This window comes from Bordetella sp. MIP270_01_BMS, from assembly GCF_054958705.1.
The window spans coordinates 115,320-228,572 of the sequence record NZ_CM143297.1 but is presented as its reverse complement, the minus strand read 5'-3'; the positions used below and the strand labels follow the sequence as shown (position 1 = coordinate 228,572).

Here is a 113,253-nt window from a genome sequence, read left to right as displayed (position 1 = left end):
TTGAACGCGGGCTTGCCGGTTTCGCGCAGGACCTGCGTGCCGGAAAAGTGACATCGGAAGCAGTCACGAAGATCTACCTGGAACGCATCGCGCAGCTCGACTCCAAGTTGCTGGCCTACGAATCGGTGGCTGCCGAGTCTGCGCTGGCCACGGCCAGGGCGATGGATTCGCTGCTGGCGACAGGCACCGACCTCGGGCCGCTCATGGGCGTGCCCATCGCCATCAAAGACGTGTTTGTGATTCGCAAGATGCCCGCGCCCAGAGTGGGATCGCGGCTTGAACTGGCGCATATGCTGGGGGACGAAGAAGCCACGTTCATCCAGGCGCTGCGGCGGGCCGGCTGCGTGTTCCTGGGGCAGACCAAGGCCGTGGAACTGTGCCTGGGCATCACAGGCCACTCCAGCCCGCGCGGCACCCCCTGGAATTCCTCGGACATGCAGGACCAACGCGCACCGGGCGGGTCCAGTTCCGGGTCAGGCGTCGCCATGGGCGCGGGGCTTTGCGCGCTGGCAATCGGTACCGACTCGGGCGGCTCGGTACGGGTGCCGGCCGCGTTCAACGGGGTGTTCGGCATCAAGACCACGGCGGGCCTGTGGCCAGTGGATGGCGCATTCCCGCTGGATCCGCGCGTAGATTCCATCGGATTGATCACGCGCTCGGCGCAAGACGCGCTGCTGGCGTTCGACACCATTTCATCGATGCTGTTCGGCTTCCAGTACGACAAGCGCTCTACCGGACCACGGCTCGACCGGCTGACCTTTGGCGTGCCGCAGAACCATTTCGGCGACAACATCGATGCGCGCATCCACGATGCGTTCACGCGCGCCAATGACACCTTGCACGCCAAGGGATGCCTGCTGGAAAACATAGAGGTGCCCGAGGCGCCCGAGCGTGCAGCGTATTTCCCGGTATCGATGCCCGCGTCGTTGCTGTCATTACTGGGTCCAGCCAATTTCCAGGCCAACAAGCATCTCATGGACTCGGTGATCGCCAAGCGGGTCGAATCGGGGCTGGACGCGAAAGCCCACGAATATCTGGCTCTCGAAGATAAACGCAACCGAAGCTGCCAGAGCGCGGCGCAACGCTTCGTGGGCTATGACGCCTGGGTGAGCCCGACCACCGCCGACTTCCCGCCGCTGCTGTCCGAACTGGATGACCCCGAGAAGGGCCTGAGCCTGGCGCTGGGCATGACGCAGAACACGCAGCCGGCGAACTACCTGGGGCTTTGCGCTGCGTCGCTGCCCCTGCCCGTGGACGGCCTGCCGATAGGCTACCAGTTGATGGGCGCCGCCAACACTGATCGGCGGCTGCTGGAGATTGCGGTACAGGTAGAGCGGGCGCTCGCCGCCCCGTGATGGGCCGGCCGTCACGCGGTGCCGGCGCGGGCGTTGTGCCGCAGGACGCGGCAGGACGAGGCCCCTGCCGATGCCGGGCCTGCCATTGCTGGCGACACACGGGCGGAGTAACCTTTCGCAGCATGAGCGCTCGCACGTGTGGCAACGTTGCGAAGCCGTCGCCCTGTCACCGAAGGAGCAAGCAATGAAGATCCGGAACTCGCTGCGCACGATCTGCCTGGGGCTGTGCGCCACTGCCCTGCTTGGCGCCTGCAGCACGCCCGCGCCCAAGCAGTCGGGCTTCTTGTCGAACTACTCGCAACTGCGCAAAGTGCCCGCCCCCGGAGGCGGCGAACGCATGGCTTACCTGAACCCGAATTTCACCGCGGCGCGCTACCAGGCGGTATGGCTGGATCCGGTGGTGTTCTACCCGCAACCGCAACCCACCGAAGACGTATCCAGCCAGACGCTCGAACAGGTGCGGGCCGCGGTAGACCAGTCGCTGCGCGAGAAGATGGGAAGGCAGGTGCGCTTGACCGACCACGCGGCAGCCGGCGTTGTGCGGGTCAGCGTCGCCATTACCGCCGTTGGCACCGAAACCGAGTCGCTCAAGGCTTACCAGTACATTCCGGTTGCGCTGGTACTGACCGGGGCCAAAGCCGCGATGGCCGGCGGGCTGCCGCGCGAAGCTTCAATCGCGGTCGAGACGCGCGTGGTCGACAGTGTGACCGACGAACTGCTGTACGCAGCGGTGCGCGGGGGCACCGGCGAGCGCGTGGCGCACGCCGCGCAGGGACAAGGCGGGGTGCAATTGGCCAATTTGCAGCCTCTGATCGACGAATGGACGACCGGAGCTGCCAACGAGATCAAAAGGTTTGTTCTCGCGAAATAGCGCCCAGGGCCGTTTCGGCAAATCATCAGGCTCCTGTTCGATGGCTTCTCCGCGCCCTGCCGATGCACTCGTGGTCGAGCCCCAGGCGTCGGCTCATTCCTCGCACTGCGGCGATCCGCAGGCCTGGCTGCACCTGCTGGCTACCCGGCTGAACTGGTCGACCATATTGCAGGCGTAGGCGCGGGCCATTTCCTGTTTGGCGGACAGGCATGACGCAGACTTATACGTTATCGGGATGGTACTGGAGTGTCCGGCCGGACAACTGAAACTGTATTGCGTGGTCTGGCTGCTGCTGCCAGAGCCAGCCCCAGGCACGCCCGCAGGGCGCCCGCCCTGCCCCATGCCCATGCCGGCGAGCACCGCCCGGGCCGACGAAGCGCCTGCCGCGGTTCGCTGCGGTCCCATGCCGTATGCGCCCCTGCCGCTGCGGGCAATGCTGGCCAGTGCCTGTGACTGCCCGTCGGTCATTACGTGCTTGAACAATGCCGCGCCGATCTGCGCCACGTCGGCGCCCGGGATGTCCGCCGAAGACAGCATCAGTCCGCCAAGTCCCAGCGCCAGCAGGGAACCGAAGAGGCCACCGTTGGATGCGCGTTCGGCCTGCAACCTTCGCTCCTCTTCCTTCCGGAACGCCTGTACCTGCCCGGCGTAGCGCGAAGCCAAGGCATCGAGATAGGGACGAGTCGCCGGAATGAAATGCAGGGGCTGATCGGCCATGACGTTCTCGGCAACGTAAATTCCGACGTTGCGCACGCCGTCATGGCGCATGAACTCTCCGATCAGCACATACGTGCCCGTGCGTAACCGCCCCTCTCGCGGGGAGTCCACAAAATACTTGAAATCGCCGCTGTATTGCCCGTTGGCCGGCGTCGGGCCCATGCCGGCCCCGATTGTGGAACGATAAACCCCCTTGCCATAGACGGTGCGCAATCGATTGTCGTAGGGATCACGCTCGAAATTCAGGCTACCTTCAAAGTCATCCTTTCCACGAACGCGCACGCCATGGACGGGAGAAGTATTTCCCGACGCTATCCGGTGCGCCAGATGTTCGTTGTTCAGCGTTTCCCTGTCGAGCTGCTGCGCATGTCGCTGGCTGACTTCATCTTGCCACTGCTGCAGCTTGATCGCGTCATTGGCTTGCAGCTTCGCGCGCTCTTCCGGCGTGTACGCAGCGTAGGGGTCATAACTCACACACCCCGCCACGACCACACAACTCAGAACTGCCAGGGCGGCCCGACCCATTCGTCGCATATCCGATGTCCTCTTTACTGCCGCCGTCAATCCGGGCATTCTGTGGCTTTGATCAACTGTCCCCGCTGATAGCACTGGCGGCCGCCGACTGCGCGCACGACGACGGGGTCGAAATACTCCGTCCAGCCATGCAGCATGCCATCGCGCATGCGCATGAGGCTTGTGCGTCTGCCGCCCTCGATTTGGGTCACCAACGCGCGGCCAGGCCCGGTGGATTCCGTCACGGTCACACTGAGTTTGCCGGGCCTGTGACCCAGGTCGTAGGAAAACGAGACCGCCGGAGCCGAAAGCTCGCCCTTGCCGTCGCGGGTAAGGTAGGTCACCTGGTAGGTAGGCTGGTTGGAATCGTAACCCTGCACTTTTTGCTGGATGACCTCGCCGGAGTTCAGCCGTTGAAAGGTCTTGACGTACATGCGTCGCAGCGTCGTGTTTTCGCCCGTGGGCTGCCCACCCACGAAGACCGCTGACACCCGATTGGTGTGCAGCATGTCCGAATACATGTCGGCGCCAAACTGGTGCCGCTGGTGTTGGTGTTCGAGATACTCCACCGGTCCCGCAAAGACTGCTGCCTGCCCAAGACCCGCAAGCGTCGGGCATGCGCCGGAAATCATGGATACCTGATAGGCCAAAGGCGGCTGGGGTTCGCCATAGCCTTGCGCGCGAATCGCCTCGCGATCCTGGTCGCTCAAGGTCCATGGAACTGCGCAAGCCGCGCCTTGCGCCATATCGAACAGCGTCTCGCCTTCGGCGATCATGCGGTTGAGGTCTTGCAGGGCACGGGCCTCATGGCCCTTGAGAGCCGGATGCGGAAGCGTGCCCAGGGAATGAAGCGGCGCCGTTGGCGCCGAGGCGTGACCCGGCGTGGAATAGTTCGTATCGCTGGCACCGTGGGGCAATAGTGTGGCGCATGCGGTTACCGTCGCGGCCACGCCGCCCGTGCAGGTCAGGCGCACCAGGCGCGCGCAGATGAGGTGCGAAAAATCTACGCGGCGCGGCGCGTTTCGTACTGCGTTCGGCATGCCCGGAGTCCCCTTATTGGTATTTTTAGGATTGCGCAGGAGCCGGGCATGGGCCAGCCACTGGACACCGCGCCAATCGAACGCCAGGCGTAGATACGTACGCTGACGCATTTACTTTATTTACACAATATGAGGTTTTTTCTTACTTTGCAAGATGTGGACGGCGTGGCCCCTATGGGAAGCGACTCGCGACCTCAGCGCGCTCGTACTTTCTGACTCGCCGCAGGATGACGCATGCCTCGGGTTCCGGGCCGCAATAACTTGCAGCACAATCAGCATGGCGCGTGGCTCAGCGCACTCAAGGACCAATGCGACCCGCACTGGACCCCACTCACCCACCCCGAGGAGACTCGACATGCCCAGCAAGAACACCATCTGCCTGTGGTATGACAATGCGGCCCTGGACGCCGCGACATTCTATGCGGCCACCTTTCCGGACAGCTCGGTCGGCGCCGTGCTGCATGCCCCCGGCGACTATCCCGCCGGCCAGACTGGCGACGTGCTGACGGTTCAGTTCACGGTCATGGGTATTCCCTGCTTGGGTCTGAACGGTGGACCGGGCATCAAGCACAACGAGGCGTTCTCTTTTCAGGTGGTCACCGAAGACCAGGCCGAGACCGACCGCCTGTGGAACGCCATTGTCAGCCATGGTGGCGAGGAAAACGCATGCGGGTGGTGCCGGGACAAATGGGGGATATCGTGGCAGATAACGCCGCGCGTGCTGCTCGATGCCATCAGCGATCCGGACCGCGCAGCGGCCAAGCGTGCGTTCGAGGTCATGATGGAAATGACGAGGATAGACATCGCCCGCATCGAGGCGGCCTGGCGCGGATGAGTATCGAGCCGGCGGGGCCGTGCGTCTCCGGTACACTGCAGCCCCATGAAGTTGGCCGTATTGCTGTTCGCTGCAACCCTGCTGTCCCCCGGCGCGTCCGCCGAACTGGTCACCCGTGCTGCAGACACGGGTCATCGAGATTTCTCGCGGGCCAAGCAGGTAATGCCACGCGTTTATGGGGCCTCGGGCTCCACTTTCTATTGCGGTTGCCCCTACGCTGGCAAGAAGGTCGATCTGGGCGCTTGCGGCTATCGGGTGCGCAAAGACGCGAACCGCGCGCAGCGTGTCGAATGGGAACACATCGTGCCGGCCTGGGCCATCGGGCATCAGCGCCAGTGCTGGCAACGCGGCGGCCGCAAGCAGTGCTCGACCAGCGACGCGGTGTTTCGCAAGGCGGAAGGCGACCTGCACAACCTGGTGCCCGCCATCGGCGAGCTGAATAACGACCGCAGCAACTTCAGGTTCACCGTATGGGACCGCGAACCCCGCATGTATGGCCAGTGCCAGATGGTGGTGGACTTCAAGGCCCGCCGCGCCCAGCCGCCCCAGCGGGCGCGCGGCGCAATTGCACGCGCCACTTTCTACATGGTGGAGACCTATCGCCTGAATCTCAGCGCACAGGAACGGCGCTTATATTGCGTGTGGGCCCGCACCTATCCGGTAACGGCGCAGGAACGCGAGCGCGACCGACGAATACGCGCAGTGCAGGGCAACAGCAATCGTTTTGTGAGCGACCCGCGCGCCATCGCGACGCAATGCCCCTGAGCCCTGATACTGTGGTGCCCCAGCCAGCGTCGGCCAGCGCCTCGGGCGGATGCCCGCCGGGGACGACTGAATGCGCACCGGCCCGCCTCGAGGGCGTCAGAACGTTGACGCGCAGTGCCCGCCCGAAGGCGCCTGGCCCGAGCCCGCCGCGACCAGCGGAGGTTCGCGGCGAAGGTTGACCGGCTCGGACGCCGCCCAATCCCAGGCAAAGAATGCGGCCAGCGCCAACCAGAAGGCCACGCCCAACCAGGATACGTTTTTAGTCATATGGGTAGCTTCCCGTCAAAAGGCGTAATGACGGCGGATGCGCACGCCGATCAGCGACCCGCAGAATGCCAGCGGCACCCAGATCCAACCATGCAGGCTACCGGTCGAAATACCGCTGACCATCGCGCCGATGTTGCAGCCGAAGGCCAGTCGCGAGCTGTAGCCCAGCAGGAAGCCGGCAACAATGCCGACGACCCACTGCTTGGTTGTCAACGGGATGCGCTCTGTCGAGCCTGACGATTTGCGGGCGGCGATCAGCAAAGCTCCGGCCAGGATGCCGATGTTGGTGATGGAAGTGACGTCCAGGAATACCGACTGCGACAGATTGGCCAGGTTGACCGGCTGACTCCAGAACGCATTGGCTGCGGGGTCGAAGAGGCCGGCGGCGGTGGCGATCTTGGCGGCCCACAGCCCGAAGCCATAGACCACGCCCCAGGGCTGGCCGGCGATGAGCAGGTTCAGCATGGCCAGTATCGCCAGCAGCACGGCGCCGATGAGCAGCTGGCGAGAGAACCAGGAAGCGCCCTTGCCCACCCACACGCGCGCGGCCAGCCCCAGCAGCAGCAATCCCGCGCAGGTCAGTCCGAAGGCTTCCCAGGGGCCGAAACTGGCCACCAGGCTGACCGGGCGCGTGGCGCCCAGCTGCAGCCATTGGTCGAGTTGCGCGGAGCCCAGGAAGCTGCCGAATGCGAACATCGGCAATATCACCATGTTGAGCGGCACGCCCATGCCGGCTTTGTAAAGTGTGCCCGAGCCGCAGCCGTCGGCCACCTGCATGGCGGCCCCGAACACGAACGCTCCCACCAGCAAACTGATGCTGGGTGGCCCCAGCGCCGCACCCAGATCGGTGGGAAACGCTGCGAGCAAAGGCATGGACACCGCGGCGGCGAGCGCCAGCAGCAACAGTTGCGCCATAACGCCGCTGGGATCCCGCTGCTCGATCAGGCGCCGCCAGCCAGTGGTGAAGCCGAAGCGCGCGCCGGCCAGCACGCTCCCCATACCGATGCCGACGAGGAAGAGCACTGCCTGTCGCAACGAAACAAACCAGGCCAGGGCCAGAAAAAACGCGGCCAGCAAGGCCGCAAGCGGAAGTCGAGTCATGGTGGTTGCTGCAAAAAATATAAGAGGAAATGTGTCTGGCCGTGAATCCGGGCATGCCGCCTGTCGCCAGGCAACGCCCGCGGCGACAGCTGAGTTCGACGACGCGCCGAGGCGCGCGGCGACTGGCGCGCGGCGGCACTGCCGCCCGGCTGACGGCCAGACGGGAGACCGCTGCCCCGACGGGGCCCGCCGCCACGACACAGTCGCGGCCGCATGCGGCCTCAGCTCACCAGGTCTTTCAGGCTCTTGATGATTTGCTGGCCGCGGCTGGGAACGTTATCCATGGGCAGGGCTTGCGGGGCCTGGGTCCAGTCGGCCAGCGAGGCGGGATACAGCGTCACATTCTTCTGCCCCACGACCTCGGACAGGGCGAACCAATCGGTGGCGGCCCAGTGTCCAGTGTTGCAGAACGAGATGGTCTCGTCGGCCGGGTCGGGCAGCGAGCTGGCCGCGATGGCCCTGGCTTCTTCAGGAGACACGAAGATGGCCGTGCCCGGCTTGAACCACTTGCTGTGTTCCAGATTCAAGGCCTTGTGGATGGTGCCCGGCACTTTGGCGGTAGGCGCCTTCACTTCACCGCGGAAAAAGTTTGCGGGGCGCGCATCGACCAACTGCGTACGCGGGTTGTGGATTTGCGCCAGCACGTGTTCCTGCGTGGCGATCAACGACGTGTTGAGCACGGGCTGGTAGTTACTGGCCGCCACCCCAGGCACGGCCTGGTCTTGCGGCAAGCCGGCTTCTGCCCAGGCTTTCACACCGCCGTTGAGGATGGAAAGTTCGGACAGGCCCAGGTATTTCAGGGTCCAGTACACACGGGCGGAACTGCCGAAATCGGTGGCATCGGCCCCGGAGGACACCACCACGGCGTGCACGTTCTTGTCGATGCCCAGACTGCGCACCAGGTCGGCGAGCTTATCGGTCGGCGGCAACTGGCCCGGGTTGTTGGCGGGCCCGCGCCATTGCGCGTAAGGCGCCGAGACGGCGCCCGGAATATGGTTGGCCGCGTAATCCGTGGCGGGGCGGATGTCGATGATGCGCACGGCGGGGGCGGTACGCACGGTGTCCAGCTCGGCCGGCGTGAGCAGCGGCGCCGCGGCATGGGCGCCGAAAGCGGCGCCGGCTGCCAGTACGGCCGTGGCGAACAGTTGGGGAATGCGCTTCATAGAGTAAACACCAGAAAGAACGGCTCAAGGCCCATTCTTTCATTATTCATATGTATAAGAAAATACTATTTGATCATTTTTATATATATAAAAGTACGTACTCGGAAGCCATCAGAACGGGATGTTCACCTTCAACGAACCGCTGTTGCTAGAGGTGCGGCCGGAGAATTCACCCTCGTACTGCAGCCGCACATCTGCGCCGCCATGCGTAGAGATCTGCAGCCCTGCCCCTACCCGCGCCACCGCGTCGTCCATGGGCATCGAGGTCTGAAAACCGCGGCTGCCATCCGGCGCTCCTGCGAATCGCGCCTGGCTCTTCCATTCGTCGTCGGTCAGGAAGCTGCCGCCGACGTAGGCGTACGGTCGGAGTGTCGCGCCCCGGATATCGACGCGTCCACCGATTTCGAAAGTCGGCGAGAAGGCCAGCGTGAACTGGTCGCTGCTGTCGATCCGCAGGGCCAGGTCGTTGCCTTTTTCGCGATAGCCCGGCATGCGTGCATATATCGCGTCTATATCCAGGTAGGGCTTGAGGTAGAACGACGGGTAGGCGAAGGTGCGCGCCGCCCGCAGGCGCAAGGCGCTGCTGTAGACATCCGGATCGCTGCTGGCGCTGCGATCGTAGCCGGGGACGCCGACCTGCCGCTGCGTATCGTAGCTGCCGTAGCTGCCGCTCAGGCCCGCCGCCAACAACCAGGGACCGATTTCGTGCTTCAGGGAAATGCCCAGGAAGCCGCTGTCGCCCTTGCTGCTGACGCGCCCGCCGTCGCCGCGAATGCGTTCATTCTGATAAGCGGCCGACATCCCCACGAACCATTGCGGGGCAACTTGCTTCTGCGCCCCCACCTGATAGGTGGTGCTGTCCGAGGTGTAGTCCGCCGCGCCGTCGCTGGCGCCCTGACGCGTGTCGCGATGCGAAATCTGACCCCAGACGCATTCGGTTTCTGCGGCCATCGCCGTGTTGCCCGTGAAGGTGGGGCAGCTCATCAGGCTATTGCCGAACCGCATCATGCCGGCCTGCATCTGGGCCGCCGGCGCCAGCATGACGTCGGGCGACAGATGGGAAAGCAGCTTGCCGTACCCCCCCTGGCCCTGCGAGCTGACGTTGTCGATCGCCGCGTACAGCCGGCCGAAAGCGCCCGGCGCCCCGGCGTCCCAGATTTCCTGAAGGTGGCCGGCCAAGGCCGACTGGCGCTTGCCCAGCCCCAGCGCCGGCGCGGAGAAATTCGCGCCGTCTACCGACAGCCGGTAGTGCGGTCCCTCTCGATGCAACGCGTAGTCGAAGACCGGCGATTGGCGGGGAGTCAATTGGCCACTGGCTTCTCCGTCGACCGTCAGCACGGTGACGCGCCGCCCCGGCAGCAGCGACAGCGCTGCAATGTCCAGCCGGCCGTCGAGCCGCGCATTGCCCCGGACGATCAGCCGGTCTGCAATGTGCCGGTCGAAGTCGGCATCAACCATCAAGGTGCCCTGCGCTCCCTGGACGAAGTCGCCCGAGATCACAGTGCTGTCGATGACGGCATTCCTGCCCACGATAAGCGTGCCGTCATTGACGACGTTCGCATCGTAGCGACGCGCTCCCGCCAGTACGCCCCCACGCGCGGGCGACGCTGCGCGCGCCTGCGTCGCGGGATCGATCTCGCCCATGTTGTTGACGGTGCCCGCAGCGACACTGTCCAGGGCATGCAACTCGATATCGCCGACGATGGTGCCGTAGTTCTGGACCGTGGTCACACTGCCGGCATTGATGTCGCGTGTGCCGTCGTATCGAATGGCTGTACCCGACACGGCCGACACGTACGCACCCGACTGCACCGCAAGCCAGTTCTGGTTGCCGCCCGTCAGCCAGATGCCGGCCCCTTGCGCCTCGCCGCCCATGACATTGCCGTTAATGGTGATATCCATGCCGCCGTCGGCGGTCGGTCCCTGGCTTTGTGCAAAGATGCCGACCGAGTCGTATCCCGTCGCCTGCACGTTGCCATATTGGGCAAGGTGGATCATCCCACCGCTGCCGGTGCGGCCGGCCGCGGCAGATCCCGCCGAGGACGCTGAAGCGTCGCCGCGCAGCCCGCCGCCGCCGCCGATCGACTGCGCCAGGATGCCGAACGCCCTGTCACCGGTGGTGACGATGTCGGCATCGACGCTCAGCGTGACGACATTGCCATCGCCACCGCCGGCATCCGCTCCGCCATCCGCGCCCGCGGGCCCGACCGCCACCGGCGCGACCGAAGGGTCGCCGGCAATGCCGCCCCCGCCGCCGATGGATTGCGCGACCAGGCCATGCGCACCGCGGCCATTGGTCTGGATCTGGGTGCCGTTGACCAATCGGATGGTAACTTCGCCACCGTGGCCCACAGCGGCGCCCTGGCCGCCCAGGGTAACCTGCGACAGGCCTGCGGCGGCGCCGGCGGTTGCGATTCCACCGCCGCCGCCGATTGACTGCGCCACCAGGCCGAAGGCGCGGTCGCCCCCGGTTCCGATGCGCAGCGCCACGTTGTCGACGGTCACGATCTGGCCATTGCCATGATCGGTGCCGCCCACCACGATGTCACCCGCCACGCTGCCGCCATCGGCAGGCAGGCTCATGCCGCCCACGCCGCCGCCGCCGCCGATAGACTGCAGCACCACGGCATGCGCGTCGGCGCCGCGCGTGAGCACGGTCTTCGACCCGTAGAATCGCACCTTGCCGCCATCCTGAGTATGGGACGAACTCTCGGACTGCGTCCCGCCGACGTTCGTGGTGATACCCGTTCCAGCTGCGATCGCCGTCCCCAGGCCGCCGCCACCGCCGATGGACTGCGCCAGAATGCCGTAGGCGCCCGTGCCGGTCGTGACGAAGCCAGTGTCGGCGGAGCCATCAACCCGCACGGCAATGTCGCCACCGTATCCGTTGCTGCCCGCGCCGCCGCCCACCTTTACAGATCCTTCGGTGGACGTCGATTGGCCTTCCGTCATGGCGCCCACGTAGCCCGCGCCGCCGCCTCCGCCTATAGACTGCGCAAGCAGGCCGACGGCCCAGTCACCGCCCGTGGCGACGGAACCGAGCGCGGCAACCGACACCGCGTCCTGCTCTTTGAGCGGGTTGCTGTCGCCGATACCGTAATTGGCCTCGTCGAGGCCAGCCAGCGCTCCGCCCACCGTGAGAAATTGGGCAGACTCCAAGGGCAGGCCGCCCGTGGGATCGCTGGTATCGTCCATGGCGACCGGCTTGACCACCGAGCCTGCCACGCCCCCCCCTCCGCCGACGGACTGCGCCACTATGCCATGTGAAAAACCGCCGCGGGTCGCGATGTTGCCCGCGTTCTGCACGGACACCACGCCGGCGTCGCCGCCCTCGCCGTCGCTGCCGCCCAGGTGCACGGTGAAGCGGGCCGTCGTGTGTTCAGAGAACACGCCGTACTGCCATGGATATTCCGCCCGGACCGCCCCGAGGCCGCCTCCGCCGCCTATCGATTGCGCCAGCAGGCCGGGCGAAAAATCCCCGCCGGTCGTGATGTCGAATGTTCCTTCCACTGCCACGCTGCCGCCGTCGCCGCCAGCGCCCGCTTTGCCGCCGAGTTCGATGCCGGCGGTCACGTTGAACGGCCGGATGGCGCCCCAGAAACGTTTGGGATTCGAAATTGTGTTGACGCCGCCGACACCGCCGCCTCCGCCCACCGACTGCGCCACCAGCCCGGCAGCCTGATGTCCCGCCGTGGCGATGTTCACGCGCGAGCAATCTGACGGGTAGGCGCAGGCCGATACCGTGCCGCCATTGCCGCCATTGCCGCCGTGGCCGCCCAGAGACATCACCACGGAATAGTTGAAGAGGTAGGCGTTTGCACCGAAATCGGAGGTGCCGCCGGCGCCGCCCCCGTTTCCGACCGACTGCAGCACCACGCCGTGAGAACCGTCGCCTAAAGTTTGCACGAGGTGGCCGCCACTGGCCGCGAAATTGACCGCGCCGCCGTGGCTGGCGTCGCCGCCAATGCCGCCGACCGCCGTCCCCAGGTTGAAGGTGCCGCTGAACAGGGCCGTCCCTGTATTGCCTTGCCCGCCACCACCTCCCACGGACTGCGCCAGCACCCCGTACGCCGTGCCGCCTTGCGTCACGATGGACGACCCGTCATGCAGTTGAATATCCACCTGCCCGCCCTGGCCCCCGGCGCCGCCGCTTCCGCCGATGGACACTGTTCCGGAATACAGAGAAGACAGGCTATCGACGACGGCCAGTCCGCCCGCGCCGCCCCCGCCGCCTATCGACTGCGCCACGATTCCGTCGGCGTAATCACTGGCGGTGACAATGCTGCCCCGGTTCTGGACGGTGACATGGCCCCCTGTGCCGCCCACGCCTCCCGTGCCCCCGATGCCCACCGCCAGGCGACCACTGGTGTTCAGCCGAAGGCGATGACCGTTGGTTCGGAGATGCTTGAGCAATGCCGAGACATTGTTGAGGGTGGAATCATCGCGCGCGCCGACTGAGCCGCCCAGCCCCCCTCCGCCGCCGATGGATTGCGCCAGGATGCCGTCGCTGTTGCGCCCCAGTGTCGAGATAATGCCGGCGTTGTCTACGGTGGTCGCCGCAGCGTCGCCGCCGCCTGCCCCCTCGCGGCCCACCTGCAGGACCAGGTCGAGTCGAGGCAGCACGCTCTCGCCGGGGACCAGCTGCCCGCCCAAGGTCGCCGCGGCGGCGATGCCTTGGGATTCGCCCCCCCCGCCACCTACCGACTGCGCAACGATGCCGCGCGCGCCGGATCCCGTCGTCGCGATGTAGCTGCCAGCGTCCTGGCGCACCTGGACCGCTCCGCCATCGCCCCCCACCGCGCCCCTGCCGCCCACAGCCGTCGACGCCGCGATGTTGGCGAAGGTGCCCAACGCATAGTGCGAAGTAAAAGCGGACCCGCCCGAACCGCCTCCGCCGCCCACGGACTGCGCCAGCACACCCGATGCGTAGTCGCCTGCGGTCGAGATGGTGCTTTGCTTCAGGTCCACATTCACCGTGCCCCCGTCACCGCCGCCGCAATCCCCGTCCAGGCACTGGCCACCCACGGCCGCCAGCAACTGCACATTGAGGGCCGCCGGGTACGCCAGAGCCAACGAGTACACCGACGAATCGCCGCCGCTGCCGCCGCCGCCACCCACCGATTGGGCAAGAATGCCGCGCGAATACTGGCCGCTGGTCTCCAATACAGTCTGGGTCAGGTCAACTTCGACCGCGCCGCCATCTCCCGCCGAGCCGCCCGTACCCCCGACTCCGAGGTTGATGGGTAAAGACACGCCCACGCCTTCGATCGGTACGGCCACAATGAAGTTGTCAATGACGGAGTTTCCGCCATCGCCGCCGCCTCCCCCTATGGACTGCGCAAAGATGGCATTCGAGGTGTCGCCGTCTTCGGTATCTTCAGTAGGCGCGACGCTGGCAGTGGTCTTGATGCGCGTCTGCGCGAGCTTCACCGCGACCTGCCCGCCATCGCCGCCCACCCCCCCTGACCCGCCCACGCTCATGTTCAGTGCCATGCCAGCGGCCACGGTGGCCGTCAGGACGCCGCCGCCCACGCCGCCGCCACCGCCGATGGACTGAGCATGCAGGCCGGTGGCCCTTCCGCCCGCCGTTTCGATCTCGAGGTTGACGCGGTCTACCGTGACGTTGCCGCCCGACCCGCCGCCGCCGCCCACGCCACCGATCTGCATGGTCGCGTCCGCAAGGCCTGCCCCATTGCCGAAACCGCCAGTCCCCCCGCCGCCGCCCACGGAATGGGCCAACACACCCGTGGCCCCATAGCCCCAGGTCTGAATGCGTGCCGTCTCGGCGCCCGTGACGGTCACCTGCCCCCCATCGCCGCCGCCGTCGCCCGCGCCTCCAATGGCGACACCTGCACCGATTGCGAGGTCGAATGCGCCGCCACCGTCCCCGCCACCGCCGCCGATGGACTGAACCGCCACCCCGTGGGCAAATTCGCCGCGCGTCGTGATCGAGCCCAGTGCCGTCACATCGACCGCGCCGCCGTCCCCGCCCGCGGCGCCTTGCCCGCCAACGGCGATCAGCCCCATGGAAGAACCGCCATCGCCTTCATCGTCGTCATCATCGCGGCCGCTCTGGCCCGTACCGCCACCTCCGCCGATCGACTGCACCAGCAAGCCCTTGGCCGACTCGCCTGAGGTGAAGATGACGCCATGGTTGGCCGCGACGACTTTGCCGCCATGGGATTCATGGGTGGACGTCGCGTTGCCGCCGATAGCGAAGATGCCTCCGGCGCCGCCGGCCGCGCCGCCGCCGTCGGCGATCGAATGCGCCACGATACCGTGCGAGCCTTCACCGATGGTCGTGATCGCGCCCGTGTTGGTCACGGTGACCTCGCCAGGCGTTCCGCCCGCCTGGCCGTCGCCCCCAAGGCCGACCACCACGCCGGCAGCGACGCCGCCCGCCCCGCCGCCCCCGGAAATCGACTGGGCCAGAATGCCGTAAGAGAAGGCACCTGACGTGTTGATCTGCGCACCACTGACGACTTCCACCTGGCCGGCATTGCCGCCGTTGCCCCCATTGCCGGCCCCGCCGCCGATGATGCTGATGAATTCGCCGCCGGTACCTCCGCCGCCGCCCAGAGACATGGCGACCAGCCCGCTGGCAAAGTCGCCGCGCGTTGTCACGCGGACGCCGGCGTCCGCGCTCAATTGCACGTTGCCGCCATCGCCACCGAAGCCGCCCCCGCCCGATCGGCCTGCCACGGCCGTGTGGTCGGCGCCGTCGCCTCCTTCGCCGCCCCGGCTGATCGCCACTACGCCGTTCATGCCGTAACCTGACGTGGCAATATCGAAGTCGGATCCGGCCCGTTTCAGCGCCACGGCCACCCGCCCTGCGTCGCCGCCGTCGCCCCCCGTGTTGCCATTGGGCCCGGTGCCGCCCTTGCCTGCATGGCTTACGGCACGGACGGCCGCGCCGGAATCGATCTCGCCCATGACGTCCACCAAGATATCGCTGCTGACCGTCACGGTGACCGCGCCGCCATGACCGCCCTGGCCGCCCCTGTCGTCATTGTCTTCGGACCGGTACCCCTGAGCCCCTTCGCTGTCGGCAAGAATGCCATACACATTCTGACTCGCGTGTGTGGAATTCACCCGCACTTGGAGTTCGGCGCCCTCGACGTGTTGAACGTCCACCGTCCCGCCTGAACCGGCGTTGCCGTTGTAGTGTCCGCCGTAGCCGCCGAATGACCAGGCACGGATGCCGCTGACCAAGTCGGCGGAGCTGTTTAGCGGCGCTTGCGCGCCTACCTTGATAACGCCGCGGTTCTCTACCGTGGCCTGGCCGCCCGAGCCGCCTGTGCCGCCGCGCTGATTGCCGAACAAGGCGCTGTTCTGCCTGCCGCCCTGACCGCCGCCGCTTTGGGCCAGCACGCCTTCGAAGTTGCGGGCGATGGTGCCGTCGATGGCATAGGCGGCATTGACGCCGACCTGGACAGCGACCTGATTTCCGTCGGCGCCCCTGCCGCCATTCGAATCGTTGTCGTCGTTGTCGTCCATTTCGCCATCGCCGCCCTGCGAGATGCCCGTGACGAAGGCCCGCGGCGTCGCCACAACGACATTGCCGCCGGTGTCGACCGAACCGTTGGCGTTGATTGCCATCGCACCGTCGCTCGAGATACTGATGCGTCCGGCAGCACCGCCCTTGCCCGCGTCTTCGCCGGCGCCACCGAAGCTCTGTCCGTAGAGCACGCCGCGGTAAGTATCGAAACCGCTAGAGACGGTAAAGCTGGCGCCCGCGTCTGTGATAGTGATGTCCGGGCCGGGGCCGCCGTCGGTCGTACCGGCGCTGTGCGGCGGACTGTAGCCGGCTTGCGAAATGCCCTGCACCTGTGTGTAGGATTCGCCCGCCCCGTAGGTGCATTGCCAGCCGCCGGAGTCGCTGCACGCCGCCAGTGCCGGCTGCATGCTCGCCAGCAACCCCGTTGTCACCGACGACACGACAACATGGCGTCGATACACCTGTTTGCGACGTGTTTTCATCCCACCGGCCATACTGTCCTCCGCGTATTCAGCAAGGCGCGGGCGCACGAGCGCCCCGCCGTAACAATCCGACAGGCATGATTAATTCTTAAAATGCAGCGGGACGCAGCATTTTTTCGATGAATTAAGGGTTTTCCTCGATGAATCTGCCTTGCCGGAAGTCGGCGGGAGCGCGCCCGCCGCCGTCGCGCCCGGAGCATCGCCCGCGTGAGGGAAGCCGGAAGCCCCTCTGACATGGCGGCCGAAACTCAACGACTGTCTTCCGATCGCGAGCCAAGGAGCCGGGCGGCATAGACCGCAGCCGGTCACACTGATTTTCCAGCGCCTGGATTTCTTTTCCTGATAGAGCCAGCCGCTTTCGCTTCCCGCGCTTGCTGGCGAACCCGGCGATGGCTTGCCGGATCATGCAGCGCCGTGCACGGTATGTCCCTGCCGACGGCGCAAGGCCTCGCAGCCGTGAGCACGCCGTTTTTGGCTGATCTATGCGCCCAGGCCGTTGCGTTCCAGGGCCTTGCGAGGCGCACAGGCGCCGGCCACGTCACGGGCCGGTCCGCCGACGCGCGCCGGGCCATGGGCCGTCGCCGCGCCTGCAGGGACGACACGACGTGTCACGCGGGCATTTCGTTGCGCGCCTGCTCGATCAGCCTGTCGGCCTGCTGCCGCACCTGATCTTCCACTCGGCGCAACACCAACCATTCTTCATGCTTGTCGGGCTCGAGCACATTGTGGGCCTCATAAAAATCCATTACCGCGGTATGAGCCTCGTGCCATAGGCGCATGGCGGCTTGAACATCATTTATGTCGGTCATGGCGCGCTCCTGATGAAGGCAACGAAGCGGCCCCTTCGCAATTCGTGTACCCGCGCGGCACGGCACGACCATGCCTCGCGATGGCCGACCACTTCCGGGATAGGCCTTGAGCGCGACGGCCCGTGCGTCGTCGCGTCGAATACCCCCGGCATACCCACCGGGGGAATCGCGGCGTACGGAAGCCGCGTGCGTAATTCTTACGCTGGGCGAGCGGCACTCGCGGGATATTGCCAAGCGCGTTTACGCCCTGATAAGATTCGCGCTCGGGCAATTTCCTGCCCACCTCTTCCATTTCTCTACATCCACCAGGGAGGCGTTCGATGACCGCAGTTCGTACCGCATCCCCCAGCGTGGCCGCGCAACGCCATTAAGTCGTTGCTGGCGCTGGGCCGCCTGCTAGCCGTTACTGGCGCGTAAATCACACTTACGGCCGGCCCTTCGTCCGTCCCAAGCCGCTACACCCTGCATTCCGGCACCCCCGCCGGCGCGCATCGTGTCTGCTTCTCCCGTTTTCTACCTGAGCCCCGGCGCACGGCGCCGGGCGTGACAAATGGCTCGAAGAACAATTGATTTTCGTGGACAGGCCTTCAAGGATGTCCTGGGTTTCACGTTCCGGCACTGGCGTGAACAACCGTGGCGTGTCGCATTGATCATTGTGCTGGTGCTGCTGTCAGCAGCCACCGACATCCTGACTCCCCTGTACGCAGGACGACTGATCGACGCGGTCGCATCCGGCGCCGGCGGTCACGGCCCCGCCTGGGACCAGGCGGCCACTGCATTCTGGATACTGGCCGCGCTAGGCCTGGGTGGCACCGTGCTGTTGCAGGTGGTGTACTTCAACATCATTGCCCTCACGCTGAAAATGATGGGCGACGTCGCCGCGCGCGCATTTCATCGCGTGCAGCGGCTGTCTACCGACTGGCATGCGAACAGCTTTGCCGGCTCCACCGTGCGCAAGATCACGCGTGGCATGTGGTCGCTCGATCTGCTCAACGACACCCTGCTGATCGCCCTGCTGCCGTCCCTGGCCATGCTGGTGGGCGCCACCGTGGTGCTGGGATGGCACTGGCCGGTGATGGGAGCGGTGGTCGGCCTGGGTTCGCTGACCTACGTACTCGTCACGGCCGCACTATCGCTGGGTTTCGTGGCGCCAGCGGCGCGCCTGGGCAATGCCTGGGACACCCGCCTGGGCGGCGTGCTCGCCGATGCCGTGACCTGCAACCCGGTGGTCAAGGCCTTCGGCGCCGAACGGCGCGAAGAAGCCAGGCTGGGGTGGATCCTGAACAAGTGGCGGCACCGCACGCGCCGCGGCTGGGTGCGCGGTTCGGTCAACGGCGGCGTGCAGGGCCTCATGCTCGCGGCCATGCAGGCCGCCATCCTGGGTTCGGCGCTGCTGCTATGGCGCAAGGGACAGGCCAGCGTGGGCGACATCACTTTCGCGCTGACGATGTTCTTCATACTGCAAGGCTACCTGCGCGACATCGGCATGCACATACGCAATCTGCAGCGTTCGGTGAACGATATGGAAGAACTGGTCACGCTGCATGCCCAGCCGCTGGCCGTGGCCGACGCGCCGGGCGCCCGTCCCATGGTGGTCAGCCGGGGAGAAATTCGATTCGAGCACGTCGGATTCCGCTACGGGTCGCACGCCACCCCGCTGTACGATGACCTGAACATGCACATCGCGCCCGGCGAACGCGTGGGCCTGGTCGGACATTCCGGGTCCGGCAAGACGACATTCATCAAGCTGATACAGCGGCTATACGACATCAACACAGGCCGCATCCTGATCGACGGGCAGGACATAGCGCAGGTGCAGCAGTCCAGCTTGCGCGGACAGATCGCCATCGTGCAGCAAGAGCCGGTGCTGTTCCATCGCAGCCTTGCCGAGAACATCGCCTATGCGCGCCCTGGCGCCAGCCGTGCCCAGATCGAAGAGGCCGCTCGGCTCGCCAGCGCCCACGACTTCATCGTGGCGCTGCCCAAGGGCTACGAGACCCTCGTCGGCGAGCGCGGCGTCAAACTGTCAGGCGGCGAGCGCCAGCGGGTGGCGCTGGCTCGCGCTTTCCTGGCCGACGCGCCGATCCTGATCCTGGATGAGGCCACTTCCAGCCTGGACAGCGAAAGCGAGGGCCTGATCCAGCAGGCCATGGAACGTCTGATGGCGGGCCGCACCACGCTGGTGGTGGCGCATCGCCTGTCTACGGTGCGCGCCATGGACCGCCTGCTGGTCTTCGACAAGGGGCGCATTGCCGAGACCGGCAACCACGCTGAATTGTCAAGGCGCGAGCAGGGGCTCTACCGCCGCCTGCTCGACCTGCAGGCGCTGGACCACCATGCGGTGCCCGACCGACCCCCCGCAGCGAGGCGCCCGGCCGGGGAAAACAGCCCACCCATCGCCAATCTGCCTGCGGCCGGCTAGACCCATATGCATCGAACCGAACTTTCATCGCCCCCCATCCAGCGACGCGGCAAGCCCTTTGCGGAGCCTCAAATGATAGACCCCAACCTGATCATTCTGTACGTCGACAGCCCGGACCGCAGTGCCCGGTTCTACACCGATTTGCTGAGCAAAGAGCCGGTGCTGGCCACGCCCAGCTTCGCCAAGTTCAAGCTCGATTCGGGCCTCATGCTGGGCCTTTGGGCGCGGCAGACCGTGAGCCCGCGCGCGATCTCGGCCGGACGCGCCGGCGAACTGGCGATACCGGTGGCCAATCGTGCTGCGGTCTTTGCCCTGCACGCCGACTGGACCGAGCGCGGGATCCCGATTGCTCAACGCCCGACGGAACTGGACATCGGCCTCACATTCGTGGGACTGGACCCGGACGGGCACCGCCTGCGGGTGCTCACGCGCAGCGCCGATTGACGCGCCGGGGCTCGCGAGACGGCGGCCGCTACAATGTCGCTTTGCCATCCGGGGCCAGCCCGGAGGCACGTCAAATCCATTCACGCAGTTTCCCCATGACTACCCTTGTTTCCAGGCCACGTTCGCCCGGCCTGGTGCTGTTCGCTCTGGCCATCGGCGCCTTCGCCATCGGCACCACAGAATTCGCCACGATGAGCCTGCTGCCGTATTTCGCTCACAGCCTGCAGATCGACCCGCCCACTGCCGGGCACGTCATCAGCGCCTATGCGCTGGGCGTGGTGGTCGGCGCTCCTCTGATCACCGTCGCCGCCGCCAGTGTGCCGCGCCGGGCCATGCTGATCATGCTGATGGCCACGTTCACCGTGTTCAACGGCCTTTGCGCGTTCGCGACCAGCTACGAATGGCTGATGCTGCTGCGCTTTCTCAGCGGCTTGCCGCACGGCGCCTATTTCGGCATCGCCGCGCTGGTGGCCGTATCGCTGGTGCCCGAACAGCGGCGCACGCAGGCGGTCGGCCGCATGTTCCTGGGGCTGACGGTGGCCACCATCATCGGGGTGCCGCTGGCCAATTGGCTGGGCCACAGCGTGGGATGGCGCTGGGGCTTTGCCCTGGTTTCGGCGGCGGGCCTGCTCAGCATGCTGCTGTTGGCCCGCTTTGCGCCGGCCACCGCAGTCGATCCGCATGCCAGCCCGCTGCGCGAACTGGGCGCGCTGCGCCGCCCTCAGGTGTGGCTCACACTGGCCATAGGCGCAATCGGCTTCGGCGGCCTGTTCGCCGTTTATACCTATCTGGCCGACATCCTGCTGACCGTCACCGGCGCGGCGCCGGACACGGTGCCCCTGGTGCTGGGTGTCTTCGGCGTCGGCATGACCATCGGCAATCTGGTGATTCCGCATTTCGCCGACCGGGCTCTGATGCCCACTGCCGGCGCCATGCTGCTGTTCAGCGCCGTGTCTCTGGCGCTCTTCAGCTTCAGCTTGGGCAACATCTGGGCCATTACGGCAACGGTGTTCCTGGTGGGCATGGGCGGAGCGTTGGGCACGGTACTGCAAACTCGGCTGATGGACGTCGCCGACGATGCGCAGGGGCTTGCCGCCGCGCTGAACCATTCGGCTTTCAATACGGCCAACGCCCTTGGCCCCTGGCTGGGTGGCCTGGCGCTGGCCCATGGCTACGGCTGGCGCGCCCCGGCCTGGGTGGGCGTGCTGCTGGCATTGGGCGGACTGGTGTTGTGGCTGGCAGCCGTTGCGCTGGAACGCCAGCGGCCGCTTGAACAAGCGGCCTGAAACGGCGCCCCGCTGCCCGGGGCGCGCTAGGCAAAACTGCCTGCATTACCTATGATCGGGATGACCCGGCCACCGCATGGATCGACGCCGGGCCGGTTGTTCCGTCCATCGCTTCAATCCAAGGAGTCACGTCATGGCAGGTTGGTTTGAACTGAAGAAGGCAAGCAACGGACAATTCCACTTTGCCCTGAAGGCCGGCAACGGGGAAACCATACTCACCAGCGAGATGTACAACGCCAAGGCCTCGGCCGAGAACGGCATTGCGTCGGTGCAGAAGAACAGCGCGGATGCCTCGCGCTACCACCTGGCAACGGCGTCGAATGGCAAGGCCTATTTCACGCTGCGCGCCGCCAACAATCAGGTCATCGGCAACAGCCAGATGTATGCCAGCGAAGCGGCGCGCAACAGCGGCGTCGAGTCAGTGAAGCAAAACGGCATCACGCAGGATATACGCGACAGCAGCTGACGCTACGCGGCGCAAAGCAAGGCAGGGGCTCAGTGCGCACCGCCCCAGGCCGACGCGTCACGCGGCGCAGACCGCTCGCAGCGCCTGCATGTCCGGCTCGACGCCGATGCCGGGCGTGCCACCCAGCCGGGCGACGCCGTTTTCCAGATGCAGCAGCGGCTCGCTGAGCAGCGTGCGCAGCGGATTGTCGTTGGAGTCGATCTCCAGCAGGCCGCCGCGCCGCATGCCATCAACGGCGGCCAGCAGGTGCGCCGATGCCATCAAGCCCAGACCCGCCCCCAGGTAATGCGGGCAATAACGCAGTCCGGCCTGCCGTACGGCCCGGATGACGGGCAGGCAGCCCGAAATGCCGCCCCACTTGGCCAGATCGGGCTGTACGACCCCCAGGTAGCCGGCGTCGATGCCCTGCTGGAATGCCTGCGCTCCCAGGAAGTTCTCGCCGGCGGCGAGCGGCACGGGCGACACCCGGGCCAGCGCCTGCCATTCATCGATGGACCGATCGGCACGCAGCGGTTCTTCCAGCCAGCCGATATCGAATTCGCCCAACGCCTGGGCCATTTGCGCGGCGGCGATGGCATCCCACCCCTGGTTGGCATCGACCATCAAAGGCACTCCGCCACCCAGCATCTGCCGGACCTGCCGCACATTGCGCAGGTCGCGGTCCTGGCCGAAACCCAGCTTGAGTTTGAAGGCGCGATAGCCCTCGTCCAGCTTCTTCTGGACGACGGCTTCGGGATCATCGGGGTTGATGCCGCTGGCGTAGACCTCGACCTGGTCGCTGGCGCCGCCCAGGAATGCCCACAGCGGTTGTCCGGCCCGTCGGGCGCACAGGTCCCATAGCGCCAGGTCGACGCCCGCGATGGCTTGCGCCATGGGGCCGGGCTCGCCAGACTGCAGGGCCAGCACCTCGGTCGCAGCGCTCAGGTGCGCGTAAACCTCGGCCGGTCCGTCAAAGGCGCGCCCGACCGCCAGGGGCCGCAGTACCGATTCGACCAGCCGCGCCCGATGCTCGGCGCCGCATGAAGGAAAGTTGCACCACACTTCGCCCCAGCCATGCGCGCCATCTCTGTCCTGCACGCGCACGAACACCGCCGGGCGGTCGTGCATCACCCCGAATGAAGTGCGCACGGGAGTCTCTACCGGATAGCGCAGCACGTGCACGCTGAGGTCCACGAGATTCAAAGGATCGGCTACGCCCATGGCAGGCCTCAGGGAATCAAGTTCATTTCCACGTGGATGAAGTCGCCGCGGTAAGCCACTTCGCTCAAATAAAGGACCTGGTCGTCGGCGCCGACGAATACGCGGCGGACCTCGGCAATGGGGGTGTTGACGGCGACCTGCAACTGGTGCGCGAGTTCGGTGTCGGCGGTGCCGATGGTGAGCGTCTGGCGCGCCTGCGCGATGTGCACGCCCGGCATGGAGACCAGCAGCGGAATCACGGTTTCATTGCGGAACCGTTCGGCGTCGCGCCGGAACACGTGCTCGGCCAGGTAGATGTTGATCACGCAATACGGCTGGCCGGCGCGCTCGTGGATGCGCCGCATGAAAACATAGCGTTCGGCCGGCACGCCGTCATGCGGGGTGAGCGGCGCCGAATGAATCGCTTCGTCAATAGTGACGATCTTCGGCTTTGTGTCGCGATAGACCTTGGCCAGTTCAGCCAGCGTGGTCTGCACGCGAAGCCACCGGTCGTTCGGGGGCAGGCCGGTGACGAACGTGCCGCGGCCCTGCTGGGGCGAAACCAGGCCTTCGCGGGTAAGCACCTCGATCGCCTGGCGCACCGTCACCCGCGCCACGCCGAACTCGTTGACCAGTTCCTCCAGCGACGGCACCTTCTGGCCCTGTTCCCACACGCCGCGCGCGATGCGCTGGCGCATCAGATCGGCCAGCTGGAGATAGCGTGGGATTGGGCTGTCGTGGAAGTTGATAGCCATAAACAAATAGCCATATATTGTTTGCTGAACGTATGGTCTACAGTACGATTTGACCATTAAAAGGTCAAGCGCCATCTCAACCAAGATGGAGGAGACATGTTGCGTACCGGTTCCCTGCCCCGCCGCGCGGTATTGATCGCCGTGCCGTGGGTACTTATCGTGCTTGCCTGGTATGGAGTGCGCCTGAGCGGCCTCGTGAGTCCGGCGCTGGTGCCCAGCCCGCACGAAGTCCTGGCGAAATTCGCAACGCTGCTGCAGACGCGGCTGCCGCACGACATACTCATGTCGACCCAGAGAGTGGTGCTGGGCGTGCTGCTGGGCATCCTGCTGGCGGTGCCCGTGGGCTTTTTGCTGGGCTGGTACAAGAGCGTGCGCAGTTTTGTCGATCCGGTCATCAATTTTTTTCGTGCGCTGCCGCCCATAGCGCTGATTCCTCTGGTCATCGTGTACTTCGGCATCGGCGAGTCGGCCAAGATCGCGATTCTTTTCTACGCATCGTTCTTTGCGGGCGTCATCGTCATGTACGAGGGCATCGCACAGATCAACCCCATTTTCGTCCGGGTCTCGCGCACACTGGGCGCCAGTGACGGCGAAATATTCCGCAAAGTGATCGTGCCGCTCACGGTGCCGCACATGCTCACGGCGCTGCGGGTCGCCCTGGGCGTGGCGTGGGCCACGCTGGTCGCATCGGAACTGATCGCCGCGCAGCAAGGCCTGGGCGCCCTGATCCAGGATGCGTCGTCGTTCTTCCAGCTAGACATCATTTACGTGGGCATCATCTGCATCGGCCTGATTGCCCTGGTCATGGACCTGATCCTGCGCGCCGTGGCCCGGCGCCTGGTTGCCTGGCAGGAGCGTATTGCGTAATGTCCCAAGCCTCCGAAGCTCGTATCCGCTTTCGCAACGTATCTGTCGACTACCCGACCGCGCACGGACCCATGCGGGTGATCGACGGAATCGATTACGACATACACCAGGGCGAATTCGTGTCGGTGATCGGCCCTTCGGGCTGCGGCAAGACCACGCTGATGAACATCGTGGCCGGCTTCGTGCAGCCCACGCAGGGCGAAGTGCTGCTCGACGGCCTGCCCATTACCGGGCCGGGGCCCGACCGCGGCGTCATCTTCCAGGAATACGGCGTATTTCCCTGGCTGACGGTCAAAGAGAACATCGCCTTCGGACTGACCCTGAACGCCAACCGCACGAGCCGTGCCGATCGCGATGACATCTGCGACCGCTACATGACGCTGATGGGTCTGGCGGATTTCGCCAACCATCATCCCAAGCATCTTTCGGGCGGCATGCGCCAGCGCCTGGCACTGGCGCGCGCCTATGCGGTCAAGCCCCAGTTCCTGCTGATGGATGAACCCTTTGGCGCGCTGGACGCGCAGACCCGCTCGGCCATGCAGGACCTGCTGCTGCAGGTACTGCTCGCCGAAGACAAGACCGTCATGCTGATTACACACTCGGTGGAAGAAGCCATTTATCTGTCGTCGCGCATTGTCGTCGTGACGGCGCGGCCGGCGAGAATCCGCACCATCATCGATGTGCCGTTCGGATATCCGCGCGCCGAGAATCTGCATGAAGATCCGCGTTTCGGCCAACTGCGTTCGCAGATACGCAGCCTGGTCATGGAGGAATATGCCAGGCAAGCCAACCAGGTCGTGCGCCTGGCCGATTAGTCCCCCTTCACCCGTGAAAGGAATCCACCATGAATCCGCAGCGCAGAACCCTATTGAAGACCGGCGCCCTGGCGGCGGCTATGTCGGGCATCGGCATGCCCATGCTGGCGCGAGCCGCCGACAAAGTCCGCGTCGGCTACCTGCACACGCCTGCCGTGGATGGCCAGATCTGGACAGGACTGGAGACCGGCGCGTTCGCCGACCAGGGCCTGGACCTGCAGATGATCAAATTCACGACGGGCCTGGAACTGTTCCAGGCCATGATAGGGGGCAGCCTGGACGTGCTGTCCACCGGCGCGGTCGTCTCGAATTTTCCGGCACGCGGACAGGGCAAGGTCTTTCTGGTGAACAACGTCGAGTACGCCACGGCGCAGTTGTGGGTGCGCGCGGATTCCGGCATCAACACCGCGGCAGACCTGAAAGGCAAGAAAATCTCGACCACGGCCGGCACGACCGCGCATGTGTTTCTCGACCGGGTGCTGCGAGGCGCCGGCCTGCAGGAGGGCAAGGACGTGCAGATCGTCAATCAGCGCATGACCGAAGCCGTGACCTCGTTCATTTCGGGTGCGGTGCCTGCGGTGGCGCTGTGGGTGCCGTTCGACGTGACCGTACGTCAAAAGGCCGAGGGCGCCCGCAAGCTGGTCGACGCATCGGCGTTCTATCCCGAAGCTGCCATTGTGGGCGGATGGGCCGCACGCAATGATTACTACGCGCAGAACCCCAAGCTGATCCAGGCCCTGATCAAGGGCTGGGTAAGCGCAAACGATTACCTGCTGACCAACACCGACGCCGCCATCGCCACCCTGCAGAAAAAGCACTATCCGGAAGTGCCCCTGCCCGACTTGACCGAGCAGTTCAAGGCCTCGAAGTACTTCAGCTCTTCCGAGTGGCGGGACAAATACGCCGACGGCACCACCACCAAATGGCTGCAGCAGGTCACGGACTTCTTTGTGCAGACTGCAAAGATCGCGGACCCCGTGCCCGCCAGCACCTATTTCGATCCGAAACCGTACCTGGACATCGTCAAGAGCTGAGGCCAGGGGGCCGCGGCGCGGAAAGCTGCGCCGCGCGGTATGCGGCGATGCGGTCCCGCAATCCGGGACGGGCCGCCGAACGGACCAGCCTTGCGAGATCGTGCGCGTCGCCCTGCGCGCCTCTCGGCCGGCGCACCGCGTCGATGGCGCCGTGGATGGCCCTGCCGGTGTTCGCGTCGAGCCGGCTGGTGCGCGCCGCCAGCGCCTCCAGGGCCGCAGGCCACGCGCCGGCCTGTAGTTGCCGGGTGGCAAGGCCGGCCTGCAAGGCAGCCGCCGCGTCTATGGGCTGGCCGCTTTCCACCCAGGCGCTGGCATACAGCGGTCCGACCCGGTCGGCGAGCCTGGCCGTTCCCAACACCAGCCCGAAAGCCGCGCCCGGAAACGCGAAGGTGGGCGATTCGAGCATCCAGCGTTCAGAGCACGCGCAGAACAGATCCGCCCCCGCCCCCATGGTGCGTCCGTGGGCCACCGCCAGGGTGGTGAAGGGAGCCGCATGCAGGGCTTGCAGCAACAGTTCCACGCGCGTGAAGCGGGCCAGCAGCGTGTCGTCGGTTTCGTCATCGAGCCCCGACAGATCGAACCCGGTACAGAAGTGCCGGCCCGCGCCCGTCAGAACCAGCAGGCGCACGCTCGCGTCGGCCACCGCCGCGTCGACGGCCGCCCCCAGGGCCTTGACCAGCTCGGCCGACAGGGCATTGCCCTTGTCGGGGCGATTCAGCGTCAGCGTGCAGGTGGCGCCGTCGCGGGCGACGAGTACTGGCGAAGCCGGGTCCGGACTGGGCGTCGCGCCGCTCATGCGGGCTCCGGTTGCGCGGGCGAGGCGTAGGCCGCACGGATTTCGTCGGTGTGCTCGCCCAATGCCGGAGGCGCGCGGCGGATGGGGAAGCCCTGCCCGTTCATGCGCAGAGGCGACACGAAGGTGCGGGTTTGCGCGCCGCCCGGCAACGTCAGGTCTTGCACCCACTGCATGTGTTCGGTTTGCGGATCGGCCAGCGCGGCGGCGTAATCGTTGATGCGAGCGTGCGGCACACCGGCCTGCTGGAAGGCGCCGATCCAGTGGTCGACCGGCTGCGTCGTGAACACCTGCTCGAGCAGGTCGCGCAGCGCTTCCTGGTGCCGCGCCCGGTCGGTCGTGCTGACGAAGCGGGCGTCCTGGGCCAGTTCGGGCAGTTCCACTACGCGGCAGACCGCCAGCCATAATTTCTGGTTGCCGGCCGCGATGGCGAAGTACCCGTCGGCGGCGCGGAAGGCCTGGTACGGCGCGTTACGGGGGTGAGCCGAACCCAATTTGACGGGGCTGCGGCCATTGCCGAAATACTCGCTCGTCTGCAGCGCAGCCACGCCCAATGTGCAGCCGAACATGGGGACGTCGATATGCGCGCCGCTGCCACCCGCTCGAACGTGCGCGAGGGCCGCCGCGATGGAATACGCGGCATACAGCCCTGAAGCGAAGTCGGACAGGGGCACGCCGCACTTGACGGGCGCGCCGCCGGCTTCTCCGGTCACGCTCATCACGCCGGCGGCAGCCTGGATGGTCAGGTCGAAGCCGCCCTCGGATGCGCGTGGCCCCGACTGCCCGTAGGCCGAGATAGAGCAATACAGCAGGCGCGGGTGTTCTTCGGCGAAACTCTCATAGCCCAGGCCCAGCCTGTCCATGACGCCGGGCCGGTTGTTCTCGACCAGCACATCGGCATCGCATATCAGGCGCCGCGCCAAAGCCAGATCGGCCGGTGTCTTCAGGTCGAGGACCACCGAGCGCTTGTTGCGGTTGAGCGAGGCAAAATTCTCGCTGTAGCCCTCGGACAAAGGCGGCCACTGGCGCAAACCGTCGCCGCCCGGAGGCTCGACCTTGATGACATCGGCGCCCATGTCGGCCAGCAACAGGGCAGCGAAGGGGCCGGCGGCAGTGGAGCAGAACTCCACCACACGTACGCCGGCCAGGGGTTGCGGAGAAGGCAGCGCAGATTGGGACATGATCGCAGGGTAGATTCGGCAATGCGCCATGGTAGGCGAATTAGCGTGGCCCTGACAAAGCGTGCGGCGAGGGCGCGAGGCTCGACACCCCCCTCCGCGCCCCTATTCCGCCTGCACCTTCGCGTCGGCAATCACCTTTGCCCACTTTGCGCGCTCGGCGGCAATACGGGCCGCCGTGTCGGCGGGTGTCGTCCAGGTGGCCACGGCGCCCTGGTTCAAGAGGGCCGCCTTCACCTCGGGCTTGGCCACGATCTGCTTGAGCGCCTCATTCAGGCGCTCTACCACGGGGGCTGGCGTGCCGGCCGGCGCAACAATGCCGAACATGGAACTGACCTGGAAATTCGCCAGCCCGGCGTCTGCCGTGGTGGGCACGTCCGGCAGCGCCTCGGCGCGCTGGTCCGATGCAACCGCCAGGGCGCGCAGCTTGCCCCCTTTCACGTGGCCCTGCGCAGCGGGCACGGTTTCTATCATGCTCAACACCTGTCCGCCCATGAGGTCGGTCATGGCGGGACCGCTGCCCTTGTATGGCACGTGCAGCACGTCCACCTCGGCGATGCTCTTGAACATTTCGGCCGCCAAGTGCTGCGGTGAACCATTGCCGGCCGACGCCATGGTCAAGTACCCGGGCCGCGCCTTGGCCAGCGCGATGAAATCCTGCAATGACTGGGCCTGAACCGAGGGATGCACTACGAATACCAGGGGCACGGTACCCACGATGGAAACCGGCGCGAAGCTCTTCTCGATGTCGTAGGGCACACGGCCTTTGTACAGTTCGGCGTTGATCGAATGGCTCGTCAGCGCGCCCATGAGCAAGGTGTAGCCGTCGGGGTCGGACTTCGCGACCTGGTCGGCGCCGATATTGCCCGCCGCGCCGGCCCGGTTCTCCACCACGAATTGCTGGCCCAGCGCCGTCGACAACTCTTGCGCCAGCACCCGGCCGATCACGTCTGTTGCTCCGCCGGGCGGATAAGGCACGACCAGGCGCACCGCGCGCTCGGGGTAGGCTGCCGCAGCGGGAGCTGCCTGCCAGGCCAGGCCCGCGCACATTGCCAGGGCAGACGCCAGGAAGGCGCGGCGCGCGGGAGTGGTCTTGCTGAATGGGAACATGCTCGTCTCCTGGCCGGGATGGTTGTTGGAATGTGGCGTGCGCCCGGCTCTTGCTGCGTCAGTGTAGGATCGCCATCGTGATTGAGGAATCAGAACTTTTCTATTGAACGATCTGTAAATTCGATCAATCTGTGTGGCCGTTCGGGCATGCCATGATGGGGCGCGGCAAGCCGCTTGCGCCTGGCGAGGGCGCGCGGATATGATGCCCGGCAGAATTATTGATAATTTTATTGGAACGACCATGACTGCGAAGAATCCCCCCACACCTGCTGCCAGCGGGCTTGGCAAAGGCCTGACCAACTATGGCGACAAGGGTTTTTCGCTGTTCCTGCGCAAGGCGTTCATCAAGGGGGCCGGCTACACCGATGACGCGCTGGCTCGCCCGGTGATTGGCATCGTCAATACCGGCAGCAGCTACAACCCCTGCCATGGCAACGCCCCGCAACTGGTCGAGGCGGTAAAGCGCGGCGTGATGCTTGCCGGGGGGCTGCCGGTGGACTTTCCCACGATTTCGGTGCACGAGAGCTTCTCGCAGCCCACCAGCATGTATCTGCGCAACCTCATGTCGATGGACACCGAAGAGATGATCCGCGCGCAGCCCATGGACGCGGTGGTCCTGATCGGCGGGTGCGACAAGACCGTGCCGGCGCAGTTGATGGGCGCCGCCTCGGCGGGCGTGCCGGCTATCCAGCTGGTGACCGGCGCGATGCTGACGGGCTCGCATCGCGGCGAACGCGTGGGCGCCTGTACAGATTGCCGCCGCTACTGGGGCCGCTTTCGCGCCGACGAGATCGATGCGCCGGAAATCGCCGAGGTCAATAACCAGTTGGTTGCCAGCGTGGGCACGTGTTCGGTAATGGGCACGGCCAGCACCATGGCGTGCCTGGCTGAAGCCCTGGGCATCATGGTGTTCGGCGGCGCGGCCGCGCCGGCGGTCACGGCCGACCGCGTGCGCATCGCCGAACGCACCGGCACGACGGCCGTGGCCATGGCGGCCAGCCGCCTCACGCCAGACCGCATCCTGACAGGTAAAGCGTTCGAAAACGCGTTGCGCGTGCTGCTGGCCATCGGCGGGTCTACGAACGGCATTGTGCACCTGACGGCCATGGCGGGCCGCCTGGGCATCGATATCGACCTGGCGGGGCTGGACCGCCTCAGCCGCGAAACCCCCTTGCTGGTGGACCTGAAGCCATCGGGCCAGCATTACATGGAAGATTTCCACAAGGCGGGCGGCATGCCCGCGCTGCTTCGCGAACTGCGCCCCCTGCTGCACCTGGACGCGCTCACCGTGTCGGGGCGCACGCTCGGTGAAGAACTCGACTGCGCCCCTGCCCGTTTCGCGCAGGACGTGATCCGGCCATTCGAAACGCCCATTTATCCGGTGGGCGGCCTGGCGGTGCTGCGTGGCAACCTGGCCCCCGGCGGCGCCATCATCAAGCAATCCGCCGCCAATCCCGATCTGATGGAACACGAGGGCCGCGCCGTCGTCTTCGAAGATGCCGAAGACATGGCCCGGCGCATCGACGACGACGCGCTCGATGTGCGGTCCGACGACGTGCTGGTGCTCAAGCGCATCGGGCCCACCGGCGGGCCAGGCATGCCGGAAGCAGGCTACATGCCGATTCCGCGCAAGCTGGCTCGGGCAGGCGTGAAAGACATGGTGCGCATTTCGGACGGCCGCATGAGCGGCACGGCCGCCGGCACGATCGTCCTGCACGTCACGCCCGAGGCGGCGGTGGGCGGCCCCCTGGCCTATGTGCGCAACGGCGACCGCATCCGCCTGTCGGTACAGCGCCGTGAGATCGCCCTGCTGGTCAGCGATGAAGAGTTGGCGCAGCGCGCCGCCGCGCAGCCGATCAGGCGGCCGCACGCCGACCGCGGCTACCAGAAGCTGTATCTGCAATCGGTCACGCAGGCCGACCAGGGTGCGGATTTCGACTTCCTGCGCGCACCGCGCGCGCTGCAGACCGTGCCCGGAAAATCGCCGGACTGAACCGGGCGTGGCACCGGTGTGCCCCCCGCGGCCAAGCCGGGCGCCGGACGGCGGCGCGGCATCGGCCAAGGCGCCCGGTTCGCGCCGATAGCGCAGGGCCCGCCGGCCGAACGGCGCCCTCGCCCATGCGCTATCGCGACGCGTCGAGGTCGACGCGCAGCAGGTGCAGCAAGGCCAGCGCAGCCGGCGACAGCGTGCGATGACGCGCCGTGACCACGCCGATTGACCGCTCTGCCACCGGGCCCACAAGGGCCCTTTCAACCACGCCCGGATGAGCCACGGCTTCGGCGGCGATGGCGGGCAAGGCCGCGACCCCGAAGCCGCAGTCGACCATGGACACGATGGTCGTCAGGTGTTCGGCCTCGAAAGCCGGCTGGAACCGGATGCGGTTCTGCAGAAATGCCCATTCGGTGTACTGGCGCACGCTGCTCGGTTGCACCATGGTCACGTGGGCGGCCTTGACCGTATCGACCCATCGCAAGGGCCCCTTGCGGCGCGCCAGCGCATGATCGCGCGGGATCAGCAGCAGGAAACTGTCGGAAAGCATGGGCTCGTACTGCAGATCGGCCTGCTGCGGATCGGCGGCGGTAATGGCGAAATCCACCTCGCCCGCGCGTACTAGATCGAAGGCAGGGCCGGACAAGGTGTCGCGCACTTTCAGCGCGACATGCGGGTGCGCCTGCCGGTACGCCATCAGCACGCGCGGCAACATGCGCGCCGCCACTGACGGCAGCGCGGCCACCGCGACCGCGCCCTGCTGGGCGTTGGCGATGCCGCCTACCGCGTCGATGGCTTCGCGGAATGCCACCTGCAGATTGGCCGCCTGCTGCAAGAAGACCTGGCCCGCCGCAGTCAGCCGCACCGTACGCGTGGTGCGGTCGAACAGCCGGACCCCCAGGGCTTCTTCGATGCGCAGCACTTGCGTGGACAAAGCGGACTGCGACAAGTGCAGCTGCGCGGCCGCCTGCCGGAAATTCAGCGTTCGCCCGAGCAGCAGCACAGTATCGACATCGCGCATCGACAGATTGATCTTCATTTCATTGATCTCGATTTTTGATCATTCTATCTAAAGAATCTGCTTCTTCAATCAAATCGGCTTGCCTACACTGCGTGCGTAACGGTCCCCCACGAACCAAGGAAATCGCATGAACACGAGCCCCGCCGTCCGCTTGTCCAACCCCGCTGCAACGCACGCCGTCGTCGTCGGTGGCGGCACCATGGGCGCGGACGTCGCCGTGGTGCTGGCGCGCGCCCAGTGCCGCACCACGGTCATTGAACCGGACGAGGCACGCGCGGCCGCCCTGCCCGGCCGGGTGGCCGACAATCTCGCTGCGGCGGGCTACTCCCAGGCGGCACAGCCGGTGCAGGTAGCGCCGGGCCTGGATGCACTCGACTGGAGCGATGTGGCGCTGGTCATTGAATGCATACCGGAACGGCTCGACCTGAAGCAGGCACTGTTCGCCGACCTGGAACAGCGCGCGCCGGCCGACGCAATACTGGCGAGCAACAGTTCCAGCTTCCCGATCGGCGACATCGGCCAGGGCCTGGCCACGCGTGAACGCATGCTGGGTCTGCATTTCTTCATGCCGGCGCACCTCGTGCCCCTGGTGGAGGTTGTGTTGTGCGAGGCCAGCGCCATGCATTGCGCCGACGCGCTGATCGCCTTCATGCGACGCTGCGGCATGGTTCCGGTCAAGGTGCGCAAGGATTTGCCGGGATTTCTCGCCAACCGGCTGCAACATGCCTTGTCCCGCGAGGCCTTCGACCTGATCGACCAGGGAATCGCCTCGCCCGAAGACGTCGACGCCGCGGTGCGCTTTGGCTTCGGCTTCCGTTTTCTTGCGGCGGGGCCGGTGCTGCAGCGCGACCATGCGGGCATCGATGTGCATGCGGCGGCGGGGGCCACCATGTATCCCTCTTTCTGCAACAGCAGCGTGCCGGCGCGCTGCCTCACCGAGCGCGCGCAGGATGGCCGCCATGGCATGAAAACCGGCGCAGGATTCTACGAATGGACGCCGCAGACCATCGCGGCGGAACGCGCGCGTTACGACCGGCTGCTGCGCGCCGGGCTGGCGCTGATCGCCGATGAGTTGCCGCCGGTGCAGCCCTGACGCGCGTACATCGGCAGATCCAGCGCCTGGCGCCACGCCTCTAGTTTGTCGGCCCGGCTCATGGCGGCATGGGCCGGGCTGGTAGAAGGCAGGCTGAAGATCTGCAGGGCCCGCGCCCGAGGCGAATGGGGCAATACGCGCCGCCGGTACAGGGCGGCGGCCGTGCCCCCGTTCAGGCACACCCGCTCGATGCCGGGGTGAAGCAGAAAAAATGCCTCGAAATCATTGGGTTCGGCGGTGGCCGCATCGATGGCCGAGTCCAGGCTGCCGGGGCGCACGCAGGCTCGCAGCACATCCCACAGGCCGACGCCTGCGCGGACCAGTGCATTCACGCGCTGGTCGTACTCCGCCTGCGCGTCAAAGCCCAGTATGGCTGCCGCCAGCGGCCAGAACGCGTTGCGCGGATGGGCGTAATACTGCTGTTGCCGCAACGAGGCCAGCCCCGGCATCGAACCCAATACCAGCACACGCGTGGCCGGTCCGGCGATCGGCTCGAATCCCAGCACCGGCGGCGGTGCCTGATCCCGCGTTATTGGCGGGGCCGCCATACGCTCGCCAGCCATGGCTGCTGTTCGCGCGGCAATCCGGCGGGCCGGTAGTAATGTTCGAGCTCGTCGAAGCCCGCCTCGTGCAGAACGGCCCGCCATGCCTCAAGATCGTGGTAAGCCCCGTAGCGGCCGCGGTTCCATCCTTCCTGGTTGGCGCCGCGCGGGTTCGAACAGAACAGCGCCCCGCCCTCGCGCAGTGCCGCATGCAACTGGCGCAATACCCGAGGCAGTTCCTGGGTGGGTACATGGAACAGCACTGCATTGGCGTAGATGCCATCGAAGCGCCGCGCCGGAAGATCGAGGGCCAGCAGATTCTGGTGCCACACTGCGCAACCCGATGCCTGGCGCGCCATGTCGACGAACTGCTCGGCACCGTCCAGGCCGACGGGCCTGTGCCCCCGGGCCAAGAACGCCTGCAGATCGCGCCCCGGGCCGCAGCCCAGGTCGAGAATGTCGAATGGCGGCGTGCCCTGAATATGGCGCAGCAAGGCATCGATGTTCTGGCTGACGTCATGGTCGCGCGTGCCGGCCTCGAAGCTTTCGGCGTTCGCGTTGTAGTGGGCCAGGGTCTGGCCGCTGATGTGTTGCAGTTCGTCGGCGCTCAGGGGCATGGCGTCAATGGATCCCGTAAAGCCCGGGCGTCCGGGATCGCGCGCGCAGCCTGCCCGCGGATCCCGGCTATTCTTGCCCGGCACGCGATGGCGAGCCAGGCAAGGTCATGCCCGATCAGGCGGCCAGGCGGCCCTGGATGGCAGCCTTCACTTCCGGCAGTTCGCCCGGCAGGCGGTCGGCCAGTTGCTCGAACAACGAGTCGTGCAGCGCCAGTTCATCGCGCCACGAGACTTCGTCGACCGAGATCACTTGCTGGAACTTGTCGGGGCTGAACTCCAGGCCCGTCCAGTCGATATCCTGGTAGGTAGGCGAAACGCCGAACACTTGTTCCACCCCGCCCGCCGTGCCATCGATGCGGCCCAGCATCCACTTGAGTACGCGCATGTTGTCGCCGAAGCCCGGCCACACGAACTTGCCATCGGGACCCTTGCGGAACCAGTTGACGCAGTAGATGCGGGGCAGCACCGCGCCGGCATCCTGCAGCCGCTTGCCCAGCTTGAGCCAATGGTTGAAGTAGTCGCTCATGTTGTAGCCGCAGAACGGCAGCATGGCGAAGGGATCGCGCCGTACCACGCCTTGCTGGCCGGCCGCCGCGGCGGTGGTTTCGGATCCCATCGTGGCTGCCATGTACACGCCCTCGACCCAGTTGCGGGCCTCGGTCACGAGCGGCACCGTGGTCGAGCGACGGCCGCCGAAGATGAAGGCGTCGATGACCACACCCTCGGGATTTTCCCATTCGGGGTCGATCGAGGGGCACTGCGCCGCAGGAGCCGTGAAGCGCGCATTGGGGTGCGCCGCCTTGCGGCCAGTTTCCTTGGCGATCTGGGGGGTCCAGTCCTGGCCCTGCCAGTCGATGAGATGGTCCGGCGGCGTGTCCGTCATGCCTTCCCACCACACGTCGCCGTCGTCGGTGCGCGCCACATTGGTGAAGATGACGTTCGCCTTGAGCGTGGCCATGGCGTTGAAGTTGGTTTTCTCGCTGGTGCCCGGCGCCACGCCGAAATAACCGGCCTCGGGGTTGATCGCGCGCAACCGGCCATCGGCGCCCGGCTTGATCCAGGCGATATCGTCACCGATGGTGCTGACCTTCCAGCCGTCCATGCCTTCAGGGGGAATCAGCATGGCGAAGTTGGTCTTGCCGCACGCCGAAGGGAAGGCCGCGGCCACGTGGTACTTGCGGCCCTTGGGCGACGTGACGCCCAGGATCAGCATGTGTTCCGCCAGCCAGCCCTGGTCGCGCCCCATGGTGGAGGCGATACGCAAGGCGAAGCATTTCTTGCCGAGCAGCGCATTGCCGCCATAACCCGAGCCGAAGCTCCAGATTTCGCGCGTTTCCGGGTAGTGAACAATGTATTTGGTGGGATTGCAGGGCCACAGCACGTCGGCGTCGCCTTCGGCCAGCGGCTTGCCCACGCTGTGCACACAGGGAACGAACTCGCCATCGGCGCCCAGCACGTCGAACACCGCGCGTCCCATGCGCGTCATGATGCGCATGTTGACGACGACATAGGGGCTGTCGGAAAGCTCTACACCGATATGCGCGATGTCGGAGCCCAGCGGACCCATCGAGAAAGGCACCACGTACATCGTGCGGCCACGCATGGCGCCGTCGAACAGGCCATTGAGCGTGCCGCGCATTTCGGCGGGATCGGCCCAGTTGTTGGTGGGGCCGGCATCTTCCGCGCGTTGCGAGCAGATGAAGGTGCGATCTTCGACCCGGGCCACGTCGGATGGGTCGGAGCAGGCCAGGTAGGAATTGGGGCGCTTGGCCGGATTCAGGCGTTGCAGCATGCCCGACTGGACCATCTGTTCGCACAGACGATCGTATTCTTCTTGGGATCCGTCACACCAGACTACGCGATCGGGCTTGGTGAGCGCAGCCACCTGCGCCACCCACTCGATCAGCCCTTGGTGCTTGACGTACGCGGGAACATTGAGCGAAGCGATCCCGCCGTCGAACGGTTTATTCATCGGGCCCATCTCCTGTAAAAGACCATGCGGGCCCGCCAGGGACCCGCATCAATATGTGAATCAGTGCCGCAATATTACTTGCATGGGGGGTACCCAGGCCAGTCGGGGTCGCAAGGAATGAAACAGCGTATGTCAATTCCGTCCCTAAAAATAGCGTAACGGCCTCTATTGGCGCCTGATTCCCGCTGTGCGGCGCTGGCAGATTCACGCCGCACAGCCCTTGCCGGCTATCCAGGGGCCGCCATGCCCTCGTGCCATAATCTTTGGCCGCCATGCACGGGGCCACGTGGCCGCAGGCCTTGCACCCCGCGAGTCAAAGGATGTCCATGTCTTCCGCTTTCCCTCCCCTGAACGCCGTTCGCCTCTGGTCGCGCGTTGAAACCCTGTCCCGATATACCCTGCCCGATCAGCCCTGGACGCGCCGCGCGTTTACGCCCCTGTTCGAACAGGCTCGTGCCTGGCTCGCGCAAGAATTCGCCGACGCGGGGCTGGCGGTGCACCTGGACCCGGGCGGCAACCTGGTCGGCCGGCGGGCGGGCCGCAATCCGGCGCTCAAGCCCATCGTCACCGGGTCGCATTGCGACACGGTGATGCACGGCGGCCGCTTCGACGGCATCATCGGCGTGCTGGCGGGCATCGAGATCGCCCGCAGCATGCATGAGCATGGCGTCCCGCTTGACCATTCTTTCGAAGTGATCGACTTTCTGTCGGAAGAACCCAGCGACTACGGCATCTCGTGCGTGGGCAGCCGGGCCATCTGCGGCCAGCTCGACGCCAGCATGCTGGCCGCACGCAATCCGCAGGGCGAGACGCTGGCCGAGGGCCTGCGGCGCATCGGCGGCGATCCGTCTTCCCTGCAGGCCCAGCTGCGCGGCCCCGGCGATACCGCGGCGTTTGTCGAGCTGCATATCGAACAGGGGCCTGTGCTCGAAAGCCGCCGGTTGCCCATCGGCGTGGTCACCCACATCGTGGGCATCCGCCGAGTGCTGGTCACAGTCGAGGGCCAGCCCGATCACGCGGGCACCACGCCCATGGACATTCGCCGCGATGCCCTGGTGGGCGCGGCAAGGCTGATCGACGCCGCCCATCGCCAGGCCAGCCGGCTCAGCGGCAATCCGCATTACGTCGTAGCCACGGTGGGGCGCATCCACATCACGCCGAATGCAGCCAATGCCGTGCCGGGCCGCGCCGAATTGATGCTGGAAGTCCGTAGCGACAGTGATGCGGTGCTGGACAGTTTCCCCGAGGCCCTGATGACCGAGCTCGCGGACGATCTGGCAGCCCTGCGGCTCACGGCCAGTATGGCGCCGGTCAGCCGGGCGCATCCCACGGCGTGCTCACCACGGGTCATGCAGGCCATCGAAAGCTCGGCGGCCCGGCTGGGATACGCGTCGATGCGCCTGCCCAGCGGCGCCGGACATGACGCGGTGTACATGGCGCCCACCGGCCCTGTCGGCATGGTCTTCATTCCTTGCCTGGGCGGCCGCAGCCACTGCCCGGAAGAATGGATCGAACCCGAGCAACTGCTGGATGGCACGCGCGTGCTCTACGAAACGGTGCTGGAGCTCGACCGGAGCCTGACGCCCTGAAGCGCACGGCGCATCCCGACGCGTTGCGGGATGCGCTATCGTGCACAGTTGCCAACCCACCTTCTTGCCGCATGCAGCAGATCGAACTGACCGACAGCACCGCCGACCGCTACCTGCTCGACGCCCCAGGTTTGTCCCTGCTGGCGTTTTACAGCCGCACCTGCGCCACCTGCAGAATCGCGCGCGAGCAACTGCCGCTGCTCGACCTGCCCGTAGAGCGCCTGTGCTGGATCGATGCCGGCGACAACGGCGGGCTGGTGACGCGCTATGAAGTCTTTCACCTTCCCGCGCTGTTCCTGGCTCGCGACGGAGCGTACTACGGCGCCGTCAATGCATCGCTGGCCGAATGGGACCTGCGCCAGCAGATCGGGCTGGCGCTGGACAACTACCCCGCGGAACTGCCCTGATGCCTACGCCGGCCGTGCCGCGCCTGCCCCTCGATCATCGCGCCACCGGGTTGATGGTGGTGCTGTGCCTGTGCTGGGGCTTCCAGCAGATTGCCATCAAGCTGGTGGCAGACGATATTTCCCCGACGTTGCAGATCGGTCTGCGCTCGGCCACTGCCGCCGTGGTGCTGTGCCTGGTCGTCCTGCGCAAAGAAGGCCGCGCGTCGTTCAGCGACGGAACCTTGTGGCCGGGCCTGGTGGCCGGCCTGCTTTTCGCCGCCGAGTTTCTGCTCGTCGCGCAGGGGCTGCTCTACACCACGGCATCGCACATGTCGGTGTTTCTGTACACGGCGCCCATCTTCACCGCGCTCGGACTGCACCTGACCTTGCCCGAGGAACGGCTGCGCCCGCTGCAGTGGCTGGGCGTCGCGCTCGCTTTCGCGGGCATCGCCCTGGCATTCCTGGGCCGGGGCGAGCCTGTCGACTCGCCCTCGATGGTGTTCGGTGACCTGCTGGGCGTGCTCGCAGGCGCCGCCTGGGGCGCGACCACGGTAGCCATACGCAAGACCCGGCTGTCGGAAACTCCCGCCACCAAGACCCTGCTCTACCAGATGGCCGTGGCCGGCGTGGCCTTGCCGCTGTTTGCCTGGGCCAATGGGCAGGCAGCCCCCGTGTTCTCGCCCCCCGCGGTGGCGAGCCTGGCCTTCCAGACGCTGGGCGTGGCCCTGTTCAGCCTGCTGGTCTGGTTCTGGCTATTGCGGCGCTACCTGGCCACGCGCCTGTCCATTCTGTCGTTCATGACGCCCCTGTTCGGCGTGGCATTCGGCGTGCTGATACTCGACGAACCGCTGGACGCGGCCTTCGTGGCGGGCGCGCTGATGGTAATGGGCGGCATCTTCATCGTCATCCGCACCAAGGCGGCCGGGCGCTGACCGCGGCCCGCATATTGCGGGTGCGCGCGCGTCTGGAACGGCGCGGCGCGCGCCCTCCTCGCGCCGCTTGCGCAGAGCAGGCGGGGTGTCCACGCCTGCTTCAACGCGCCTCGTCGATCAACGAAGCCAGCGCACGCCGCTGCCTTCCCTGCGCATCGAAGTTTGCGGGCGCCAGCCAGGCCTCGAGACCCCGGCGCACGGCCGGCCATTCGGTATCGATGATGGAAAACCAGGCGGTATCGCGGTTGCGCCCCTTGTACACGACGGCCTGGCGAAAAATACCCTCGAACTGAAAGCCGAGCCGCAAGGCCGCGTCGCGCGACGGCGCATTGAGGCTGTCGCATTTCCACTCGTAGCGACGGTACCCCAGTTCATCGAATGCGCGGCGCATCATCAGATACTGGGCTTCCGTGGCGGCGGCCGTGCGCTTGAGCAAGGGAGAATAAGCGACGCTGCCCACTTCCATCACGCCATTGGCCGGATCGATGCGCATCGCCGCCAACGTGCCCACGGCGCGTCCGCTGCCAAGATCGATGACGGCGAAGTGCTGAGGGTCTTCGGTGGCCTGAGCGCTGCGTGCGTATGCAACATAACTGCCTTCGTCGGGGAACGGGCCTGCAAAGGTGTAGGTCCAGTCGCTGCCATCGGCGGCCAGGCTGAACGCCGCGTACAGCTCGGCGCCATGGCGCTCTGCATCCAGCGGTTCCAGCCTGCAGTAGCGTCCGGCCATGGGCTCGCGCGGCGGACGCGGGCGCGCCGTCCAATCGGGCACGGGCCGGCCCACGGGTTGTGGCGTTGAGTCATGTGGCATGGGTTGAGTCCTGTCGGGAGTTGAACTTGGCAGTGCTAAAGCTACCGAATTGCTGGCATGCTAAAAAGCGCCAATACCCAGGTATTTCGTGGTGCCATGAACCCGTCAACCGATTTGCTCGACAGTCCGCTTGCACCGCCCGCGGGGCGCCAGACGCTGCAGCACCAGTTGCTGCAGCGCCTGAAACAGTCGATTCTGGACGGGCGGCTGCCCGCCGGCAGCCGGCTGCCCGCCTCCCGTGCGCTGGCCGAGCAGATGGGGCTATCGCGCAACACGGTATTGCTCGCCTATGCCCAGCTGGCGGCCGAAGGTTATGTGCGCGCCGACCGCCAGGGCACGCGCGTGGCCCCCTTGCCGCGCGCCGTCGGCGCCCGCCGCGCCGCCCCGCCGCAGTCCGGCCTGCCTGCCGCCCGGCGCGTCGCCAGCATCTCGCCCTCTGGCCCGCTTGCCGACGCGGGCGCTGCACTGCGCCCGGGCACGCCTGCCCTCAGCCATTTCCCGCTAGGCGCCTGGCGCCGGGCGATCGACCGCAGCATGCGCGAGGCCTCAGTCAGCACCCTGGCGTACGGCGCACCGGCGGGCGAACCGGCGCTGCGTCGGGCCATCGCGCAGCATCTGGGCGTGTCGCGCGGCGTGCGCTGCGACGCAGAGCAAGTCATCATTACCGAAGGTACTCAGGAAGCCCTGGCGCTGTGCGTACGCCTGTTCAGCAACCCGGGCGACACGGCCTGGGTCGAGGATCCGGGCTATCGGGGCGCCAAGGCCGCCTTCCAGGCCGGCGACCTGCATATCGTCCCGGTGCCCGTCGACAGCCAGGGGCTGGCCGTGCCCGATGGCTGGTGGCACACACAGCCTCCCCGGCTCGTCTACACCACCCCTTCGCATCAATACCCCACCGGCGCAGTGCTGGCGGCCGCTCGGCGCCTGGAGCTGCTGGCACACGCCCGCCGCGCCGGCGCCTGGATCATCGAGGACGACTACGACAGCGAGTTCCGCCACCACGGCAACCCCATACCGTCCATCCAGGGTTTGGCCGACGATACGCCGGTGCTCTACGCGGGTTCATTCAGCAAGACCATGTTCCCCGCCCTGCGTACCGGCTTCCTGGTCCTGCCGCCGGCCCCGGCAGCGCAACTGGCCCCGGCGGTCAGCGAGCTGCTGCGGGGCGGACATCGACATGAACAACTGGCGCTGGCCGCATTTATCGACAGCGGCCAGTTCGCGCGCCACCTGGGCCGCATGCGGCGCCTGTATCGCGACCGGCAGCAGGCCCTGCGTGCCGCACTGCACCGCCACCTCGACTTCGAACATGAAGTCCTGGGGGGGCACGGCGGACTGCATCTGACGTTGCGCCTGCCCGTGGACCTGGACGACCGCGCCATTGCCGCGGCCGCCCATCGCGCCGGACTGGGGCCGGCCGCGCTCTCGACGTTCGCCCTGCATCCGTCTGCGAGCTACAACGGGCTGGTACTGGGCTATGGCAATACCTCGGCCGAGCTGTTCGACCCCCTGGTCCGCCGGCTTGCCGGCGTCATCGCGGGCACGCGCGGCCGCTAGCCTATCAGCCCGCCAAGCAGCAACATGGCCAGCAGCAGCCAGAAGATACCCGCCACGATGGCCCGGCGCAGAAAGGCCTTCACGGCGGCCCACAGCAGAACCAGGCCCAGCACGAGCAGCGCGAAATTGAATACGGACGGACTCATGCCCAGCGCGCTGGCAAGCCCGGAGAAAAAATCGCCCAAGGCCGACCCCAGGCCGCCGAATACGTAGCGCAACCCGGCGACGATGGCGCGGATCACCTCGCCCAGCATCGCCCCGGCCGAGCCGAAAAAGCTGTCTTCAGTCTGCATGTGTTCTCAATCCGGGGCCATCCCCTGAATGCGGCGATGCATGCGCACCCGCCTGCTCTGAAATGTATCCGATCCTCGGACAGGTCGCCCGATCGCCTGCAGGTGTGCGCCTTTAGAGGTTTAATACAGGTCTTGTCAGCGAGCGAGGCGGCGCGAAGGCCGCCCAGTACGTAGAGGAACGCAATGGCTTACGATTTTGACCTGTTCGTGATTGGCGCCGGTTCGGGCGGCGTGCGTGCGGCACGCTTCGCCGCGGGCTATGGAGCTCGCGTCGCGGTGGCTGAAAGCCGCTATCTGGGCGGCACCTGCGTCAACGTGGGCTGCGTCCCCAAGAAGATGCTGGTTTACGGCGCGCACTATCGCGAAGACTTCGCGCACGCCAACGGCTACGGCTGGACGGCCGGCACGCCGGGGTTCGACTGGCCTACGCTCATTGCGAACAAGAACCGCGAAATCGAACGCCTCAACGGTATCTACCGCAACCTGCTCGTCGGCAGCGGGGTCACGCTGCACGAAGGGCACGCGCGGCTGCTGGACCCGCACACCGTCGAAGTCAACGGTGAGCGTCACACCGCCGAACACATCCTGGTGGCGACCGGAGGGTGGCCGCAAGTACCCGATATTCCGGGCAGAGAACTCGCCATCACGTCGAACGAGGCTTTTTATCTGAAGGCCCTGCCGCGCCGGGTGCTGGTGGTGGGCGGTGGGTACATCGCCGTGGAATTCGCCTCTATTTTCAATGGCCTGGGTGCGCAGACCATACAGGTATACCGGCGTGACCTGTTTCTGCGCGGCTTCGACGACAGCGTGCGCACCCATCTGCGCGACGAACTGGGCAAGAAAGGCCTGGACGTGCGCTTCAACGCGGACGTGGCGCGCATCGACCAGCGGCCCGACGGCAGCCTGGCGGCCACGCTCAGAAGCGGCGACGTCATCGAGACCGATTGCGTGTTCTACGCCACCGGCCGGCGCCCCATGCTGGACAATCTGGGCCTCGAGAACACCGGCGTCACGCTCAACGACGAAGGCTTTATCGCGGTCGACGACGAGTACCGCAGCAGCGAGCCCTCGATCCTGGCGGTCGGCGACGTGATCGGACGGGTGCCGCTCACGCCGGTGGCGCTGGCCGAGGGCATGGCCGTCGCGCGCCGGCTGTTCAAACCCAGCGAGTACCGCAAGGTGGATTACAACCTGATTCCCACCGCGGTTTTCAGCCTGCCGAATATCGGTACCGTGGGCATGACCACGGAACAGGCCATTGCGGCCGGGCACCGCATCAAGCGCTTCGAGAGCCGCTTCCGGCCCATGAAGCTCACCCTCACCAACGATCAGGAAAAAACCCTCATGAAGCTCGTGGTCGACGCCGACACCGATCGGGTGCTGGGTTGCCATATGGTCGGGCCGGACGCGGGCGAAATCGTGCAGGGGCTGGCGGTGGCGTTGAAGGCCGGCGCCACCAAGCAGGTGTTCGACGAAACCATCGGCATTCATCCGACGGCGGCCGAAGAATTCGTCACCCTTCGCACCCCCGTGGCCGATTAGGCAACTGTTCCGATACAGATTTGCGCTACGCTGGCCGCACATTCCTGGCCGCCGCGGAGCGCAACATGCCTGAATTTTCAAACCTGCTGGCTTTTGCCCTGATCTCGCTGGGCATGGTGCTGACGCCGGGCCCCAATATGGTGTACCTGATATCGCGCTCGCTCTCGCAAGGGCCGCGTGCGGGCCTGGTGTCGCTGGGCGGCGTGGCGGCCGGCTACGTCTTCTATCTGTGGTGCGCCGCACTGGGCATTTCAGCCTTGCTGCTGGCGGTGCCCTACGCCTACGACATCCTGCGGCTGGGCGGCGCGCTGTACCTGGGCTACCTGGCCTGGCAGGCCTTGCGTCCGGGCGGCCGTTCGCCATTTCAGGTCCGCGCGTTGCCCCCCAGCAGCACCCGCCAGTTGTTCACCATGGGTCTGCTCACCAACCTGCTCAATCCCAAGATCGCGATCCTTTACCTGTCATTGCTGCCCCAGTTCATGACGCCCGGCCAGGGCTCCGCGCTGCTGCAGTCGCTCACCCTCGGCATGACCCAGGTGCTGCTCAGCCTGGCCGTGAACGCCTTGTTCGTGCTCGCGGCCGGATCGATCGCGGGGTTCCTGGGGACCCGGCCCTTATGGTTGGCTGTGCAACGCTGGCTGATGGGCACCGTGCTGGCCGGGCTGGCCGTACACATGGCTCTGGACGCGCGGCGTTGACGCCGGCCGGCATGCGGGCGCGGCCGGCGAGGCGCGGCCGGGGTGCGATAATGCGGCAGCCCTGTATTCCGCACTCTCGAGATTGCCATGATCCGCATCGACGACCCCCTCCATGACCGCGAAGCCGGCCATGCCGACGCCACCCAGGACACCACCCGCATCGACGACGTCCGCATCGGCGCAGTGCGCCCCCTGATTTCGCCCGCGCTGCTGCAAGACGAACTGCCCGTGCCCGAGGCCACGCAGAACCTGGTCGAGGACGCCCGGGCGCGCATCGCGGATGTGCTGCACGGCCGCGACGACCGCCTGGTTGTCGTGGTGGGGCCCTGTTCCATCCACGACCACGGCCAGGCCATCGAATATGCGCGCCACCTGAAGACCGCGGCCGACGCGCTGCGCGACGACCTGCTCGTCGTCATGCGCGTGTACTTCGAAAAGCCGCGCACCACCGTGGGCTGGAAGGGGTATATCAACGATCCGCGCCTGGACGGCAGCTTCCGCATCAATGAGGGCCTGCGCCGCGCGCGTGAACTGCTGCTCGAGATCGGCGAGCTGGGCCTGCCCATCGGCACTGAATTTCTCGACCTGCTCAGCCCGCAGTACATTGCCGACCTGATCGCCTGGGGCGCCATCGGCGCCCGCACCACCGAAAGCCCCAGCCACCGCCAGCTCGCCTCGGGCTTGAGCTGCCCGCTCGGCTTCAAGAATGGCACCGATGGCGGCATGCAGATCGCGGCGGACGCCATTGTTGCGGCGCGCGCCCGGCACGCGTTCATGGGCATGACCAAAATGGGCATGGCAGCCATTTTCGAAACTCGGGGCAATGATGACACCCACGTCATCCTGCGCGGCGGCAAACAGGGGCCCAACTTCGATGCCGTCAGCGTGCAGGCATGTTGTGCCGCACTGAAGGCGGCCGGCCAGCGCGAACAGGTCATGATCGATTGCTCGCACGCCAACTCGAACAAGTCGCACCTGCGCCAGGTCGACGTGGCGCACGACATCGCCTCGCAGCTGTCGCAGGGCGAATCGCGCATCATCGGCGTCATGATCGAGAGCCACCTGGAAGAAGGCCGCCAGGATCTCAAACCTGGCGTGCCGCTGCGCCACGGCGTATCCATCACCGACGCCTGCCTGGGCTGGCAGCAGACCGAACCCGTGCTGGCCGAACTCGCGCAGGCCGTGCGGCAGCGCCGGGCACACTCCCGCGCCTGAAGCGGCCGGCGATGTGCGGCCGGCGAGGTGCGGCCGGCAAGGTGCCGCCGGCGAGGTGCGGCCGGCGAGGCAAGATCGAATAAGAGAGGCCAGTGCGGCCGGCACGGGCGGTCCCGGGCCCGGCAGCCATCCGGTCCGGGACTCTCGCAGGATCAGGCAAGAATCACGGACTTATCGGTATTGCGGTAGCGGGGTCGATTTTCTATCCTGCCCTTCTGCGAGGCGCGTTGTCTCGCCGCACAGAAGGAATCCGCCATGCCCACGTTGAACATCAACGGCAATGACACTGCCCTGGACGCGCCCGACGAAATGCCGCTGCTTTGGGCACTGCGAGACGTCGCCAACCTGACCGGCACCAAATATGGTTGCGGCATGGCCTTGTGCGGCGCCTGTACGGTGCACGTCGATGGCGCACCCACCCGCTCTTGCGTGATGCCGCTGGCCGCGGTGGCGGGCAAGCAGATCACCACCATCGAAGGCATCGAGGCCGACAGCGTGGGCCAGGCCGTGCAGGCAGCATGGCGCAAGCTCGATGTCGCCCAGTGCGGCTATTGCCAGTCGGGCCAGATCATGGCGGCCATTGCTCTGCTCAAGCAGAACGGCCAGCCCTCCGACAGCGATATCGACAGCGCCATGAGCGGAAACGCATGCCGCTGCGCCACCTATCTGCGCATACGCGCGGCCATCCACGAAGCCGCCCGCACGCTGGCCTGACAGGAGCTCTCAATGCATCCCATCGTACGTTCCCATATCGCTGCGCTGCAGCCGCCGCGCAGCGTCAGCCGCCGTCGTTTCATACAGGGTGCAGGCGGGCTGGTCATCGGCATCGCCCTGGGCCACTCGGCCGTGCGTGCCGCGGCCGGGGCCGCGTCTCCGGCCGCAGGCCAGGCCGCCTTTGCCCCGAACGCATTCCTGCGCATCGGCACCGATGGTGTGGTCACGGTGCTGTCCAAGCACCTGGAAATGGGCCAGGGCGCGTTCACCGGCCTGGCGACGCTGGTGGCCGAGGAGCTCGACGCCGACTGGTCCAGCGTCCGTGTCGAGGGAGCGCCCGCCGACACCGAACTGTACAAGAACCTGGCGTTTGGCATACAGGGCACAGGCGGCAGTACCGCCATTGCGAACTCGTACGATCAGATGCGGCGCGCCGGCGCCACCGCCCGCGCCATGCTGGTGGCAGCCGCCGCCCAGGCGTGGCAGGTGGCTCCGGACGGAATCACGGTCGAAAACGGTGTGGTGCGCCATGCAGCCTCGCAACGGCAGGCAGGCTTCGGCGAACTGGCCGCGGCAGCGGCGCGACAGACGGCCCCCGACTCGGTGCAGCTCAAGGCGCCGTCGGAATTCAAGCTGATCGGCAAGGAAGCACCGCGCCGCGTCGACAGCTACGCCAAGACCAACGGCACGGCCATCTTCACGCAGGACATGAAATTGCCGGGCATGCTGGTGGCCATGGCCGCGCATCCTCCCCGCTTCGGCGCAAAGGTGGCCAGCTTCGATGCCACCAAGGCGCTGGCCGTGCCCGGCGTGCGCCACGTCGTGCAGTTTTCCGGCACCGGTCACAACTTCGAGGGTGTGGCAGTCCTGGCCGACAATACCTGGGCCGCCCGCACCGGCCGCGACGCGCTGCAGGTGCAGTGGGACGAGAGCCAGGCCTACCGGAAAGGGTCCGACGGCATCCGCGCGCAGTTCCGTGCCGCGCTCGACAAGCCTGGCGTGGTGGCGGGCAGCCGCGGCGACGCGGAAGCTGCCCTGGCGCAGGCCAGCCGCGTCATCGAGGCCGAATACGAAGTGCCGTACCTGGCTCATGCCGCCATGGAGCCGATGAACTGCCTGGTGCAATTGGGCGAAGACCGATGCGATATCTGGAACGGCGAACAGTTCCAGACGGTAGACCAGGCAGCGGTGGCGCGGGTGCTGGGACTGCCGCCCGAAAAGGTGTCCATCACCCAGCTGTACGCGGGGGGCAGTTTTGGCCGGCGCGCCTCCCCACAGGCCGATTACGTCACCGAAGCGGCGCACATCGCCAAGGCCGCACGCGACCAGGGCATACGCGCGCCCATCAAGCTGGTCTGGAGCCGCGAGGACGACACGCGCGGCGGCTCTTACCGGCCGATGAACGTGCATCGCGCCCGCATCGGCCTCGACCCCCAGGGCCGACTGATCGCCTGGCACGTGCGCCTGGCCGGCCAGTCCATATTCAAGGGCAGTCCGCTGGAAGGAGCCATCCAGAATGGCATCGACCCCTCTTCCGTGGAAGGCCAGGCCGACCTGCACTATTCGGTGCCCAACCTTCAGGTCGAGTCCTACACCCCCGACGACGTGGGCATCCCGGTGTTGTGGTATCGGGCAGTCGGCCACACGCATACCGCGTTCTCTGCCGAAGGGCTGATGGATGAAGCCGCCGTCGCGGCCGGGCAAGACCCGGTTGCCTATCGCATTGCGCTGCTGGACCAGCATCCGCGCCACCGCACAGTGCTTGAAATGGCGGTAGAGCGATCGGGCTGGTCAGAACCGCTGGCGCCCGGCAAGCCGGGCGAACGGCGCGGACGCGGCGTGGCGCTGCATGAGTCGTTCGACACCATTGTGGCGCAGGTGGCCGAAGTCACCGTGCAGCCCGACGGCGCCTTCAAGGTCGACCGCATCGTGTGCGCACTGGATTGCGGGCTCGTGGTCAACCCCGATGTGGTGCGGGCCCAGATTGAAGGAGGTATCGGCTTCGGGTTGTCGACAGCGATGCACGGCGCGTTGACCATCAAGGATGGGCAGGTCGAGCAAAGCAACTTCCACGACTATCCCATCCTGCGCATCAACGAAATGCCGGCCGTCGAAGTGCATACCGTCGCATCGGAAGAACGGCCAACAGGTGTAGGCGAGCCCGGGGTTCCCCCTGTCGCGCCAGTGGTGGCCAACGCGCTGTTTGCCGCCACCGGCCAGCGTATTCGCAGCCTGCCGTTCGCCCTGCACACCCAGACACTGGCCAAGCCGGTGTAACTTGACGGGGTATCCACCCGCATCGCCCGTCATGGCTGCCACTTCCGACGCCCGCTCGCCCTGCCCGCCCGCCCTGGCCCCAGGCCTGGGCGAGCTGGCGGCCCTGATCAACCGGCATGCCCGCGCGGAAGGTATGCAGTCGACGCTGATAGACGGCTTGTCATTTTTCCGCTCGTCGCGTCCCAATGCGCTGACCCCCGCCGTCTACCGGCCCTCGCTGGCCCTGCTGGTGCAGGGCGCCAAGCGCGTGGAAGTCGGCGAAGACATCTACGAGTACAACGCCTCGCACTACCTGCTGACCTCGATCGACCTGCCCGTGGCCTCGCGCGTGACGCTGGCCACTCCTGACACGCCCTACCTGTGTTTCGTGCTCGATCTCGACCCCCGGGATACCGCCAGCCTCATCGCCGAGACCCCCCTGGTGGCACCCGCGGAAACCTCGGCCGGCAGGGGTTTGGCCGTGGGCAGGCTGTCCGAGCCCCTGCTCGACGCTGCCTTGCGCATGGCGCGCCTGCTCGAAAGCCCTCAGGACATTCCAGTATTGGCGCCACTGCTGCGGCGTGAAATCTGCTACCGCCTGCTGACCGGAGACCTGGGCGGTCGCCTGCGCCACATTTCGCGGCACGAAGGCCCGATACAGCAGGTTCGACTCGCGATCGAATGGCTGCAGAACCACTACGATCAGCCGCTGCGCATCCCGCATCTCGCGCACACCGTGAACATGAGCACCTCATCGCTGCACCACCATTTCAAGTCGGTCACGGCCATGAGTCCGCTGCAATACCAGAAGCAACTGCGGCTGCAGGCGGCCCGGCGCCTGCTGCTGGCGGGCGTCGTCGACGCCGGCGCGGCCGCGCGGCAGGTCGGTTATGAAAGCGCCTCGCAGTTCAGCCGGGAATACAGCCGCCTTTACGGAGCGCCCCCGTTGCGCGATGTGACGCGGCTGCGGGGCACGCCGGTCGCTTCGGCCACGCCCGCGCTGGCCGTCGATACCGCGTGAGCCGGCCAGGCCGTGCGGTGAACGAACGGGCGCCCTGGCTGGTCTATCATGGACGTTCTCTGCTGCCTGAAGGAGCCTTCATGATACGCAAGCTGATTCCCGTTTTCCTCGTGGCCGGCCTGAGCGCCTGCGCTTCGTCCGGCCCCCAGCGCGCCACCCCCGATGCGCCCGCAGCCGATTCGTCCGCAATGCCCTCGGGCGCCGCCCAGGAATGCGATGCCCAGTTGGTGCAAGACCTGATCGGCAAGAAATATTCCGAATCGGTGGGCGATGATGCGCGGTCGCGATCGCATTCTTCCCAGCTGCGCGTGATGCGGCCCGGCCAGGTCATGACCATGGAATACAACCCCATGCGCCTGAATATCATCCTGGATGGTGGCGACCTGATCACCGCGCTGCGCTGCGGTTGATCGCGGTCGCAATTCAAGCGCAAGCAGCGGGGTGTGGCGTCCTGGCGCCCACCCTACACTGGGGCCATGAACACCGCCGACCTCATCGCCACATCCGCACGCCTGTCCGCGCTGGACTGGCACACCGCCGAGCACGCACTTGACGAAGACGGCTACGCAGTGCTGCCCGGTCTGCTCGGCGCCGACGAGTGCGCCGCGCTGGTGGCTGCCTATCACGACGAGGCGCGCTACCGAAGCCGCATCGTGATGGCGCGGCACGGCTTCGGACGAGGTGAATACAAGTATTTCGGCTATCCATTGCCCCCGTTGGTTGAACAATTGCGCCAGGCGCTGTACCCACGCCTGGCCCCGCTGGCCAATCGCTGGAATGAGGCCCTCGGCGTGGCCACGCGGTTTCCGGACACCCTGGCAAGGTTCCTGCACCGTTGCCACGCTGCGGGCCAGGAACGCCCTACTCCGTTGATCCTGGCCTATGGGCCCGGCGATTACAACTGCCTGCACCAGGATCTGTACGGCGACCATGTGTTCCCGGTCCAGATCGCCATCCTGCTGTCCGAGCCGCAGGCCGATTTCACGGGTGGCGAGTTCGTGCTGACCACCCAGCGTCCCCGCATGCAGTCGCGTGCCGACGTGGTGCCGCTGCGCCGGGGCGACGCCGTGGCGTTTGCGGTCAGCTACCGGCCCGTTGCCGGGATCCGGGGCCACTATCGGGTGCTGCAGCGTCATGGGGTGAGCCGGGTGCGCACCGGCACGCGCCATACGCTGGGCATCATATTCCACGACGCACAGTAGCAGCCCTGCACCCTGACCACATGAATCTGGATCTGTTCGCCGCCGACCAGGCGCCTCCCATCGAACTGGGGCCGGGCGCAGCTCTGCTGCGCGGCTACGCACTGCCTTATATCGACGCCCTGCTGCCCGCCCTGGAAGACGTGCTCGCGGCCGCGCCACTGCGGCACATGGAGACGCCGGGCGGCCATCGCATGTCGGCCGCGCTGAGCAATTGCGGCCGCTGGGGCTGGACTTCCGACCGGCATGGCTACCGCTATACCGCAGACGATCCGCTGAGCGGGCGCGCGTGGCCCGCCATGCCGGCGTCGTTCTCGCAATTGGCCCACGCAGCGGCCGAGGCTGCCGGCTTTGCCGGCTTCATGCCCGACGCCTGCCTCATCAACCGATATGCGCCCAAGGCACGCATGGGCCTGCACCAGGACAAGAACGAGCCCGACCTGCAAGCGCCCATTGTGTCAGTGTCGCTGGGACTCGACGCGGTGTTCCTGTTCGGTGGACTGCGCCGCAGCGACCCGGCCCGGCGCGTCCCGCTGCAGCATGGAGACGTGGCGGTGTGGGGCGGGCCCGACCGCCTGCGATATCACGGCATACTGCCCGTACCCGCAGGAAATCATCCGCAACTGGGCGAGGCGCGCATCAACCTGACCTTCCGCCGCGCCGGCTGACGCTGCCGCAGAGGTGCGGCGGCGCGACGGCGCGGGCCTGTCCTGTGCACAGCGATGCGGGGCAACGAAGCGCAATGGCCCGAACCGGGCGGTCAGCCGGGGTTGCGCGCCTCGGCCAGGGCCACAGTCAGGTGCATGACTTTCTTTTTCAGGGCATCCCGCTCTTCGGTCAGCGCCGCGACCAGGCGCTGCAGGCGCGCGACCTCGGCGGGATAGTCTTCAATGGTAGCGGCGGGTTCTGGCGCGTCTGACGGCGCACTATCGCCAGGATCGCGTGCGGCCGTCCTGGCCTGCCGGGCCTCGCGAGCCTGGCGCGCCAGTTCGCGCAAGGCCTTGCGGCCTTCGGCCGCTGCCGCCACCTGCCGTTCTGCGGGCAGTTCGGCCACTGCGGCCGCCGCGTTGATCGAGATGTCCCCCGCCTTCACCGCGCGAACCAGTTCGGGCGCCGCGGCTTTGTGAATTTTCTCGATCTGCCCCAGAGTGCTGCTGCTGACCCTCGCGGCTCGCGCCAGGGCCTGGCGGCTGAGCGGCGCAGCCTGCGGCGAAGCCTGGCCGGCATCCGCCGGTGCCTCGTGCGCAGGGCTGCCGGCTTGCTCGACCCGGTTCTTGCGCGTCTGCAATATCTCTTTTTTGCGCAGGGCCAGCACGCCCCGCTGGAAGTCGGAAACGCTGCGCCGCCCGAGGTGATTTTCGATCATCCACAACTTGACATCATCGAGCAAAGTAAACCGGGTATTCTGCGTGGTCTTGAACTCGATGCCGTGCTTGCGGCACAGTTCGTACCGATTGTGACCATCGACGAGCAGGTCACCCCACAGCACCAGCGCGTCGCGGCAACCTTCCGCCAGCAGGCTGCGCTCGAGGGCTGCATATTCGTCGGGACTGAGCGGATCGATATAAGTACGCAGTTCTTCGTTTATCTTGATGGTCATCGTGTTGCGGCATTCATCATTCAGTGGCGCAACTGCCATTACAACACCCGCGGCGCGCGGCTGGCCACACTGGCCTCGCCAGCGCGCCTCTACCGGAGACTCATCATGCCCCAGCTTTGCGCCTATCTCACATTCGACGGCCACTGCGCCGACGCCCTGCGCTTCTACGAGCAGACCCTGAGCGGCCGCATCGAGACCATGCTGACGTACGCCCAGGCTCCGAACAGCGCAGACATCCCCGAGTCCATGCACAACCGCGTCATGCATGCGCAGCTGAGCCTGGACGGCCAGGCCCTGATGGCGGCCGATGTCATCGAGGGCCAGCCTTACCAGGGCCAGCACGGCGTCTCGCTGGCGCTCGTGTTTCCCACGGTATCCGACGCAACGCGGGTCTTTCACGGCCTGGCGGAAGGCGGCAACATAACGATGCCCATGCAAAAAACCTTCTGGGCCGAAGCATTCGGCGCGCTGGTCGATCGCTACGGCACGACGTGGCTGATCAGCGGCGGACAGGTTTCAAGCTGAAAACAATGCGCCCGGAGTCTAGTTCATGAATCATTCTCTGACGGAACGACAACGCTGGCTGGCGCTGCTCGTCCTGTGCCTCGGCGTGCTGATGATCGTGCTGGACACCACCATCGTCAATGTCGCGTTGCCGTCCATCCGCGCCGACCTGCAGTTCACCGAAACGGCCCTGGTATGGGTCGTCAATGCCTACATGCTGACCTTTGGCGGCTTCCTGCTGCTGGGCGGGCGGCTGGGCGACCTGTTCGGCGCGCGCCGTGTCTTCCTGGCCGGCCTCACCGTGTTCACCGTGGCCTCGCTGGCGTGCGGCGTGGCGGGCACCCAGGAAACCCTGATTGCCGCGCGCGCCATCCAGGGCCTGGGCGGTGCCGTCGTATCGGCGGTATCGCTCTCGCTCATCATGAATCTGTTTTCCGAGCCCGCGGCACGGGCCAAAGCCATGGGAGTCTATGGCTTCGTCTGCGCAGGCGGCGGCAGCGTGGGGGTCCTGCTGGGCGGCGTGCTGACCAGCATGCTCAGCTGGCACTGGATATTCCTGGTGAATCTGCCTATCGGCGCGCTGGTATTCGGGCTCTGCCTGGCGCTGTTGCCGCCGGCCCGCGCGGTGCGAGGCGTCCGCCTCGATGTTGCGGGCGCCATCACGGTCACGCTTGCCCTGATGCTGGCCGTCTATGCAGTGGTGAATGGCAACGAAGCGGGCTGGACTTCCACCCGTTCCGTAAGCCTGTTGCTGGTCGCCGCCGCACTGCTCGCCGCCTTCCTGTTCATCGAGACGCGCAGCAGCGCGCCATTGATGCCGCTGGGGCTGTTCCGCCTGCGCAATCTGGCCACGGCCAATGCGGTGGCCGTACTGTGGGCCGCGGCCATGTTCGCCTGGTTTTTCATCTCGGCCTTGTACATGCAGCTGGTGCTGGGATACAGCGCCATGCAGGTGGGCATGGCATTCCTGCCCGGCAACCTCGTGATGGCGGCCTGCTCGCTCGGCTTGTCGGCGCGGCTGGTAATGCGATTCGGCGTGCGTGGGCCCCTGTCGGCCGGATTGACGCTGGGGGCGGCGGGCCTGGCGCTGTTTGCGCAAGCCCCTATCGATGGCAGCTTCGTCCTTCACATCCTGCCCGGCATGCTGCTGCTCGGCCTGGGCGCGGGCATTGCCTTCAACCCCTTGCTGCTGGCCGCCATGAACGACGTCCCGGCGCACGAGTCGGGACTCGCCTCAGGCATCGTCAACACCGCCTTCATGATGGGTGGCGCGCTGGGCCTGGCCATCCTGGCCAGCCTGGCAGCCGCTCACACCGCCGGGTTGGCGATGGCCGGCGCCATACTGCCGGAGTCCCTCAGTGCGGGGTATCGCCTGGCCTTCACGGCCGGCGCGCTTTGTGCGGCCCTTGCGGCGATGCTCGGCGGCCTGCTGGTGCGCAACTCGGCCGCCACCACGCCCCGGCCGGCGGCCTCAGGTGGTACGCTCTGAACACGTTATCCAGGAGCCGCATCATGAACTCTCCCGCCACGCTTTCCGACGAACTCTTCGCCCAGTTGCAGGGCGACCCCATGCAGCAGATTTCGCAACAATTGGGCGCCGACCCAGCCCAGACCCGGGATGCAGTGGGCGCCGCGCTGCCGATGCTGCTGGGCGCCCTGGGCAACAATGCGGCCCAACCGGGACAAGCCCAGGCCCTGTTCGGCGCACTGCAGCGCGACCACGCCGGCGGCAATATCGATCTCGGCAGCCTGCTGGGTTCATTGCTGGGCGGCGGCGGGGCGGCCGGTACGCCGCAAACCGACGGCGGCGCGATATTGGGCCACATTTTCGGGTCCAACCGCGAACGCGCCGAAGACAACCTGGGCCAGGCCACCGGCCTGGGAGGCAATAACGCAGCCAGCCTGCTGAAGCTGCTTGCTCCCATCGTCATGGCCTTCCTGGCCAAGCGCATGCAGGGCGAGGGCATGGATGCCGGCAGCCTGGGCACCACGCTCACGCGCGAACGCGACGCCGCGCGCCAGCAAGGCGGCCTGGGCGGTGGGCTGCTGGGGTCGCTGCTCGACCAGAACGGCGACGGGCAGGTCGGCCTGGACGACCTGCTCAAGATCGGCGGCGGGCTGCTCAACGGCCGCCGTTGACCGGATACGTCAGGGTCGGCGCGCCGCCATAACGGCCGCCCGCATCGCGGCGGCCATCACCACAGCGACCGACGCCACAGGCCGCAATGCCTCGGCGCCCGGCCACCGCTCATGCCACGGTGACGCCCCATACCGCGACGTGCGTGATGCGCAGCGACGCGCAGGGCTCAAGCGTCAGGCGGGGAATGCTGCGTTTGCCCGGCTCCGCCGGCACCAGGTTCATCCCGCCGCGCCGGGCTCAGGCCGCAGGCCAGCAAGGCCTGTTTCAGTGTGGCGAAAATAGCCTGCCCGCCCACCAGATCCACCAGCCCTGCCTTGGAAAGCTTGCCCATCACGCGCGCGTTGGCTTCGGCCAGCAGCACGCGCACCCCGCGCGCTTGCAAGCGGCCGACGACATCCTCCAGCATCTGCAGCCCCGTGACATCGATGAACGGCACACGGCGCAGCCTTATGATCAACACCCGCGGATCACTGCTGGTGTTGTCGAGCGCCTGCTCGAAATTCTCGACGGCAGCGAAGAACAGCGGCCCTTCCACCGTGAACACCAGAACGTCTTCAGGCAGCGCCGGCATACCGATGTCTGACAGCTCGTGGCGCAGTTCTTCGCTCTCGACCTGCTGAACGCCCACACTGGCGGCCATGCGACGCAGGAAATGCAGCGTGGCCAGGATCACGCCGATATTCACGGCCACCACCAGATCGGCGAACACCGTAAGCAGGAATGTGACCACCAGGATGACCACGTCGGCGCGGGGAGCACGTCGCAGCATTTTGGCGAAGTGCCGCACGTCGCTCATGTTCCACGCCACCACGAACAGGATCGCAGCGAGCGCTGCCAAGGGCACGTTCTCGGCCAGCGGGGCCAGCAGCACGACGATGGCGACCAGCGTAAGCGCGTGCACAATGCCGGCCAGCGGGCTGGTGCCGCCATTCCGGATATTGGTCGCAGTGCGGGCAATGGCGCCGGTGGCTGCGATGCCGCCAAACAGCGGCGCCGCAATATTTGCGATGCCCTGTCCGATGAGTTCCTGGTTGGACTGATGACGGGTGCCCGCCATGCCGTCGGCCACCACGGCCGACAACAGGGACTCGATAGCGCCCAGCATGGCGATGGCAAACGCCGGGCCGATCAGCTCGATCAGACGTTCCAGCGTAATTTCCGGCCATTGCCACGATGGCAAGCCTTGCGGCACGCCGCCAAAGGCGGACCCGATGGTGGCAACACCATCGAAACTGAAGGTGGCCTGCAATACGGTTGCCGCCACCAGCGCCGTCAGCGGACCCGGCACGCGTCTCAGGTACGGCAGGCGCGGCGATACGATCAGCAGCGCCAGGCTCGCCAGTGCCAGCGCCGTCGTGGCTCCGTGCAGCTGCGGCAAGGCCTGCAGCAGTTGCCAGAGTTTCTGGTGGAAGTGGCCCGCGGCCACCGCAGGCAGGCCGAAGAAGTCCTTCCACTGCCCGACCCAGATAATTACGCCGATGCCGGCCGTGAAGCCCACGATGACGGGCGCGGGGATGTACTTGATCACCACCCCCATGCGCGCCACGCCGAGCGCCAGAAGGATGATGCCCCCCATCAGCGTGGCCAGTTGCAGGCCGGCCACGCCATGTTCGGCCACCACAGCGGCCAGGATGACGATGAAAGCGCCGGTGGGCCCTGCAATCTGCACCCGGCTGCCTCCGAATACCGACACCGCCAGGCCCGCAACGATTGCGGTGTACAAACCCTGTTCGGGCTTGACCCCGGACGCAATCGCAAATGCCATGGCAAGCGGCAATGCCACCACGCCCACGATGACGCCGGACACGATATTCGGCAGCCAGTGCCGGCGTTGTAACAGCCCGGCCCGTCGGGCCTCAAGCAGCGCAATCACAATTCACCTATGCAAGCAACGAACAGAGCCGCCTACCCCAGCGCGGTGTCCAGGAACATCATGACGGCAAAGCCGACCATCAGGCCCACCGTAGCCGGCGTCTGGTGGCCGTTGCGGTGGGTTTCCGGAATGACTTCGTGCGACACCACAAAAATCATGGCGCCTGCGGCCAGGCCCATGCTTATGGGATACGCCAGCGCCAGGCCGCTCGACATACCCAGGCCTACCAGTGCGCCCAGGGGTTCCATCAGACCGCTTGCCGCCGCCACCAGGGTGGCGCGCCATGCCGTCAGGCCGGTTGAGCGCAGCGCCATGGCCACGGCCAGGCCTTCCGGGATGTCCTGGATCGAAATGGCCGACGCCAGCGGAACGCCCACCCGCATATCGCCGTTGGCAAAACCGACGCCTATGGCCATGCCCTCGGGCAAGTTGTGCAGCGTGATCGCCAGCACGAACAGCCAGACTCGATTCAGGCGTTCGGCCTCGGGCCCGCACGGCCCGGTGCTGTCGTGCTCATGCGGGGTGAAGGCGTCCAGCCCGAGCATGAGCAATACCCCCAAGGCCAGCCCCGCGACCACCACGCCGGCCGCCGCAGGACCTGCTCCCACCAGCTCCTGCGCCGCCGCGAGCCCGGGCAAAATCAGCGAAAAGGCGCTGGCAGCCAGCATCATGCCCGCCGCAAAACCCAGCATGATGTCCTGGGTTCGGGCGTGAATGCTGGTCAGGCACAGGGCGCCCAGAGCCCCCAGCGCCGTGGCGGCGAAGCCGGCGCTGCCGCCCAGGAAGGCGAGATGGATATAGTTGGTTTCTACGCCGGTCAGCCCGCGATACAGTCCGGCGGCCAACAGCAGCAGCACCGCCAGCGACGCGGCGGCGAGGCCCAGTGCGACCGACGGTCGGGCCTGCGCCTGTGCCACCCAGGCGGATCGCCACGCGCGCGTAACGGTTTCGGTCGTGTTCATCGTCGTGTCAGTCCACAAGCCCGGTGGGCACTACGTTACCGGCCGCCCCCGGGTGGACCGGCCGCTGCATATGGTATTGCGTGCCTTGGTCGTCCACGATGCGAAACCCCAAGCGTTCATACAACCGGCGTGCCGGATTGGCCCTGAGAACATCCAGGCGCGTCGGCAGGCCGGCGGCGTCGGCCTGCCGCAGCACCGAGAGCAGCAGGCGTTCGCCCAGGCCCTGCCCCCTGTAGGGCGCCGCCACCTGCACCTGGACCACATACCAGGCATCGTCGTCCCGATACGCCTTCAACAGGCCTGCCGCCGCGCCGTCCAGCATCACGATGCGGGCGTCTTCGAAGTGATAGAGGATGCGCGCCATGTGCGCCTCGTCGTCATGGGGCAGCCCGGCCGTGGCCAGATGCGCGTCCATGGTCTCGCGACGCAGCGCCAGCAGATAAGGCAGGTCGGACTCAACAGCAGAACGCAGCGTCAGCGCGGCCATATTGGGGTAGCTCGAGCGAAAAGCAAATAGTCTATCCGACCCGCGCCGGTCTCAGCCACATCACCCTTCCGCCGGCTTGCGCGAGCGTCGGCTGCGCGTGGCGGACTTGCGCGCCGGTGGCGCCGGCTCTTCCGGGGCGTCTGGCGACACGACTGCTTCCGTCAGCATCTCGGCCGTGCGTTCGATGGCCGCCTCCGCCTTGGAAGCGGTTTTCTTGCGCGCGGTCGACTTCCGCCTGCCTCGTCCGGCCGCAGCGGGCGCCGGCTCGGCGGGCTCGGGCGCGGCCCGATACACATACGCCCCTGATTTCTCGTCGCGGCCAAAGGCCAGCAAGCCTCGCACCTGGGCCTCCTCGAGCAGGTTGCCGAAGGTGCGGAAGCCGTAATATGACTCGCTGAAATCGGGCTTTCGACGCTTGATGGCTTCTTTCAGCACCGACGCCCAGATCTTGCCACTGTCACCCCGCTCGGACACCAGGTCTTCGAAGGTCTCGACCGCGATCTCGATGCCCTGCGTGCGCCGCGCCTCGAGTTCAGCCTTGCGCTTGGGGTCTTCTTCGTGCGCGCGCCTGCCGGCGGCGGCCGCATCGCGAACGGCCCCGTTCTTGTGATCGGGCCGCTGCCGCTCGCGCACCAGGTCATCGTAGAAAATGAACTCGTCGCAATTGGCGATGAGAAGATCCGAAGTCGAGCGCTTCACCCCTACCCCGATCACCTGCTTGGCGTTCTCGCGCAGCTTGGAAACCAGCGGCGAGAAATCAGAATCACCGCTGATGATCACGAAGGTGTCGACGTGCAGTTTGGTATAGCAGAGGTCCAGCGCGTCGACCACCAGCCGGATGTCCGCCGAATTCTTGCCGGATTGGCGCACGTGCGGAATTTCGATCAATTCGAAATTCGCTTCGTGCATGATCGCCTTGAAATCGCGATAGCGTTCCCAGTCGCAATAGGCCTTCTTGACCACGATGCTGCCCTTGAGCAGCAGGCGCTCCAACACAGGCTTGATGTCGAATTTCTGGTAATTGGCGTCTCGCACGCCCAACGCGACGTTTTCAAAGTCGCAAAAAACCGCCATGCTGATGCTTTCCTGGGGTGCGGTCATTAGTTTCTCCGAATGGCAAGACTTCGACGATACACCCGAACGCGGCCTGGCCTTCACAATGCGTCTTGCGCGCAGATAAACTGGAACGCGCCACCATGGCTTTCTTGCGGAGCTTTCATGCCGTACATGATGCTGATTGTCGAACCCATCGGCCAGCGGGCGCAGCGCGCACCCGACGCGGGCCGGGACGCCTATGACAGCATGCTGCGATACGCAGCCGAGCTGCAGGCGCGGGGCGTGCTGCAGGCCGCGCACTCGCTGAAGTCGGAATCCGAAGGGGTGAAGCTGCAGGTCCGCGACGGGCGCCCCCGCCTGGTCGACGGGCCATACGCCGAAGCCAAGGAAATGATAGGCGGATATTTTCTGCTGAACTGCACCACTCTCGACGAGGCCCTGGCCATCGCGGCGGAATGTCCGGCGGCGCAGTGGTGCACCGTCGAAGTTCGCGAACTGGGGCCCTGTTTCAGCTGAGCGGCACGAAACATAGGGGTTTCCCTAGGTTTACGGCAGCGCTGTCGATCCAAGGTGGCGCCGAACGTCGTCTGTCTGACGGTTCGCTCTTTGGCGCGCCGCGCGACCGGAGACCTTGCCGTGCGTTTCATTATCTTCATCAAAGTCCCGCCTGCCCCGGACGCAGTCCGGAATGCGGATGATTTCTGGTGCGCCGAGATGACGGCCTACCACGAGGCGCTTGCGCGCGCGGGCGTTCTGCTCGACGCGGCCACCCTGCAGCCCGGCTCGGCGGGGTGGCATCTGCATTGCGCCGATGGTCAGTGCCAGATGGTGGACGCGCCGGTGGGCGACGGGCCCACTCCGGTCGCTGCCTATACCGTGATCGAGGCCCGCTCTCGCGCCGAGGCCATGGAATGGGTCCGGCGATTTCCGGCGCCCATGGGTCCGCACGGCGCTGCCGACATCGAAGTCCGGCCCCTGCGTGGACGCCCGGGCGGGACGACCTTCAGCGGGTGGCGGTACGGCGAAGTGCCTGGCGCAGCATCGCCGTCCGACGGATCGCCGCCCGACGGGTCGCCTCCCCTGCATTGACCCGACTGCCGCAGTCCCGACCTCAACGAGTACATCCTCATGCATAAACAGATCTTCGTGAACCTGGCTGTTGCCGACCTTCCTCTTTCCATGGAATTCTTCAGGAAACTGGGGCGGGATTTCGATGCGCGCTTCACTGACCAGAATGCCGCCTGCCTCATACTGGGCGATAACTTGTACGCCATGCTGCTCACCCGCGAATACTTCAGGACTTTCGTGAATAAACCGCTGTGCGACGCCAGGCAGGCCACCGAAGTGCTGATATGCCTATCCTGTGAAAGCCGTGCCGAAGTCGACGACCTGGTCGCCCGCGCGGTCGCAGCGGGCGGCTCGGTGCCGCGTGATCCCCAAGACTACGGTTTCATGTATGGCCATGCCTTTGAGGATCTCGACGGGCATATCTGGGAATTGATGTACATGAACCCCGACGCCGAGATGCTGAAGCAATGAGTTCGCGCGATGCCGTCCATCAGGCCATCGAAGCCGTCTGGCGCATTGAAGCGGCCAAGCTGGTCGCCCACATTGCGCGCCTGGTGCGCGACGTCGGCCTGGCCGAAGAGCTGGCACAGGACGCACTCGTTACCGCGCTCGAGCGATGGCCCGCGGACGGCATACCCGATAATCCGGGCGCCTGGCTGATGACCGCCGCCAAACGCCGCGCCCTCGACCGGCTCAGGGCAGACAGCCTGCACGCCCGCAAGCACGAGCAGCTCGGCCACGAAATGGATGCCCTGCAGGCGCACGTCGAGCCCGACTTCGTCGACGCCCTCGACGCAGCCCGCCAGGACGACATTGGTGACGACCTGCTGCGGCTGGTGTTCACCGCCTGTCATCCCGTGCTGTCCACCGAAGCGCGCGTCGCGCTGACACTGAGGCTGTTGGGCGGACTGCGCACCGACGAAATCGCGCGCGCCTTCCTGGTGGCTGAGCCCACCATTGCGCAGCGTATCGTGCGCGCCAAGCGCACCTTGCGCGACGCGCGGGTTCCCTATGAAGTACCCCGCGGCGGCGAGCTCGCCGAACGGCTCGCGTCGGTACTCGAAGTGATCTATCTGATTTTCAACGAGGGATATGCCGCCACCGCCGGCGACGACTGGACCCGTCCCGCACTGTGCGACGAGGCCATGCGGCTGGGCCGCGTCCTCGCCGGCCTGGCGCCAGGGGAAAGCGAAGTTCACGGCCTGGTTGCCTTGATGGAAATTCAGGCCTCGCGCCTAAAAGCGCGCGTAGATGGCGCCGGGCGTCCGGTACTGCTCATGGACCAGGACCGTTCGCTCTGGGACCACCTGCTCATCCGCCGCGGCCTGGAAGCATTGCAGCGCGCGGAAGAACAAGCCCAGCCGCTGGGCCCCTATGCCTTGCAGGCGTCGCTGGCAGCCTGCCACGCCCGCGCCACCCGTCCGGAGGACACCGACTGGTTGCGGATCGTGGCGCTGTACGACACGCTGTCCCAGGTCGCCCCCTCGCCGGTGGTCGAACTGAACCGCGCCGTTGCGGTGGGCATGGCTTACGGCGCGCAAGCCGGCCTGGCGCTGGCCGACGGCCTCGCCGCCGAACCGGCGTTGGCCGGCTACCACCTGCTGCCTGCGGTACGGGCCGATCTGCTGGCGCGGCTGGGTCGCCGCAGCGAGGCGCACGCCGAATATCTGCGCGCGGCCTCCCTCGCACGCAATACGCCAGAGCGCGAACTGCTGCAATCCCGCGCGCGTGCGCTGATTTCCTGATCCCCCTTGAAACCCCCCGTAACGGTGGCCCCTGGCGCCCGACACATGCGCAAACATCCCAAAACTTGAGGCGGTGCCGCAGCGTTGTCATCATGAAGCTTATGTCCCAACTCGACCAAGGAGGCTTCATGCCGCGTAAGACTTCTACCTTTTTTGCCGCAGCCATCCTCGCCGCGAGCCTGTCCCCCATGGCCGCGCTTGCGCAAACCGCCCCGGCTGCACAGCCGCCCGCACAGACCCAGCCCGCTATCCAGCCCAGCGAGGCGCAACTGCAGAAGTTCGCCAGCGCGTCGCAGAAAGTGGCAAAGGTCGCCGACGAATATCGCCCCAAACTGCAGGCCGCCAAAGACGATGCAGCCCGGGAGCAGGTGTATCGCGAAGCTGACGACAAGATGGTGCAGATGGTGAATGCCGACGGCCTCACCGTCGATGAATTCAACGGCATCGGCCAGGCCGTGGAGCAGGATCCGCAACTGCGCCAGCGCGTCATCGCCATGGTGCAGCGGCAATCGCCTGCCGGCAGCGCCCCGCCACGATAATGGCGACTGATCCGGTGCATGGGCCCTGGCCGGCCCTGCACCGCTGCCCGCAGGCACGTGGGCGCCTCCACCATCAACGTCGGGTCTGAAGCCCCGGCGCGTCGAATCCCCATCTGGAGCCAGCCATCTCCGCGCGCCGCAGATCGGTGCCCCTGAGTGTCTGTGCCCTTAAATCGGCACTTTTTCTGCCGTTATCCACCGATTGAGCCGTGCCGGCGATTCCTAGAATGGGACCGGTGCGCGCCTTGTCCTGGCGCCAGGCTCATCGTCATGAATGTTTCCACTCTGATCGGCATCGCCATAGCGGTCATTACGCTTGCCGCCGCATTGGCCCTCTCCGCGACGGACCCGGCGCTGTATATCAATCTACCCGGGCTGCTCATGGTGCTGGGCGGTACCTGCGCAGCCTTGTTCATCAGTTATCCCCTCGGCGAAATCCGGCGCGTTTTCAGCCTGGTACGCGCCGTGCTGCGCGGCGAACGGCTCGATGCGCGACGCGATATCGACCAACTGGTCACCATGGCGCAGCTCTGGATGAACGACGATGTCCATAAGGTCGAGCAGGCGCTGCGCAACGTGTCGAACCCCTTCTTGCGCACCGGCGTCCAGCTGGTCATCGACCATACCCCCGAAGACCAGATCATCGAGTTGCTTCAGTGGCGCATCGCACGCTTGCGCGCGCGTGAACGGGCCGAGGCACAGATGTTCCGCACCATGGCCGGCTTCGCGCCGGCCTTCGGCATGCTGGGTACGCTGGTAGGCCTGATCAATCTCATGTCGGTGCTGGGCGGCGGCGATATGGTCGTGATCGGGCAGCATCTGGCGGTGGCGTTGATGACCACCTTCTACGGCATTTTGCTGGCAAATCTGATCTGCAAGCCTATCGCGGTCAAGCTCGAGAGGCGCACCGAGCAGCGCCTGATGCTGATGAATATGGTGCTGCAGGGCATCGCGTTAATGTGCGCGCGGCGCGGCCCGGCCGTCGTACGCGAAACGCTCAACTCGTTCATGGCGCACTTCGAAGACGAAATCCACGACGGCGGTCCAGTGGCCGCACAGCCTGCCCGCGCCCCGAAAGCGTCGAAAACGCCCCAGCCGGAACGCCCAGGTCTCTCGCGGCCCGCGCACGCGTCGACCGTCTCGACGCCGGCCGTGACCCGGGCAGCCGCCGCGCGCCCATGAGCCTGGCCGACCGCGTCGATGCGCTGCGCCGGCAGCACGAGCAACGCATGGGCCGCCAGCGCGGCGGCGTCCGCGCGGAAAGGCAGGCATTGCACGAGGGGGGCCGCTATGCCCGCTGGCAGGTGGACACCAACGTGGAGTCCGGCGCTGACGGATGGCTGCTGAGCTATCTGGACCTGATCACCCTGTTACTGGCCCTGCTGGTCGTGCTGTTGGGCGTGTCCCGACTACCCGCCAGCGAGCCGGCCTCGTCGCAACCCGTTCAATTGGTGGGCTTGATGGGGCCCGCCTCTTCCACGGCAACGCGTGTGGACCCCGTTGAAGCATGGGCGTCGGCCTGGGACAGCTGGTCTCTGCCGGAATGGGAAGCGGCGCCCGCCCCCGGGGCCGCCACGGCTCCGCCATGGTCAGATCCCGACGGCGGCTTGCCCGCGTCGCCCGATACGGCGGCAACCGTGGCCGACTCCGGCGTTGCGGATGACGGCGCACTGCCCTCCCCGTCGTCACCGCCGCAACGCATCCTGGCGGCCCAGGCGCCGGACGCCCCGGCCGCGCCCGACCCTGCACCCGAGCCCGCCATTCCGTCCGTCGCAGATCTCGGGCTCGGCGACCTTGGCGATGGCGTGGACGTCATCGTGAACGAGAAAACCATCAGCTTCCGCATCAGCAACGAACTGCTCTTTCCATCGGGCCAGTCCGTGCTGAGCCGCCCGGGGCTGGGCGTCGTGCGACGCATGGCGACCGTGATCAACCGCAACCCGCAATACCCCGTCTCAGTGGAGGGGCACAGTGATTCCGTGCCTATCCAGACGCGTCAATTCCCTTCGAACTGGGAACTGTCGGCCAGCCGCGCCACCAGCGTGCTGCGCGAACTGGTGCGCGATGGCGTAGACCCTGCGCGCTTGCGGGCGGTCGGTTATGCCGACACGCGGCCGCTCGAATCCAACGATTCCGACGCCGGGCGGGCCGCGAACCGGCGCGTGGAGCTGATCATGGAAATCGTCCCGCGACAGGAATCGTCAGCCGCCGGGCTCATGCAGCCGCATCGGGGCGCAACCTTTGCCCAACCCGAGTAGGTCGGCACAAGCCACCATCCAAGGCAAACAGCGCGGGGCGCGGCGCCAGACGCGGCGAACATCGCGTGGCTGGTGCCTCGTGTCTGCTGGAGCCTCGGCGAGACGTTTCGCGTATCGTGCATTCTGTGCCCGGCGGGCCGCAAGCGCACCAAGCCATTCAGAACGGGTTCAAGGGTAGCCCGGCGCTCGCCCGCAAGTATGCGATCGCCACCAGTGCGGCATAGCCCAGGGCAAACGCCGCCAGCGCCGGCAATGCCCGCCGCGGCATCGCGCGGGCCATCAGCGCGCCCGCCAGCGGCAAGATCTGCTGGGCGTGCACCCCCAGGAAATGGGCGACTCGATAATCGCCCGCCGTCGTTGACCATCCCACGATAGGCAGGCCCGGGCCCGTAGCCTCTCCGACCAGGGGCCCGCCATGAACGCTGATGGCCATGCCCACCCCCGCGCCTGCCACGAACGTGAATATCAGTCCGAGTATGGCTCCCCATCGATAGGCGGGCGCCATGCCATGCCCATGCCGCCACAACTGGTGCGCGACAGGCAGCGATGTCGCGGTGAACGCCAGAGCCGCGATGCCCATCAGGATGAACATCGCGGTGTGCAAGGGCGTGCTGGTATTGAAATGCGACGCCTGCCCCAAGGCGCCCTGCAAGGTGATGTATCCCGCTTCGAACGCGCCCGTCGCCAATGCGACCACAGCCGTGCGTCGCATCAGCCGGCCGTCACGGTGCCGCGCCGGCAATTCGCCGATCAGCCACGCCAGGGTCAGCGAATACAGGCCGATGGCAGCAAGAAACTTCATGGGCTTGGCCCAGGTGTCGACCCCGCCCAGCGTGCGTGGATCAAACCAGGCGGCCAGGGCCGCCGGCAGCAATGCCAGCAGCATGGCGAGGCCGAAGATGGCCAGCAGCCGTTGGCGCTGGACCAATACGGCGATCATGCGGCGCAGCCAGGGCAAGGCCCGCATTCCGAAAAACGCCAGCAGTCCAACCGGCCCGAACCAGAACGTGAGCGCCAGGCAGGGCAGCAGCGCTGCACCCGACATCCCCAGGCGTACGCCTTCTCGTGCCATCCAGCTGCCGACAAACAGATCGAACGCCAGGAAGTGCAGCCAGCCGGCCGTCAGCATGCCGGGATGCGCGAATAAGGCCGAGACCTGCCCGAGCGAACCGTAACCCCCTCCAGGAACCGGCCATGCCATTCCCACCAGGCCCAGGTAAGCGAGCGCCAGCGCCAGCGGCAGCACATAGCCCGTCGCCACCCACACCGATGCTCGCCCGCGCCGCATCCACGGCGATGCGCACAATGCCAGCCAGGCTGGCAGAACCGCCACCCCCGCCGCCTTGAAGATCAGTTCGGTCATGATGCACCCTGCATATCTGAACACTGTTTAGATAAGGTAGCATTCGATTTGAACAATGTAAAGATGATCAGCCATGAACCGCCCCCACGTCTCCGAGGATGCCTATCACCATGGCGCCCTGCGCCAGGCCCTGATCGACGCCACCGAGGCCATCCTGGCCGAAGACGGGCTGGAAGCCTTCACCCTGCGTGCCGCAGCGCGCCGTGTCGGGGTATCGCCCGCCGCGCCGTTGCACCATTTCGGCAGCGCCGCCGGCCTGCTGACCGAAGTCGCCATCCTGGGTTTCGAAGCACTGACCCGCCATCTGCGCGAAGGGGCCGAGGCCGGCGGCGATGACCCCGCCGCACGCCTGCGCGCGCAGGGCGTGGGTTATGTCCGCTTTGCTCTCACTTACCCGGCGCGTTTTCAGTTGATGTTCCGAAGAGACCGCCTGACCGACGACCCCCGTTTGCAGCAGGCCGGACACGCCGCATTCGCCGAGCTGGAACAGGCAATCCGCGCGCAGGCCGGCTTGGGCGCCGACGAACCTCTGGATGCGCAGGCGCATGCGCGCCTGCTGGGCGCATGGTCGGTCGTGCATGGCTTTGCGCATCTGGCGCTCGACGGCAAGCTGGACCCGCCCGCGGGTCCGCCGGCCGATGCGAAGCAGCTTGAAGCGACATTGCAGCGCATTCTGGAGCAAGGCTGGCCGTAATGACGCGCCCTGTCTGCCACAGGCAGGTGCTCCGCCGCGACGACGGGGGCCGACAGTCCAAGCCGGCGCGGCGCGGTGGGAAAACCTAGTCCTGCGGCACGGCGTCTGGCGTCTGAGCGGGCACGCCGGGACGTTCGCCGATCTGCTGGCGCCACATCGCGTAATACAGGCCCGTACGCGCCAGCAGCTCCGCATGTGTGCCGCTCTCCACGATACGGCCCTTCTCGAGCACGAAAATGGTGTCTGCGTGCATGATGGTCGATAGACGATGGGCGATCAGTATGGTGATCTGCGTACGGCTCGCCGAAATGCGCCGCACCGTGTCCGATATCTGCTCTTCGGTGAGCGAGTCCAGCGCAGACGTGGCTTCGTCGAAGATCAGCAGGCGCGGACGCCGGATCAAGGCGCGGGCGATGGACAGGCGCTGCTTTTCGCCGCCCGACAGCTTCAGCCCCATCTCGCCGATGGGCGTATCCAGCCCTTCCGGCGACTTCTGCAGCAGATAGGCGCACGCAGCCTGCTGCATGGCGGCGACGATCTCCTCGTCGCTGGCGTCGGCCTTTACCAGGCGCAAGTTGTCGCGCAGCGTACCCGCGAAAAGATAAGGCTCCTGGGTCACCAGCCCAACCTGGCGCCGCGCGCGGTTATATCGCAGCACCTTGGTCGAAATGTCGTTGTAGAACACTTCCCCCTGGGCCGGGGTGTACAGCCCCAGCAACAGCTTTACCAAAGTGGATTTACCCGAACCCGAAGGCCCCACGAAGGCAATGGTGTCGCCCAAGGCGGCCGAAAACGATACGCCGTCGAGCGCGTTGTCCGCCGCGCCCTTGTGGCGGAACACCACATCGGCAAACCGCAGATGCGTGATGGGACCACTGTCCTGCGGCGCTTCCGGCCGACGGTCGATGGGCTTTTTCATCAGCGCGTCGAAGTTGGCCAGCGAGGCTTCGGCTTCGCGATAGGCCAGGATGATGTTGCCCAGTTCCTGCAAGGGCGCGAAGATCGCCACCGATATGAATTGCATGGCGATCAGTTCTCCGGGGCTCAGCACGTCCCGGAAAATAAGCCATAACAGCGCGAACAGAATCGCCAGCTTCAGCATGCTGAGCGTCACGCCCTGCAGAAACGACAGCAGGCGTATGCGCTTGACCTTCTGCATTTCCAGCTCGAATATGCGCAACGTCTGCGCCTGCAGGCGGCGTATTTCGGGAAAAGTCAGGCCCAGGCTCTTGATCAGCTCGATGTTGCGCAGCGACTCGGTAATGAAACCCGAACTCCGGTTGGTCTCGCGCACGATCGACCGTTGCTGGGTCTTGATCTCGCGGCTGAGCAGGCCGGTCAGGCCGCCCAACACCAGTACGCCCACCAGGAACACCGGCACCAGCATCCAGTGGCGCGTCACGGCGTACCAGACCAGGAACCCCATGCCCACGACGGCCGCGAACACAGTGTTGATGAAGGCGTTGATGAAGCGCTCGCTGTCGCCGCGTACCTTCTGCAGCAGTGACAAGGTCTCGCCGCTGCGCAAGTCTTCGAATTCCTGGAACTTCAGACGCAGCGCCTGGCGCAGGCCGTCGTTGAACATCTGCGTGCCGAATTTCTGCACCACCAGGCGCGTCACGTATTCCTGCAGCGCCTTGGCCAACCGCGACACCACGGCGATGGCAACCGCCAGTGCAAGCAGCCGCAGTACGCCAGCCACCCGTTCGTCGTCGGTCTTGCCGGCCGCGTTGATGGCATATTCATCGATGATCTTCCCGAAGATGATGGGGTCTATCAGCGCCAATACCTGGCTGGCGCCGGCCAGCACCAGCGCCAGCATGGCCAGCCTGGCATGAGGCCGCAGGTAAGACCACAGAATGCGCATGGCTCAATAATGCGGGGGCACTTCGTCGGCGAGGTTGCGCGCGCCCGCGCCTGTACCTTCGGGCATCTGCTGGCGCAGATCGGCCACTTCTCGCAGCAGCCTGTCGATCTGCTGCTGCTGGCGAAACAGTGCCTGGTTGAGCTGATCCAGCATGTCGTCGGCCAGGCTCAGCTTGATCTCCAGGTCGACCAGACGGTTCTCGGTATTCGTAGCATCGTCCATATATTCATGTCCGTAAAAAATGCCACCGCCCCAGGTGGCGCGACCTGGCGCTGGCCGGGATCAGGTCACCGGGCCCGGGTTGAACAGGGCCAGCGCGTTGTGCAGCTTCAGCTTTTCGGCGCACGTCTGCTGCCTGCCGCTCGCCACGTCGAGCATAAGGTGGAACAGTTCCCAGCCCACTTCTTCGATCGAGGCCGCGCCGGTGGCGATGCGACCTGCATCGACGTCCATCAGGTCGTGCCAGCGGCGGGCCAGGTCACTGCGCGTGGCGACCTTGATAACCGGCACCTGCGCGAGTCCGTAGGGCGTGCCGCGACCCGTGGTGAACACATGCAGGTTCATGCCGGCCGCCAGCTGCAGCGTGCCGCAAATAAAATCGCTGGCGGGTGTGGCACAGAACACCAGGCCTTTGCTGCTCAGCTTTTCGCCGGGCGACAACACGGCGGAAATCGGCGCCGAGCCGGACTTCACGATAGAGCCCATCGCCTTCTCGACGATATTCGAGAGGCCGCCCTTCTTGTTTCCGGGCGAGGTGTTCGCGCTGCGGTCCGCCATGCCCAGTTTCAGGTAATCGTCGTACCAGGCCATTTCTCGAACCAGCGCTTCGGCGACGGCGGGCGTCGCGGCGCGCGCGGTCAACTGGTCGATGCCGTCGCGCACTTCGGTATTCTCGGAGAACATCACCGTGCCCCCGGCACGCACGATGAGGTCCGAGGCGTACCCCACTGCGGGGTTGGCCGTCAGGCCTGAAAACGCATCGCTGCCGCCGCACTGCACACCGACCACCAGATCCGACACCGGACAGGGCTCGCGTCGACGTCTGTCCAGCTTGGCCAGATGCTTCTCGGCCGTCTGCATAATGGAAAGAATCATCGACTCGAAACCGACGTGTTCCTCGTCCTGCAGGCACACCGTGTCCACGTCGGCGGCGCTGTCGGTTCCGGCGGAGATGGCAATCGAGCCGGCAGGCATCAAGCGCCCCGGCTGCAGCTTTTCGCACCCCAGGCTCACCATCATCGCCGTACCGCCGAAATTGGGGTTGCGGCTGATATTGCGCAGCGTGCGAATCGGCACGGCAGCGCCTGGCGCGTCGATGGCGACTCCACATCCATAGGTGTGCTCCAAACCGACCACGTCATCGACATTGGGGAAGCTAGGCAGCAGCTCTTCCTTGATGCGGCGCACCGCGTGTTCGACCACGCCCTGCACGCACTGCACTGTGGTGGTAATGGCCAGGATATTGCGCGTGCCGACGGTCCCGTCGGCGTTGCGATACCCCATGAACGTGTAGCCTTCGAGCGGCGGCAGCGTTGGAGCCGCCCGCGTGGCCATGGGCAGGTCATCGAGCGGCCGCGCGGCGGGCAGCACAGTGACACGCTCGTTGACCCAGCTGCCGCGGGGAAGCGGCCGCGCTGCATACCCCACCGTCACGTTGTAGCGAACCACCGGATCGCCTTCAGCCAGGTCCGACAGCGCCACTTTGTGCCCCTGCGGAATGCTTTCCCGCAACACGATCCCATCGGGCAGCTCGGCGCCGGCCGGCAGTCCGCCATCATTCACGATGATGGCCACGTTGTCGGCGTCATGGACCTTGATATACAGCGGACGTACGGCAGCAGTCATGCGGGTTCCCGAATTGCCAGGCGGCAGCACGCCGCCAACGGCCCATTATCGCAGTTCCCGCTTGCGCCATACCCCCGTGCGCCTTGACCCGCGCGGCCGGCGGGGCGCTATGCTCCGCCGCGCGCCGGCCTCAGCGCCGGCCTTCCAGGCTCATCGCCAGCCCCAGGGCGAGGCCGATGCCAATACCCATTCCGTAGTTGTCCATCGCCGCGCCGATACCCGCCCCGATGGCGATGCCGACGGCCAGCCAGGTCGCTTTTTTCATCCACCGAGGATACACCCGGCCCCCGGATGGGTGAACCCGAGCGGACTATTGCTGGCGGCGGAAGGCGTCGATTTTGCCCAGCAGCCACTGCAGGCCTGCCAGGTGCTGCTGGTCGTGGCTGCACAGGAAGTGGATCAGCCCTCTCACCGTGACCAAGCCGTACCCTTCGAATTCGGCGGTCCTGGCCAATTGCGAATCATCGAGCGGCGCGATGCGGGCCACGGTGTAGGCGCGCGCCCGCCGGAACGAAGCGAGCACCTGGGCGGCATCGGCATGCGCATAATCGCGCTCGGCGGCCAGCGCATCGCCGTCCAGCGAGGCAAGCTCGGGACGCGTCTCCTGCAGCGTCCGCGCCAGTCGCACATGATAGCCATCGGTCTCGATATCACGCACATGGCACAACTGGCCGATAGCCGGATAGGGCTCGCTCGGCACCCCCTCCCAGGAATCCGGTGACCAGTTGGCATAGCCGGGCGGCACGGCGGAATAAAAGCGTTCCAGCTGATCGGGAAACGCGCGCAAGGCCTTCAGGGTAGAGGGATCAATCATCGACTCGGCCGCGGATGGCGGTCCTGTACAACCGGCAGGCCATCATAAGCGTCAAACGGCGCCGGTGCAGTCCCCTTTTTACGACAACAGTGTTCCGTTTCGCGAACCAAGCTCTCCGCCGCGAATAGCCTGGACGCGTACGACGCCGGCGCCGTCCGGCTCCCGCGTCAGGGCGCGTGCCGGGCCCCGCGCCACGACAGCAGTACGGCCGCCGCCCCGGCCTGCATCAGACCCGCGGCCACGAACAGAAGGCCGTCGTGCCCGGCCATGGAGCCCCATTCGCGCAGCAGCCCGAAGGCGGCGGGCGCAAAGGCATAGCCTGCCTGCCCCATCGCAGTCACCCAGGCCACGACGCGTCCCACATCCGCCGGCCTGAAGTCGGCCTGGGCGATCAGCGGAGGCAGAGAAGTGACATTGCCGAGCGCCAGGCCGAACAGGCAGCATCCCAGCACCATCCCCGCCGGCGATGGCCCCGCAATCAGCAGTACCGCCGAACCCATTGCCTGCACGCCAAGGTTGCAGGCGGCCGCCATGCGTCGGTCGACACGGGGCGACATGAGTTTGCCCAGCACCATGCGCCCTGCGATGGCGCAGGCCGTGGCCAATCCCATCACCGCGCCCGCGCGCTCGCTACCCATCACCGGCACGAGCACGGAAAACAAATGCGCCACCAGGCCGACCTGCGCAAACAGCGCCAGCGAGGACCCAAACGCCAAGGTCCGCAGCCGCCGATCCTTGCGTGGTGCCACCAGCGCGTCGGCCTGCCGCGGAAGTCGCGCGGCGGGGGCCGGCGGTCGGGCCGTGGAATCACCATCCGCCACCTGCCCCAGCATTGCGGGTGTCGGGCGCAGGCGACTCCAGGCCAGCACACCTATGGGAGCGACCATCGCCAGTGCAACTGCCCACACGGCTGCCCCGAACCCCAGCGCCGCAATCAATGCCACCCACAAGGGCGAGAACACCACTCCGCCCAGGCTGGCGCCATTGAAAGCCATGCCCAGAGCCTCGGGCCGGCGGCGCTCGAACCAGGGCGCCACCATGGCGTTCAGCGCCGCGCCGCTGGTCATGGCCCAGCCCGCGCCGCTGAACAGCACAGCCACGAACAATTGCCAAGGCTCACGCGCGTAGCCCCAGCCCAGCAGGCCCGCCGCGGCCAGCACCGCACCTGCGGCGGTCACCGCCGCCACACCATACCGGTCGTGCATTGCGCCCAGGCAAGCGACCACGGCCGCGCCGCACAGAAAGTGCACGCTGATGGCCGCCGAGACCAGACCGACGGACCAGCCCTGCGTTGCATGTAGAACACTCAGGAAAATGGGAGGACCGTAAAAACCGATGCCCCAGCTGAACATCGCAATGACGAAGGCGGCTCGCACCACACGCCACCCGAAGAAGGCGCGCCCTGTCGCGGGGATGGGATATGGGCCGGAGCGTTGGTCTTCCATGCGATTTGCCTGAGCCTGAATGTCGACCCCGCAAGTCTGCCCGCAATACCCGCGGCGACGCTGCGGCCTGGAACGAGATATCCGCGCCCGGTGCAACGCCCCAGTGCTGGCTTCGGGTCAGCGCGCCAAGGTATGCCGCGCGGACAGCGCGCAGTTCCGTCGCGCGCGCCGCTGCCGGAGCCGGGGGCTACCCCAGGGATACGCTGCCATCATGACACGCCCGCCCGGGTGCTGACACCCGCACCTGCCATCCGCGGCAGGTTGCCGACGGTTCCCGTATTCAAGGCGCGCCCAGCCTCGCTACCAGGAACTCGACGACCGCCCTTACGCCGGGCAGTTGGCCGCGTCGATGCGGCATGATCAATGTGGTGTCCAGATAGCCCGCCACCCAACCGTCGAGGACACGCTGCAGCTCGCCGGCTTGCAGCGCGTCGCGGCACAGGCTGACGGGCAGGCAGGCAATGCCGAGTCCGGCCTCGGCCAGGCCCAGCAGTACCGTCGACTCGTTCGCCATGGCGCGTTCGCACGGGGTCACGGCAACCACGTCGTCGGGCTGCTCCTGATGCGAGAGGCGCCACGTTGCGTCCCTGGGCCGGGCGATCAAGCCCATGTGCTCCGCGAGCTGCATGGGATGCGTGGGCAGCGGCTGGTTTGCTGCATAGGCTGGCGCGGCGACCAATATCACGGGTTCGCGCGCGAGTGGCCGTTGCACCAGATCGGAGTCGGGCAGTGGCGCGAAATGATTGCGCACCGCGATGTCGTAGCCTTCCTGTACCAGGTCCACGTAGCGGTCCGTGACTTCGAGCCTGACCTGCAGGCTGGGGTAGGCCGCCGCCAGGGCCGGCAGGTGCGGCGCCAGGACATGCTGCGCCACGGGTACGGATGCGGTCAGCCTCACCCGCCCGCTGGGCTCGGCGGCACGGCGGCGCACGACCTCGACGGCTGCCTCGGCTTCTATCGTGGCCGCCCGCGCGTGTTCGTAAAAGGCCTGCCCGGCATCGGTCAGCGTGAAACTGCGAGAAGTGCGATGCACCAGGCGCGCCTGTAGGGCGCCTTCGAGCTCCGCCACGCGCTTGCTGACGGTCGATTTCGGAACCCCCAGGCGGCGGCCGGCCGCCGCGAAGCTCCCTTGCTCGACTGCAGCCACGAAAAATCTCAGGTCGTTCAGGTTCATGTGCCACCAACGTCCATATATATGTACTTCACGGCGCATTTTTACCCACTACCGCACTATCGTCCATAAACATATAGTCTCGCCGTGCTTGTTCCATGCCGGAACGAGCCTTTCGGAGCCTGACATGACCCCCATCCTTTTCTACGGCGTTCCTTCCGGCTGTTCATTCGGCAGCATCGTGGCGCTGGAATGGCTCGGTTCCCCATACCGACTCTGCCGCATCCAGATGCCTGAAGAAGTCCAGAGTGCGGCTTTCCGCCATATCAATCCTGCGGGCGAGACGCCGGCGTTTCTGACCGAGTCCGGCGACGTGATCACGGAAAGCATGGCGATCCTGAATCACATTGCGGCGCGCGGCATCGACGGCCAGCTGGGGCAGCCGCAGATCAGTGTGGCCTTCGACCGCCTGAACCAGATGCTGGGCTTTCTGAACACAAGTTTCTTCAGCGCATTCAGCCCACTGTGGTACGCCCTGGAATATCTCGAAGAGGGTCCCGACCGCGAGGCGCTGCGAACCTACGGCCGTGGCCAAGTCCGCCAGGCCCATGAGGTGCTGGAGGCCCGGATGGGGCAGCAGCCCTGGCTGCTCGGTGAGCGGCGCAGCCTGGCCGACGCCTACTTTGCGGGCGTTGCCCGTTGGTCCGATTACCACCAGGCCCTTGACCGGCGCGACTACCCCAGGCTGCACCGCCTGTACGAGACGCTTCAGGCCGACCCCGCCGTTCAATTCGCCACCCGGATCGAAGCGGGCGAGCCCGCCATGTCGGGGGGCGGTTATCAGGGCGAAATCTCGCTGGCCGAAGCGCTGACCCTGCTGCCTTCGGCGGGCCAAGCCGATCACCGGGAGCGCGCAATGGTATAAGCAGACATCCAGCCCATCTCAGGTGCGCCCATGCCTGCCGCGACCCGCCAGCCGTCCACTACCGCCGACTATGGCGACCCCGTCATGGCTCAGGCCGAAGCCTTGTCGAAATGGTCCGACCATCCTGGCAATCTCACTTGCACCTACCTCACCGCCGCGCATCGCGCCACGGCGCGGCAAATCGAGGCGTGGATGCAAGAAGCCGGTTTTGATACGGTGCGGCAGGACGCGGTCGGGAATGTCATCGGACGCTACCGCGCCGATCCCGCCGTCGGGCAGCCGCAACTGGTCGCCACCGGCAGCCATTACGACACCGTGCGCAACGGCGGCAAATACGACGGAAGGCTCGGCATACTGTTGCCTGTCGCGGTTGTGCGGCACATGCATCGGCGCGGCCTGCGACTGCCCTTCGACTTTGAAGTCGTGGCTTTTGCCGAAGAAGAAGGCGTGCGCTATGGCGGCTCTTTCCTGGGCTCATCGGCCTATATCGGCCAGTTCGATGCCACCCAGCTCGACCGCAAAGATGCTGACGGCATCACGATGCGCCAGGCCATGGCCGATGCCGGTCTCGACCCGGACCAGGCCGCACTGCAGCGCGTCGACCCAGGCCTGCGCCACTATTTCGAAGTGCATATTGAACAAGGCCCCGTCCTGCACCAGCGCGGCCTTCCGCTGGGGGTCGTCACATCCATCGCCGGCTGCGTGCGCCGCCGCCTGGCACTGACGGGCTCGGCGGGCCACGCCGGCACCACACCCATGGACATGCGGCGCGACGCCGCCTGCGCCGCCGCGGAGATCGTCCTGGCCGTCGAAGACCGGTGCCGTCGCCAGCCGGGGCTGGTCGGTACCGTCGGCACCTTGCAGGTGCCGGATGGCTCCATCAACGTCATTCCCGGTGCCTGCCACCTGACCCTTGACGTGCGTGCGCCCGACGACGCCGCGCGCGACCTCGCCCTGGACGACCTCGACGCGCGCATCCGCGATATCTGCGCGCAGCGTCGAATCGAATACACGGTCGAAGAGCTGATGCGCGTGCCGGCCTCGCCGTGCTCGCCGGCGCATCAGGCCATGTGGCGCGAGGCCGTGGCCGCCCAGGGTGTGTCCGTGCTCGACCTGCCATCGGGAGCCGGACACGACGCCATGCTGCTGGGCCGCCTGGTCCCGGTGAGCATGCTGTTCGTGCGATGCGGCAACGGCGGGGTCAGCCATAACCCGCAAGAAATCATGACCGCAGCCGACGCGCAACTGGCCGGGCAGGCCGTGATGCACTTTCTTGAGCGCTACGCACGCGCGCCGGCGCAGCCCTGAGCGGGCGCACGGCCCCAGGATCGGCACCGCCTCCATGACCGCCTGGCGCTCGCGCGCATAGCGCGCTCAGCGTGGTGGCAGCAGCCCGGCCCGTCCTTCATGGGCGGCATGGGCTTTGTCCATGATGAATTCGATCAGCATCGATATGGCGCGCGGATGGTGGCGGCTAGGCATGTACAGCAGATACATCGACCGCCCGAAAATGCTCAGCCGCCAGGCGTCGAGTGCCGTCAGCAGCCGGCCTTGCGCCACATCTTCGTAAACGACGTAATCCGGCAGCACGGCCACCCCCAGCCCCGCGAGCGCGGCATCTCGCAGGAACGGGTAGTTGCGCGACACGACGGTGGGATCCAGGGTGACCTGCTGGCGCTGGCTGCCCTGGTAGGCCGACAGCCGCAAAGGCCGCCCGATGACCGCGGCGCTGATGATCGGTACGCCGCACAGCGCCTCGGGGCGCTTGGGCAAGCCGCGCCGGGCCGCGTAGGCGGGCGATGCGCACGCGACATACCGTACCCTTCCAAGTTCGCGCGCCACCAGATGCCCCGGCGGCTCCGACGTAATGCGCACGGCGATATCCACTTCGTCGCGCAGCAGGTCTTCAACGCTGTTTTCGAACAGAACGTCCAGCACAATGCCGGGGTAGTTGCGCTTGAATTCGATCAGCCACGGCGACATGACGTAGTGGCCGTAGCCGCTGGGCACGCTCAGGCGCACCCTGCCCTGCGGCGTCTTGCCCAGCGTTTCCACCGACTCCTGGGCGGCCGCCAGCTCGTCGCGAATACTGCAGCCATGCTGGTACAGCTTCAGGCCGATCTCGGTCGGCTCGACCCGGCGCGTGGTCCGGCGCACCAGCTGCATGCCCACGGCGCGTTCCAGCTGACCCAGGTGGTAGCTCACGTTGGCGCGGGTCATCTTCATCCGGCGAGCGGCCTCGCTCAGGTTGCCCGCGTCCAGGATTTCCACCAGCAGGGTGAGTGATTTCGTGTCCATAACAGGGCGATTGTCAAAGTTTCTTGTACGCAGTGTCAACTCTTGATGCCATTGTCAAGATTAACTTGCTGATCAAGAATAAAGGGCACTAGACCAAACGCCCACACGACAGGCTGCAAGGCCTGCACCCGGAGACACCCCCCACATGGAAGAGCGCGCGCCCGCCGGCGCCGTTGCATCGCAACGGCACGATGACATCCTGGTTCTCGCCATCGACAACCCCCCCGTCAATGCCCTCAGTGCCGCCATCCGCCGTGGCCTGGCTGACGCGATCCAGTCCGCGCAAACTGATGCGGCAGTGCGCGCAATCGTAATCGTGGGCGCCGGGCGCAATTTCATCGCCGGCGCCGATATCCGCGAATTCGGCAAGCCGCCGCAGCCGCCCGCCCTGCCGGATGTCTGCAACGCCATCGAAGCCAGCGCCAAACCGGTGGTTGCCGTCCTGCACGGCGCGGCCCTGGGCGGCGGGCTTGAGGTCGCGCTGGCGGCGCACTACCGCGTTGCGCTTGCCAGCGCCCGGCTGGGTCTGCCGGAAGTCAACCTGGGCCTGCTGCCGGGCGCGGGCGGCACGCAGCGCACGCCGCGTCTCATCGGAGCATCGGTGGCGCTCGATCTGATGCTCACCGGCCGCCACGCCAATGCCGACGAGGCCCTGGCTTGCGGTCTGGTCGACCGCCTCGCGCCCGGGACCGACCCGCTGGCCGCCGGCCTGGCCTACGCCGCCGAACTGCTGCGCGACGGCGCCCAGCCGCGCCCCACCCGCGCAGCCACTGGCCTGCAGGACCGCGGCGCCGCGCAGGCCGCCATTGACGCCGCACGAGAGCAGTTGCCGTCGCGTCATCGTGGCCTGTACTCACCCGCGTGCATCATCGATGCCGTGCAGGCCGCTCTCGACCAACCCTTCGATGACGGCCTGAAGACCGAGCGCGCGCTGTTCATGCAGTGCCTCGACAGCCCGCAGCGCGCCGCGCTGGTGCATGCGTTTTTCGCCGAGCGTGAAACCGCCAAGGCTCCCGAAACCCGACAGGCGCAGCCTCGAGCGTTGCACCGCCTTGGCGTGGTCGGCGGCGGAACCATGGGCGCAGGCATTGCCGTGGCCATGCTCGACGCCGGCCTGCAGGTGGTCATGGTCGAGCAGAACGATGACGCGCTGGCGCGGGGCCGCGCCCGCGTCGAGCAGGTCTACGATCTCCTCATCAAAAAGGGCCGCATCGACCCGTCAGGCAAGGCTGAGCGCATGGCGCGTTATACCGGAGCCACGTCATACGGCGCTCTGGCCGATGCCGACCTGATCGTCGAAGCCGTGTTCGAAGACCTCGACGTCAAGACGGCCGTGTTCGCCGAACTCGACCGAGTCGCCAGGCCGGGCGCCGTCCTCGCCACGAACACCTCGTACCTCGATATCGACCGCATCGCCGACGCCACGCGTCGTCCGGCAGACGTATTGGGGCTGCATTTTTTTTCGCCCGCCAACATCATGAAGCTGCTCGAGATCGTGGTGGGCGCGCGCAGCGCTGCCGACACCGTGGCCACCGGCTTCGAACTGGCGCGTCGCCTGCGCAAGACGCCTGTACGAGCCGGCGTGTGCGACGGTTTCATCGGCAACCGCATCCTGGCGGCCTACCGCCAGGCCGCGGACCTGATGCTGGAAGACGGCGCGTCGCCTTACGAGATCGACGACGCCGTCCGCGCCTTCGGCTACCCCATGGGCCCATACCAGGTGGCCGATCTCGCCGGAGGCGACATCGGCTGGGCCACGCGCAAGCGCCGCGCGGCCACACGCGACACGCGGTTGCGCTACGTGCAGATTCCCGACCGCCTATGTGAGCGTGGCTGGTTCGGCCAGAAGACCGGACGTGGGTTTTATCTGTATCCCGATGGTTCACGCACGGGCCAGCCGGACCCCGAGGTGCTCGCTATCATCGACGCCGAGCGACAACGCGCCGGGATCGTCCCCACCCGCTTCTCGCCCGATGACATCCAGCGCCGCTACCTCGCGGCCATGATCAACGAAGCCGCCAACGTCTTGCGCGAGGGTATCGCCCTGCGTCCGCTCGACGTCGATGTCGTGTTCCTTTCCGGCTATGGGTTCCCGCGCTATCGCGGCGGCCCCCTGCACTACGCAGACCAGGTCGGGTTGCCGCGCATTCTCGCGGATATCCGCGAATTCGCGCCGCAAGACCCCTGCTTCTGGCAGCCAGCGCCGTTGCTCGTCGAACTGGCTGAAAGCGGCCAGACCTTCGCCAGCCTGAACCGCGCGTGACCCGCCCTCAACTCCAGCTCAAGAATCCCACCATGCGCGAAGCCGTCATTGTCTCTACCGCCCGCACGCCCATCACCAAGGCTCACCGCGGTGAATTCAACCTCACCCCGGGCGCCACCCTGGCGGCATTCGCCGTGCGCGCCGCCGTCGAGCGCGCCGGCATCGACCCTGAACAGATCGAAGACGCCATCATCGGCTGCGGTTACCCCGAAGGCACGACGGGGCGCAATATCGGCCGGCAGGCCGTCATCCGCGCCGGCCTGCCGGTCAGTGGCGGTGGGGCCACGGTGAACCGGTATTGCGCCTCCGGTCTGCAAGCCATCGCCAGTGCGGCCGCGCGCATTGTCATGGACGGCGCACCCGCCATGATCGCCGGGGGCGTCGAATCGGTGTCACACATACGCACGCGCGACGACCCCAATGCCGGCATCGATCCGTGGATCCTGCAGCACAAGCCCGAGCTTTACCTGCCCATGATCGAGACGGCCGACATCGTGGCGATGCGCTACGGCATCAGCCGCGAAGCGCAAGACCGTTTCAGCGTCGAAAGCCAGCAGCGCACGGCACAGGCCCAGGCTGCAGGGCGCTACCGCGACGAGCTCATTGCCGTCACCACCACCATGGCCGTCACGGACAAGGCCACGGGTGCGGTCACGCAACGTGAGGTCACGATCGACGCGGACACTTGCAACCGTCCTGGCACCACTTACGAAAGCCTGGCCAGACTCGAGCCGGTGCGAGGCGCCGGGCAGTTCATCACCGCTGGCAACGCGTCGCAGCTGTCCGACGGCGCTGCGGCCTGCGTGCTGATGGAAGCCCGCGCGGCCGAGCGTGCCGGGCTGCAACCCCTGGGCGCGTTCCGCGGCCTGGCAATCGCCGGCTGCGAGCCCGATGAAATGGGCATCGGCCCCGTCTACGCCGTGCCCCGTCTCTTGGCGCGCCACGGACTCGACATCGACGATATCGGCCTCTGGGAATTGAACGAGGCGTTCGCTTCCCAGGCCCTGTACTGCCAGCAGACCCTGGGCATTCCGGCCGAACGGCTCAATGTCGACGGCGGGGCCATCGCCCTGGGCCATCCGTTCGGCGTCACCGGCGCTCGCCTGGCGGGCCACGTACTCATCGAAGGTCGGCGCCGCGGCGTGCGCTACGCCGTGGTCACCATGTGCGTGGGCGGCGGCATGGGCGCGGCCGGCCTGTTCGAAATCTATTGATCACGAGACTCACATGGACCTGAATTTCACAGTTGAAGAAGAAGCCTTCCGCGCCGAGGTACGCGCCTTCCTGGCGGCCGAGTTGCCCGCAGACCTTGAACGCAAAGTGCGCGAGAACCGCCATCTGTCCAAGGCCGACATGGAAGCATGGCACGCCATCCTGAATGCACGGGGCTGGTTGGCCAGCCACTGGCCCGTTGAATACGGCGGCACGGGCTGGACACCCGTCCAGAAGTTCATTTTCGAAAATGAATGCGCCCTGGCTCACGCGCCCCGCATCGTGCCCTTCGGACTCAGTATGCTGGGGCCCGTGCTCATCAAGTATGGCACCGAAGCGCAGAAGCGCTACTGGCTGCCGCGCATTCTCGACGGGTCCGACTGGTGGTGCCAGGGCTATTCCGAACCCGGAGCCGGTTCGGACCTGGCGTCGCTCAAGACCAGCGCCGTGCGCGACGGTGACCACTACATCGTCAACGGCCAGAAAACCTGGACCACGCTGGGCCAATACGCCAACATGATCTTCTGCCTGGTCCGCACGCGTTCCGAAGGCAAGCCTCAAGAAGGCATCAGCTTCCTGCTCATCGACATGAACACGCCGGGAATCGAGGTGCGCCCCATCATCACGCTGGATGGCAGCCATGAAGTCAACGAAGTGTTCTTCTCCGACGTGCGCGTGCCCATCGGCAACCTGGTCGGCGAAGAGAACCGCGGCTGGTCCTGCGCCAAGTACCTGCTCACTTACGAGCGCACCAACATCGCGGGCGTGGGCCTGTCCACTGCCGCGCTGCAGCAGCTCAAGGCCGTGGCGGCCCGGCTGACGCGCAACGGCAAGCCGCTGGCCCAGGATCCGCTGTTCGCCGCTCGGCTGGCCCGAGTCGAGATCGAGCTCGACAATATGCGCATCACCAACTTGCGAGTCCTCGCCGCGGCCGCGCATGGTGCCGCCCCGGGCGCCGAAAGTTCGATGCTGAAAATACGCGGCACGCAGATTCGCCAGGAAATCACCGCGCTCTACCGGCGGGCCATGGGAGTCCATGCGCGGCCCTACGTGGCCGAGGCGCTCGAAGATGGCTATGCCGGCCCACAAATCGGCCCGGTCGGCGCGGAAACCGCTGCAGCCCAGTACTTCAACTATCGCAAGCTGTCTATTTTCGGCGGCTCGAACGAAATCCAGAAGAACATCATCTCGAAGATGATTCTCGGACTCTAAGCAAGGAAGCCACCCATGAATTTCGACCACACCGAAGACCGCCGCATGCTGTCCGACATGTTGAAGCGCTTCGTGACCGAGCAATACGGATTCGCCGAGCGCGAGCGCATCGCGGCCTCGCCTGCGGGCTACAGCGCCGAACTCTGGCAACGATACGCCGAACTGGGCGCCATCGGAGCCCTGTTCGCGGAATCCGACGGCGGCTTTGGCGGCACGGGCTTCGACATCGCCGTGGTATTCGAGGCCCTGGGCCGGGGCCTGGTCGTCGAGCCCTTTCTCGACGCCCTGATGGCGGGCGATGCCATCTCCGCGGCCGGCACGCCAGTCCAGAAGGCAATACTGGCCGAGCTTCAAGCCGGCTCGACCATCGTGTCGATGGCCCATGCCGAGCCAGAGGCCGGCTATGAACTGGCGCACGTCGAAACGCGCGCCGAACCCCTCCAGGATGGCGGCTGGCGTCTCGCCGGCCGCAAGGCGGTGGTGGCCCACGCCGAGCACGCCCAGCTGTTTGTCGTATCGGCGCGCACCGCTGGCCAGAATGGCGATCCCGACGGCATCACGCTGTTCCTCGTTCCGGCCGGGGCAGCCGGCCTGCATGTGCAGGGCTATGCGCTCATCGATGGCGGGCGCGCCGGCGACCTGACCCTCGCCAACGTGCAGGTGGGGGCCGACGCCGTGTTGGGCCACCCCGGCCAGGCGTACGCCGTACTCGAGCGTTGCCTCGGCAAGGGCGTGCTGGCCCTTTGCGCCGAGGCCCTCGGCGCCATGGACGCCGCGCGCGACGCCACGCTCGAATACCTGCAGACGCGCAAGCAATTCGGCGTTCCTATCGGCCGCTTCCAGGCCTTGCAGCACCGCATGGCCGACGTCTTGCTGGACATCGAACAGGCGCGCTCGGCCGTCATCAATGCAGCCGCGCATCTCGACCATCCCGACCGCAACACCCGCGAGCGTACGCTTTCGGCGGCCAAGCACACCATCGGCCGCGTGGGCATCCTGGTCGCCGAAGAAAGCGTGCAACTGCACGGCGGCATCGGGATGACCTGGGAACTGCCGCTGGCGCACTACGCGAAGCGCCTTGTCATGATCGACCACCAGCTTGGCGACGAAGACCATCATCTCGCCCGCTACATCGCCCTGTCCACCCAGGACTGACGCCATGAATCAAGCTAAGCCCCCTGCCGACACGCTGGACTTTCCCCTGGAAGGGGTGCGTGTCCTGGATCTTTCCCGCGTGTTCGCCGGCCCGCTGTGCGGGCAGGTACTGGCCGACTTCGGCGCCGAAGTGATCAAGGTCGAGCACCCCGTTCGCGGCGACGACACCCGCGACTGGGGCATGCGCATCGGCAAGACCGAGACCACCTACTACAACAGCATGAACCGCAACAAGCGGTCCATCACGCTCGACCTGCAGACGCGCGAAGGCCTCGAAATCGTGCACCGCCTGCTGCCCAAGTTCGACGTGGTGCTGCACAATTTCAAGAGCGGCGGCGCCGAGAAACTCGGCCTGGGATACGAACAGCTCAAGACCATCAAGCCCGACCTGATCTACTGCGCGATCGCGGGCTACAACAGTTCTGGCCCCGAAGCGGCACGCCCAGGCTATGACCTGGTCATACAGGGCGAGACCGGGCTCATGGCCATCAACGGCGAAGCGGGGCAGCCTCCGCTGAAGTTCGGCGTTGCCGCCGTCGACATGATGACGGGCATGTATGCCGCGCAGGCCGTCCTGGCCGCTCTGTTCAGACGCGAACGCACCGGACGGGGCCGCCTGATCGAAATGGCGCTGTATGACTGCGGCATCATGGTCACCAGCTACTACGGCCTGGATGCCATGCTGCTGGGTCACGACCCCCAGCGCTACGGCAACGCGCATCCTTCCATCGTGCCTTACGGCATGTTCGACGCAGCCGACGGCCCGCTCATCATCGCCGTGGGCACCAACGCCCAGTTCGACAAGTTCTGCCGGCAGGTCGTGATGCGTCCCGACATTGTCGAAGACCCCCGCTACGCCACCAACGTCGAACGCGCGAAGAACCGCCTCGACCTGCTGCCCATGGTCACGGACCTGATTCGCCAGTTCCCGCGCGACTTGCTGCTGCGGCGGCTGGCCGAATGCGGCATCCCTTGTGGCAAGGTGTTGGGCCTGCACGAAGCGCTGACCAGCGAACGCACGCGCCAGAGCGGCCTGCTGCACGACATGGCGCACCCCGTGGCCGGCACGACCTCGGTGCTGGCCCCGCCCTACAGGCTCGACGGGCAGCGCCTGCCGATACGTCACGCGCCACCCTGCCTGGGCGAAGGCTCGCGGCAACTGCTGAAAGACCTGCTCCAGATGACGGATGCCGAACTCGAAGCCCTGCGCGCGCAAGGCGTCGTTACCCTGCCAACCGACTGATGGCCGCTTTACGTCTGCACGGGAATTGCCCGTACCGATCCATCCTTCCCGGCGCCCGCCGGCCTGCTTTCTCCACGCCGTCGCATCACTGCCGACCAACTCATGAGTACCCGTATGCGCACCCGACTTTTCACGTATATCCTCAGCAGCGCCCTGGCCATGGCGGCGGGCCTGCTTCCGGCCGCAACGGCGGCCGCCCAGCCGTACCCCAGCAAACCCATCCGCCTGGTCGTGCCCTTTCCACCTGGCGGACCGACCGACGTCGCATCGCGGCTGGTGGGCCAGCAACTCGAAACCCGCCTGCAGCAGCCCGTCATCGTCGAAAACCGCCCCGGCGCGTCGGGCTCCATTGCCGCCAACCAACTCAAGCGCGCAGCGCCCGATGGCTATACGCTGATGATGCTGACCACCCCGACCCTGCTCGCGCCTTTCTTCTACAAGAATGTCGGCTACCAGACGCCGGAAGACTTCCAGGCCGTCGCCACCGTCTACGACCTGCCCATCGTCGTGGTGGTGAACCCGCAAAAATTGCCACAGGTCACCGACCTCAAGCAACTGGTCGAGTATGCGCGCGCGCATCCGGGCGAACTTAATTACGCCAGTTCCGGCGCCGGCAGTTTCGGCCACATGACCATGGAACTGCTGCAGGACCTCGGAAAATTCGACATGCAGCACGTTGCTTACAAAGGCGGTGTGCCGGCCATTACCGACACGTTGGGTGGTCAGGTGTCCATGATGTACGCCGACCTGGTGGCAGCCCTGCCCCATATACAGGCGGGCAAGCTGCGCGCACTGGCCGTGGGGTCGCCTCAGCGGGTTTCGGTGCTGCCCGATGTACCCACGATCAGCGAACAGGGGTTCGACGGCTTCAGCGCCGTATCCTGGGGCGGCCTCCTGGCGCCTGCCGGCACGCCCGACGCCGTCATCGAACGCCTGAACCGCGAATTGCGGGTCATCCTGGCCGAACCCGAGATACAGCAGAAACTGATCAGCGCCGGCACGATTGCGCATTTCGAGCCGGCACCCGAGATGGCGCAGCGCATCAGCAGCGATTATCAGAAGTGGGGCGCGCTCGCGCGCGACAAAGGCATGACGGCCGAATAGCCGGCAGCCCCAACCCGTAATGCCCGCCGCCAGGCGGAGCATCAACGCCAGGGGGGCCACGCCACGCGGCCCTTCCGGTAAGACACCAAAGGAGACAAAACGAATGCAACATCCCATCACCCGCCGTACCTGCGTGGGGCTGGCGCTAGCCGCCGCCGCTTGCACCGCCCTGCCCTTGCCGGCGCAGGCCCAATCCCGGTTTCCGAGCCAGCCCGTGACACTGATCGTGCCCTTTCCCGCGGGCGGGTCCACCGATCGGCATCTGCGCGCCGTGGCGGAAGACGCCAGCAAGCACCTGGGACAGAACGTCATCGTCGAGAACCGCCCGGGTGCAGGAGGAACGTTGGGGCCCGCCAACATGGCAAAGACCGCCAAGCCCGATGGCTACACCATCAGCCTGTTTCCATTGGGCATGCTGCGCATGCCCTACATGATGAAAACCGACTGGGACCCGATCAAGGATTTCACTTATATCGTGGGCCTGTCAGGCTACACCTTCGGTTTCACCGTCCGTTCCGATTCCCCCTTCAAGACGTTCGACGAGTACATCGAGGCAGCACGCGCAAAACCCGGCACTATCGATTACGGCTCGACCGGCATAGGCTCGTCGCCGCACCTGCTGATGGAAGAAATCGCCATCAATGCCAAGGTCAAACTGAACCACGTGCCATTCAAGGGTAACGCCGATATGCAGCAGGCTTTGCTGGGCGGGCACATCATGGCGCAGAGCGACGCCACAGGCTGGGATCAGTTCGTCGACTCGGGCAAGATGCGCCTGCTGGTGACGTTCGGCGAAGAGCGCACCAAGCGCTGGCCGGACGTGCCTACCGCGCAAGAGTTGGGCTACGGCGTGGTGTCCAGCTCGCCCTACGGCCTGGCGGGCCCCGCTGGCATGGATCCGCAGGTCGTGCGCGTTCTGCACGACGCCTTCAAGCAGGCCTTGTTCTCGACTCGCAGCATGGAAGTTATGAAGCAGCTCAACCAGGAGCCTGCCTACCGCAGCAGTGAAGACTACCGTGAGTGGGCCATTGCCACGTACGCAAAAGACAAAAAGCTGATCGAACAGCTTGGGCTGATGGCCCAGTAAGCTCGTGGCCCCCGCCTGCCCGGCGCCGCCCGGGGGCGCGGGGGCCCGGCAAGCATACGGGCGCGCTGGCGGCTTGACCGGCTGCACGCCACCGGTCAAGCCGCCACGCGGACACGCCCGGCGGCCCAGAACGAGAACTGTCCGAGCACCCCTGCGCCGGACAATACCAGCGCCGTCGACAGGGCGGGCGATGGGCCCAGGCCCGCCAAGGCGGCACAGAGGGCGCCAACGGCCATTTGAATCCCGCCGTACAGACCCGCCGCCGAGCCGATGACCGCAGGATTGACACTGATCGCCAGTGTCAGGGCGGTCGGCCCCGCCACGCCGGCGCCCAGGGTGTACAGGAACATCGTCACGATAATGGTCGCAACCGTGGCATGGCCAGTCAGCACCATCAGCAGGAAAGCCAGCGCCGACAAGGCGCTCAACGCATGCCCCGCCACCAGTAGCCGTGCCATGGGCAAGCGGCCAATCAGGCGCGCGGCGATGACGCTGCCCAGCCACACTCCCGACACCAGCACCGCCAGGTACAGGCCCACCTCGTCCGCAGGGCGCTGCAACTGGTCTACGAAGATGAACGGCGCCGCGGCCACGAACGCAAACATCGACGTCGTGGCGCATCCGCCTCCCACTGCAAGCCCTAGAAACCGGCGAGAGCCCAGCAGAGAGCGGTAATGGCGTGCCAATGTGGCGGGCGAAATACGAGCGCGAACAGCGCCTGTCTCGGGCAGGAGGCGCCAGGCAAACACCAGGTTCACGAACCCCAGCAGACACAGCACGAACAGTACGGCGCGCCACCCGAGCGCGCCGGCCAGGGCTCCACCGACGATGGGTGCAATGCCCGGAGCCACGGTAACCATCAGGTTCAGCAGCGCGAGACGCTTGGCAGCTTCGGCGGGAGCAGCCGTGTCGCGCACCATGGCGCGCCCCAAAACGAGGCCGGCGCATCCACCCAATGCCTGGAACAACCGAGCGGCGATGAGTGCATGGACCTGGGGCGCCAGGGCGGCTGCGAGCCCCGAAACCGTATAGATGGCCAGGCCCGCCATCAACACACGTCTGCGCCCAAAGCGATCGGAAAGAGGACCGTAGATCAACTGCCCCACTGCCAGGCCCAGGATGTAGAGGCTCACCGTCAGCTGCATGGCGCCATTGCCCGCCTGCAGGTCGCGGCCCGCCATCGCCAGCGCCGGCACGAAAATGTGCATGGCCAGCGTGCCGCTGAAGGTGAACAAGGCCAGCAGCCACAACGGCACATGGGCTGGAGCGCGCTCCTGAGCCAAGTCGGCGGCGCGCGGGCGATTGCGGCTCACCGAGCGGCTTTCGCCTTCCGGCGCCTGAGTACGCTGCTGCGCGGCGCCATGCGGGCCATCCGGTACATCAGGCATGGCAAGGCAGGCACAGGGCCAGACGCGCGACGCAGCTCTGGCCGGCATCTGAAATTAAATGATGCATCAAATAATTGTATCGCATCCCGCGCCGCCTCGACACCCTTCAACATTTCGCGGGCCGCGCAATGGACCGATAGGCACGCTGGCCGCGCCTGGGCGATTGTCGCTGGCACGGAATTACAAACGCGGAAAAAATCGCGCACGCATGATGAAGACTAGGAGCGCACGCCCCGGACGCTGGCTGGCGTGGCACGCTACATGCTGAACCGGTTGCACCTTAAACAACAGGAGGTTGTTATGAAGCTCAGACTGCTTGCACTGCCCATCGTTGCTGCCGGCCTGGCACTCGGCGGATGCACCGGCCACCACCATGACCGCGACACGCGCTACGACCGTAGCCAGACGCAAGGCACGACCCCGCCGCCACCGCCGGCCACGATCCCGGACAACAACTCCAACACTCCCAGCCCGCAGTATCCGGCCACTGGCGGCAGCCGCTGACCACAGGGCAACGATGGAAGCGCCGGGCCCGAGCGGAAACATTGCCGCACCGGGCGGCGCTTCCTCTGGCCCGTCTGTGGGCCGGTCTGCATGAGAGTTCGGAAGGCCCCGCGGTGAAGGAAGTCTGCATCTCGCATGGGGTTCAGCTACGATAGAAAGCCCCCGCCTCTCCAAGGACCGCAATGGCTGATCTCGGCGATTTTCCCATCACACGCAAATGGCCCGCCAGGCACCCCGACCGCATCCAGCTGTATTCGCTGCCCACACCCAATGGGGTGAAGGTTTCGATCATGCTCGAAGAAACGGGCCTGCCCTACGAGGCGCACCGGGTGGCTTTCGACACGCAGGACCAGATGTCGGCCGAGTTTCTTTCACTGAACCCGAACAACAAGATCCCGGCCATCCTTGATCATGAGGGCCCTGACGGCAAGCCGCTGGCGCTCTTTGAGTCAGGCGCCATCCTGGTGTATCTGGCCGACAAGAGCGGCCGTTTCATCGCGCACGATACGGCTGCCCGCTACCAGACACTGCAATGGCTCATGTTCCAGATGGGCGGCATCGGCCCCATGTTCGGACAACTGGGGTTTTTCCATAAGTTCGCGGGCAAGGACTACGAAGACAAGCGTCCACGCGATCGCTACGTGGCGGAATCGAAACGCTTGCTCGGCGTACTGGATGGCAGGCTCGCCGACCGCGCCTGGATCATGGGCGAAAACTACAGCATCGTCGATATCGCGACTTTCCCCTGGGTGCGCAATCTCATTGGGTTCTATGAGGCGGGAGATCTGGTAGGTATTGCACAATTCCCCAACGTAAGCCGCGCACTGGACGCCTTTGTAGCGCGTCCGGCGGTGCAGCGCGGGCTGGAAATACCCGCAGCACAGGGCTGAACATCGCCGGCGCGCCCGCCAGGCGCGCCGGTGGGCCCAGGCGCATCAAGCCTGCTTGGCTCGCGCGTCCAGGGTTGACGGCAAGGTGCGCCGATCAACGAGGCGCCGGGCGGGTGACCACCCAGATCGCGCAAGCAACCATGAATGCGCTGACCATCATGCCGAGCCACCAGGCGGGGCGGGTGGTGAACCAGAACACCCCTATACCCAGTGAAATTCCAGCCACCGCCAGCAGTTTTCCGCGCACGGAAATCGCCCCTTGCTCGCGCCACGCGACCAGCGTAGGGCCGAACTTCGGGTGCCGCAGCAGGTAGGCCTCCCAGCGCGGTGACGCGCGCCCGAAACAGCCGGCCGCCAGAATCACGAAAATGGTGGTGGGCATCACCGGCAGCACCGCACCCACGATGGCCAGCGCCAGCATCAGCATGCCCAGCGCCCAATATGCGCGGCGCTTCCAGCTTGCCGGCTGTTCGCGTCTGTCTTCTGTACGAGCCTTGCGCACAACCACCGTTCCTGCCCCCAAAGCTGCGGCCGACATGACGCCGTCCTGATCCGGAAGCAATGGTACCGCGCTGCGAGGCCAGCCCGAATAATGCCCCGGGCCAGCGCCCGCCCGGTTGCCGCGAGTACTGCCCCACGCGCCGCGCCGGCGCCCGCAGCGGGCAGGCAGGCCTCACTGCAGGCCTGGCGTATGAAGGCATTGGTTCTGCCCCGGGCTGACCGGCGCCGTGAGCCCGACGTTTCTATGTGGAAACCGCGGGCCGCGCACCGCACACGGCGTCAAACTCGCTCGCCAGATCCGCCAGGCTGATCGAAGCCAGGCGCTGTACCAGCAGAGCCTCGGCCTGTTGCAAAGCCTCGGCGAGGGCGGCATTCACCACGCGTTCAACAGCGCAATCGGGATGATCGCGATCGGCCCCGATGGCAAAGACCTTTGGCCCGCCAACGGCCTGGTGCACATTGAGCAACGTAATGTCCTGGAGGGGGCAGGCCAGCCGCCAACCGCCGTGATGGCCCTTGCCGGACTGCACATAGCCCGCCTGCCGCAGGCCGGCCATGGTCCGCCGGACGACGGCCGCGTTGGTATCCAGCATGCGTGCGATGTGCTCGGACGTCATGGGTTGCTCGGCGCGCGCCATATGCAGCAACACGTGCAGCATCCGGGAAAGTCGGCTATCAGTACGCATAGCGCTGACCAGGTCATGATGATGACCCGCCATTATCGACGATCCGGCCGGCCAGGCACCGGACTTGCCCGCCCTCAGGGCAGGCGCCGCACCGGCGGGTATTCAAAATCTCCATCCAGATGCACGGCCTGCGGCTGGTAGATGCGCAAGGTCAGGTAGAAAGCCTCATCGCGCGGGGCGGGCAACCAGTTGTGCCCCGCGCCAGGATCCTGCCCCTGGATGTGGATGCTCAGGCCGCCATCCGCGTCCAGTGCCAGGCCTGGTGTGCGGTCACCGATGGAATACCGGTGGATGGCATTCGCCACCAGCAGGCAGTCGCTGCGCCGATACAAAGTGATCGACCAGAAAGCGCCGACCCGAGGTGTGCCCCCAGGCGGAAACCGCAGCACATAGCGTCGCGCGCCGGTCAAGGGTTCGCCGTTCGCGTCGACCTCGGCCATGATGTACATGGCTTCGTCGATACCGAGTGTGCCTATCCAGTTGCGCGCCACTCGCGCGCGCGTCACGATGTCATCGCCGAAACTGGTTCGCACGGTGACGGCCGTGGTCCAGCCCCCGCCCAGTTCCGAGGGCTGAGCGACGTCGCGCAATTCGGTATAGACCTCGTCCAGCGCGTGCTGCAATTCAGCGCGGGCGGGCGGCCAGCCGGGCAAGCTGCCGGCAGGCGGATTACGTTCCAACATGGTCCGCAACACGCGCATGTACTCGTCGGCATCCGGTACGCCGGCGTCGCGGTTGTCGAGCAACACGTCCAGCCTCGACAATGCCGGACTGCCGTCAGGCCGCGTGATGGCGTAGGCGTCCTGCAGCGCGTGCACCCGCGCCAGGTCGTTGGGATCCGGATCGGCCAGTATGCGCCCTATCACCCATACATCGTGGCACGGCGCGCTTATTGGATGCATGCCCTCGGGAACATCGCCGTTCCAGCCTGGGCCGTGCACGAACAGACGCTGCGCATCGCCGCCTGTCGTGCGGCGGCCGGCGTAGGCCCAGGGATTCGTCCACGCATCGAGGAAACCCAATACCCAGTAGCGCTGCCCCATGGCCGGCACATCGATGATCAATGGGCCCTGCGCAAGATCGAGCCAGGCATTGGTGAACAGGGTGTCGTTGTTGGGCGTCACGACTTCCTTGTCTTCCGGGCCGCGCAGCCTGCGGGTATGCGTGAACTGGTTCACCCACCGCTGCCGCGACGCGGGGCTGTCGCCGGCGTAGCCGGCAACGGGGTGTTTGCGCGCGGTGTTCGAGGCCCGCATGCGTGCCATCTCGAAAAGCGGCAAGGTCGTCATGACTGCCTGCGCAGCGGCCGAACGGGTGTCGCGGGTATGCAGCACCGCATCCAGCGCGCACGCGCCCTGACCTCGCGGCAACACCGCGAATGGGTTCAGTTCGACGGACTCCAGCGTATCGCCCGCCGCGACGGCAAACCGGGACAGCCGTACCATCGCGTCTGCCAGCGCGTCCGTGTCCGCCGCGGGACTCCCGCGGTAACCCTGCAACAGCGGCGCCGTCTTCAATTCGGCGATCATCTCTCGCGCCTGGTCGTGGTCGATCGGGGCGAGCCGCAGACTGATGTCGCGCAGCAACTCGACGTGCACCCCACCCGCGCCGAGCATCAGTACGGGCCCCAGCCCGGCATCGCGCCGCACCCCCAGGATGCACTCCACACCTCCACCAACCATGGGCGCCACCAGCACCCCGCGGACTCTCGCCTGCGGCGCGCGGGTTCGGACGTCGTGCAGAATGCGATGGTAAGCATCGGCCACGCCCTGGGCATCGGCAATGTTCAAGTGCACGCCCCCGACTTCGCTCTTGTGCGCAATGTCGGCGGACAGCACCTTCATCGCTACCGGGTATCCCAGTGCCTGTGCGTGGTCGAGTGCCTGCTCAAGCGTGAGGGCGGTGCGCGCCACGACCATAGGTATGCCGTGCTCGGCCAGCAGCTGCATGGCCTCGGCCTCATCATGCGCATCGGCGCGCAGGCGCACCGGCGGGCAGGCCGGCGCCGGCGTCCGCGAAGCCGGAAGGTGGTGAAAGAAGCGCATGGCAGCCAGCACGCGTACAGCCCGTGCCGGATCGCTGTAGCAGACACACCCCTCGGCTTCGAGCGCCCGCTGGTGCGCGGCGTCGGCCAGCGTGCTGAACAGGATCAGTCTTCCCGGAAATTCATCGCGCAAGGTCCGCGCCAGCTGGAGCTGCCTCTGTTGCATGGCGGGCGTCGCGCCGAACGCGGCCAGGAAGATCAGCAGGCTGCCGTGCCCTGCTTCACCCAGCATGGCCCGCGCCGCCACCTCCAGCACCGACGGGTCGGCCGTGACCTGTCCGGTCAGGTCTACCGGATTGAGGGTGGTGGCCAGCGGCACCCGTTCGCGGATCAATGACTGCGCGGCCGGCGGAAGCTCGGCCACATCCAGCCCGGCTTCGGCGGCGTCGTCGGCCATCATCACGCCGACCCCGCCTGACACCGTCAGCAGTCCGACACGGGCATTCGGCGGGCGGACGGCCACCGCCAGGCAATGGGCGATATCGAAGAACTCTTCGATACCGCGCGCGCGCCAGGCGCCGTGCTGGCGCAGCAGTGCCTGGTAGATCGCGTCGTCGCCCGCCATGGCGGCGGTATGCGATTGCGCGGCACGGGCGCCCAGGGCCGTGCGCCCCACTTTCACCACAACCACTGGCTTGTCCGCGGCACGCGCCATTTCCAGCGCCTGCCTCAGTCGCGCGCCATCGCGGCAGCCCTCCAGATAGGCCATGATGACCCGGGTGGCGGGGTCGCTGGCCATCCACATAATGCAATCCGCCACATCGATATCCGACTCGTTGCCCGTCGTGATCCACATGGACAGGCCCAGGTCGCGCTCGCGGGCCATTGCATACGCATACGCGCCGAACGCGCCGCTCTGGCTCACCAGGCCCACCGGACCAGGCTTGGCCAGACCGGTGGACACCACCGGCGAGAAAGTGGCGTAGACCGAACGGCCGATATTCATGAACCCCAGGCAATTGGGCCCCAGCACCCGGATGCCGGCGCTGCGGGCTTTGTGCGCGAGCGCCCTCTGGGCGGCCGCGCCCGCGTCTCCCGACTCGGCATAGCCACCCGTGAACATGACGACATTCTTGACACCGGCGGCAATTGCATCGTCCAGCGCCGCGTCGGCCGCCGCCGACGGGATGGCCAGAATGGCCAGGTCTATCGGTGCGCCCACCTCGCGCAGCGTCGAGAAAGCGGGGCGGCCGCCGATCTCTGCCGCGCGAGGGTTCACGGCATACACCTGCCCCGGGAACCCATGCTGCGCCAGATAGCGCAAGGGCACCGCGCCAATCTTCTCAGGGTGCGACGACGCGCCCACCACCGCGATCGAATTGGGCGAAAGAAATGAATCCAGGGTTGAGTTCATGAGCGGCCGGCATGGTCATCATTGCCTTCGGCATCATGCAGGCGGCGCTCGCACAGGCAGGCGCCCGAAGGCTGCAGCCTAAGATACCGGTCGGACTTTTATCGAACAAGACGAGATTTCCGACCCATTTATAAGATGAAATTATCAATATCAGCGTCGCGCACTGCCCGCGGGCGTGCGCCCCGCCGGGGGCTCGACCTCCTGCGCGTCGGCCTGGGCGGTTGCCAATGCGTAATCCAGGAAGCTCTCCACGGCGGGCGACAGCGTCGAACGTTCACGTGCGAACAACGCGATTCGCCACGTCACGGTAGGCTGGCACAAGGGCCGGAACACCAGGCCAAACCCTTCCACCAGAGGCCGCGCCATGGCCGGACAAATCACATAGCCAGGCCGGACACGCAACAGCGATAGCGCCGTGTTGACGCGATGCACCGGCACGATATGTTCCGGGTGCTGGCGCGACGGCACATTGCTGAGCACATTGCGCACCAGGTTCGGCATGTAATTGATCAAGGGCCGGGCGCGCAATGCTTTCCAGCTGACCGAGGGGCGTTCGGCCAGCGGGTCATCGGGCCGCAGCGCCGCCCATAGCGGATCGACACGCACCAGGTGCGCGTGCAGGCTGTCGTCGGTCAGCACGCCCGCCGGACCGAAACCTATGTCGGAACTGCCGCTGTGCAGCCCAGAAAGCACCTGCTCGATGGGCACGTCGTCAAATCGGATGTCCACCCCCGGATGGCGTGCGCCAAAACCTGCGATCAGTTCTGGCAACAGCGTACAAGACAGCGTCTCGGGCGCCGCCACGCGCACTAGCCCCCGCCGCAGTTCCTTCAGGTTGGTGACGCTTTCGAGTGCCTCATCGAGGCTGCCCAACACGCGCCGGACCATGGGCTCGAATTCGGCGCCGACCACGGACGCGCTGACGTTGCGCGTGTTCCTGTCGAGCAAGCGGACCCCCAGGCGGCTCTCCAGTTCTTTGACCAGTCCGCTGAGCGCAGCCTGCGACAGGTGCATGGTATCGGCCGCCACCGAGAAGCTGCCACTTTCCAGTACGGTAATAAAGGCCCGCAATTGTCTGAGCGTGACTTCCATGGCCATGTCGGCGTTCCTGTCATAGTGGTGCGGCGGCTGCACCAATTTATAAGTTGAAGTTGTAGGTCGTCAATAATTTGAAAATTGTTCTAATAGAACACCCCCTCTATCATCGGCTCACGAGGTTCGCGCAAGCGGCGTGGGTGGCAGTACCGTGGCGGACGCTCCTTATTCAAACAATCAGGAGACAAGCATGACAATAAGCCGAAGAACGCTGTTGTATGCCGCCGCCGCGGCTGCCTGCACCGGTGCGCTGCCCCGGGCGTGGGCGCAAGACAGCTGGCCCTCTCGCACCGTGAAAATCGTGTCGCCGTATGGTGCCGGCGGTCCCAGCGACCTCTCGGCCCGGCTGCTCGCGGACTATCTGTCGAAGCGGCTGAACCAGCCATTTGTCGTCGAGAACAAGGCAGGCGCGGGCACACGCGTGGCCAATGAATTCGTGGCGGATGCTCCCGCCGACGGCTACACGCTTCTTTACGCGGCCGCGCCCTATTCCACCTTGCAGGCGCTCTACGGCCAGCTGGGCTACGACCCGAAGCAGGATTTGCAACCCGTTGCGATGGTGGCCACGGTGCCGCTGTTCCTGGTCGTCAATGCGCAGTCTCCTGCCAAAACCGCTCAGGAGCTGATCGCCTATGGCAGGACACGGCCCGATGGTCTGACCTTCGGCTCGCCTGGCAACGGTTCGCTTCCCCATCTGGCGGCGGAGCTCTTCTTGCGAGACGCCGACGTCAAGGGCCTGGTGGTGCAATACCGCGGCGACGTCATGGCGTACACAGACCTGCTGGCGGGCCGCCTGGACGCGACCCTGACCGCTATAACCGCGGCTTTGCCTCATATCGAAAGCGGCAAGCTGCGCGTGCTTGGCGTAGCTTCATCAGAACCCAGCGCGATCTATCCGGACGCGCCCACCCTGCGGAGCCAGGGGCTGCCGCGCGTCATTGCATCGGGTTGGTACGGGTTCATGGTGCCGGCCGGCGTGCCGGCGGCCATCACACAACGCCTCGACGCCGACATCAACCAGGCCCTGGCGGACGCCGACATCAGGCAGCGGTTCCTGTCTCAGGGCATGGACCCCAGCCCGGGCAATGCGGCCGCGTTCGGTCAGTTCATCGATGCCGAAATGCGCAAGTGGACCGAAGTGATCCAACAGGCCGACATCAAAGGGGGTTAGCAACCGCTGACCCGGTGCCGGCTGGAGGGCGTATGCCCCGAGGGGCAGTCTCGCCCTTCCGGCCAGCCCGCGTTACAGCCCCAGCTCGGTCAGGCCGGGATGGTCGTCGGGGCGCCGCCCAAGCGGCCAATGAAACTTGCGGTCCGCCGCCGTGATGGGCACGTCGTTGATCGACGCATAGCGGTTGCACATCAATCCGTCGGCGGTGAATTCCCAGTTCTCGTTGCCGTACGAGCGAAACCAGTTGCCGGAATCGTCATGCCACTCATAGGCGTACCTTACGGCGATTCGGCTCCCGCCATACGCCCATAGCTCTTTGATCAAGCGGTAGTCGAGCTCCCTGGCCCACTTGCGCGCCAGGAAAGCTCGGGCCTCGTCACGCCCGGTAATGAACTCCGCACGATTTCGCCACCGGGTTTGCGGGGTGTACGCAAGCGCCACCTTCGCGGGGTCGCGCGAGTTCCAGGCATCTTCGGCCAGCCTGACTTTCAGCCTGGCAGTCTCTTCGGTAAATGGGGGCGAGGGTGGGCGGGTGTGCTGGACCTCAGTCATGATGCTTTCCTTTTCAATAATCCGGACTCATGGATGGTCGGCCGGCGAGGCCTGCAGAAGCTTCTGCGCCGCGTCGCTGGCGGCCTGGGCAGCCTGAACCCCGCCGAAGATCAGCGCGTCGGCAATCGCGCCGTTGACCAGCATCAGCAGTTGCCGACCCAGGGCATCGGGGTCTGCGGCGCCATCGGCCCGCGCCAGGTCCTGCAGATAGGCCAGCAGACGCGCTTTATGCAGGCGCGCAATCTTGCGGATCTCGTTCCGGGGATCGCCGATTTCACCGGCTGCGTTCAAGAACGCGCACCCATGAAAATCGGGCGTACCGAACCAGGACTGCAATGCCGGAAAAACCGAAAGCAGGCGCGCGCGGGGCTCGGCAGCCGACGAGGTGGCGGCCACGAACCACGCCATCCAGCGTTCGTGGCGCCGTTGCAGAGCAGCAGCCACCAGCGCCTGCTTGGTGGGATATCGGCTGTAGATCTTCTTGCGCGCCACGCCCGAGCGCCGCACGATGGCATCCATGCCGGTGGAGTGGATGCCCCCCGAATAAATCAGTTGTTCGGTGGTGTCCAGCAGCGCCGAGTCGGGGTCGACGGCGTTCGCGGCCTGCATCATGGGCTTTTCGAGAATGATCGTTCTCACTACGATAGTGGGAACTGCCATCGGCGTCAAGTCACAGGCTCATCGCCACGAAGCGCGCACCGCGGGTGGATTTTCTAGTACTTTCGACTCTGCGGTCCCGGCGCGGCGTTTCGCACGCGCGGATTCGCGGAGGCGCATGAAACCACAGGCTACCGTCTTCACCCCAGAGCGTCGGCTGCTGCTGGACATCGTCAAGGGCCTGGTGGAAGGCATCATCCTGCTTGATACCGACCGCCACATCGCGTGGGCCAACGACACCGCCTTGTCCATGCACGGCGCGGCAAAACTGGCCGACTTGGGCGGCACCGCGGCAGGCTACCGCAAGCGTTATACGTTGCGCGATCTCGATCGGCGCAGGCTGGCCGCCCGGCAGTGTCCCATGGATCGCGCCCTCGCAGGCGAAACGTTCCAGGAGCTGGAAGTCGAAGTCAGCAGCAGGGACGACCCGGAGTTCCGGCGCGTTCATCAGGTCCGCAGCCTGGTACTGTCAGGTGCGGACGGGCAGCCGCAGGGCATGGTGCTCATACTGCTGGACATCACCCAGCGATACGCCGCCGAAGAGCGCTTCGAGCGTACCTTCAACGCCAACCCTGCCCCGGCGATAATCTGTTCGCTGATCGACATGCGCTTCGTGAAGGTCAACCCGGGATTTCTGCAAATGACCGGCTATCGCCGCCAGGACGTGCTGGGCAAGTCCTTGCGCGAACTGGACATCCTGGGCGATGCGGGTCGCACCGCGGAAACCCGCCAGAGGCTCAAAGAAGGCCGCACCATCCCCCAAATGGAATCGCAGGTGTCTCTGCCCGACGGCAGCAGCAATCGCGTGGTCGTGGCGGGTCAGCCCATAGAAATTGGCGACGACCTGCACCCCTGCATGCTGTTCACCTTCATCGACCTGCAGTCGCGCCAGCAGGCGGAAGACGCCCTGCGCCATAGTGAGGAACGGTTTTCCAAGGCGTTCCGGCTGGCCCCCGCTCCCATGTTGCTGAGCACGCCCGAGGGCGAGGTGCTGGAAGTGAACGACGCGTTCGTGACGGCCCTGGGCTTCACGATCGACGATCTGGCCCAGCATACCGGCACCTTGAGCAGGCTGTGCGTGCCACGCGAAGCCTATGACGCGGCACTGGCGCGCATCCTGCAGGACAACGGGCTGCGCAATCATGAAATTCGACTGCGCGCCCACGACGGCAGCGTGCTCGACTGCCTGCTCTCCGCCGAGCCCGTCACCATCCAGGGGCAGCGTTGCATACTGGCCGTTCTGCAGGACATCACAGAACGCAAGCGCAACGAAGCGGAGCTGATGGCGGCCATTGAAGCCGTCATGACCGACGCCTCTTGGTTCAGTCAGACCGTCATTGAAAAGCTGGCGCAGATCCGTCAACCCGACATACAGTCCAGGAACCACGCCGAGCTGGCCGACCTGACGGGACGCGAACGCGAGGTTCTCGAACTGATGTGCAATGGCCTGAGCGATGCCGACATCGCGCAAAAGCTCAAACTTTCACACCATACCGTGCGCAACCACGTGGCGTCGTTGTACAGCAAGCTCGACGTGCACCGACGCAGCGCCGCCATCATCTGGGCACGACAGCGCGGCATCGTGGGCAATATAAAGCCGCAACGGCGCGACGGGCCCGAAAAGTAAGCCGCGCCGCATGCCGGGCTCACACTGGCGAGCACGCGAGGTAATGCCTCACCAGCGGCCGCTGCTCGCCCTGATGAAACTGCAACACCTCTTGCTGGATGTCAGCGTCGGCCTTTGAAACTCGCCTGTGCTGGCGCAGATGCTCGGCCCACGACTCTACCTGGAACCATTCCAGCATCACGCTGGCGTCGGCGGAATCTTCCGCCACGCCCCAGGCATAGGCCCCATCACGCCTGCGTTCGCCGGACAACCTGGTCAGCGCGCGCAGAAAGGCAGGCCTGTCCTCGACGCGCACTCTGTACTCGATCTGGATCAGCACGGGACCCCGGTCCGATTCCACAGGCGTGGCCGTCAAGGGCTCGGGCCAATGATTAGACGGGACGAGATCGTCTTCGCCAGCAGGCAACTTGACACGGTGCGCGAACAGGCCGACCAGCACCAGCGCAACCGCGCTGGTCAGCAGGGTGAACGGCACGCCGATCGCCGTCGCCACCGCGCCCCAGCTGAGACTGCCTGCGGTCATGGCGCCATTGAACACGGTCAGGTAAACCGCCAGTGAACGGCCTCGCACCCAGTTCGGCAAGATGGCCTGCGCCACGCCGTTCAGGGTCGTCAGCGCAGTGATCCATGCGGCGCCCAATACCAGCAACATGGCCACGGCCAGGGCCTTCGGAGGAGCAAAGGCCAGGCCTCCCATGACGACGGCCGTCACCAGGGCGGACATCAGCAACAGCCCATCCGCGCTCAGCCGGTTGCGCAACCGCGGCAGGATCACCGCTCCGCCTACGGCGCCGAGGCCCACCGCCCCCAGCAGCATGCCGTAGAAATTGGCGCCGCCGTCCAGCAGCTGGCGGGTCACCAGGGGAAGCAGTGCCCAAACCGCGCTCGCCATGGCGAAAAACAGGAAGGCGCGCAGCAGCACGACGTGCAGTTCGCGGCTCGAACGCGCATAGCGCAGGCCGGCGCGGAAGGCGCCCGGAAACCGCTCGGAAAGCGGATCCGGCTCGGCCTGCGGCCTGCGCCACCAGACCAGGGCGGCAATCACGAACACGTAGGTGATCACGTCCACGCCGTATGTCAGCGCCGCCCCCAGTGTCGCCAGCAGAAAGCCGCCCAGCGCCGGTCCCACCGCGCGGGCAATGTTCACGCCCAGCGAATTCAGCGCGACGGCATCCTTCAGTTGCTTGCGGTCGACCAATTCGGGCACGATGGCCTGCCAGGTGGGCCCCATCAGCGCGGCTCCTATGCCGCCCAGGAACGTCAGCGCCACCAGGGAAGCCACCGTATGCATGTTGAACACTGACAGCAGCACCAGGCACACGCTGACACCGGCCAGCAGCAACTGAATGCCGATCAGCAACTTGCGACGATCCAGAATGTCGGAAAGCACCCCTGCGGGAATCGCCAGCAGGAAAACAGGCAGCGTCGCCGCCGCCTGCACCATCGATACAGCCACGGGCGAGGTGGACAGGTCCGTCATCAGCCAGGCACTGGCCACATCCCGGATAAAGCTTCCGGTGTTGCCGACGATCGTGGCCACCCACAACACGGCGAAAAGGCTTTGCTTCAAGGGAGCAAAGCCATTCGCCCGGGCCTGTGCCGGCCGGGACATTGGTTCGGTCATGGACGCCTCTCGTGCAGATCCAGCCAGGCCACGAGCAGGAAGCCGCCGACCAGGCCCAGGTGCTCATAGAACGCATTGGCGGCCATCCACCGGGCCTGCCCGGCGGGCATTTCCCAATAGCGCAGGGCGATGAACGTCGCCAGCAGCGTAAAGCCCGCCAGCGCGATGGCCCCCAGCCATCGCAGCCGCCCGGTCAGCACCATCGCCGACGCCCCCAATTCGAGCACGATGACCAGCACAGCGTAAAGCGATGCCGGCGCCAGCCCGAAGTGCGTCATTTCAGCGACTGCGCCAGGGAAATCCATCAGCTTGACGATCCCCCCTTGCAGGTATGCAGCGCACAAACCCAGATAGGCAACCATGCGGACAGCACGGCCGCCCAACCCGTTCTTCAGGGGTCCGGTCTGGGTTTGCTGCAGGGTGTTGAAAGTGCCCATGCCGCTACACCGCCCAGCACGCGCAACCCAGCGCGCCGAAGAAGCCCTGCAGGTCAGAGGTGGGCGCGTTCGAGGCCCACGCCCGGGCATGGTCGTGCCCGTGCAGACCGCAAGCCGCGGCGCAGCCGCAGGCTGCCATGGCGTGGTAGCGCGCTGCCTGCAGGGAGTTCCTTCCCGCACCCTCCGGATCGCCCCAGGCGCCATAGCCCTTGAACAGCCGCGTGGGCGACCAGTCTGGCATGGCCGGCGGTATGGGCCGGTCGTCGAGCGGTGCGAATTGATCGTCGGCGTAGACGACACGTCCCCCGACTACAGTCAGATGCGAGGTCAGGAAGGAGATCTCATCTTCGGGCACGTCAAAATAGCTCTTGCTCGGCACAATGAAGTCGGCGAACTGGCCTACCTGAATACGCCCTCGTTTGCCTTCCTCGTTCGAGAACCACGCCACGTTCTCTGTCCACATCCTGAGCGCCGTCTCGCGGTCAAGCAGGTTGCGGGCCGGGTACAGACGCAAGCCTCCCACCGTCTTGCCAGTGACCATCCACGACAGCGATACCCAAGGGTTATATGAGGCTACACGGGTCGCGTCGGTGCCGGCGGAGACTTTCACGCCCTTGTCGAGTATTTTCGCCACCGGCGGGGTCGCTTCGGCGGCTTTCGCCCCGTAGCGCTCCACAAAATATTCGCCCTGGTAGGCCATCCGATGCTGCACGGCGATCCCGCCTCCCAGCTCGGCGATTCGGTCGATGGACTTGTCGGAGATGGTCTCGGCATGATCGAAGAACCAATTGATACCGCGCAGCGGTATGTCCCGGTTCACCTTCTCGAATACGTCCAGGGCGCGCGATATGGTTTCGTCATAGGTGGCATGCAGCCGCCAGGGCCAGTTGTTCTGGGCCAGCACGCGCACCACTTCTTCCAGCTCGCCTTCCATCTCCGCGGGCAGGTCGGGCCGCGGCTGGCGGAAATCTTCGAAATCGGCCGCCGAAAACACCAGCATCTCTCCGGCGCCGTTATGCCGAAAGTAATCCGTGCCCTGCTTGTACTTGACGCTGCTCGTCCACTTGAGAAAGTCGTCTTTCTCTTCCTTGGGCTTTTGCGTAAACAGGTTATAGGCCAGACGTATGGTCATCTGATCTTCATCGGCCAGTTTCTGGATGACGGCATAGTCGTCCGGATAGTTCTGGAAGCCGCCGCCCGCATCTATCACGCCCGTCACGCCCAGCCGGTTCAGTTCGCGCATGAAGTGGCGCGTCGAATTGACCTGGTATTCAAAGGGAAGCTTCGGCCCCTTGGCCAGCGTGGCGTACAGAATCATGGCGTTCGGCTTGGCCAGTAGCAGCCCCGTGGGATTGCCGCTGCCATCGCGAATGAGTTCGCCCCCCGGAGGATTCGGGGTGTCTCTGGTATAGCCGACCGCACGCAGGGCGGCGCCGTTCAGCAGCGCGCGATCGTAGAGATGCAACAGAAATACCGGCGTATCCGGCGCAATCGCGTTGATCTCGTCAATCGTGGGCAGGCGCTTCTCGATAAACTGATGTTCGGTGAAGCCGCCCACCACGCGCACCCATTGCGGCGCCGGCGTAATCGCCACCTGGCGCCGCAGCATGTCCATGGCATCGGCCAGCGTGCGGACACCGTCCCAGCGCAGCTCCAGGTTGTAATTCAGCCCGCCGCGCACAACGTGCGTATGGTTGTCGTACAGGCCCGGCAGTACCTCTCGGCGCAGCAAGTCGACCAAGCGGGTGCGGGGTCTGCGCAGGGCCAGAATCTCGCTGTCACTGCCCACGGCTACAAATTTCCCGTCCGCGACGGCCACGGCGGTCGCGGCGGGATTGCCTCGATCCAGGGTAGTGATCCGGCCGTTGTAGAAAATGATGTCTGGGTGAACGTCAGCCACGGGGGTATCTCCTTTAAGCGTTGCACCTGCCAGGTTTGCGCCGCCGGACAAACCACTGAGGGCGGCGGCGGATGCGAGCTTGGTGGCCACGCCCAGTACGCTGCGGCGGCTCGTCAAATCACTTCCTTGCGGGTGGGCGTCCGGCCCGGCAGCTGGCCAAGCACGTGGTCGGTCGCCTGGGTCTCCGCGCAGGCCGTCGTGAACGCCGTGCCGGCCATCAGCCGCTTGCCCACCGGCACAATCTGCTCGCCCACCAGAATGCCGAGCAGTCCAATGAGGGCCACCAGGGGCGGCGCAGGAGAACGCACGCTGATCAGGCTATAGATCACGCCCACAAGCAGGCCCGCACCCAGGGAAAACAAATAGAGTTTCATCGCGCCGCCCCCGCTGGTTATCGTGTCGCGTGTTCCGGAGCCAGGGTCGGCCCATGGTTGCCGCGCTGCGGTGCCTTGTGCACCATGGTGTACGCGTAGTCCACGCCCATGCCGTACGCGCCCGAATGCTCCCTGACCAGGGCCATCAGCGCGTCGTAGGTGTCGCGGTTTTTCCAATCGCGCTGCCATTCAAGCGCCACTTGCTGCCAGGTGACCGGCACGACGCCAGCCTGTACCATGCGCATCATGGAATAATCATGGGCGGCCTGGCTGGTTCCTCCCGACGCGTCGGCTACCATGTAGATCTCGTAGTCGCCTTCCAGCATGGCGCTCAGGGCAAAAGTGTTGTTGCAGACCTCGGTCCACAGGCCGGACACCACGACCTTCTTGCGGCCGTTCTTCTTCAGGGCGTCGCGTACTTTCTGGTCGTCCCAGGAATTCATCGAAGTGCGTTCCAGGATCGGCGCCTCCGGAAAAACAGACAGCAGCTCCGGATACGTGTAGCCAGAAAAGCTCTCTGTTTCGACAGTCGTGATGATGGTGGGAATGTTGAAGATCTTGGCCGCCTTTGCCAGGCCCACCGTGTTGTTCTTCAATGTCTGCCGATCGATGCTTTGCACGCCGAACGCCATTTGCGGCTGCTGATCAATGAAGATGAGCTGGGAATTATCGGGGGTCAGGACTTCGAGCTTGGGGTTGGTCATTTTGGATCGCCTATAGAACTGGTTGGGCCGTATGGCGGTTTCTACTGCGTGAGCGCCTTTGGCACGGCCAGTGTCTTTCGTACCGCGACGCATTAATTGGACAATTCAACATTTATGGAACATTCGTGCCTTCGCGTGAATTGCCAGACCCCTAGGCCGCCCCCCAGACCGGGCGATCGGCTTTGTATACTCTCGCCGCATCCATCTCGCTGGCAGCCTGCGCGGCCGGCTCGGGCGGCAGGACGCCCCCGGTGCAGCCGGTCCGGAGCGCCGGAGCAAGGCCTCAACCTCGATCTGTTCTCGATCCCCGCCTGATGAGCGCTTCGAGCCCCATTTCGCTTTGTTCGTGCAAGCGAGCCCGGTCACGCCCCCTGGACCCCCTGGTGGCGTATGCGGCTCGCGTCGTCACTATGGTGCTGTTGCTTTGCTGCGCCGCGCCGCAGGCATCGGAATCGCGCCTGCACAGCTTCGAGCACCGGCGCTGGACCAACGCCGACAGCGCGCCAAGCCAGATAGGCGCGATGGCGCAGACGCGAGACGGGCACCTCTGGCTGGGTACGAACGATTCCCTGTATCGCTTCGATGGAGAGGCGTTCCGGCGCTATGAAACGCCCGAAGGCGAGACGCTCGGAATCGTCTCCGCGCTGAAGGCCGTGGACGGGGGGCTTTGGGTCGGCCTGCGAACGGGCGGCCTCAGCTTCATCACCGAGACCGGTATCAAACGCTATCCCCCCAGCTATCGGCTACCGCGCGGCGTCGTCTACGGCATCACCCAGGACCCTCGGGGCGCCATCTGGGCCGCCGCCAACGACGGACTGGCGCGATTCGACGGCCAGACATGGCAGCGTGTCGGCGCCGACTGGAATTTTCCCGGGCAGCACGCGCACGCCGTATTCGTCGACCGGGCAGGCACACTATGGGCCAGCAATGAAGAACGTCTGTTCTATCTTCCATCCGGGAGCAAGGCCTTCATCGACACCGGCATCGCGGTAGATCGGGTCAATCAGATTACCCAGTCGCCCGATGGCGCCCTCTGGCTGGCCGAGCGATATGGCGGAACGCTCAAGCGTATCGTCCAGCACGACCATCTGGCGGTCGAGGCCCTCAACGTCATCGAGGGCGCCAATACCCTGCTGTTCGACCGCAATGGCGGCATCTGGATCGGGACCAGCGCCGCCGGGATACGCCATGCGCCTGCACCACCGGGCAATGCGCCATGGCAGCTTCCGCGGCTGGATGCCACTCAGGATTTTTCATTGCGCGATGGCCTGAGCAGCGACGTCGTCCGTTCGTTGCTTGAAGACTCCGAGGGCAACATCTGGATAGGCACCAGCGCGGGGCTGGATCGCCTGCGCCACCGGGCTGCCATACTGGCCGACTTTCCGCCGCACGCCTTGAATTTTGCGCTGGCTCCCGGCGCCAACGGCAGCATCTTCGCGGGCACGAGCAACCTGCCGCTCTTGCGGCTCGACGGGGCGTCGCTGACCCAGCTCGCCGTTCCGCCGCCGATCCAGAGCGCCGTCACCACAACGGACGGCGCGACCTGGCTGGCGGGCAGCAACGGCGTTTGGCGCGTGCGCAACGACAACGTCGAACTGATGGCTCCTTTCCCCACCCCCGGAGAACCGGATTCGGCGGTGCGCGCCATGACTCTCGATCAATCGGGGCAGCCCTGGATCTCGATCAACCGCGCCGGGCTCTACCGCTTGCGCAACGGCCAGTGGCTCAAGCTCCCGCCCCCAAACGCCAACCCCGCCCAACGCATGCCGGTCAGCGCCAGCACTGACCGGACGGGCCGGCTGTGGTTCGGCTACCGCGACAATCTCATCATCACTTACGAGCGCAACAGAGACCGCGACGCAGGCACACGATGGGACAAAAGCGATGGATTGCAGGTCGGCCACGTCACCGCGATGCTGCACCAGGCCGACCGGACCTGGATCGGCGGCCAGCGCGGCCTGGCCTGGTTCGATGGCAAACGATTCCACAGCCTTCCGCTTCCGGACAACGGGCTGTTCGACAATATCTACGCCATCATCGCAACGCCCAGCAGCCCGCAGGACGGGGGCAACGCGTACGACCTGTGGCTGCACAGCAAGGGCGGCATCTTCCAGCTGGCGGCCGCCGAACTGCAGCGCGCGGTGAGAGACCCGGGGCATCTCGTCAGCTACCGCAGCCATGATCTCATGGGTGGGCTCGCCAACGACCCGCACCAGGTGCTGCCCATACCCACCGCCGTGCGGGGCACCGACGGGCGCCTATGGTTCAGCACCGCAGCGGGCGTCATCTCGATCGACCCTGCGCATTTCTACCACACCCATATCAGCGCCAGGCCGGTAATCGACGCTTTCACCGTCGATGGCCAGCAGTTTCCGCCGCTGAAGCCCGCTCGGCTGGATTCGCAACCCGAACGAATAGAGATTGCGTATTCCGCGCTGAACCTATCCGGCCACCCCGGCCTGCATTTCCACTATCAACTCGAAGGTGTCGACGCGGACTGGCAGCAGGTCGGGGCCGCACGCACGGCCGTCTACACCAACTTGGACGCCGGCGACTACCGTTTCCGGCTGCGCGCCACGAACCCGAACGGCCAGTTGAGTGCCGACGAGGCAGTACTGCACTTCAGCGTGCCGCCGGTTTTCTACCGCACACCCCTGTTTTTGCTGCTCTGCGGCTTTACCGCGGCCGCCAGCCTGTGGGCGCTCCATCGGTTCAAGATGCGGCGTTCGGCCGAAAAACTGAGGGCACGGCTCGAAGAACGCCATGCCGAGCGCGAGCGTATCGCACGCGAACTCCATGACACCCTGCTGCAAGGGGTGCACGGACTCATGCTGAATCTGCAGGCGGCCACCGAATCGCTGCCGCCCGAGCACCCCACCCGCGGCAAGATATCGAACGCCCTCGACCGTGCAGACCTGGTACTGATCGAAGCACGCGAGCGCCTGAACGAGTTGCGCGATGTGAATACGCCAGCCATCAACCTCAACGCCGCGCTGATTGCGCTCGCCGACGAACTCCAGGCCAATGGGGCAACGGCGTTCACGATTTGCAGCCGGGGGACACCGCGCCCTCTGCACCCAATTGTGGCCGAGGAAAGTTTCCGCATCGCGCGCGAGGCCGTCCTGAACGCCTTTCAGCATGCCAACGCCCTGAATGTCGAAGCACGGCTGACTTATACGCGCCAGTCCTTCCAATTGCGGGTGGCCGACGACGGTTCCGGCATCGACCCCCTGCACCTGCCTCCCAACACGCGTCCCGGCCACTGGGGCCTGCACGGCATGTTCGAACGCGCCCAGCACGTGGGCGGCAGACTGACCGCCGCACCGGGCACGCGTGGCGGCACGATCATCGAACTGACGGTACCCGCCTCGACGGCCTATCGGATACGCCGCTCCTACCTGATCGGATGGATCCGGTCACGCATCGGACTAGGAACCCCATAATGCAACCGCCGCCCACCCCCATTCGCGTCCTGATCGTGGACGACCATCCTCTGCTGCGCGAAGGCATCTGCGCGGTGCTCGAAACACAATCGGATATCTCCATGGTAGGCGAAGCAACCAATGGGCGTGAAGCCGTGCAGCAATATCGGGCATTGCGGCCGGATCTGACGCTGATGGATCTGCAGATGCCGTGCATGGACGGGGTCGAAGCGATACGGGCCATTCGGGCTGAAGACCCTCTCGCGCGCATCGCCGTCCTGACCACCTACCGCGGCGATGTGCGGGCCCTGAAGGCCATCAAGGCGGGAGCCGTCGGCTACCTGCTCAAGAGCACGCTGCGCAAAGAACTGCTGGATGCCATCCGCGCCATGGCGGCCGGCCGGCGGTATATACCGGCCGAGGTCGCCAATGAACTGGCTGCGCACCTGAGCCAGGAGCCCCTTACCCCCCGGGAACTGGAGGTTTTGCGCCGTGTCGCCATGGGCAAGCCGAATCGGCAGATCGCGGCTGAACTGGCGATTTCCGAAGAAACGATCAAGGGCTACCTGAAGAGCATCATGGAAAAAATGGGCGCGCAGAATCGGACCCACGCGGTCACCCTGGGCATTCAGCGCGGATTGATTACCGTATAACCCCCCTCTTTTTAGGGGGCGACTTCCCCCCCGGAGCAGTCTAACGCCCGACCTTCGCGCCCCCTACTATGAGCAGCAACAACAACGTTCACAGCTGCCGTAGCCTGAGGGGGCGCCATCATGCGGGTCATACAGGATCCAGTCGTATTGACGACGGGACACGAGGTCGATCACGAAGACAATCTGCGGACGCTGCTCGGCAGCGCGCTGGCCTGCCTGTCCACTGACCTGCACACCGCACGCTTGCACATTGGCCGCGCATGGGCGCTGCTGCAACATGAACAGGCATTGTCAAGACGCGGCTCGTGCCGGCTGGCCGGTTGGCAGGTCAGGCGCCTGCAGGACTACATCGACGCCCATCTGGACCGCCCCATCCGCACCGCCGAACTTGCGGCCGCACTCGATCTGAGCGTGAGCCACTTCAGCCACGTCTGCAAGAACACGTTCGGCATGACGCCCCTTGCCTACGTCTCCAGCCGCCGAATTCGATCCGCATGCCAGCGCATGTTGACGACAGACGCCACCTTGACCGCCATCGCGGTCGGCCACGGATTCTGCGACCAATCACACTTCATCCGTACCTTTCGCCGCCACATCGGCATCACTCCCCAGGCGTGGCGACGCCTGCGTGAATCCACGCAACGCGACACGGGCCAGGCGTCTGAGACAGAAGACGCCCCGCCAGGTTTCGAGCGCAAGCTCATTTCAGTGCCTGCACCAAGGAAAATCGACCATGTCCACCCCTGTTGAAAGAAAGCTGGGCTACCTGGGCGCGCCCTGGGAAGACGCGTATGGGTATCCCCAAGCCGTTCAGGTCGGCAACACCATATATGTGTCCGGCCAGCTGAGCCACGATAGCGAAGGCAACCTGGTGGGCCCCGCGCCTGTCGACGCGGCAGGCAACATCACCGACAGCGCCAACATGGAGCTGCAGATGCGCACCACCTATGCCAACGCTGCCAGGATCCTGTCCCAGTTCGGCGCCACCCTGGCCGATGTGGTCGATGAAGTGGTGTACGTCACGGACATGGACGCAGCCTTCGCGGTGGCCGGCGCGGTGCGCAAGGCCGCATACGGTACGCCCAAGCCCGCTTGCGCGAGCACCATCGCGGTCGCACCACGCCTGGCCTTCCGCGAGCAACTGGTGGAAATCAGCTTCACCGCCATTCTGAAGTAGCCGCCCTGCAGGGGCGACCAAAGGGGGCCGTGGGCATGCTTGCTGGCCTGGCGCCGCCGCAAGTCCCGTATATCCGATGTCCATCGGCCCAATCTGGAGAACACAATGAAAGCAGCTCTACTCAACTCGTTCGGCGGCCCAGCGTCGTTTGCGATTTGCGAAGTGCCCAAGCCTGTTCCGCGCGCGGGACAGGTGCTGGTTCGGGTCCACGCCACTTCCATCAACCCCCTGGACTACCAGGTTCGGCGCGGCGATTACGCCGATTACGTACCGCTGCCCGCCATTACCGGACACGACGTCTCGGGCGTTATCGAAGCAGTGGGACCGGGCGTGACACTCTTTTCGCCAGGAGACGAAGTCTGGTACACGCCGCAGATCTTCGACGGGCCCGGCAGTTATGCCGAGTACCACGTGGCTGCCGAGAGCATCGTCGGCATGAAGCCGCCGTCGCTCAGCCACCTCGAGGCGGCATGCCTGACGCTGGTGGGCGGCACGGCGTGGGAGGCGCTGGTCGTCCGCGCCGGGCTGCGCGTGGGAGAAAGCATTCTCATACACGGAGGCGCGGGCGGAGTCGGGCACGTCGCGATCCAGTTGGCGAAAGCCATGGGCGCGAGGGTCTTCACCACCGCCCGGGAGGCGCAGTTCGATTTCATACGGAACCTGGGTGCAGACGTTCTCATCGACTATCAGACAGACGATTATGTCGCCGTCGTCAATCGGGAAACGGATGGACGCGGGGTCGACGTCGTGTTCGACACCATCGGTGGCGATACCTTGTCGAAAAGCCCCGAGGCACTCGCGCAATTGGGCCGTGTCGTCACGATCGTGGACACCGCCCACCCGCAGAACGTCCTGCAGGCCTGGGGCAAGAACGCCAGCTTCCATTTCGTCTTCACCCGACAGAATCGCGGCAAGCTGGATGAACTGAGTGCGCTGGTGGCGCGCGGCCAGCTGCGACCGCATGTCGGGGCCGTCTATCCACTGGTCGACATCGCCGAAGCCCATGCCCGACTGGAAACCCCGAACAACGGACTGTTCGGGAAGATTGCGGTGGCCGTGGATCCCTCGGCGCTACCCGCCAATCCGGCTGTTTGATCATCGCTCCGGCGCAAGGGAAGATCATGATGCACACGATCGTCCATTCCCTTCATCGCCGGCGCTTTCCCCTTATCGAGTGAAGAAGTCTGCCGGAACCTGCAAGTCCAGGCATTGAGCATTTCGCCCTGCTTTCCGGCCCCACTCACATCATCGGCTCCATCTGGCTTGTCAGCCAGAGCCGCGGCGCGAATGCGCCACCCGAAGCGGTCTTCGACCCAACTATCGATCATCGATCCAACCATTGAACCCAAGGATGCACACCATGACACACATGCACGCCAACGCCCTCGCCCTCTCTTTAACCGCGCTGTTCGCAGGCCAGGCCACGGCTACCCCGATGGCTGAGCCGACACGCGCCCAGGTCAGGGCCGATCTGGCCGAAGCCGTACACAACGGCGACGTCGCTACCAGTCAAAGCGGCTTGACCTGGCGCCAGCAGTTTCCCCATCTGTACCCCGACCAGACGCCCGCCTCGAGCTTGAGCCGCGCGGAGGTCCGGGAAGAGCTTGCAGAGTCCATCCGCATGGGCGACGTGGTGATCGGCGAAAGCGCCGTGCGTGTCGCCGACGTATTCCCACAGAACTATCCCGCGCAAAGCGAGCCCAGCGCAAGCCGTGAACAAGTCAGGGCCGAACTCGCGGCCGCCGTCAGCGACGGTTCGCACTACCAGCATATTGAGCCGTAAGGCTCAGGGCCACTCCCCTTCCGCGGCAGACTCCGTGCGCGCGTCGAGCTGCAAGACTCGGCGGCGCGCTACGGGGATCGGCCTGGTCCGCATTCGCGTCGTGGTCGTATTCCAGGGCAGCGAACCCGCCTGATTCGACTCCATCAAGGAACGCCATGATTTATGAAATCGCGTTATTCCCCGTCCAGAAAGAGCGCGTTGCGATGTTCGCACGCGCCTTTTCCGAAGTCGCTCCCTTGCTTCGCCGTGCGAAGGGTTACGAAGGCCACGTCCTGGCGCAAGGAATCGAGACCCCCCGGCAATTTACGCTAATCGTGCGCTGGGAATCCTTAGAAGATCACACGCCCGGGTTCGAGCAAAGCCGCGACCATCAGGCGTTCATGATGGGTTTGGAGGACTACTTGTCGGACGAGCCTACCGTCTATCATATTGATGCCAAGGGATCGCCGCCGGCGAGCGTGGCGGCCAGGGTTCATCCAGAACGAGCAACGACGATTCCTTGTGCTTTTTTCTCCCTTGAAGGGCGGCGCAATGAGCCGTGCCAGACCGCTGCAAAGCAATGCAAGGATGAAAATGGGCTTGGCGAGCCGATGACGGCCCACCTCATGCGGCCAGGATCAGGATTTTCGGCTGGCTAGGCACCACCCGCATGCCCAGGGTATTGAAGCCGTTCTGCGTGTTGATCGAGGTGAGCCGCGTGGTCGGCGCGCATCGATTCAGGCAGGTGAACGCCCCCGTGCGTGGCGACGATGGTCCCATCACAAGATGCGATACCACCCCAGTGGCAATGCCCGGATTGTCGCCATTGGTAATGGGCGTAATCGTGAACAGGTTGTGCACCGGCGCGAAGCAGTGCAGGATGTTGAAGCACACCGGTATTGCCGTAGGGCTCAGCGCAAGGTCGGGATACGGAACCGGCAGCAGCGCCGGCGGCGTCAGGCAGACATCCGGAAAACCCAGATCCAAACCCATCATTTGCGTATTGCTGAACATGGCTGTCGCTCCGTATTGATCGCTACGTCAAATTTGCCCACCCGCCCGCAAGGTCCAGGCTTCAGCCTCATACAGTGCGGAGTCCGACACCAGGATGCCGCCGTGCCGGGGCAACTGGTTCGGATCGGTCCGCGCCCGATGAAACTTCGTTCGACTGAAACCGGCGCGTCCGAACGTGGCGCCTCGAACGTCCGCGTATGCAAAATCGGCATACTCCAGGTCGCAGCCGTCGAACCGGGCATCGGTCAGTCCGGCCCGGTGAAAGACAGCCTGCTTGAGCACCGCTCCGGAAAAGTCGGCGCCTGCGGCCCGACACTCGACCCACAGCGAACTTTCCAGGCGGGCATTGTCGAGCACGGCCCGGTCGAGCGTGGCCTCCGGAAACAATACTCCAGTGCCGTGCGCCGATGACAGGCTGGCTCCCGTGAGGTCACAGCCTTTGAAACTGCTCTGCGTCAGATCGCAGCCTGTCAGGTCGATTGACGCGAGGCCCGAGTCGATGAACTGGCACATCACGAATGCCACGCCCGGAAAAGCCAGTTCCTGCATCCCGGATTCCAGGAACACCGTTTTTTCGAATTGCACGTCTTCAAAAAGGCACGACGCCAGATCGTCCCTGAAGAAGATCAGCTGT

At 65.9% G+C, this 113,253-nt stretch carries 101 protein-coding genes and 2 pseudogenes (2 of these 103 running past the window's edge); 57 read left to right on the top strand and 46 right to left on the bottom strand.

Translation table 11 applies throughout. The annotated features are described in order from the left end of the window. On the top strand, positions 1 to 1,355 hold the 3' portion of the coding sequence (locus ACV17W_RS01095) for an amidase (RefSeq protein ID WP_462594627.1). It extends 28 nt beyond the left edge of the window; 1,355 of the gene's 1,383 nt are visible here — the last part of the coding sequence; its start codon lies beyond the left edge, outside the window; it ends in the stop codon at positions 1,353 to 1,355. A 184-nt stretch (positions 1,356 to 1,539) separates the two neighbouring features. Further along, complete coding sequence (locus ACV17W_RS01090) at positions 1,540 to 2,226, top strand: DUF3313 domain-containing protein (protein WP_462594626.1); 687 nt, start codon at positions 1,540 to 1,542, stop codon at positions 2,224 to 2,226. A gap of 93 nt (positions 2,227 to 2,319) precedes the next feature. Here ACV17W_RS01090 and ACV17W_RS01085 read toward each other — a convergent pair whose 3' ends face one another. Continuing rightward, a complete protein-coding gene (locus ACV17W_RS01085; protein WP_462594625.1) occupies positions 2,320 to 3,477 on the bottom strand; it encodes a hypothetical protein in 1,158 nt (385 codons plus the stop codon). A gap of 26 nt (positions 3,478 to 3,503) precedes the next feature. Next, positions 3,504 to 4,496, bottom strand: a complete 993-nt coding sequence (locus tag ACV17W_RS01080; RefSeq protein ID WP_462594624.1) for a hypothetical protein — start codon at positions 4,494 to 4,496, stop codon at positions 3,504 to 3,506. Positions 4,497 to 4,851: 355 nt separating this feature from the next. On the opposite strand from ACV17W_RS01080, the gene ACV17W_RS01075 reads away from it, so the two are divergent. Continuing rightward, positions 4,852 to 5,331, top strand: a complete 480-nt coding sequence (locus tag ACV17W_RS01075) for a VOC family protein (RefSeq protein ID WP_462594623.1) — start codon at positions 4,852 to 4,854, stop codon at positions 5,329 to 5,331. 45 nt (positions 5,332 to 5,376) lie between these two features. Beyond that, on the top strand, positions 5,377 to 6,096 hold the full coding sequence (locus ACV17W_RS01070; RefSeq protein ID WP_462594622.1) for an endonuclease: 720 nt from the start codon (positions 5,377 to 5,379) through the stop codon (positions 6,094 to 6,096). Positions 6,097 to 6,192: 96 nt separating this feature from the next. Here ACV17W_RS01070 and ACV17W_RS01065 read toward each other — a convergent pair whose 3' ends face one another. The 5 genes from ACV17W_RS01065 to ACV17W_RS01045 all read right to left on the bottom strand — a co-directional run bounded on the left by ACV17W_RS01065 (position 6,193) and on the right by ACV17W_RS01045 (position 17,416). Then, positions 6,193 to 6,363 carry a hypothetical protein gene (locus ACV17W_RS01065; protein WP_462594621.1) on the bottom strand — a complete coding sequence of 57 codons (171 nt, stop codon included), beginning with the start codon at positions 6,361 to 6,363 and terminating at the stop codon, positions 6,193 to 6,195. Between the two features lie 15 nt (positions 6,364 to 6,378). Next, positions 6,379 to 7,464 (bottom strand): YeeE/YedE thiosulfate transporter family protein, encoded by a 1,086-nt coding sequence (locus ACV17W_RS01060; protein ID WP_462594620.1) that lies wholly within the window; start codon positions 7,462 to 7,464, stop codon positions 6,379 to 6,381. Between the two features lie 221 nt (positions 7,465 to 7,685). Next, a complete protein-coding gene (locus ACV17W_RS01055) occupies positions 7,686 to 8,627 on the bottom strand; it encodes a sulfurtransferase (RefSeq protein ID WP_462594619.1) in 942 nt (313 codons plus the stop codon). A gap of 111 nt (positions 8,628 to 8,738) precedes the next feature. Continuing rightward, positions 8,739 to 16,607: a hypothetical protein gene (locus tag ACV17W_RS01050; RefSeq protein ID WP_462594618.1), complete on the bottom strand. Its 7,869-nt coding sequence runs from the start codon at positions 16,605 to 16,607 to the stop codon at positions 8,739 to 8,741. 608 nt (positions 16,608 to 17,215) lie between these two features. Then, positions 17,216 to 17,416 (bottom strand): hypothetical protein, encoded by a 201-nt coding sequence (locus tag ACV17W_RS01045; RefSeq protein ID WP_462594617.1) that lies wholly within the window; start codon positions 17,414 to 17,416, stop codon positions 17,216 to 17,218. 550 nt (positions 17,417 to 17,966) lie between these two features. Here ACV17W_RS01045 and ACV17W_RS01040 point away from each other — a divergent pair. From ACV17W_RS01040 to ACV17W_RS01025, 4 genes are all read left to right on the top strand, one after another. Beyond that, entirely contained in the window at positions 17,967 to 19,838 is a 1,872-nt protein-coding gene (locus tag ACV17W_RS01040) for an ABC transporter ATP-binding protein (protein ID WP_462594616.1), read from the top strand. Between the two features lie 72 nt (positions 19,839 to 19,910). Beyond that, complete coding sequence (locus ACV17W_RS01035; protein WP_462594615.1) at positions 19,911 to 20,282, top strand: VOC family protein; 372 nt, start codon at positions 19,911 to 19,913, stop codon at positions 20,280 to 20,282. Positions 20,283 to 20,377: 95 nt separating this feature from the next. Beyond that, a complete protein-coding gene (locus tag ACV17W_RS01030) occupies positions 20,378 to 21,568 on the top strand; it encodes an MFS transporter (protein ID WP_462594614.1) in 1,191 nt (396 codons plus the stop codon). 133 nt (positions 21,569 to 21,701) lie between these two features. After that, complete coding sequence (locus ACV17W_RS01025) at positions 21,702 to 22,034, top strand: YegP family protein (protein WP_462594613.1); 333 nt, start codon at positions 21,702 to 21,704, stop codon at positions 22,032 to 22,034. Positions 22,035 to 22,091: 57 nt separating this feature from the next. Here ACV17W_RS01025 and ACV17W_RS01020 read toward each other — a convergent pair whose 3' ends face one another. Both ACV17W_RS01020 and ACV17W_RS01015 read right to left on the bottom strand, forming a co-directional pair. Next, complete coding sequence (locus ACV17W_RS01020; RefSeq protein ID WP_462594612.1) at positions 22,092 to 23,234, bottom strand: mandelate racemase/muconate lactonizing enzyme family protein; 1,143 nt, start codon at positions 23,232 to 23,234, stop codon at positions 22,092 to 22,094. Between the two features lie 8 nt (positions 23,235 to 23,242). After that, positions 23,243 to 23,968 (bottom strand): GntR family transcriptional regulator, encoded by a 726-nt coding sequence (locus ACV17W_RS01015; protein WP_462596419.1) that lies wholly within the window; start codon positions 23,966 to 23,968, stop codon positions 23,243 to 23,245. A 96-nt stretch (positions 23,969 to 24,064) separates the two neighbouring features. Between ACV17W_RS01015 and ACV17W_RS01010 the strand changes: the two genes are divergently transcribed. From ACV17W_RS01010 to ACV17W_RS01000, 3 genes are read left to right on the top strand one after another with little or no spacing between them, the layout of a single operon-like run. Further along, positions 24,065 to 24,835, top strand: a complete 771-nt coding sequence (locus tag ACV17W_RS01010; RefSeq protein WP_462594611.1) for an ABC transporter permease — start codon at positions 24,065 to 24,067, stop codon at positions 24,833 to 24,835. Further along, positions 24,835 to 25,650: an ABC transporter ATP-binding protein gene (locus ACV17W_RS01005; protein WP_462594610.1), complete on the top strand. Its 816-nt coding sequence runs from the start codon at positions 24,835 to 24,837 to the stop codon at positions 25,648 to 25,650. Before ACV17W_RS01010 ends, ACV17W_RS01005 begins: the two co-directional genes overlap by 1 nt. Positions 25,651 to 25,679: 29 nt before the next feature. Then, positions 25,680 to 26,684 carry an ABC transporter substrate-binding protein gene (locus tag ACV17W_RS01000; protein ID WP_462594609.1) on the top strand — a complete coding sequence of 335 codons (1,005 nt, stop codon included), beginning with the start codon at positions 25,680 to 25,682 and terminating at the stop codon, positions 26,682 to 26,684. Here ACV17W_RS01000 and ACV17W_RS00995 read toward each other — a convergent pair. From ACV17W_RS00995 to ACV17W_RS00985, 3 genes are all read right to left on the bottom strand, one after another. After that, on the bottom strand, positions 26,674 to 27,480 hold the full coding sequence (locus ACV17W_RS00995; protein ID WP_462594608.1) for an enoyl-CoA hydratase/isomerase family protein: 807 nt from the start codon (positions 27,478 to 27,480) through the stop codon (positions 26,674 to 26,676). The two genes, ACV17W_RS01000 and ACV17W_RS00995, sit on opposite strands and share 11 nt — an antisense overlap. After that, positions 27,477 to 28,658, bottom strand: a complete 1,182-nt coding sequence (locus ACV17W_RS00990) for a CaiB/BaiF CoA transferase family protein (protein ID WP_462594607.1) — start codon at positions 28,656 to 28,658, stop codon at positions 27,477 to 27,479. The genes ACV17W_RS00995 and ACV17W_RS00990 overlap by 4 nt, the downstream gene beginning before the upstream one ends. Before the next feature lie 102 nt (positions 28,659 to 28,760). Next, a complete protein-coding gene (locus ACV17W_RS00985; RefSeq protein WP_462594606.1) occupies positions 28,761 to 29,765 on the bottom strand; it encodes a Bug family tripartite tricarboxylate transporter substrate binding protein in 1,005 nt (334 codons plus the stop codon). 241 nt (positions 29,766 to 30,006) lie between these two features. Here ACV17W_RS00985 and ACV17W_RS00980 point away from each other — a divergent pair, with 241 nt between their 5' ends. Next, the gene (locus ACV17W_RS00980) at positions 30,007 to 31,758 is read left to right on the top strand and encodes an IlvD/Edd family dehydratase (RefSeq protein ID WP_462594605.1); all 1,752 of its coding nucleotides are present in this window, start codon (positions 30,007 to 30,009) and stop codon (positions 31,756 to 31,758) included. 130 nt (positions 31,759 to 31,888) lie between these two features. Here the strand turns inward: ACV17W_RS00980 and ACV17W_RS00975 are convergent, their stop codons facing one another. After that, positions 31,889 to 32,794 (bottom strand): LysR family transcriptional regulator, encoded by a 906-nt coding sequence (locus ACV17W_RS00975; protein ID WP_462594604.1) that lies wholly within the window; start codon positions 32,792 to 32,794, stop codon positions 31,889 to 31,891. A gap of 109 nt (positions 32,795 to 32,903) precedes the next feature. Between ACV17W_RS00975 and ACV17W_RS00970 the strand changes: the two genes are divergently transcribed. Next, on the top strand, positions 32,904 to 33,869 hold the full coding sequence (locus ACV17W_RS00970; protein ID WP_462594603.1) for a 3-hydroxyacyl-CoA dehydrogenase family protein: 966 nt from the start codon (positions 32,904 to 32,906) through the stop codon (positions 33,867 to 33,869). Here the strand turns inward: ACV17W_RS00970 and ACV17W_RS00965 are convergent. The 3 genes from ACV17W_RS00965 to ACV17W_RS00955 form a co-directional block, all read right to left on the bottom strand. Next, positions 33,803 to 34,417, bottom strand: coding sequence for a DNA-deoxyinosine glycosylase (locus ACV17W_RS00965; RefSeq protein ID WP_462594602.1), 615 nt, complete (start codon positions 34,415 to 34,417; stop codon positions 33,803 to 33,805). The two genes, ACV17W_RS00970 and ACV17W_RS00965, sit on opposite strands and share 67 nt — an antisense overlap. Next, entirely contained in the window at positions 34,399 to 35,028 is a 630-nt protein-coding gene (locus tag ACV17W_RS00960; protein ID WP_462594601.1) for a class I SAM-dependent DNA methyltransferase, read from the bottom strand. Before ACV17W_RS00960 ends, ACV17W_RS00965 begins: the two co-directional genes overlap by 19 nt. A 115-nt stretch (positions 35,029 to 35,143) precedes the next feature. Continuing rightward, on the bottom strand, positions 35,144 to 37,000 hold the full coding sequence (locus ACV17W_RS00955) for a phosphoenolpyruvate carboxykinase (GTP) (protein WP_462594600.1): 1,857 nt from the start codon (positions 36,998 to 37,000) through the stop codon (positions 35,144 to 35,146). 326 nt (positions 37,001 to 37,326) lie between these two features. Between ACV17W_RS00955 and ACV17W_RS00950 the strand changes: the two genes are divergently transcribed. From ACV17W_RS00950 to ACV17W_RS00940, 3 genes are all read left to right on the top strand, one after another. Beyond that, positions 37,327 to 38,589: an allantoate amidohydrolase gene (locus ACV17W_RS00950; protein ID WP_462594599.1), complete on the top strand. Its 1,263-nt coding sequence runs from the start codon at positions 37,327 to 37,329 to the stop codon at positions 38,587 to 38,589. A 71-nt stretch (positions 38,590 to 38,660) separates the two neighbouring features. Further along, positions 38,661 to 38,996 (top strand): thioredoxin family protein, encoded by a 336-nt coding sequence (locus ACV17W_RS00945; RefSeq protein WP_462594598.1) that lies wholly within the window; start codon positions 38,661 to 38,663, stop codon positions 38,994 to 38,996. Next, a complete protein-coding gene (locus tag ACV17W_RS00940) occupies positions 38,996 to 39,907 on the top strand; it encodes a DMT family transporter (protein WP_462594597.1) in 912 nt (303 codons plus the stop codon). Before ACV17W_RS00945 ends, ACV17W_RS00940 begins: the two co-directional genes overlap by 1 nt. Positions 39,908 to 40,025: 118 nt before the next feature. Here the strand turns inward: ACV17W_RS00940 and ACV17W_RS00935 are convergent. Beyond that, positions 40,026 to 40,718 (bottom strand): annotated as a pseudogene (locus tag ACV17W_RS00935) (GNAT family N-acetyltransferase); the annotation flags it as partial. A gap of 57 nt (positions 40,719 to 40,775) precedes the next feature. On the opposite strand from ACV17W_RS00935, the gene pdxR reads away from it, so the two are divergent. Further along, on the top strand, positions 40,776 to 42,275 hold the full coding sequence (gene pdxR / locus ACV17W_RS00930; protein WP_462594596.1) for a MocR-like pyridoxine biosynthesis transcription factor PdxR: 1,500 nt from the start codon (positions 40,776 to 40,778) through the stop codon (positions 42,273 to 42,275). Here the strand turns inward: pdxR and ACV17W_RS00925 are convergent. Further along, the gene (locus ACV17W_RS00925) at positions 42,272 to 42,568 is read right to left on the bottom strand and encodes a hypothetical protein (protein ID WP_462594595.1); all 297 of its coding nucleotides are present in this window, start codon (positions 42,566 to 42,568) and stop codon (positions 42,272 to 42,274) included. The two genes, pdxR and ACV17W_RS00925, sit on opposite strands and share 4 nt — an antisense overlap. Positions 42,569 to 42,751: 183 nt before the next feature. Between ACV17W_RS00925 and gorA the strand changes: the two genes are divergently transcribed. From gorA to alkB, 9 genes are all read left to right on the top strand, one after another. After that, positions 42,752 to 44,110: a glutathione-disulfide reductase gene (gene gorA, locus ACV17W_RS00920; RefSeq protein WP_462594594.1), complete on the top strand. Its 1,359-nt coding sequence runs from the start codon at positions 42,752 to 42,754 to the stop codon at positions 44,108 to 44,110. Between the two features lie 65 nt (positions 44,111 to 44,175). Beyond that, positions 44,176 to 44,808 carry a LysE family translocator gene (locus tag ACV17W_RS00915; RefSeq protein WP_462594593.1) on the top strand — a complete coding sequence of 211 codons (633 nt, stop codon included), beginning with the start codon at positions 44,176 to 44,178 and terminating at the stop codon, positions 44,806 to 44,808. An 87-nt stretch (positions 44,809 to 44,895) separates the two neighbouring features. Beyond that, a complete protein-coding gene (locus ACV17W_RS00910) occupies positions 44,896 to 46,023 on the top strand; it encodes a 3-deoxy-7-phosphoheptulonate synthase (RefSeq protein WP_462594592.1) in 1,128 nt (375 codons plus the stop codon). Positions 46,024 to 46,278: 255 nt separating this feature from the next. Next, a complete protein-coding gene (locus tag ACV17W_RS00905) occupies positions 46,279 to 46,737 on the top strand; it encodes a (2Fe-2S)-binding protein (protein ID WP_462594591.1) in 459 nt (152 codons plus the stop codon). A 12-nt stretch (positions 46,738 to 46,749) separates the two neighbouring features. Continuing rightward, a complete protein-coding gene (locus ACV17W_RS00900) occupies positions 46,750 to 49,014 on the top strand; it encodes a xanthine dehydrogenase family protein molybdopterin-binding subunit (RefSeq protein WP_462594590.1) in 2,265 nt (754 codons plus the stop codon). A 31-nt stretch (positions 49,015 to 49,045) separates the two neighbouring features. Further along, positions 49,046 to 50,014 carry an AraC family transcriptional regulator gene (locus ACV17W_RS00895; protein WP_462594589.1) on the top strand — a complete coding sequence of 323 codons (969 nt, stop codon included), beginning with the start codon at positions 49,046 to 49,048 and terminating at the stop codon, positions 50,012 to 50,014. A gap of 80 nt (positions 50,015 to 50,094) precedes the next feature. Further along, complete coding sequence (locus ACV17W_RS00890; protein WP_462594588.1) at positions 50,095 to 50,424, top strand: I78 family peptidase inhibitor; 330 nt, start codon at positions 50,095 to 50,097, stop codon at positions 50,422 to 50,424. 66 nt (positions 50,425 to 50,490) lie between these two features. After that, positions 50,491 to 51,216: a 2OG-Fe(II) oxygenase gene (locus tag ACV17W_RS00885; protein ID WP_462594587.1), complete on the top strand. Its 726-nt coding sequence runs from the start codon at positions 50,491 to 50,493 to the stop codon at positions 51,214 to 51,216. Between the two features lie 20 nt (positions 51,217 to 51,236). Next, complete coding sequence (alkB, locus tag ACV17W_RS00880) at positions 51,237 to 51,881, top strand: DNA oxidative demethylase AlkB (RefSeq protein ID WP_462594586.1); 645 nt, start codon at positions 51,237 to 51,239, stop codon at positions 51,879 to 51,881. Between the two features lie 92 nt (positions 51,882 to 51,973). Here the strand turns inward: alkB and ACV17W_RS00875 are convergent, their stop codons facing one another. Next, entirely contained in the window at positions 51,974 to 52,813 is an 840-nt protein-coding gene (locus ACV17W_RS00875; RefSeq protein WP_462594585.1) for a ParB N-terminal domain-containing protein, read from the bottom strand. A gap of 105 nt (positions 52,814 to 52,918) precedes the next feature. Here ACV17W_RS00875 and ACV17W_RS00870 point away from each other — a divergent pair, with 105 nt between their 5' ends. Genes ACV17W_RS00870 through ACV17W_RS00860 form a run of 3 tightly spaced genes read left to right on the top strand, consistent with a single transcriptional unit; the run spans position 52,919 to position 55,456 of the window. Beyond that, positions 52,919 to 53,338, top strand: a complete 420-nt coding sequence (locus tag ACV17W_RS00870) for a VOC family protein (RefSeq protein ID WP_462594584.1) — start codon at positions 52,919 to 52,921, stop codon at positions 53,336 to 53,338. 25 nt (positions 53,339 to 53,363) lie between these two features. Beyond that, positions 53,364 to 54,806: a DHA2 family efflux MFS transporter permease subunit gene (locus tag ACV17W_RS00865; RefSeq protein ID WP_462594582.1), complete on the top strand. Its 1,443-nt coding sequence runs from the start codon at positions 53,364 to 53,366 to the stop codon at positions 54,804 to 54,806. 23 nt (positions 54,807 to 54,829) lie between these two features. Further along, complete coding sequence (locus ACV17W_RS00860) at positions 54,830 to 55,456, top strand: DUF937 domain-containing protein (RefSeq protein WP_462594581.1); 627 nt, start codon at positions 54,830 to 54,832, stop codon at positions 55,454 to 55,456. A gap of 167 nt (positions 55,457 to 55,623) precedes the next feature. On the opposite strand, the gene ACV17W_RS00855 is transcribed toward ACV17W_RS00860, so the two are convergent. The 4 genes and pseudogenes from ACV17W_RS00855 to ACV17W_RS00840 form a co-directional block, all read right to left on the bottom strand. Next, positions 55,624 to 57,330 carry a SulP family inorganic anion transporter gene (locus tag ACV17W_RS00855; protein WP_462594579.1) on the bottom strand — a complete coding sequence of 569 codons (1,707 nt, stop codon included), beginning with the start codon at positions 57,328 to 57,330 and terminating at the stop codon, positions 55,624 to 55,626. 32 nt (positions 57,331 to 57,362) lie between these two features. Continuing rightward, positions 57,363 to 58,292: a ZIP family metal transporter gene (locus ACV17W_RS00850; RefSeq protein WP_462594578.1), complete on the bottom strand. Its 930-nt coding sequence runs from the start codon at positions 58,290 to 58,292 to the stop codon at positions 57,363 to 57,365. A gap of 7 nt (positions 58,293 to 58,299) precedes the next feature. Further along, entirely contained in the window at positions 58,300 to 58,779 is a 480-nt protein-coding gene (locus ACV17W_RS00845; protein WP_462594577.1) for an N-acetyltransferase family protein, read from the bottom strand. Positions 58,780 to 59,031: 252 nt separating this feature from the next. Continuing rightward, positions 59,032 to 59,880, bottom strand: a pseudogene (locus ACV17W_RS00840) (NYN domain-containing protein); the annotation flags it as partial. A gap of 117 nt (positions 59,881 to 59,997) precedes the next feature. Between ACV17W_RS00840 and ACV17W_RS00835 the strand changes: the two are divergent. The 7 genes from ACV17W_RS00835 to ACV17W_RS00805 all read left to right on the top strand — a co-directional run bounded on the left by ACV17W_RS00835 (position 59,998) and on the right by ACV17W_RS00805 (position 65,445). Then, entirely contained in the window at positions 59,998 to 60,351 is a 354-nt protein-coding gene (locus tag ACV17W_RS00835) for a YciI family protein (protein ID WP_462594576.1), read from the top strand. A gap of 120 nt (positions 60,352 to 60,471) precedes the next feature. Continuing rightward, entirely contained in the window at positions 60,472 to 60,924 is a 453-nt protein-coding gene (locus ACV17W_RS00830) for a YciI family protein (RefSeq protein WP_462594575.1), read from the top strand. Between the two features lie 39 nt (positions 60,925 to 60,963). Next, positions 60,964 to 61,374 carry a VOC family protein gene (locus ACV17W_RS00825; protein WP_462594574.1) on the top strand — a complete coding sequence of 137 codons (411 nt, stop codon included), beginning with the start codon at positions 60,964 to 60,966 and terminating at the stop codon, positions 61,372 to 61,374. Next, positions 61,371 to 62,648, top strand: a complete 1,278-nt coding sequence (locus ACV17W_RS00820; protein ID WP_462594573.1) for an RNA polymerase sigma factor — start codon at positions 61,371 to 61,373, stop codon at positions 62,646 to 62,648. Before ACV17W_RS00825 ends, ACV17W_RS00820 begins: the two co-directional genes overlap by 4 nt. 128 nt (positions 62,649 to 62,776) lie before the next feature. Then, complete coding sequence (locus ACV17W_RS00815) at positions 62,777 to 63,187, top strand: DUF4168 domain-containing protein (RefSeq protein ID WP_462594572.1); 411 nt, start codon at positions 62,777 to 62,779, stop codon at positions 63,185 to 63,187. Positions 63,188 to 63,457: 270 nt separating this feature from the next. Further along, positions 63,458 to 64,369, top strand: a complete 912-nt coding sequence (locus tag ACV17W_RS00810; RefSeq protein WP_462594571.1) for a motility protein A — start codon at positions 63,458 to 63,460, stop codon at positions 64,367 to 64,369. Further along, a complete protein-coding gene (locus ACV17W_RS00805; RefSeq protein WP_462594570.1) occupies positions 64,366 to 65,445 on the top strand; it encodes an OmpA/MotB family protein in 1,080 nt (359 codons plus the stop codon). Before ACV17W_RS00810 ends, ACV17W_RS00805 begins: the two co-directional genes overlap by 4 nt. 157 nt (positions 65,446 to 65,602) lie before the next feature. On the opposite strand, the gene ACV17W_RS00800 is transcribed toward ACV17W_RS00805, so the two are convergent. Next, positions 65,603 to 66,808, bottom strand: a complete 1,206-nt coding sequence (locus ACV17W_RS00800; protein ID WP_462594569.1) for an ABA4-like family protein — start codon at positions 66,806 to 66,808, stop codon at positions 65,603 to 65,605. Positions 66,809 to 66,881: 73 nt separating this feature from the next. Between ACV17W_RS00800 and ACV17W_RS00795 the strand changes: the two genes are divergently transcribed. Continuing rightward, complete coding sequence (locus tag ACV17W_RS00795; protein ID WP_462594567.1) at positions 66,882 to 67,502, top strand: TetR/AcrR family transcriptional regulator; 621 nt, start codon at positions 66,882 to 66,884, stop codon at positions 67,500 to 67,502. Between the two features lie 85 nt (positions 67,503 to 67,587). Here ACV17W_RS00795 and ACV17W_RS00790 read toward each other — a convergent pair whose 3' ends face one another. The 7 genes from ACV17W_RS00790 to ACV17W_RS00760 form a co-directional block, all read right to left on the bottom strand. Further along, positions 67,588 to 69,369: an ABC transporter ATP-binding protein gene (locus ACV17W_RS00790; protein WP_462594566.1), complete on the bottom strand. Its 1,782-nt coding sequence runs from the start codon at positions 69,367 to 69,369 to the stop codon at positions 67,588 to 67,590. 3 nt (positions 69,370 to 69,372) lie between these two features. After that, positions 69,373 to 69,591, bottom strand: a complete 219-nt coding sequence (locus tag ACV17W_RS00785) for a SlyX family protein (RefSeq protein WP_462594565.1) — start codon at positions 69,589 to 69,591, stop codon at positions 69,373 to 69,375. Positions 69,592 to 69,651: 60 nt separating this feature from the next. Continuing rightward, entirely contained in the window at positions 69,652 to 71,214 is a 1,563-nt protein-coding gene (garD, locus tag ACV17W_RS00780; protein WP_462594564.1) for a galactarate dehydratase, read from the bottom strand. Positions 71,215 to 71,344: 130 nt separating this feature from the next. Next, a complete protein-coding gene (locus tag ACV17W_RS00775; RefSeq protein ID WP_462594563.1) occupies positions 71,345 to 71,479 on the bottom strand; it encodes a hypothetical protein in 135 nt (44 codons plus the stop codon). Positions 71,480 to 71,524: 45 nt separating this feature from the next. Next, the gene (locus ACV17W_RS00770) at positions 71,525 to 72,025 is read right to left on the bottom strand and encodes a DinB family protein (RefSeq protein ID WP_462596418.1); all 501 of its coding nucleotides are present in this window, start codon (positions 72,023 to 72,025) and stop codon (positions 71,525 to 71,527) included. 170 nt (positions 72,026 to 72,195) lie between these two features. Further along, positions 72,196 to 73,473, bottom strand: a complete 1,278-nt coding sequence (locus tag ACV17W_RS00765; protein ID WP_462594562.1) for an MFS transporter — start codon at positions 73,471 to 73,473, stop codon at positions 72,196 to 72,198. A 280-nt stretch (positions 73,474 to 73,753) separates the two neighbouring features. Then, entirely contained in the window at positions 73,754 to 74,647 is an 894-nt protein-coding gene (locus tag ACV17W_RS00760; protein ID WP_462594561.1) for a LysR substrate-binding domain-containing protein, read from the bottom strand. Between the two features lie 124 nt (positions 74,648 to 74,771). Between ACV17W_RS00760 and ACV17W_RS00755 the strand changes: the two genes are divergently transcribed. Further along, the gene (locus tag ACV17W_RS00755; protein ID WP_462594560.1) at positions 74,772 to 75,509 is read left to right on the top strand and encodes a glutathione S-transferase family protein; all 738 of its coding nucleotides are present in this window, start codon (positions 74,772 to 74,774) and stop codon (positions 75,507 to 75,509) included. Between the two features lie 30 nt (positions 75,510 to 75,539). Further along, positions 75,540 to 76,817 (top strand): allantoate amidohydrolase, encoded by a 1,278-nt coding sequence (locus tag ACV17W_RS00750; RefSeq protein ID WP_462594559.1) that lies wholly within the window; start codon positions 75,540 to 75,542, stop codon positions 76,815 to 76,817. Between the two features lie 66 nt (positions 76,818 to 76,883). Here the strand turns inward: ACV17W_RS00750 and ACV17W_RS00745 are convergent, their stop codons facing one another. Continuing rightward, positions 76,884 to 77,807, bottom strand: coding sequence for a LysR substrate-binding domain-containing protein (locus ACV17W_RS00745; RefSeq protein ID WP_462594558.1), 924 nt, complete (start codon positions 77,805 to 77,807; stop codon positions 76,884 to 76,886). Between the two features lie 145 nt (positions 77,808 to 77,952). On the opposite strand from ACV17W_RS00745, the gene ACV17W_RS00740 reads away from it, so the two are divergent. The 7 genes from ACV17W_RS00740 to ACV17W_RS00710 all read left to right on the top strand — a co-directional run bounded on the left by ACV17W_RS00740 (position 77,953) and on the right by ACV17W_RS00710 (position 87,083). Next, positions 77,953 to 80,070 carry a 3-hydroxyacyl-CoA dehydrogenase NAD-binding domain-containing protein gene (locus ACV17W_RS00740; RefSeq protein WP_462594557.1) on the top strand — a complete coding sequence of 706 codons (2,118 nt, stop codon included), beginning with the start codon at positions 77,953 to 77,955 and terminating at the stop codon, positions 80,068 to 80,070. A 32-nt stretch (positions 80,071 to 80,102) separates the two neighbouring features. After that, positions 80,103 to 81,284: an acetyl-CoA C-acyltransferase gene (locus ACV17W_RS00735; RefSeq protein WP_462596417.1), complete on the top strand. Its 1,182-nt coding sequence runs from the start codon at positions 80,103 to 80,105 to the stop codon at positions 81,282 to 81,284. 13 nt (positions 81,285 to 81,297) lie between these two features. Beyond that, the gene (locus ACV17W_RS00730; protein WP_462594556.1) at positions 81,298 to 82,494 is read left to right on the top strand and encodes an acyl-CoA dehydrogenase family protein; all 1,197 of its coding nucleotides are present in this window, start codon (positions 81,298 to 81,300) and stop codon (positions 82,492 to 82,494) included. A gap of 15 nt (positions 82,495 to 82,509) precedes the next feature. Beyond that, positions 82,510 to 83,649 carry an acyl-CoA dehydrogenase family protein gene (locus ACV17W_RS00725; protein ID WP_462594555.1) on the top strand — a complete coding sequence of 380 codons (1,140 nt, stop codon included), beginning with the start codon at positions 82,510 to 82,512 and terminating at the stop codon, positions 83,647 to 83,649. Between the two features lie 4 nt (positions 83,650 to 83,653). Next, positions 83,654 to 84,892 (top strand): CaiB/BaiF CoA transferase family protein, encoded by a 1,239-nt coding sequence (locus ACV17W_RS00720; RefSeq protein WP_462594553.1) that lies wholly within the window; start codon positions 83,654 to 83,656, stop codon positions 84,890 to 84,892. Positions 84,893 to 85,006: 114 nt separating this feature from the next. Beyond that, positions 85,007 to 85,996 carry a Bug family tripartite tricarboxylate transporter substrate binding protein gene (locus ACV17W_RS00715; RefSeq protein ID WP_462594552.1) on the top strand — a complete coding sequence of 330 codons (990 nt, stop codon included), beginning with the start codon at positions 85,007 to 85,009 and terminating at the stop codon, positions 85,994 to 85,996. A 103-nt stretch (positions 85,997 to 86,099) separates the two neighbouring features. Next, positions 86,100 to 87,083, top strand: coding sequence for a tripartite tricarboxylate transporter substrate binding protein (locus tag ACV17W_RS00710; protein WP_462594551.1), 984 nt, complete (start codon positions 86,100 to 86,102; stop codon positions 87,081 to 87,083). A 95-nt stretch (positions 87,084 to 87,178) separates the two neighbouring features. On the opposite strand, the gene ACV17W_RS00705 is transcribed toward ACV17W_RS00710, so the two are convergent. Then, a complete protein-coding gene (locus ACV17W_RS00705) occupies positions 87,179 to 88,471 on the bottom strand; it encodes a multidrug effflux MFS transporter (protein ID WP_462594550.1) in 1,293 nt (430 codons plus the stop codon). A gap of 300 nt (positions 88,472 to 88,771) precedes the next feature. Between ACV17W_RS00705 and ACV17W_RS00700 the strand changes: the two genes are divergently transcribed. Next, the gene (locus tag ACV17W_RS00700) at positions 88,772 to 88,975 is read left to right on the top strand and encodes a hypothetical protein (RefSeq protein WP_462594549.1); all 204 of its coding nucleotides are present in this window, start codon (positions 88,772 to 88,774) and stop codon (positions 88,973 to 88,975) included. A gap of 182 nt (positions 88,976 to 89,157) precedes the next feature. Then, positions 89,158 to 89,865, top strand: a complete 708-nt coding sequence (locus tag ACV17W_RS00695) for a glutathione S-transferase N-terminal domain-containing protein (RefSeq protein ID WP_462594548.1) — start codon at positions 89,158 to 89,160, stop codon at positions 89,863 to 89,865. Between the two features lie 94 nt (positions 89,866 to 89,959). On the opposite strand, the gene ACV17W_RS00690 is transcribed toward ACV17W_RS00695, so the two are convergent. The 4 genes from ACV17W_RS00690 to ACV17W_RS00675 all read right to left on the bottom strand — a co-directional run bounded on the left by ACV17W_RS00690 (position 89,960) and on the right by ACV17W_RS00675 (position 95,548). Beyond that, the gene (locus tag ACV17W_RS00690) at positions 89,960 to 90,403 is read right to left on the bottom strand and encodes a YbaN family protein (RefSeq protein WP_462594547.1); all 444 of its coding nucleotides are present in this window, start codon (positions 90,401 to 90,403) and stop codon (positions 89,960 to 89,962) included. Positions 90,404 to 90,608: 205 nt separating this feature from the next. After that, positions 90,609 to 91,052: an Rrf2 family transcriptional regulator gene (locus tag ACV17W_RS00685; protein ID WP_462594546.1), complete on the bottom strand. Its 444-nt coding sequence runs from the start codon at positions 91,050 to 91,052 to the stop codon at positions 90,609 to 90,611. Between the two features lie 74 nt (positions 91,053 to 91,126). Then, positions 91,127 to 94,450, bottom strand: coding sequence for an acetate--CoA ligase family protein (locus tag ACV17W_RS00680; protein ID WP_462594545.1), 3,324 nt, complete (start codon positions 94,448 to 94,450; stop codon positions 91,127 to 91,129). A 150-nt stretch (positions 94,451 to 94,600) separates the two neighbouring features. Beyond that, on the bottom strand, positions 94,601 to 95,548 hold the full coding sequence (locus ACV17W_RS00675; RefSeq protein ID WP_462594544.1) for a LysR family transcriptional regulator: 948 nt from the start codon (positions 95,546 to 95,548) through the stop codon (positions 94,601 to 94,603). A 187-nt stretch (positions 95,549 to 95,735) separates the two neighbouring features. Between ACV17W_RS00675 and ACV17W_RS00670 the strand changes: the two genes are divergently transcribed. Beyond that, positions 95,736 to 96,716 carry a Bug family tripartite tricarboxylate transporter substrate binding protein gene (locus tag ACV17W_RS00670; RefSeq protein ID WP_462594543.1) on the top strand — a complete coding sequence of 327 codons (981 nt, stop codon included), beginning with the start codon at positions 95,736 to 95,738 and terminating at the stop codon, positions 96,714 to 96,716. 72 nt (positions 96,717 to 96,788) lie between these two features. Here ACV17W_RS00670 and ACV17W_RS00665 read toward each other — a convergent pair whose 3' ends face one another. Both ACV17W_RS00665 and ACV17W_RS00660 read right to left on the bottom strand, forming a co-directional pair. After that, positions 96,789 to 97,268 carry a nuclear transport factor 2 family protein gene (locus ACV17W_RS00665; protein WP_462594542.1) on the bottom strand — a complete coding sequence of 160 codons (480 nt, stop codon included), beginning with the start codon at positions 97,266 to 97,268 and terminating at the stop codon, positions 96,789 to 96,791. A 27-nt stretch (positions 97,269 to 97,295) separates the two neighbouring features. Beyond that, on the bottom strand, positions 97,296 to 97,928 hold the full coding sequence (locus ACV17W_RS00660; protein WP_462596416.1) for a TetR/AcrR family transcriptional regulator: 633 nt from the start codon (positions 97,926 to 97,928) through the stop codon (positions 97,296 to 97,298). A gap of 115 nt (positions 97,929 to 98,043) precedes the next feature. Between ACV17W_RS00660 and ACV17W_RS00655 the strand changes: the two genes are divergently transcribed. After that, entirely contained in the window at positions 98,044 to 99,552 is a 1,509-nt protein-coding gene (locus ACV17W_RS00655) for a PAS domain S-box protein (RefSeq protein ID WP_462594541.1), read from the top strand. A 19-nt stretch (positions 99,553 to 99,571) separates the two neighbouring features. Here the strand turns inward: ACV17W_RS00655 and ACV17W_RS00650 are convergent, their stop codons facing one another. The 5 genes from ACV17W_RS00650 to ACV17W_RS00630 form a co-directional block, all read right to left on the bottom strand. After that, the gene (locus ACV17W_RS00650) at positions 99,572 to 101,176 is read right to left on the bottom strand and encodes an MFS transporter (RefSeq protein ID WP_462594540.1); all 1,605 of its coding nucleotides are present in this window, start codon (positions 101,174 to 101,176) and stop codon (positions 99,572 to 99,574) included. Further along, positions 101,173 to 101,538, bottom strand: a complete 366-nt coding sequence (locus ACV17W_RS00645; protein WP_462596415.1) for a DoxX family protein — start codon at positions 101,536 to 101,538, stop codon at positions 101,173 to 101,175. The genes ACV17W_RS00650 and ACV17W_RS00645 overlap by 4 nt, the downstream gene beginning before the upstream one ends. A 79-nt stretch (positions 101,539 to 101,617) precedes the next feature. Then, positions 101,618 to 103,513, bottom strand: coding sequence for an amidohydrolase (locus ACV17W_RS00640; protein WP_462594539.1), 1,896 nt, complete (start codon positions 103,511 to 103,513; stop codon positions 101,618 to 101,620). A gap of 113 nt (positions 103,514 to 103,626) precedes the next feature. Beyond that, positions 103,627 to 103,887 (bottom strand): XapX domain-containing protein, encoded by a 261-nt coding sequence (locus ACV17W_RS00635; RefSeq protein ID WP_462594538.1) that lies wholly within the window; start codon positions 103,885 to 103,887, stop codon positions 103,627 to 103,629. Positions 103,888 to 103,904: 17 nt separating this feature from the next. Then, the gene (locus tag ACV17W_RS00630) at positions 103,905 to 104,591 is read right to left on the bottom strand and encodes a hydrolase (RefSeq protein ID WP_462594537.1); all 687 of its coding nucleotides are present in this window, start codon (positions 104,589 to 104,591) and stop codon (positions 103,905 to 103,907) included. Between the two features lie 314 nt (positions 104,592 to 104,905). Between ACV17W_RS00630 and ACV17W_RS00625 the strand changes: the two genes are divergently transcribed. The 7 genes from ACV17W_RS00625 to ACV17W_RS00595 all read left to right on the top strand — a co-directional run bounded on the left by ACV17W_RS00625 (position 104,906) and on the right by ACV17W_RS00595 (position 112,264). Then, positions 104,906 to 108,034, top strand: coding sequence for a sensor histidine kinase (locus ACV17W_RS00625; RefSeq protein WP_462594536.1), 3,129 nt, complete (start codon positions 104,906 to 104,908; stop codon positions 108,032 to 108,034). Next, entirely contained in the window at positions 108,034 to 108,666 is a 633-nt protein-coding gene (locus ACV17W_RS00620; RefSeq protein WP_462594535.1) for a response regulator, read from the top strand. Before ACV17W_RS00625 ends, ACV17W_RS00620 begins: the two co-directional genes overlap by 1 nt. A gap of 147 nt (positions 108,667 to 108,813) precedes the next feature. Continuing rightward, a complete protein-coding gene (locus ACV17W_RS00615) occupies positions 108,814 to 109,416 on the top strand; it encodes a helix-turn-helix domain-containing protein (RefSeq protein ID WP_462594534.1) in 603 nt (200 codons plus the stop codon). After that, a complete protein-coding gene (locus tag ACV17W_RS00610) occupies positions 109,400 to 109,843 on the top strand; it encodes a RidA family protein (protein ID WP_462594533.1) in 444 nt (147 codons plus the stop codon). Before ACV17W_RS00615 ends, ACV17W_RS00610 begins: the two co-directional genes overlap by 17 nt. A 105-nt stretch (positions 109,844 to 109,948) precedes the next feature. Further along, entirely contained in the window at positions 109,949 to 110,938 is a 990-nt protein-coding gene (locus tag ACV17W_RS00605; protein WP_462594532.1) for a zinc-dependent alcohol dehydrogenase family protein, read from the top strand. A 265-nt stretch (positions 110,939 to 111,203) separates the two neighbouring features. After that, positions 111,204 to 111,626, top strand: a complete 423-nt coding sequence (locus ACV17W_RS00600) for a DUF4148 domain-containing protein (protein ID WP_462594531.1) — start codon at positions 111,204 to 111,206, stop codon at positions 111,624 to 111,626. A gap of 155 nt (positions 111,627 to 111,781) precedes the next feature. Further along, positions 111,782 to 112,264, top strand: coding sequence for an antibiotic biosynthesis monooxygenase family protein (locus ACV17W_RS00595; protein ID WP_462594530.1), 483 nt, complete (start codon positions 111,782 to 111,784; stop codon positions 112,262 to 112,264). Here the strand turns inward: ACV17W_RS00595 and ACV17W_RS00590 are convergent. Continuing rightward, positions 112,230 to 112,619 (bottom strand): DUF4150 domain-containing protein, encoded by a 390-nt coding sequence (locus tag ACV17W_RS00590; protein ID WP_462594529.1) that lies wholly within the window; start codon positions 112,617 to 112,619, stop codon positions 112,230 to 112,232. The two genes, ACV17W_RS00595 and ACV17W_RS00590, sit on opposite strands and share 35 nt — an antisense overlap. Positions 112,620 to 112,646: 27 nt before the next feature. Further along, positions 112,647 to 113,253, bottom strand: partial view of a pentapeptide repeat-containing protein gene (locus tag ACV17W_RS00585; protein ID WP_462594528.1) — the 3' portion only. It continues 464 nt past the right edge of the window; only the last 607 of its 1,071 coding nucleotides appear in the window; its start codon lies off the right edge, out of view; its stop codon occupies positions 112,647 to 112,649.

What these genes read in the sequence shown, in the direction of transcription:
- ACV17W_RS00650 (WP_462594540.1), bottom strand. Translation starts at nt 101,176, where the DNA reads ATGACCGAACCAATGTCCCGGCCGGCACAGGCCCGGGCGAATGGCTTT.
- ACV17W_RS00820 (WP_462594573.1), top strand. Translation starts at nt 61,371, where the DNA reads ATGAGTTCGCGCGATGCCGTCCATCAGGCCATCGAAGCCGTCTGGCGC.
- ACV17W_RS00985 (WP_462594606.1), bottom strand. Translation starts at nt 29,765, where the DNA reads ATGTTCCCATTCAGCAAGACCACTCCCGCGCGCCGCGCCTTCCTGGCG.
- ACV17W_RS00970 (WP_462594603.1), top strand. Translation starts at nt 32,904, where the DNA reads ATGAACACGAGCCCCGCCGTCCGCTTGTCCAACCCCGCTGCAACGCAC.
- ACV17W_RS00765 (WP_462594562.1), bottom strand. Translation starts at nt 73,473, where the DNA reads ATGGAAGACCAACGCTCCGGCCCATATCCCATCCCCGCGACAGGGCGC.
- ACV17W_RS01015 (WP_462596419.1), bottom strand. Translation starts at nt 23,968, where the DNA reads ATGGCTATCAACTTCCACGACAGCCCAATCCCACGCTATCTCCAGCTG.
- ACV17W_RS00680 (WP_462594545.1), bottom strand. Translation starts at nt 94,450, where the DNA reads ATGAACTCAACCCTGGATTCATTTCTTTCGCCCAATTCGATCGCGGTG.
- ACV17W_RS00825 (WP_462594574.1), top strand. Translation starts at nt 60,964, where the DNA reads ATGCATAAACAGATCTTCGTGAACCTGGCTGTTGCCGACCTTCCTCTT.
- ACV17W_RS00900 (WP_462594590.1), top strand. Translation starts at nt 46,750, where the DNA reads ATGCATCCCATCGTACGTTCCCATATCGCTGCGCTGCAGCCGCCGCGC.
- ACV17W_RS01060 (WP_462594620.1), bottom strand. Translation starts at nt 7,464, where the DNA reads ATGACTCGACTTCCGCTTGCGGCCTTGCTGGCCGCGTTTTTTCTGGCC.
- ACV17W_RS01045 (WP_462594617.1), bottom strand. Translation starts at nt 17,416, where the DNA reads ATGACCGACATAAATGATGTTCAAGCCGCCATGCGCCTATGGCACGAG.
- ACV17W_RS00720 (WP_462594553.1), top strand. Translation starts at nt 83,654, where the DNA reads ATGAATCAAGCTAAGCCCCCTGCCGACACGCTGGACTTTCCCCTGGAA.
- ACV17W_RS00965 (WP_462594602.1), bottom strand. Translation starts at nt 34,417, where the DNA reads ATGGCGGCCCCGCCAATAACGCGGGATCAGGCACCGCCGCCGGTGCTG.
- ACV17W_RS00805 (WP_462594570.1), top strand. Translation starts at nt 64,366, where the DNA reads ATGAGCCTGGCCGACCGCGTCGATGCGCTGCGCCGGCAGCACGAGCAA.
- ACV17W_RS00925 (WP_462594595.1), bottom strand. Translation starts at nt 42,568, where the DNA reads ATGCAGACTGAAGACAGCTTTTTCGGCTCGGCCGGGGCGATGCTGGGC.
- ACV17W_RS00875 (WP_462594585.1), bottom strand. Translation starts at nt 52,813, where the DNA reads ATGACCATCAAGATAAACGAAGAACTGCGTACTTATATCGATCCGCTC.
- ACV17W_RS00995 (WP_462594608.1), bottom strand. Translation starts at nt 27,480, where the DNA reads ATGAGCGGCGCGACGCCCAGTCCGGACCCGGCTTCGCCAGTACTCGTC.
- ACV17W_RS00800 (WP_462594569.1), bottom strand. Translation starts at nt 66,808, where the DNA reads ATGACCGAACTGATCTTCAAGGCGGCGGGGGTGGCGGTTCTGCCAGCC.
- ACV17W_RS00695 (WP_462594548.1), top strand. Translation starts at nt 89,158, where the DNA reads ATGGCTGATCTCGGCGATTTTCCCATCACACGCAAATGGCCCGCCAGG.
- ACV17W_RS00700 (WP_462594549.1), top strand. Translation starts at nt 88,772, where the DNA reads ATGAAGCTCAGACTGCTTGCACTGCCCATCGTTGCTGCCGGCCTGGCA.
- ACV17W_RS01030 (WP_462594614.1), top strand. Translation starts at nt 20,378, where the DNA reads ATGACTACCCTTGTTTCCAGGCCACGTTCGCCCGGCCTGGTGCTGTTC.
- ACV17W_RS01020 (WP_462594612.1), bottom strand. Translation starts at nt 23,234, where the DNA reads ATGGGCGTAGCCGATCCTTTGAATCTCGTGGACCTCAGCGTGCACGTG.
- ACV17W_RS00595 (WP_462594530.1), top strand. Translation starts at nt 111,782, where the DNA reads ATGATTTATGAAATCGCGTTATTCCCCGTCCAGAAAGAGCGCGTTGCG.
- ACV17W_RS00635 (WP_462594538.1), bottom strand. Translation starts at nt 103,887, where the DNA reads ATGAAACTCTATTTGTTTTCCCTGGGTGCGGGCCTGCTTGTGGGCGTG.
- ACV17W_RS00710 (WP_462594551.1), top strand. Translation starts at nt 86,100, where the DNA reads ATGCAACATCCCATCACCCGCCGTACCTGCGTGGGGCTGGCGCTAGCC.
- ACV17W_RS01055 (WP_462594619.1), bottom strand. Translation starts at nt 8,627, where the DNA reads ATGAAGCGCATTCCCCAACTGTTCGCCACGGCCGTACTGGCAGCCGGC.
- ACV17W_RS00600 (WP_462594531.1), top strand. Translation starts at nt 111,204, where the DNA reads ATGACACACATGCACGCCAACGCCCTCGCCCTCTCTTTAACCGCGCTG.
- ACV17W_RS01085 (WP_462594625.1), bottom strand. Translation starts at nt 3,477, where the DNA reads ATGCGACGAATGGGTCGGGCCGCCCTGGCAGTTCTGAGTTGTGTGGTC.
- ACV17W_RS00955 (WP_462594600.1), bottom strand. Translation starts at nt 37,000, where the DNA reads ATGAATAAACCGTTCGACGGCGGGATCGCTTCGCTCAATGTTCCCGCG.
- ACV17W_RS00745 (WP_462594558.1), bottom strand. Translation starts at nt 77,807, where the DNA reads ATGGACACGAAATCACTCACCCTGCTGGTGGAAATCCTGGACGCGGGC.
- ACV17W_RS00735 (WP_462596417.1), top strand. Translation starts at nt 80,103, where the DNA reads ATGCGCGAAGCCGTCATTGTCTCTACCGCCCGCACGCCCATCACCAAG.
- ACV17W_RS00960 (WP_462594601.1), bottom strand. Translation starts at nt 35,028, where the DNA reads ATGCCCCTGAGCGCCGACGAACTGCAACACATCAGCGGCCAGACCCTG.
- ACV17W_RS00730 (WP_462594556.1), top strand. Translation starts at nt 81,298, where the DNA reads ATGGACCTGAATTTCACAGTTGAAGAAGAAGCCTTCCGCGCCGAGGTA.
- ACV17W_RS00655 (WP_462594541.1), top strand. Translation starts at nt 98,044, where the DNA reads ATGAAACCACAGGCTACCGTCTTCACCCCAGAGCGTCGGCTGCTGCTG.
- ACV17W_RS00975 (WP_462594604.1), bottom strand. Translation starts at nt 32,794, where the DNA reads ATGAAGATCAATCTGTCGATGCGCGATGTCGATACTGTGCTGCTGCTC.
- ACV17W_RS01010 (WP_462594611.1), top strand. Translation starts at nt 24,065, where the DNA reads ATGTTGCGTACCGGTTCCCTGCCCCGCCGCGCGGTATTGATCGCCGTG.
- ACV17W_RS01075 (WP_462594623.1), top strand. Translation starts at nt 4,852, where the DNA reads ATGCCCAGCAAGAACACCATCTGCCTGTGGTATGACAATGCGGCCCTG.
- garD (WP_462594564.1), bottom strand. Translation starts at nt 71,214, where the DNA reads ATGACTGCTGCCGTACGTCCGCTGTATATCAAGGTCCATGACGCCGAC.
- ACV17W_RS00915 (WP_462594593.1), top strand. Translation starts at nt 44,176, where the DNA reads ATGCCTGAATTTTCAAACCTGCTGGCTTTTGCCCTGATCTCGCTGGGC.
- ACV17W_RS00860 (WP_462594581.1), top strand. Translation starts at nt 54,830, where the DNA reads ATGAACTCTCCCGCCACGCTTTCCGACGAACTCTTCGCCCAGTTGCAG.
- ACV17W_RS00895 (WP_462594589.1), top strand. Translation starts at nt 49,046, where the DNA reads ATGGCTGCCACTTCCGACGCCCGCTCGCCCTGCCCGCCCGCCCTGGCC.
- ACV17W_RS01080 (WP_462594624.1), bottom strand. Translation starts at nt 4,496, where the DNA reads ATGCCGAACGCAGTACGAAACGCGCCGCGCCGCGTAGATTTTTCGCAC.
- ACV17W_RS00910 (WP_462594592.1), top strand. Translation starts at nt 44,896, where the DNA reads ATGATCCGCATCGACGACCCCCTCCATGACCGCGAAGCCGGCCATGCC.
- ACV17W_RS00870 (WP_462594584.1), top strand. Translation starts at nt 52,919, where the DNA reads ATGCCCCAGCTTTGCGCCTATCTCACATTCGACGGCCACTGCGCCGAC.
- ACV17W_RS00755 (WP_462594560.1), top strand. Translation starts at nt 74,772, where the DNA reads ATGACCCCCATCCTTTTCTACGGCGTTCCTTCCGGCTGTTCATTCGGC.
- ACV17W_RS01090 (WP_462594626.1), top strand. Translation starts at nt 1,540, where the DNA reads ATGAAGATCCGGAACTCGCTGCGCACGATCTGCCTGGGGCTGTGCGCC.
- ACV17W_RS00665 (WP_462594542.1), bottom strand. Translation starts at nt 97,268, where the DNA reads ATGACTGAGGTCCAGCACACCCGCCCACCCTCGCCCCCATTTACCGAA.
- ACV17W_RS01035 (WP_462594615.1), top strand. Translation starts at nt 19,911, where the DNA reads ATGATAGACCCCAACCTGATCATTCTGTACGTCGACAGCCCGGACCGC.
- ACV17W_RS00620 (WP_462594535.1), top strand. Translation starts at nt 108,034, where the DNA reads ATGCAACCGCCGCCCACCCCCATTCGCGTCCTGATCGTGGACGACCAT.
- ACV17W_RS01065 (WP_462594621.1), bottom strand. Translation starts at nt 6,363, where the DNA reads ATGACTAAAAACGTATCCTGGTTGGGCGTGGCCTTCTGGTTGGCGCTG.
- ACV17W_RS00945 (WP_462594598.1), top strand. Translation starts at nt 38,661, where the DNA reads ATGCAGCAGATCGAACTGACCGACAGCACCGCCGACCGCTACCTGCTC.
- ACV17W_RS01040 (WP_462594616.1), top strand. Translation starts at nt 17,967, where the DNA reads ATGGCTCGAAGAACAATTGATTTTCGTGGACAGGCCTTCAAGGATGTC.
- ACV17W_RS00660 (WP_462596416.1), bottom strand. Translation starts at nt 97,928, where the DNA reads ATGGCAGTTCCCACTATCGTAGTGAGAACGATCATTCTCGAAAAGCCC.
- ACV17W_RS00950 (WP_462594599.1), top strand. Translation starts at nt 37,327, where the DNA reads ATGTCTTCCGCTTTCCCTCCCCTGAACGCCGTTCGCCTCTGGTCGCGC.
- ACV17W_RS00940 (WP_462594597.1), top strand. Translation starts at nt 38,996, where the DNA reads ATGCCTACGCCGGCCGTGCCGCGCCTGCCCCTCGATCATCGCGCCACC.
- ACV17W_RS00845 (WP_462594577.1), bottom strand. Translation starts at nt 58,779, where the DNA reads ATGGCCGCGCTGACGCTGCGTTCTGCTGTTGAGTCCGACCTGCCTTAT.
- ACV17W_RS00810 (WP_462594571.1), top strand. Translation starts at nt 63,458, where the DNA reads ATGAATGTTTCCACTCTGATCGGCATCGCCATAGCGGTCATTACGCTT.
- ACV17W_RS00675 (WP_462594544.1), bottom strand. Translation starts at nt 95,548, where the DNA reads ATGGCCATGGAAGTCACGCTCAGACAATTGCGGGCCTTTATTACCGTA.
- ACV17W_RS00685 (WP_462594546.1), bottom strand. Translation starts at nt 91,052, where the DNA reads ATGCGTACTGATAGCCGACTTTCCCGGATGCTGCACGTGTTGCTGCAT.
- ACV17W_RS00690 (WP_462594547.1), bottom strand. Translation starts at nt 90,403, where the DNA reads ATGTCGGCCGCAGCTTTGGGGGCAGGAACGGTGGTTGTGCGCAAGGCT.
- ACV17W_RS00980 (WP_462594605.1), top strand. Translation starts at nt 30,007, where the DNA reads ATGACTGCGAAGAATCCCCCCACACCTGCTGCCAGCGGGCTTGGCAAA.
- ACV17W_RS00625 (WP_462594536.1), top strand. Translation starts at nt 104,906, where the DNA reads ATGAGCGCTTCGAGCCCCATTTCGCTTTGTTCGTGCAAGCGAGCCCGG.
- ACV17W_RS00630 (WP_462594537.1), bottom strand. Translation starts at nt 104,591, where the DNA reads ATGACCAACCCCAAGCTCGAAGTCCTGACCCCCGATAATTCCCAGCTC.
- ACV17W_RS00750 (WP_462594559.1), top strand. Translation starts at nt 75,540, where the DNA reads ATGCCTGCCGCGACCCGCCAGCCGTCCACTACCGCCGACTATGGCGAC.
- ACV17W_RS00590 (WP_462594529.1), bottom strand. Translation starts at nt 112,619, where the DNA reads ATGTTCAGCAATACGCAAATGATGGGTTTGGATCTGGGTTTTCCGGAT.
- gorA (WP_462594594.1), top strand. Translation starts at nt 42,752, where the DNA reads ATGGCTTACGATTTTGACCTGTTCGTGATTGGCGCCGGTTCGGGCGGC.
- ACV17W_RS00645 (WP_462596415.1), bottom strand. Translation starts at nt 101,538, where the DNA reads ATGGTTGCCTATCTGGGTTTGTGCGCTGCATACCTGCAAGGGGGGATC.
- ACV17W_RS00605 (WP_462594532.1), top strand. Translation starts at nt 109,949, where the DNA reads ATGAAAGCAGCTCTACTCAACTCGTTCGGCGGCCCAGCGTCGTTTGCG.
- ACV17W_RS01000 (WP_462594609.1), top strand. Translation starts at nt 25,680, where the DNA reads ATGAATCCGCAGCGCAGAACCCTATTGAAGACCGGCGCCCTGGCGGCG.
- ACV17W_RS00610 (WP_462594533.1), top strand. Translation starts at nt 109,400, where the DNA reads ATGTCCACCCCTGTTGAAAGAAAGCTGGGCTACCTGGGCGCGCCCTGG.
- ACV17W_RS01050 (WP_462594618.1), bottom strand. Translation starts at nt 16,607, where the DNA reads ATGAAAACACGTCGCAAACAGGTGTATCGACGCCATGTTGTCGTGTCG.
- ACV17W_RS00990 (WP_462594607.1), bottom strand. Translation starts at nt 28,658, where the DNA reads ATGTCCCAATCTGCGCTGCCTTCTCCGCAACCCCTGGCCGGCGTACGT.
- ACV17W_RS00835 (WP_462594576.1), top strand. Translation starts at nt 59,998, where the DNA reads ATGCCGTACATGATGCTGATTGTCGAACCCATCGGCCAGCGGGCGCAG.
- ACV17W_RS00865 (WP_462594582.1), top strand. Translation starts at nt 53,364, where the DNA reads ATGAATCATTCTCTGACGGAACGACAACGCTGGCTGGCGCTGCTCGTC.
- ACV17W_RS00885 (WP_462594587.1), top strand. Translation starts at nt 50,491, where the DNA reads ATGAACACCGCCGACCTCATCGCCACATCCGCACGCCTGTCCGCGCTG.
- ACV17W_RS00795 (WP_462594567.1), top strand. Translation starts at nt 66,882, where the DNA reads ATGAACCGCCCCCACGTCTCCGAGGATGCCTATCACCATGGCGCCCTG.
- ACV17W_RS00760 (WP_462594561.1), bottom strand. Translation starts at nt 74,647, where the DNA reads ATGAACCTGAACGACCTGAGATTTTTCGTGGCTGCAGTCGAGCAAGGG.
- ACV17W_RS00725 (WP_462594555.1), top strand. Translation starts at nt 82,510, where the DNA reads ATGAATTTCGACCACACCGAAGACCGCCGCATGCTGTCCGACATGTTG.
- ACV17W_RS00705 (WP_462594550.1), bottom strand. Translation starts at nt 88,471, where the DNA reads ATGCCTGATGTACCGGATGGCCCGCATGGCGCCGCGCAGCAGCGTACT.
- ACV17W_RS01025 (WP_462594613.1), top strand. Translation starts at nt 21,702, where the DNA reads ATGGCAGGTTGGTTTGAACTGAAGAAGGCAAGCAACGGACAATTCCAC.
- ACV17W_RS00775 (WP_462594563.1), bottom strand. Translation starts at nt 71,479, where the DNA reads ATGAAAAAAGCGACCTGGCTGGCCGTCGGCATCGCCATCGGGGCGGGT.
- ACV17W_RS00670 (WP_462594543.1), top strand. Translation starts at nt 95,736, where the DNA reads ATGACAATAAGCCGAAGAACGCTGTTGTATGCCGCCGCCGCGGCTGCC.
- ACV17W_RS00790 (WP_462594566.1), bottom strand. Translation starts at nt 69,369, where the DNA reads ATGCGCATTCTGTGGTCTTACCTGCGGCCTCATGCCAGGCTGGCCATG.
- alkB (WP_462594586.1), top strand. Translation starts at nt 51,237, where the DNA reads ATGAATCTGGATCTGTTCGCCGCCGACCAGGCGCCTCCCATCGAACTG.
- ACV17W_RS01005 (WP_462594610.1), top strand. Translation starts at nt 24,835, where the DNA reads ATGTCCCAAGCCTCCGAAGCTCGTATCCGCTTTCGCAACGTATCTGTC.
- ACV17W_RS00715 (WP_462594552.1), top strand. Translation starts at nt 85,007, where the DNA reads ATGCGCACCCGACTTTTCACGTATATCCTCAGCAGCGCCCTGGCCATG.
- ACV17W_RS00890 (WP_462594588.1), top strand. Translation starts at nt 50,095, where the DNA reads ATGATACGCAAGCTGATTCCCGTTTTCCTCGTGGCCGGCCTGAGCGCC.
- ACV17W_RS01070 (WP_462594622.1), top strand. Translation starts at nt 5,377, where the DNA reads ATGAAGTTGGCCGTATTGCTGTTCGCTGCAACCCTGCTGTCCCCCGGC.
- pdxR (WP_462594596.1), top strand. Translation starts at nt 40,776, where the DNA reads ATGCTAAAAAGCGCCAATACCCAGGTATTTCGTGGTGCCATGAACCCG.
- ACV17W_RS00740 (WP_462594557.1), top strand. Translation starts at nt 77,953, where the DNA reads ATGGAAGAGCGCGCGCCCGCCGGCGCCGTTGCATCGCAACGGCACGAT.
- ACV17W_RS00785 (WP_462594565.1), bottom strand. Translation starts at nt 69,591, where the DNA reads ATGGACGATGCTACGAATACCGAGAACCGTCTGGTCGACCTGGAGATC.
- ACV17W_RS00815 (WP_462594572.1), top strand. Translation starts at nt 62,777, where the DNA reads ATGCCGCGTAAGACTTCTACCTTTTTTGCCGCAGCCATCCTCGCCGCG.
- ACV17W_RS00850 (WP_462594578.1), bottom strand. Translation starts at nt 58,292, where the DNA reads ATGAACACGACCGAAACCGTTACGCGCGCGTGGCGATCCGCCTGGGTG.
- ACV17W_RS00905 (WP_462594591.1), top strand. Translation starts at nt 46,279, where the DNA reads ATGCCCACGTTGAACATCAACGGCAATGACACTGCCCTGGACGCGCCC.